General features: G+C 69.6%; 97 protein-coding genes (2 of these 97 cut by a window edge). 39 read left to right on the forward strand and 58 right to left on the reverse strand.

Annotation, left to right across the window (positions count from 1 at the left end):
- Together ACWGSM_RS06920 and ACWGSM_RS06925 are read left to right on the forward strand one after the other, a co-directional pair.
- Window positions 1–563, forward strand: the 3' portion of a protein-coding gene (locus ACWGSM_RS06920) for a DUF4194 domain-containing protein (RefSeq protein WP_452322190.1). The gene continues 319 nt to the left of window position 1, outside the view; the window shows 563 of its 882 coding nt (coding positions 320–882); the start codon falls outside the window, past its left edge; the stop codon is at window positions 561–563.
- Complete coding sequence (locus ACWGSM_RS06925) at window positions 560–3910, forward strand: ATP-binding protein (RefSeq protein ID WP_452322191.1); 3351 nt, start codon at window positions 560–562, stop codon at window positions 3908–3910. Before ACWGSM_RS06920 ends, ACWGSM_RS06925 begins: the two co-directional genes overlap by 4 nt.
- Before the next feature lie 127 nt (window positions 3911–4037).
- Here ACWGSM_RS06925 and ACWGSM_RS06930 read toward each other — a convergent pair whose 3' ends face one another.
- Window positions 4038–5402 (reverse strand): DUF222 domain-containing protein, encoded by a 1365-nt coding sequence (locus ACWGSM_RS06930; protein WP_452322192.1) that lies wholly within the window; start codon window positions 5400–5402, stop codon window positions 4038–4040.
- Window positions 5403–5572: 170 nt separating this feature from the next.
- Here ACWGSM_RS06930 and truA point away from each other — a divergent pair, with 170 nt between their 5' ends.
- From truA to glmM, 5 genes are all read left to right on the forward strand, one after another.
- On the forward strand, window positions 5573–6421 hold the full coding sequence (gene truA / locus ACWGSM_RS06935) for a tRNA pseudouridine(38-40) synthase TruA (protein WP_452322193.1): 849 nt from the start codon (window positions 5573–5575) through the stop codon (window positions 6419–6421).
- A gap of 63 nt (window positions 6422–6484) precedes the next feature.
- Window positions 6485–7153, forward strand: a complete 669-nt coding sequence (locus tag ACWGSM_RS06940) for an endonuclease/exonuclease/phosphatase family protein (RefSeq protein ID WP_271638490.1) — start codon at window positions 6485–6487, stop codon at window positions 7151–7153.
- Window positions 7154–7329: 176 nt separating this feature from the next.
- Window positions 7330–7776, forward strand: coding sequence for a 50S ribosomal protein L13 (gene rplM, locus ACWGSM_RS06945; RefSeq protein WP_452322194.1), 447 nt, complete (start codon window positions 7330–7332; stop codon window positions 7774–7776).
- 26 nt (window positions 7777–7802) lie between these two features.
- Complete coding sequence (gene rpsI, locus ACWGSM_RS06950; protein WP_071640480.1) at window positions 7803–8288, forward strand: 30S ribosomal protein S9; 486 nt, start codon at window positions 7803–7805, stop codon at window positions 8286–8288.
- Window positions 8289–8305: 17 nt separating this feature from the next.
- Window positions 8306–9670 carry a phosphoglucosamine mutase gene (glmM, locus tag ACWGSM_RS06955; RefSeq protein ID WP_452322195.1) on the forward strand — a complete coding sequence of 455 codons (1365 nt, stop codon included), beginning with the start codon at window positions 8306–8308 and terminating at the stop codon, window positions 9668–9670.
- 286 nt (window positions 9671–9956) lie between these two features.
- Here glmM and ACWGSM_RS06960 read toward each other — a convergent pair whose 3' ends face one another.
- Window positions 9957–10319 carry a hypothetical protein gene (locus tag ACWGSM_RS06960; protein ID WP_452322196.1) on the reverse strand — a complete coding sequence of 121 codons (363 nt, stop codon included), beginning with the start codon at window positions 10317–10319 and terminating at the stop codon, window positions 9957–9959.
- Between the two features lie 42 nt (window positions 10320–10361).
- Between ACWGSM_RS06960 and ACWGSM_RS06965 the strand changes: the two genes are divergently transcribed.
- From ACWGSM_RS06965 to ACWGSM_RS06975, 3 genes are all read left to right on the forward strand, one after another.
- Window positions 10362–10904: a putative colanic acid biosynthesis acetyltransferase gene (locus tag ACWGSM_RS06965; protein WP_452322197.1), complete on the forward strand. Its 543-nt coding sequence runs from the start codon at window positions 10362–10364 to the stop codon at window positions 10902–10904.
- Complete coding sequence (locus ACWGSM_RS06970; RefSeq protein WP_452322198.1) at window positions 10901–12016, forward strand: glycosyltransferase; 1116 nt, start codon at window positions 10901–10903, stop codon at window positions 12014–12016. Before ACWGSM_RS06965 ends, ACWGSM_RS06970 begins: the two co-directional genes overlap by 4 nt.
- Window positions 12017–12128: 112 nt before the next feature.
- Window positions 12129–14105, forward strand: coding sequence for an endo-1,3-alpha-glucanase family glycosylhydrolase (locus ACWGSM_RS06975; protein ID WP_452322199.1), 1977 nt, complete (start codon window positions 12129–12131; stop codon window positions 14103–14105).
- Window positions 14106–14132: 27 nt separating this feature from the next.
- On the opposite strand, the gene ACWGSM_RS06980 is transcribed toward ACWGSM_RS06975, so the two are convergent.
- Window positions 14133–14732 carry an arsenate reductase/protein-tyrosine-phosphatase family protein gene (locus ACWGSM_RS06980; RefSeq protein ID WP_452322200.1) on the reverse strand — a complete coding sequence of 200 codons (600 nt, stop codon included), beginning with the start codon at window positions 14730–14732 and terminating at the stop codon, window positions 14133–14135.
- The gene (locus ACWGSM_RS06985; RefSeq protein WP_452322201.1) at window positions 14732–16300 is read right to left on the reverse strand and encodes a polysaccharide biosynthesis tyrosine autokinase; all 1569 of its coding nucleotides are present in this window, start codon (window positions 16298–16300) and stop codon (window positions 14732–14734) included. Before ACWGSM_RS06985 ends, ACWGSM_RS06980 begins: the two co-directional genes overlap by 1 nt.
- Window positions 16301–16417: 117 nt before the next feature.
- Here ACWGSM_RS06985 and ACWGSM_RS06990 point away from each other — a divergent pair, with 117 nt between their 5' ends.
- Window positions 16418–17920 carry a hypothetical protein gene (locus ACWGSM_RS06990; protein ID WP_452322202.1) on the forward strand — a complete coding sequence of 501 codons (1503 nt, stop codon included), beginning with the start codon at window positions 16418–16420 and terminating at the stop codon, window positions 17918–17920.
- On the opposite strand, the gene ACWGSM_RS06995 is transcribed toward ACWGSM_RS06990, so the two are convergent.
- The 3 genes from ACWGSM_RS06995 to ACWGSM_RS07005 are packed head-to-tail and all read right to left on the reverse strand — an operon-like array spanning window position 17896 to window position 22568.
- A complete protein-coding gene (locus ACWGSM_RS06995; RefSeq protein WP_452322203.1) occupies window positions 17896–18873 on the reverse strand; it encodes a GDP-L-fucose synthase family protein in 978 nt (325 codons plus the stop codon). The genes ACWGSM_RS06990 and ACWGSM_RS06995 overlap by 25 nt on opposite strands.
- On the reverse strand, window positions 18870–19901 hold the full coding sequence (gmd, locus tag ACWGSM_RS07000) for a GDP-mannose 4,6-dehydratase (protein ID WP_452322204.1): 1032 nt from the start codon (window positions 19899–19901) through the stop codon (window positions 18870–18872). Before gmd ends, ACWGSM_RS06995 begins: the two co-directional genes overlap by 4 nt.
- Before the next feature lie 24 nt (window positions 19902–19925).
- Entirely contained in the window at window positions 19926–22568 is a 2643-nt protein-coding gene (locus ACWGSM_RS07005; protein ID WP_452322205.1) for an SGNH hydrolase domain-containing protein, read from the reverse strand.
- 213 nt (window positions 22569–22781) lie between these two features.
- On the opposite strand from ACWGSM_RS07005, the gene ACWGSM_RS07010 reads away from it, so the two are divergent.
- A complete protein-coding gene (locus ACWGSM_RS07010) occupies window positions 22782–24053 on the forward strand; it encodes a lipopolysaccharide biosynthesis protein (protein WP_452322206.1) in 1272 nt (423 codons plus the stop codon).
- Window positions 24054–24056: 3 nt separating this feature from the next.
- Window positions 24057–24746 carry an acyltransferase gene (locus tag ACWGSM_RS07015; protein ID WP_452322207.1) on the forward strand — a complete coding sequence of 230 codons (690 nt, stop codon included), beginning with the start codon at window positions 24057–24059 and terminating at the stop codon, window positions 24744–24746.
- A gap of 1 nt (window position 24747) precedes the next feature.
- Here the strand turns inward: ACWGSM_RS07015 and ACWGSM_RS07020 are convergent, their stop codons facing one another.
- Entirely contained in the window at window positions 24748–25446 is a 699-nt protein-coding gene (locus ACWGSM_RS07020; protein ID WP_452322208.1) for a CDP-alcohol phosphatidyltransferase family protein, read from the reverse strand.
- 251 nt (window positions 25447–25697) lie between these two features.
- Between ACWGSM_RS07020 and ACWGSM_RS07025 the strand changes: the two genes are divergently transcribed.
- The 3 genes from ACWGSM_RS07025 to ACWGSM_RS07035 all read left to right on the forward strand — a co-directional run bounded on the left by ACWGSM_RS07025 (window position 25698) and on the right by ACWGSM_RS07035 (window position 35717).
- Window positions 25698–26948: a phenylacetate--CoA ligase family protein gene (locus ACWGSM_RS07025; protein ID WP_452322209.1), complete on the forward strand. Its 1251-nt coding sequence runs from the start codon at window positions 25698–25700 to the stop codon at window positions 26946–26948.
- A gap of 221 nt (window positions 26949–27169) precedes the next feature.
- Window positions 27170–34375, forward strand: a complete 7206-nt coding sequence (locus ACWGSM_RS07030; protein ID WP_452322210.1) for a fibronectin type III domain-containing protein — start codon at window positions 27170–27172, stop codon at window positions 34373–34375.
- 13 nt (window positions 34376–34388) lie between these two features.
- Complete coding sequence (locus ACWGSM_RS07035; protein ID WP_452322211.1) at window positions 34389–35717, forward strand: phenylacetate--CoA ligase family protein; 1329 nt, start codon at window positions 34389–34391, stop codon at window positions 35715–35717.
- A gap of 4 nt (window positions 35718–35721) precedes the next feature.
- Here ACWGSM_RS07035 and ACWGSM_RS07040 read toward each other — a convergent pair whose 3' ends face one another.
- The 7 genes from ACWGSM_RS07040 to ACWGSM_RS07070 form a co-directional block, all read right to left on the reverse strand.
- Window positions 35722–36969: a glycosyltransferase family 4 protein gene (locus tag ACWGSM_RS07040; protein ID WP_452322212.1), complete on the reverse strand. Its 1248-nt coding sequence runs from the start codon at window positions 36967–36969 to the stop codon at window positions 35722–35724.
- Entirely contained in the window at window positions 36969–38501 is a 1533-nt protein-coding gene (locus ACWGSM_RS07045) for a sugar transferase (protein WP_452322213.1), read from the reverse strand. The genes ACWGSM_RS07040 and ACWGSM_RS07045 overlap by 1 nt, the downstream gene beginning before the upstream one ends.
- A gap of 222 nt (window positions 38502–38723) precedes the next feature.
- Window positions 38724–39167: an adenylyltransferase/cytidyltransferase family protein gene (locus ACWGSM_RS07050; RefSeq protein ID WP_452322214.1), complete on the reverse strand. Its 444-nt coding sequence runs from the start codon at window positions 39165–39167 to the stop codon at window positions 38724–38726.
- A 310-nt stretch (window positions 39168–39477) separates the two neighbouring features.
- Entirely contained in the window at window positions 39478–40503 is a 1026-nt protein-coding gene (gene galE / locus ACWGSM_RS07055; RefSeq protein ID WP_452322215.1) for a UDP-glucose 4-epimerase GalE, read from the reverse strand.
- 223 nt (window positions 40504–40726) lie between these two features.
- Complete coding sequence (locus ACWGSM_RS07060) at window positions 40727–41104, reverse strand: response regulator transcription factor (RefSeq protein WP_452322216.1); 378 nt, start codon at window positions 41102–41104, stop codon at window positions 40727–40729.
- Window positions 41105–41163: 59 nt separating this feature from the next.
- On the reverse strand, window positions 41164–42324 hold the full coding sequence (locus ACWGSM_RS07065; protein WP_452322217.1) for a hypothetical protein: 1161 nt from the start codon (window positions 42322–42324) through the stop codon (window positions 41164–41166).
- Window positions 42321–43973: a sensor histidine kinase gene (locus tag ACWGSM_RS07070; RefSeq protein ID WP_452322218.1), complete on the reverse strand. Its 1653-nt coding sequence runs from the start codon at window positions 43971–43973 to the stop codon at window positions 42321–42323. Before ACWGSM_RS07070 ends, ACWGSM_RS07065 begins: the two co-directional genes overlap by 4 nt.
- Before the next feature lie 86 nt (window positions 43974–44059).
- On the opposite strand from ACWGSM_RS07070, the gene coaA reads away from it, so the two are divergent.
- A complete protein-coding gene (coaA, locus tag ACWGSM_RS07075) occupies window positions 44060–45010 on the forward strand; it encodes a type I pantothenate kinase (protein WP_452322322.1) in 951 nt (316 codons plus the stop codon).
- A gap of 34 nt (window positions 45011–45044) precedes the next feature.
- On the opposite strand, the gene ACWGSM_RS07080 is transcribed toward coaA, so the two are convergent.
- Window positions 45045–46073, reverse strand: coding sequence for an LCP family protein (locus ACWGSM_RS07080; protein WP_452322219.1), 1029 nt, complete (start codon window positions 46071–46073; stop codon window positions 45045–45047).
- A gap of 247 nt (window positions 46074–46320) precedes the next feature.
- Between ACWGSM_RS07080 and ACWGSM_RS07085 the strand changes: the two genes are divergently transcribed.
- Window positions 46321–51522, forward strand: coding sequence for a DUF7927 domain-containing protein (locus ACWGSM_RS07085; protein WP_452322220.1), 5202 nt, complete (start codon window positions 46321–46323; stop codon window positions 51520–51522).
- Window positions 51523–51589: 67 nt separating this feature from the next.
- Here the strand turns inward: ACWGSM_RS07085 and ACWGSM_RS07090 are convergent, their stop codons facing one another.
- Window positions 51590–53134, reverse strand: a complete 1545-nt coding sequence (locus tag ACWGSM_RS07090) for a response regulator transcription factor (protein WP_452322221.1) — start codon at window positions 53132–53134, stop codon at window positions 51590–51592.
- 48 nt (window positions 53135–53182) lie between these two features.
- Window positions 53183–54481: an MFS transporter gene (locus ACWGSM_RS07095; RefSeq protein ID WP_452322222.1), complete on the reverse strand. Its 1299-nt coding sequence runs from the start codon at window positions 54479–54481 to the stop codon at window positions 53183–53185.
- Between the two features lie 43 nt (window positions 54482–54524).
- Between ACWGSM_RS07095 and ACWGSM_RS07100 the strand changes: the two genes are divergently transcribed.
- Both ACWGSM_RS07100 and glmS read left to right on the forward strand, forming a co-directional pair.
- Entirely contained in the window at window positions 54525–56840 is a 2316-nt protein-coding gene (locus ACWGSM_RS07100; RefSeq protein ID WP_452322223.1) for a LuxR C-terminal-related transcriptional regulator, read from the forward strand.
- A 52-nt stretch (window positions 56841–56892) separates the two neighbouring features.
- Window positions 56893–58740 carry a glutamine--fructose-6-phosphate transaminase (isomerizing) gene (gene glmS, locus ACWGSM_RS07105; RefSeq protein WP_452322224.1) on the forward strand — a complete coding sequence of 616 codons (1848 nt, stop codon included), beginning with the start codon at window positions 56893–56895 and terminating at the stop codon, window positions 58738–58740.
- Between the two features lie 137 nt (window positions 58741–58877).
- Here the strand turns inward: glmS and ACWGSM_RS07110 are convergent, their stop codons facing one another.
- Window positions 58878–59711, reverse strand: a complete 834-nt coding sequence (locus ACWGSM_RS07110; protein WP_452322225.1) for an endonuclease domain-containing protein — start codon at window positions 59709–59711, stop codon at window positions 58878–58880.
- Window positions 59712–60005: 294 nt separating this feature from the next.
- Between ACWGSM_RS07110 and ACWGSM_RS07115 the strand changes: the two genes are divergently transcribed.
- Genes ACWGSM_RS07115 through tsaE form a run of 3 tightly spaced genes read left to right on the forward strand, consistent with a single transcriptional unit; the run spans window position 60006 to window position 61950 of the window.
- Entirely contained in the window at window positions 60006–60365 is a 360-nt protein-coding gene (locus tag ACWGSM_RS07115; RefSeq protein ID WP_452322226.1) for a holo-ACP synthase, read from the forward strand.
- Entirely contained in the window at window positions 60362–61471 is a 1110-nt protein-coding gene (gene alr, locus ACWGSM_RS07120; protein ID WP_452322227.1) for an alanine racemase, read from the forward strand. Before ACWGSM_RS07115 ends, alr begins: the two co-directional genes overlap by 4 nt.
- The gene (tsaE, locus tag ACWGSM_RS07125; RefSeq protein WP_452322228.1) at window positions 61468–61950 is read left to right on the forward strand and encodes a tRNA (adenosine(37)-N6)-threonylcarbamoyltransferase complex ATPase subunit type 1 TsaE; all 483 of its coding nucleotides are present in this window, start codon (window positions 61468–61470) and stop codon (window positions 61948–61950) included. Before alr ends, tsaE begins: the two co-directional genes overlap by 4 nt.
- A 338-nt stretch (window positions 61951–62288) precedes the next feature.
- Here the strand turns inward: tsaE and csrA are convergent, their stop codons facing one another.
- The 33 genes from csrA to ACWGSM_RS07290 form a co-directional block, all read right to left on the reverse strand.
- Entirely contained in the window at window positions 62289–62534 is a 246-nt protein-coding gene (gene csrA, locus ACWGSM_RS07130) for a carbon storage regulator CsrA (protein ID WP_452322229.1), read from the reverse strand.
- Between the two features lie 4 nt (window positions 62535–62538).
- On the reverse strand, window positions 62539–64614 hold the full coding sequence (locus ACWGSM_RS07135; protein ID WP_452322230.1) for a flagellar biosynthesis protein FlhA: 2076 nt from the start codon (window positions 64612–64614) through the stop codon (window positions 62539–62541).
- 31 nt (window positions 64615–64645) lie between these two features.
- Entirely contained in the window at window positions 64646–65728 is a 1083-nt protein-coding gene (locus ACWGSM_RS07140; protein ID WP_452322231.1) for an EscU/YscU/HrcU family type III secretion system export apparatus switch protein, read from the reverse strand.
- Window positions 65725–66486, reverse strand: a complete 762-nt coding sequence (locus tag ACWGSM_RS07145) for a flagellar biosynthetic protein FliR (RefSeq protein WP_452322232.1) — start codon at window positions 66484–66486, stop codon at window positions 65725–65727. The genes ACWGSM_RS07140 and ACWGSM_RS07145 overlap by 4 nt, the downstream gene beginning before the upstream one ends.
- A gap of 1 nt (window position 66487) precedes the next feature.
- Window positions 66488–66763, reverse strand: a complete 276-nt coding sequence (gene fliQ, locus ACWGSM_RS07150; RefSeq protein WP_313356730.1) for a flagellar biosynthesis protein FliQ — start codon at window positions 66761–66763, stop codon at window positions 66488–66490.
- Window positions 66760–67716, reverse strand: coding sequence for a flagellar type III secretion system pore protein FliP (gene fliP, locus ACWGSM_RS07155; RefSeq protein WP_452322233.1), 957 nt, complete (start codon window positions 67714–67716; stop codon window positions 66760–66762). The genes fliQ and fliP overlap by 4 nt, the downstream gene beginning before the upstream one ends.
- Window positions 67713–68225, reverse strand: a complete 513-nt coding sequence (locus ACWGSM_RS07160) for a flagellar biosynthetic protein FliO (RefSeq protein ID WP_452322234.1) — start codon at window positions 68223–68225, stop codon at window positions 67713–67715. The genes fliP and ACWGSM_RS07160 overlap by 4 nt, the downstream gene beginning before the upstream one ends.
- On the reverse strand, window positions 68182–68841 hold the full coding sequence (gene fliN, locus ACWGSM_RS07165) for a flagellar motor switch protein FliN (protein ID WP_452322235.1): 660 nt from the start codon (window positions 68839–68841) through the stop codon (window positions 68182–68184). The genes ACWGSM_RS07160 and fliN overlap by 44 nt, the downstream gene beginning before the upstream one ends.
- Window positions 68838–69722 (reverse strand): flagellar motor switch protein FliM, encoded by an 885-nt coding sequence (locus ACWGSM_RS07170; RefSeq protein WP_452322236.1) that lies wholly within the window; start codon window positions 69720–69722, stop codon window positions 68838–68840. Before ACWGSM_RS07170 ends, fliN begins: the two co-directional genes overlap by 4 nt.
- Window positions 69723–69800: 78 nt before the next feature.
- Window positions 69801–70610 (reverse strand): OmpA/MotB family protein, encoded by an 810-nt coding sequence (locus ACWGSM_RS07175; RefSeq protein ID WP_452322237.1) that lies wholly within the window; start codon window positions 70608–70610, stop codon window positions 69801–69803.
- Window positions 70607–71446 (reverse strand): motility protein A, encoded by an 840-nt coding sequence (locus tag ACWGSM_RS07180; RefSeq protein ID WP_452322238.1) that lies wholly within the window; start codon window positions 71444–71446, stop codon window positions 70607–70609. The genes ACWGSM_RS07175 and ACWGSM_RS07180 overlap by 4 nt, the downstream gene beginning before the upstream one ends.
- Complete coding sequence (locus tag ACWGSM_RS07185) at window positions 71446–71670, reverse strand: flagellar FlbD family protein (protein ID WP_452322239.1); 225 nt, start codon at window positions 71668–71670, stop codon at window positions 71446–71448. The genes ACWGSM_RS07180 and ACWGSM_RS07185 overlap by 1 nt, the downstream gene beginning before the upstream one ends.
- A 323-nt stretch (window positions 71671–71993) precedes the next feature.
- Window positions 71994–73571: an MFS transporter gene (locus ACWGSM_RS07190; protein ID WP_452322323.1), complete on the reverse strand. Its 1578-nt coding sequence runs from the start codon at window positions 73569–73571 to the stop codon at window positions 71994–71996.
- 195 nt (window positions 73572–73766) lie between these two features.
- Window positions 73767–74219 carry a DUF2871 domain-containing protein gene (locus ACWGSM_RS07195; protein WP_452322240.1) on the reverse strand — a complete coding sequence of 151 codons (453 nt, stop codon included), beginning with the start codon at window positions 74217–74219 and terminating at the stop codon, window positions 73767–73769.
- Between the two features lie 29 nt (window positions 74220–74248).
- A complete protein-coding gene (locus ACWGSM_RS07200) occupies window positions 74249–74866 on the reverse strand; it encodes a response regulator (RefSeq protein WP_452322241.1) in 618 nt (205 codons plus the stop codon).
- A complete protein-coding gene (locus tag ACWGSM_RS07205) occupies window positions 74863–76209 on the reverse strand; it encodes a sensor histidine kinase (protein WP_452322242.1) in 1347 nt (448 codons plus the stop codon). The genes ACWGSM_RS07200 and ACWGSM_RS07205 overlap by 4 nt, the downstream gene beginning before the upstream one ends.
- Window positions 76210–76219: 10 nt before the next feature.
- Entirely contained in the window at window positions 76220–78334 is a 2115-nt protein-coding gene (locus ACWGSM_RS07210) for an MMPL family transporter (RefSeq protein ID WP_452322243.1), read from the reverse strand.
- 188 nt (window positions 78335–78522) lie between these two features.
- Window positions 78523–79680, reverse strand: a complete 1158-nt coding sequence (locus ACWGSM_RS07215) for a flagellar hook protein FlgE (RefSeq protein ID WP_452322244.1) — start codon at window positions 79678–79680, stop codon at window positions 78523–78525.
- Window positions 79681–79690: 10 nt separating this feature from the next.
- Window positions 79691–80116 carry a flagellar hook assembly protein FlgD gene (locus ACWGSM_RS07220; protein WP_452322245.1) on the reverse strand — a complete coding sequence of 142 codons (426 nt, stop codon included), beginning with the start codon at window positions 80114–80116 and terminating at the stop codon, window positions 79691–79693.
- A 15-nt stretch (window positions 80117–80131) separates the two neighbouring features.
- Window positions 80132–81535: a flagellar hook-length control protein FliK gene (locus ACWGSM_RS07225; protein WP_452322246.1), complete on the reverse strand. Its 1404-nt coding sequence runs from the start codon at window positions 81533–81535 to the stop codon at window positions 80132–80134.
- Entirely contained in the window at window positions 81532–81954 is a 423-nt protein-coding gene (locus tag ACWGSM_RS07230) for a hypothetical protein (protein WP_452322247.1), read from the reverse strand. The genes ACWGSM_RS07225 and ACWGSM_RS07230 overlap by 4 nt, the downstream gene beginning before the upstream one ends.
- Window positions 81954–83246, reverse strand: a complete 1293-nt coding sequence (locus ACWGSM_RS07235; protein WP_452322248.1) for a FliI/YscN family ATPase — start codon at window positions 83244–83246, stop codon at window positions 81954–81956. Before ACWGSM_RS07235 ends, ACWGSM_RS07230 begins: the two co-directional genes overlap by 1 nt.
- Window positions 83243–83848, reverse strand: a complete 606-nt coding sequence (locus ACWGSM_RS07240) for a FliH/SctL family protein (RefSeq protein WP_452322249.1) — start codon at window positions 83846–83848, stop codon at window positions 83243–83245. Before ACWGSM_RS07240 ends, ACWGSM_RS07235 begins: the two co-directional genes overlap by 4 nt.
- The gene (gene fliG, locus ACWGSM_RS07245; protein WP_452322250.1) at window positions 83838–84836 is read right to left on the reverse strand and encodes a flagellar motor switch protein FliG; all 999 of its coding nucleotides are present in this window, start codon (window positions 84834–84836) and stop codon (window positions 83838–83840) included. Before fliG ends, ACWGSM_RS07240 begins: the two co-directional genes overlap by 11 nt.
- Window positions 84833–86467 carry a flagellar basal-body MS-ring/collar protein FliF gene (gene fliF, locus ACWGSM_RS07250; RefSeq protein WP_452322251.1) on the reverse strand — a complete coding sequence of 545 codons (1635 nt, stop codon included), beginning with the start codon at window positions 86465–86467 and terminating at the stop codon, window positions 84833–84835. Before fliF ends, fliG begins: the two co-directional genes overlap by 4 nt.
- The gene (gene fliE / locus ACWGSM_RS07255; RefSeq protein ID WP_452322252.1) at window positions 86467–86769 is read right to left on the reverse strand and encodes a flagellar hook-basal body complex protein FliE; all 303 of its coding nucleotides are present in this window, start codon (window positions 86767–86769) and stop codon (window positions 86467–86469) included. Before fliE ends, fliF begins: the two co-directional genes overlap by 1 nt.
- Window positions 86769–87161 (reverse strand): flagellar basal body rod protein FlgC, encoded by a 393-nt coding sequence (locus ACWGSM_RS07260; protein WP_452322253.1) that lies wholly within the window; start codon window positions 87159–87161, stop codon window positions 86769–86771. The genes fliE and ACWGSM_RS07260 overlap by 1 nt, the downstream gene beginning before the upstream one ends.
- The gene (flgB, locus tag ACWGSM_RS07265; protein WP_452322254.1) at window positions 87158–87499 is read right to left on the reverse strand and encodes a flagellar basal body rod protein FlgB; all 342 of its coding nucleotides are present in this window, start codon (window positions 87497–87499) and stop codon (window positions 87158–87160) included. Before flgB ends, ACWGSM_RS07260 begins: the two co-directional genes overlap by 4 nt.
- Before the next feature lie 108 nt (window positions 87500–87607).
- On the reverse strand, window positions 87608–87874 hold the full coding sequence (locus tag ACWGSM_RS07270) for a hypothetical protein (RefSeq protein WP_452322255.1): 267 nt from the start codon (window positions 87872–87874) through the stop codon (window positions 87608–87610).
- Window positions 87871–88275 (reverse strand): flagellar export chaperone FliS, encoded by a 405-nt coding sequence (fliS, locus tag ACWGSM_RS07275; RefSeq protein WP_452322256.1) that lies wholly within the window; start codon window positions 88273–88275, stop codon window positions 87871–87873. The genes ACWGSM_RS07270 and fliS overlap by 4 nt, the downstream gene beginning before the upstream one ends.
- A gap of 2 nt (window positions 88276–88277) precedes the next feature.
- On the reverse strand, window positions 88278–89660 hold the full coding sequence (gene fliD / locus ACWGSM_RS07280) for a flagellar filament capping protein FliD (protein ID WP_452322257.1): 1383 nt from the start codon (window positions 89658–89660) through the stop codon (window positions 88278–88280).
- A gap of 69 nt (window positions 89661–89729) precedes the next feature.
- On the reverse strand, window positions 89730–90563 hold the full coding sequence (locus ACWGSM_RS07285) for a flagellin N-terminal helical domain-containing protein (RefSeq protein ID WP_452322258.1): 834 nt from the start codon (window positions 90561–90563) through the stop codon (window positions 89730–89732).
- 88 nt (window positions 90564–90651) lie between these two features.
- Window positions 90652–91458 carry a sigma-70 family RNA polymerase sigma factor gene (locus ACWGSM_RS07290; protein ID WP_452322259.1) on the reverse strand — a complete coding sequence of 269 codons (807 nt, stop codon included), beginning with the start codon at window positions 91456–91458 and terminating at the stop codon, window positions 90652–90654.
- A gap of 192 nt (window positions 91459–91650) precedes the next feature.
- Here ACWGSM_RS07290 and flgN point away from each other — a divergent pair, with 192 nt between their 5' ends.
- Genes flgN through ACWGSM_RS07335 form a run of 9 tightly spaced genes read left to right on the forward strand, consistent with a single transcriptional unit; the run spans window position 91651 to window position 98691 of the window.
- Window positions 91651–92133 carry a flagellar export chaperone FlgN gene (gene flgN / locus ACWGSM_RS07295; protein WP_452322260.1) on the forward strand — a complete coding sequence of 161 codons (483 nt, stop codon included), beginning with the start codon at window positions 91651–91653 and terminating at the stop codon, window positions 92131–92133.
- 5 nt (window positions 92134–92138) lie between these two features.
- A complete protein-coding gene (gene flgK / locus ACWGSM_RS07300; protein ID WP_452322261.1) occupies window positions 92139–93548 on the forward strand; it encodes a flagellar hook-associated protein FlgK in 1410 nt (469 codons plus the stop codon).
- A gap of 10 nt (window positions 93549–93558) precedes the next feature.
- Complete coding sequence (flgL, locus tag ACWGSM_RS07305) at window positions 93559–94440, forward strand: flagellar hook-associated protein FlgL (RefSeq protein ID WP_452322262.1); 882 nt, start codon at window positions 93559–93561, stop codon at window positions 94438–94440.
- Window positions 94437–94808: a flagellar assembly protein FliW gene (locus ACWGSM_RS07310; protein WP_452322263.1), complete on the forward strand. Its 372-nt coding sequence runs from the start codon at window positions 94437–94439 to the stop codon at window positions 94806–94808. The genes flgL and ACWGSM_RS07310 overlap by 4 nt, the downstream gene beginning before the upstream one ends.
- 28 nt (window positions 94809–94836) lie before the next feature.
- Window positions 94837–95424 carry a tRNA (adenosine(37)-N6)-threonylcarbamoyltransferase complex dimerization subunit type 1 TsaB gene (tsaB, locus tag ACWGSM_RS07315; RefSeq protein ID WP_452322264.1) on the forward strand — a complete coding sequence of 196 codons (588 nt, stop codon included), beginning with the start codon at window positions 94837–94839 and terminating at the stop codon, window positions 95422–95424.
- Window positions 95421–96023 carry a ribosomal protein S18-alanine N-acetyltransferase gene (rimI, locus tag ACWGSM_RS07320; protein WP_452322265.1) on the forward strand — a complete coding sequence of 201 codons (603 nt, stop codon included), beginning with the start codon at window positions 95421–95423 and terminating at the stop codon, window positions 96021–96023. Before tsaB ends, rimI begins: the two co-directional genes overlap by 4 nt.
- The gene (gene tsaD / locus ACWGSM_RS07325) at window positions 96020–97087 is read left to right on the forward strand and encodes a tRNA (adenosine(37)-N6)-threonylcarbamoyltransferase complex transferase subunit TsaD (RefSeq protein ID WP_452322266.1); all 1068 of its coding nucleotides are present in this window, start codon (window positions 96020–96022) and stop codon (window positions 97085–97087) included. Before rimI ends, tsaD begins: the two co-directional genes overlap by 4 nt.
- Window positions 97084–97524, forward strand: coding sequence for a hypothetical protein (locus ACWGSM_RS07330; RefSeq protein ID WP_452322267.1), 441 nt, complete (start codon window positions 97084–97086; stop codon window positions 97522–97524). Before tsaD ends, ACWGSM_RS07330 begins: the two co-directional genes overlap by 4 nt.
- Before the next feature lie 3 nt (window positions 97525–97527).
- Entirely contained in the window at window positions 97528–98691 is a 1164-nt protein-coding gene (locus ACWGSM_RS07335) for a hypothetical protein (protein WP_452322268.1), read from the forward strand.
- On the opposite strand, the gene ACWGSM_RS07340 is transcribed toward ACWGSM_RS07335, so the two are convergent.
- On the reverse strand, window positions 98692–99873 hold the full coding sequence (locus ACWGSM_RS07340; protein ID WP_452322269.1) for a THUMP-like domain-containing protein: 1182 nt from the start codon (window positions 99871–99873) through the stop codon (window positions 98692–98694).
- A gap of 234 nt (window positions 99874–100107) precedes the next feature.
- On the opposite strand from ACWGSM_RS07340, the gene groES reads away from it, so the two are divergent.
- The 5 genes from groES (at window position 100108) to ACWGSM_RS07365 (ending at window position 105642) form a co-directional block, all read left to right on the forward strand.
- Window positions 100108–100404: a co-chaperone GroES gene (groES, locus tag ACWGSM_RS07345; RefSeq protein ID WP_099196502.1), complete on the forward strand. Its 297-nt coding sequence runs from the start codon at window positions 100108–100110 to the stop codon at window positions 100402–100404.
- A gap of 225 nt (window positions 100405–100629) precedes the next feature.
- Complete coding sequence (locus ACWGSM_RS07350; RefSeq protein ID WP_452322270.1) at window positions 100630–101748, forward strand: hypothetical protein; 1119 nt, start codon at window positions 100630–100632, stop codon at window positions 101746–101748.
- A gap of 97 nt (window positions 101749–101845) precedes the next feature.
- Window positions 101846–102049, forward strand: a complete 204-nt coding sequence (locus tag ACWGSM_RS07355) for a hypothetical protein (RefSeq protein ID WP_452322271.1) — start codon at window positions 101846–101848, stop codon at window positions 102047–102049.
- A gap of 30 nt (window positions 102050–102079) precedes the next feature.
- A complete protein-coding gene (locus ACWGSM_RS07360) occupies window positions 102080–104011 on the forward strand; it encodes a dynamin family protein (protein WP_452322272.1) in 1932 nt (643 codons plus the stop codon).
- The gene (locus ACWGSM_RS07365; protein WP_452322273.1) at window positions 104011–105642 is read left to right on the forward strand and encodes a dynamin family protein; all 1632 of its coding nucleotides are present in this window, start codon (window positions 104011–104013) and stop codon (window positions 105640–105642) included. The genes ACWGSM_RS07360 and ACWGSM_RS07365 overlap by 1 nt, the downstream gene beginning before the upstream one ends.
- Before the next feature lie 463 nt (window positions 105643–106105).
- On the opposite strand, the gene ACWGSM_RS07370 is transcribed toward ACWGSM_RS07365, so the two are convergent.
- The 3 genes from ACWGSM_RS07370 to ACWGSM_RS07380 form a co-directional block, all read right to left on the reverse strand.
- Window positions 106106–106960 (reverse strand): IniB N-terminal domain-containing protein, encoded by an 855-nt coding sequence (locus ACWGSM_RS07370; protein ID WP_452322274.1) that lies wholly within the window; start codon window positions 106958–106960, stop codon window positions 106106–106108.
- A 149-nt stretch (window positions 106961–107109) separates the two neighbouring features.
- A complete protein-coding gene (locus ACWGSM_RS07375) occupies window positions 107110–109635 on the reverse strand; it encodes a LuxR C-terminal-related transcriptional regulator (protein ID WP_452322275.1) in 2526 nt (841 codons plus the stop codon).
- Window positions 109636–109656: 21 nt separating this feature from the next.
- Complete coding sequence (locus ACWGSM_RS07380; protein ID WP_452322276.1) at window positions 109657–111477, reverse strand: Hsp70 family protein; 1821 nt, start codon at window positions 111475–111477, stop codon at window positions 109657–109659.
- 165 nt (window positions 111478–111642) lie between these two features.
- On the opposite strand from ACWGSM_RS07380, the gene rarD reads away from it, so the two are divergent.
- A complete protein-coding gene (rarD, locus tag ACWGSM_RS07385; RefSeq protein WP_452322277.1) occupies window positions 111643–112590 on the forward strand; it encodes an EamA family transporter RarD in 948 nt (315 codons plus the stop codon).
- 118 nt (window positions 112591–112708) lie between these two features.
- A complete protein-coding gene (locus ACWGSM_RS07390) occupies window positions 112709–113962 on the forward strand; it encodes an ABC transporter substrate-binding protein (protein ID WP_452322278.1) in 1254 nt (417 codons plus the stop codon).
- Between the two features lie 116 nt (window positions 113963–114078).
- On the opposite strand, the gene ACWGSM_RS07395 is transcribed toward ACWGSM_RS07390, so the two are convergent.
- Together ACWGSM_RS07395 and ACWGSM_RS07400 are read right to left on the reverse strand one after the other, a co-directional pair.
- Complete coding sequence (locus ACWGSM_RS07395; protein ID WP_452322279.1) at window positions 114079–114876, reverse strand: ABC transporter ATP-binding protein; 798 nt, start codon at window positions 114874–114876, stop codon at window positions 114079–114081.
- Window positions 114876–115343, reverse strand: partial view of an ABC transporter ATP-binding protein gene (locus tag ACWGSM_RS07400; protein ID WP_452322280.1) — the end only. The gene runs 507 nt beyond the window's last position; the window shows 468 of its 975 coding nt (coding positions 508–975); the start codon falls outside the window, past its right edge; the stop codon is at window positions 114876–114878. The genes ACWGSM_RS07395 and ACWGSM_RS07400 overlap by 1 nt, the downstream gene beginning before the upstream one ends.

The raw sequence follows: 115343 nt of genomic DNA on the forward strand, positions 1-115343 counted from the left end.
TCGTGCACGTGCTGCAGCGGCGGTTCCTCAGCGCCGACAGCCGCGCCGAATGGGCGCTGCTGCTCGAGCACCAGCAGCTGATCGAGTCGCGCATGCACGACCTGTATCTGCGCCTGGTCGTCGACCTCGGCCGCGGTGTGGCGTACAAGCAGCAGGTGCGCTCCGACGAGTTCGAGGTGCCGATCCTGCTCAAGGACGCGCCGTACAACCGCACCGAGACGCTCGTGCTCGTGCATCTGCGCACGGTCTTCCAGCGCGAGTCGGCGGCGGGGGAGCCGGCGCCGCGCATCGACATCGAAGACATCGAGCAGACGGTGCTCAGCTATCTGACGGATGCCGACGGCAGCACGGCTCGTCAGCAGAAGGCGATCCGCGCGGCGCTCGAGCGGCTCGACCGCGAGGGCGTGATCGACGAGGAGACTCTCGGGCGCTACCGGATCAGCCCGCTGGTCGAGGTGGTGCTGAGCGCCGAGAAGCTCGCCGAGCTGCGCGCGTGGCTGCGCGAGCAGGCGGCGCAGCAGGCATCCCGAGCGGCAACCGCTCAGAAGGAGGCAGCGCGGTGACGATGCTCGACACGCTCTTCGGCCTGATCCCCGCAGATTCCCGCGGCCAGCAGTGGGTCGCCGAAGACCTGCAGCTGATCAACTGGGGCGGCTACGACGGCGGACCGCACCGGGTGCGGTTCTCACCGAACGCGACCATGCTGTGCGGCGGCTCCGGATCGGGCAAGTCGACTCTGATGGATGCCTACATCGCCCTGATGATGCCGCACACCACACCGTTCAACGGCGCCTCCAACGGCGGGATCACCGGCCGCCCGCGGGGGGACGAGCAGCGCAACATCCTCTCGTACGGTCGCGGCAAGATCGACGAGTCGCGCACCGACGAGGGCACCAGGCTGCGCGTGCTGCGCGGCGACGGCGAAGACACCTGGACGGCCATCGCGATGACGTGGCTCGACCACGACGGATCCCGGTTCACGGCGCTGCGCGCCTGGTACATCCCGGCGGGTGCGCGCGTCCTCGAAGACACCGTGCGGGTGCGTGCGACGACCGACGGGTTCTTCGACCTCGCCCGCCTCGAAGAGGCCGCCTCGCAGCGGCTCGCCGACTCGGCGCTGCGCGCCCTAGGGCTCGACACTCTCGGCACCGACCGCGAGTTCTCAGCTCGCCTGCACGCCGTGCTGGGCATCGGCGCGGCGGGTTCCGGCGCGAAGGCGATGAGCCTGCTCGCCCGCATCCAGGCCGGTCAGCAGATCACGACGGTCGACGATCTGTACAAGCGGCTGGTTCTCGAAGAGCCCGAGACGATGGCGACGGCGGATGCCGTGGTCGCGCACTTCGACGAGCTCGAGAGCACCCGCGCGAGCATGATCACCGCGCGCCAGCAGGTGAACGCGCTCGAGCCGATCCCTGGCATCCGGGATCGCATCACCGCGGCCGCAGAGCGGGTGCGCCTGATCGACGAGGTGGGCGACTTCGCCTCACCCGACTCGCGCGCGACGCTGTGGCGGGCCCAGCGCCGCCTCGATCTGCTGCGCGAGGTCGAGGACGAGCTGCGCGACCGCACGCACGCTCTCGATCTGACCCTGCGTGAGAAGAAGGCGCTCGTCGACGCCGCCGAAGCCGAGCGCGACGGCCTGCTCGACCTGCTGCGTCAGTCCGGCGGCGACCGGCTCGAGACCGCGCAGCGCGAACTGCGCGCGGTCGAGCGGCGCCTCGCCGAGGTGCGGCGCGAGCGCGACCGGTTCGACGCGGTGCTGACCGAGCTCGGACTGTCGGCGGCGACGGCCGCGGAGTTCGCCGAGGTGCAGACGGCCGCCCGCGCGGCACAGTCCGAAGCATCCGCTCGCCGGCAGGCCAGGGCGACGTTCGCCGAGGCCGAGTCCGCCCGGCAGGCGCTCGCGAAGCGCCGTCGTGCGCTCGCCGAGGAGCGGGCGGAGGCGGATCGGCTGCGCGGCAGCATCCCTCCCGCCCTCGACCGGGCACGCGTGCTGCTGGCCGAGGCGGCCGGTCTCGACGTCGACGCCCTGCCGTTCGTGGGCGAGCTGATCGAGGTGCGCACCGAGTTCGAGCCGTGGCGCGAGGCGTTCAATCTCGCCCTCGGCGGGTTCGCGACGACGATCCTGCTCGACGACGCGCACCTCGACCGGTTCCGGGCGGCGATCGACGAGGTGCGCCTGCCGATCCGGCTGCGCTACGAAGGCGTCCAGACCGGGCTGGCCGAGTCGCCGAACGCCGATGCGCGAACCCTGCCCGGCCGTGTCGACCACCGCTCCACGCCGTTCACCGGCTGGCTGCAGCAGCGCCTCGACGAGCGCTTCGGGTTCGTGTGCGTCGACTCGTCGGCGCAGCTGGGGGCGCACTCGATGGCGCTCACCATCGCGGGTCAGATGTCGCAGGGCAGTCGGGGCGCGCACGGCGGGCACGGGCGCGAGAACGTACTGGGCTTCTCGAACGAGCGGCGCCTGCGCGCACTCGACGAGCAGGCCGCGGCGCTCGAGGCGGAGGCGGCGGCGGCGACCGCCGCCGTGACCGACGCGGAGGCGGCGATGGATGCCATCGAGCAGCGCTCGACGGCATTCGCGATGATCCATGACCTGACCTGGGAGCAGATCGACGTCGCGTCCCTCGAAGCGGAGGTCGAGCGCTGGCAGGCCGTCGAGGCGGAGGTCACCACGACGAATCCCGAGATCGCCGATCTGCGCGAGCGCGCCGAGAGCCTGAAAGTTCGAGCCGCCGTGCTGCGCGACGAGATCGGCGCGCTCGGCGCGCAGCGCGCCGACGCCCAGGAGCGCTGGGGTGCGGTGACCGACGACGTCGACGAGTGCCAGCGGGTGGTCGACGAGGCGGCGGAGATGTCGGTCGGCGATGCGCAGGCGGCGTTCCTCGATGAACGGTTCATGCTCGACCGCGGTGCGGGGGAGGGCGCGGGGGCGTCGGCGAGCGACCGCCTCGCTCGGCTCGACCTGGCGCTGACGTCGGCGGCGGCACGCCTGGCATCCGATCGCCGCGCCGCGGTCGAGGCGCACGACGAGCAGCGGGAGCGGATGCTGCAGCTGATGTCGTCGTTCCTCGAGAGGTGGCCGAACCTCAACCTGCTGCCGGATCCGGATGCCTCGGTGCCCGAGTTCCTCGGCATCCTCGAGGCGCTGCGTACGAACGGGCTGCACGAGCTCGAGAGCGAATGGCGCGACAGTCTGCTGGGGCTCTCGGGCAACGACCTGACCAGCCTCGATTCGACGCTGAGCCGATCGGTGCGCGAGATCAGGGAGCGCATCGAGCCGATCAACAGCATCATGCGCGAGCTGCCGTTCTACGACGACCGGCATCGCCTGCAGATCTCGCCGCGCGAGAACCAGTCCGAGGCCCGCCGGCGCTTCCGTCGAGAGCTGCGCGAGGTGCGCGGGCTGATCGAGGCGGCATCGACCGACGACGAGCGCGAGCACGCGTACAAGCGGATGAGCCGTCTGATCGGGCGGATGCGTCGCACGGCGCCCGACTTCGCCGAGCTGATCGATGTGCGCAACCACGTGCGCGTGTCGGCCGAGCGGGTGCTCGCCGAGACGGGGGAGCACGTCGCCCTGTACGACCACATCGGCGAGAAGTCGGGTGGTGAGTCGCAGGAGCTGGTCGCGTTCATCGTCGGCGCGGCTCTGCGATATCAGCTGGGGGATGCCGGCGCGTCGCGTCCGCGCTACGCCCCGGTGTTCATGGACGAGGCGCTGATCAAGGCCGACGCGCACTTCACCAAGCGCGCGATCGGCGCGTGGCGGGGGCTGGGCTTCCAGCTCGTGATCGGCGCGCCGAACGACAAGTACAGCGCGATCGAGCCGCACGTCGATGTGGAGTACACGATCCTCAAGGACACGCGAGGTCGGTCGTGGGCGAAGCCGAAGGTCGCGGTCTGAGGCAGCGATTCCTGGTGGCGCGTGCCAGCGGGGTCGCGCGGGTCAAGCGGGGCAGCGCGGCCGGGCCGCAGCCTCCGGCAAGGCCGCGGGACTGCCAGGGCAGAGCAGAGCGCAGCGATCGGCGCCGTCAGGCGGCGATGTCGTAGCGGGCTCTGCCGCCGAGGCGGGGTGCGCGGGTGCGATCGATGTGTGGTGGTGGGATGAACCACACTCGTCCCCTGATGCCCGAGCGCGCATCGGTGTTCTCGATCCGGATCTCCCACCCGTTGTCATGGATGCGATGGTGACAGGTCGAGCACAGCAGGATCCCGTTGGCGAGGTCCGTCGGCCCGGTGTCTCGGTTCCACCAGGCGATGTGGTGCACTTCGGTCATGTTCGGTGGGAGTCCGCACATCGCGCATCCGCCGTCTCGGTCGACGAGGGCGACTTTCTGCTGTCGGGTGAACAGGCGCTTCTCGCGTCCCCAGTCGAGGATGTCCCCGGCGCTGTCGAGCACGCAGGGGATGACGCCGCCGCTGGCGGCCATCCGGCGGATCGCGGTGACGGAGATGGGCTGGTCGATCCCGTCGATGCTTCCCGCGCCCGTGCCCGCTTCGAGATCCGATGCGTTGATGCGGACGATGACGGTGGCACCGCTGACGGGCATCCGGCTGTCGCAGTCGAGCGCGTGCGCGCAGAACAGGGTGAGGGCGTCGGCGCGCATCATGGTGACGGTGCGCTGATCGGCATCCGCATCAACGACGCCCGTGTCGGCCAGGTCTTTGCGGGCCTGGAACTGTGCCGACACGTATCCGTCGATCGCGGCTTTGATCGGCGCGCCTTCTTCGACGGGGGTGACGAGGTTGAGGTGCAGCATGCCGTCGCGTTCGAACATGCTCAGCGCCCGCTGCGCGCGGTGTTCTTCTTCTCGCGCTTCGAGCTTGTCGGCTTCGAGTACCGCTTCGGCGCGCTTGACGAGTCGGCGCACGTCATCCAGCGACAGTCCCACGGCCCGCTCGACGAGCTGCTGCTCGACATCCGCCACAAGATCTTTGTCGGCCCCGATCCGGGCCCGGTCGAGGAACTCCACGATCACCGCCGCCCCGGTACCACCCAGGCGGCCGGAGGTGACGGCACCCTGCACGGCCGGGTACTTCGCCGGCGCCGGCTCGCCGAGCAGGTTCTGCCGGGGCGCGATCGCCTCGCCGACTTTCACCAGCCGCGCCGCGTCTCCCGCGCTGGTGCCGGTGGTGGTCGCGATGAGCTGCGCGGTGTTGCGGAATCCTTGCTGCTTCGCCAGCGACTCCGCACCCAGCTCCGGTCGGGATTCGTGCGCGATGGCCGCGGCGACGTCGGCCTGCAGGGCATCCAGCGCCCGCCGCGCGGACCCGATGGCGCGGGTCATCGACACGAGGTCTGACCGGTCGAGGTCGGCCGCGGAGCCGGCATCCGCCCACACCCCGGCGAGAGCCGTGACGGCTTCTCGCAACGGGTGCAGAGCGGATGCTGACATGTGAAAAGCCTAAACGCCGGCCAACCACAAGTCAAGCAGAATTACGAAGAAAACTGTACCACTTCTCCGCAAATATCGAAACTATATGCGACTCAAGAAACGCGTCGGTCAGGCATCCTAGGCATCAACCGCCGACATCCGCGGCCGGCCCTCGCGTCTAGGCTGAACAGGTGCGCATCCGCCTCGACATCGCCTACGACGGCACCCATTTCCGCGGCTGGGCCAAGCAGCCGGGCCTGCGCACGGTGCAGGGCACGATCGAGGCGGCGCTCGCCCGCATCCTCGGCTCCGAGGCGCAGCTGGTCGTCGCGGGTCGGACGGATGCCGGGGTGCACGCCTCCGATCAGGTCGCGCACGTCGACCTCGATGACGCCCAGTGGGCTCGGCTGCAGACGCGGCACGGCCATGCGGCCACCGATCCTGCGGGGTCGCTCGCCCGTCGCATCCGGGGTGTGCTCGGCAACTACCCCGACGTGACCGTCACCCGCACCAGCCTCGCGCCCGGGGGATTCGACGCGCGCTTCTCGGCCGTGTGGCGTCGGTACGCCTACCGGCTCGCCGACGCCACGGTCGGCTACGACCCGATGCGCCGCAACGACACCACGACGATCCGCGCCGCGCTCGACGTCGGGCGGATGGATGCGTCAGCGCAGACCCTCATCGGCCTGCACGACTTCGCCGCCTACTGCAAGCCGCGGGAGGAAGCGACGACGATCCGCACCCTGCTCGACTACCGGTGGACACGCGATCGCGACGGCGTGCTGATCGCCGAGGTGAAGGCCGACGCGTTCTGCCACAGCATGGTTCGCGCCCTGGTCGGCGCGTGCGTGGCGGTGGGGGAGGGCAAGCTCGAGGTGGTGGATGTCGCCCGGCTGCGCGACGAGCTCACCCGCACGAGCGCGTTCAAGGTGCTGCCGGCGAGGGGACTCACTCTCGTCGAGGTCGGGTATCCGGCTGACGAACTGCTGGCATCCCGCGCCGAGCAGACGCGCGCCCGACGCGACCGCGACGAGGAATAGTCCCGGTCGAGCCTCTCGCGCAACCCCGTCGCGCGCTCGGATGGCGCCGGTAACGTGGCGGGCATGAGAGTGATCTCGTATAACCTTCGCAAGCATCGCGCCGCAACGGAGCTGGCGGCGCTCGTCGCGGAGCACGATCCCGACATCCTCTGTCTGCAGGAGTGCGACACCACGGCCCTTCCGGATGCCATCGGCGGACTCTCCCTCGTGCACACCACCAGCGGCAATCGGCTAGGGCTCGCGATGTACCTGCGCCGCAACACGTTCCAGGTCGAGCAGGTGCGCACGATCGGGCTGAAGAAGTCGCTGCACGATCGGGTGCTGAAGCCCGCGCACGAGCGTGTGCTCGGCGCGCAGCTGCGCGACATCGACACCGGGCGGGGGCTGATCGTCGCGTCGTTCCACGCCGCGCCCCTCACCGCGCTCAACTCGCTGCGCCGCAATCAGATCAGAGCGGGTCTCGACGCCCTGCAGGACCTCGGCCCCGGGATGCCCGTGCTCATGGTGGGCGACTACAACTACCCCGTGTTCAAAGAGAGCCTCGGCCAGACCGTGCGCGACCACGGGTACACGCTCACCCTCAGCGACGACCGCACGTACACGCGCTACCGCGTGTTCAAGGGGCACTACGACTTCGCGACCTCGGTCGGCTTCGACATCTCGAAGATCACGACCCTGCCGCAGGCCACGAGCGACCATCGCCCGATCCTGGTGACCGCCGAGGCCGAGTAGTTCGGCCTCAGCCTCCGGATGCTGTAAGGTTGACCCTTGGTGTGTGATCAACTGCGGTCGCACCCGCGAACGTGAGCCCTCCACTGGCGCGTGTTCCACTCGGATCCTCGAGACGGAACCCACCCCGGAGTGGGATTCACGAACCTCTCCGTTCGAATCAAGAAAGCAGCACTATCGTGACGCGCACTTACACCCCGAAGGCCGGGCAGGTCCAGCGTGACTGGATCGTCATCGACGCCACCGACGTCGTTCTCGGCCGCCTGGCATCGCACGCAGCAGCAATCCTGCGTGGCAAGCACAAGCCCACCTTCGCCCCGCACGTCGACGTGGGTGACTTCGTCATCATCGTCAACGCCGAGAAGGTCGCCCTCACGGGTCAGAAGCTCCAGAAGAAGATGGCCTACCGCCACTCCGGCTACCCGGGCGGTCTGACCGCCACGAGCTACGCCGAGCTCCTCGAGAAGCACCCGGTTCGCGCCGTGGAGAAGGCCGTCCGCGGCATGCTCCCGAAGAACACCCTGGGTCGTCAGCAGCTGTCGAAGCTCAAGGTGTACGCAGGTGCCGAGCACCCGCACGCCGCTCAGCAGCCCACGCCGTACACCCTCGACCAGGTCGCCCAGTAAGCGCCGTAAGACTTAAGGACATACTCGTGGCTGAAATCCAGGACACCACCGAATTCCCGCAGACCTTCTCGACCTCGAGCCCTGAGGCAGAGGTCCAGGAGTCGGCTCCCCGCCCCGTGCTCTCCGTTCCCGGTGCCGCTGTCGGCCGTCGCAAGCAGGCCATCGCCCGCGTGCGTCTGGTTCCCGGCTCGGGCACCATCACCATCAACGGTCGCACGCTCGAGGACTACTTCCCGAACAAGCTGCACCAGCAGCTGATCAACGACCCCTTCACGGTGCTGAACCTGCAGGGTGCGTACGACGTCATCGCCCGCATCTCGGGTGGCGGCGACTCGGGCCAGGCCGGCGCGCTGCGCCTCGGCATCGCCCGTGCGCTGAACAACATCGACGCCGAGAACAACCGCCCGACCCTCAAGAAGGCCGGCTTCCTCTCGCGCGACGCTCGCGTCATCGAGCGCAAGAAGGCCGGTCTCAAGAAGGCCCGCAAGGCTCCTCAGTACTCGAAGCGCTGATCCGCGCAGTTCCTGTTATGGCACTGTTCGGAACGGACGGCGTGCGGGGGCTGGCCAACGGTCAGCTCCTCACCGCCGAACTTGCGCTCCACCTGGCCCAGGCGACTGCTGTCGTCCTGGGCCAGGGCCGTATCGCCGAGGCGCGTCGCACCGCCGGCAAGCGGCTCACCGCTGTCGTCGCGCGTGATCCGCGCATCTCGGGGCACTTCCTCAGCGCCGCGGTCGAGGCGGGTCTCGCGTCGTCGGGCGTGGATGTGCTCGATGCGGGCATCCTGCCCACGCCGGCCGCGGCGTTCCTCATCTCGGACATCGACGCCGACTTCGGCGTGATGATCTCGGCCTCGCACAACGCGGCCCCCGACAACGGCATCAAGATCTTCGCGCGCGGCGGAGTGAAGCTGCCCGATGTCGTCGAACAGCGCATCGAAGAGCACATCGAGTCTCGGGAGAAGCTGCAGCCGACCGGCGGCGACGTCGGTCGCGTCATCCGGTTCTCGGATGCCGAGGATCGCTACGTCATGCACCTGCTGGCCTCGCTGCCGCACCGGCTCGACGGCATCCACGTCGTTCTCGACTGCGCCAACGGCGCGGCATCCGGCGCCTCGCCCGAGGTGTTCACCGCGGCGGGCGCCAAGGTCACCGTCATCGGGGCGGATCCCGATGGCCTGAACATCAACGACGGCGTCGGATCGACCCACCTCGACAAGCTCGCGGCGGAGGTCATCCGCGTCGGAGCCGACATCGGCATCGCACACGACGGCGACGCCGACCGCTGCCTCGCCGTCGACGCCGACGGGAAGATCGTCGACGGCGACCAGATCATGGCCATCCTGGCCGTGGCGATGAAGAGCCGCGGCAAGCTGGTCGACGACACGCTCGTCGCCACCGTGATGAGCAACCTCGGCCTGCACATCGCCATGCGCGAGCAGGGCATCACCGTGCGTCAGACCGCGGTGGGCGACCGTTACGTGCTCGAGGACATGAACGCCGGCGGCTACTCGCTCGGCGGCGAGCAGTCGGGTCACGTGATCATGAGCGATTTCGCCACCACCGGCGACGGCCTGCTCACGGGGCTCCACCTGGTCGCCGAGATGGCGCGTCAGAAGAAGTCGATCGCCGAACTGGCCTCGATCATGACGGTCTACCCGCAGGTGATGATCAACGTGAAGGACGTCGACAAGGACGCCGTCTCGGATCACGCCGGCGTACAGGAAGCCGTGAAGGACGTCGAGGCCCAGCTGGGCGCGACCGGCCGGGTGCTGCTGCGCAAGTCGGGCACCGAGCCGCTCGTGCGCGTGATGGTCGAGGCAGCGGATGCCGAGACCGCGAACTCCCACGCGGAATCGTTGGCGCGCACGGTGCGACAGCACCTCGCGCTCTGAGACGCCCTCCGGTCAGAAAGGCGGTCACCCTCGCGGGTGGCCGCCTTTTCGCATGCCCGGCAGAGAAGACGGGAGCGGCCCCAGCGAGTGGGGACTCAGCAGGGGCCGCTGACACGGGCCGCTGGGGACAGCTCCGCATCTGACGCGAGGCACTGGGGATGCCGGACCGCGCCAGCGACGCATGTGACAGCGTCGCCCTTCGACTCTATCGCTGAAAGCGTCGGATGAGCTCTGGTTCAGCTTGTGGTTCGATTGCGTGCCTGACGGACGTTCGCGGACGACGTTATCATTCGCCGACGATCAGGGTGAAGGACACATCCGGCACGGTCTGGTCGGGATCGCCGAGCAGCACATCCGTCGTTCCGGGCGCCACCGCCTTGATCCGAATCTCGCTCCCGTCGCGCGACGGCTCGTACGCCCCGATACTGCTGTCGAGGATCATCGCGTCGTAGATGACCGCGTCCTCGCCCTGGGTGTCGATGCCGAGGCTTTCGCCATTCTGCAGCTTCACCTTCTGCCCCTGCAATTCGTCGATCGTCTTAACGACGGTGGCCGGCTTCTGCTCGGGAGCAGCCGGTGCGAAGCAGCCGGTGAGGGTGAATGCGAGGATGATCGCCAGTGCTGTCCCCACAGCTCGTGACTTGAACATGGAGCAAGTGTGACAGATGCAGGCCTCCAGTAGTATGCCCGCATGGGGATGCGGAGAAAGCTTGGGGACTTCACCGGTGCCGGCTACGACAAGGGGCGCGGAGTGGGGTGGCAGGCGGCGTGGCAGATGGCCTCGAGTCTGCTCGTGATTCCCTGGTTCGTGCCCCCGCGAGTGCGGGTTGCGGTGCTCAGGGCGTTCGGCGCGCGGATCGGCTCGGGCGTGAACCTGCGGGCAGGAGTGCGCGTGCACTGGCCGTGGAAGCTCGAGATCGGCGATGACTCGTGGATCGGCGAGCGGGTCTGGCTGCTCAACCTCGAGCCGATCCGGATCGGCGCCGACGTATGCGTGTCGCAGGCGGCGTTCCTGTGCACGGGCAGCCACGATCGCCGGTCCCCGTCGTTCGAATTCGACAACGCGCCCATCCATATTCAGGACGGAGCGTGGATCGCCGCGCGCGCGACGATTCTCCGCGGCGTGACCGTAGGTGCGGATGCCGTGGTCGGGGCAACCGCGCTGGTCTCCGCGGACGTCCAGCCGGGTGCGGTCGTGCTCGCCCCGCGTGCCCAGGAATCCTCGTTGCGATGAGGATCCTCGGTGTGGTGACCCTCGTCAGCCCCCACGGTGAGTACGGAGGTCCGCTGCGAGTCGCGGTCAACCAGCTGCGCGAGCTCGCGGAACGCGGGCACGAGGTCGTGCTCGCCGGCAGCCACCGGGGGTATGCCGGCGCCCCGCCGACGCAGCTCGACGGAGTGCCGCTGCGGCTGTATCCGGCGCGCACCTTCCTGCCCGGCGCTGGTTTCGCGGGACTGACCTCGCCAGGGCTTCTTCGGGGCGTGCGATCGAACGTCCGACTCTTCGACGTCGTGCACGTGCACGCGGCTCGAGACCTGGTCACGTTGCCCGCCGCCCGGCTCGCTCAGCGTTCCGGGGTTCGCACGGTGTTGCAGACGCACGGCATGATCGACGAGTCCGACAATCCACTCGCCGTCCCGCTCGACGCGGCTCTCACCCGGCCTGCTCTTCGCTCGGCGTCGGCGGTCACGTACCTCACAGAGAAGGAGCGCCGGTCGCTGGAGGCGGTCGGACGTGGGCGGACGCAGTTGACCCATCTCTCGAACGGTGTGCCGATCGCGGCGCGGGAAGAACCGAGAGAGGGCATCCGTGAGGTGCTCTATCTCGCCCGGCTCGCTCCCCGTAAGAACCCGGTGATGTTCGCCGAGGTGGCGTCCGAGCTCGCGACGGAGTTCCCCGATGTCCGGTTCTGCATCGTAGGTCCGGACGAGGGCGCCGGGGTCGAGGTCGAGCAGGTCATCGCCGCCGCAGGTCTCGGTGACCGCCTGCGCTGGGAGGGCGCGCTCGCTCCTGAGGAGACGCTGGTGCGGATGAGGGATGCCTCGATCTACGTTCTGCCCAGCGTCGACGAGCCCTATCCGATGTCGGTCCTGGAGGCGATGTCGGTCGGGCTTCCGGTGGTCGTGACGAGCTCCTGCGGATTGGCCGAGTTCGTCGCGACGCATCAGGCCGGGATCGTCGTCGAACCGTCGGCACCGGCACTGCGGACGGCCATCGCCACGCTCCTGTCAGACCCGGAATCGGCTCGTGCTGCCGGGGGACGAGGACGGTCGGCAGTGGTCGAGACGAAGAGCATGGCAGCCATCGCTGACCGGCTCGAGGAGCTGTACTCGGAGACGGGATGACGCCTCGATTCGCGCTACTGTGTCCGAAACGTTATCATTGAGGGGCAACTCGGGGGAGGGCGGCCGGTGTGAAAGCACCGGGGTCGAACAGTACCCGGATCCGAAAGGCCCTATGAATACCCCTCCCCTCACCGATCATCGGCGTGCCCGCGCCCGCTTCGGGCGACGTGTCCATGTCGCCATCCTCGCCGCGCTGGCCGTCGCCGTGGGAGTGATTCTTCCCACCACGCCGCTGGGCGGCGCCGCTGCGAACGCAGCAGCCAGCCAGACGACGCTCTCCGCGACCGAAGCCACGTTCACCACCTCGCGCAAGCCCGCGGCCGTCCACGGGGATCTGCCCTACCTCAGCACGAGTTCCACCCAGGACCGCACCTACATCAAGTTCGACGGCGCCGCCCTCAAGGGCAAGAAGATCGTCGGCGCTCAGCTGGTGCTCCGGGTCGCCACGACCCAGGCCACCAAGCCTGGCGTACAGGTCTACAGCGCACCGTCATCGTGGAGCGAGAACACACTCACCGACGCGAACAAGCTCGCCGACAGCACCGTGCGCCTGAACACCACCGCTCCCCAGGTGCGCGCCGGGCAAGCTGTCACGATCCCGCTGCAGAATCTCAGCACCCTGTCGACGTCGGGCGCCTTCGCGCTTCGCGTGCAGTACTCGCAGGCTGCCGTCGGCACCACGTTCGTCGGCGCCGGAGCCAACGCCCCCAAGCTGATCCTGAGCCTCGAGGATAGCGATACCGCCGCTGTGCCGTCGCAGCCGGTCGCCCCGCCGGCCGCGTCGACGAGTGACAAGAAGGTGCTCGCGGTGTACTTCCCGCCGTTCCCGCTGTCGCTGGACAACAAGCCGACGGAATCGGACTACTACACCCGCAACTACCTGCCGGTCGCCGGCGAGGGCGGCATGCACGCCGCGTACGGCGGTCTCCTTCGTGACCGACCCATCCCGGTCGGACAGTCGGCGTCGCCCACCTGGCAGCTCGACAACCTGCGCACCGAGATCCAGCAGGCCAAGACCGCCGGCATCGACGGCTTCTTCGTGAACATCATGGGCGTCTCGGGACTCAACTGGACCACCACGGTGAATCTGTTCGCCGCGGGTGAGAAAGAGAACTTCAAGATCATTCCGATGATCGACGGCACGACGAGCATCTCGCGGCTGACGCCGGCCGAGGTCGCCGCAGCACTGGCGCCCCTCTTCAAGAGCGCCGCGGCTCTCAAGGAGGGCACCGAGTACCTGCTCTCGTCGTTCAAGGCCGAGGGCCCGGGAGCGGAGTGGTTCCAGCAGATCGTCTCGCTGCTCGAGATCAAGTACGGCGTTCCGATCACCTTCCAGGCGGCGTTCCTGAACGCCAGCGAAGCCAACATGAAGGCGTTCGCGCCGTTCTCGGACAGCTTCGGCAACTGGGGCGAGCGCAACCCCCGCGTGATCAACCAGCTTCCCGACTACGACGCGCAGGCCGAGAAGCTCGGCAAGGACTGGATGGAGCCGGTCGCCCCGCAGGACATGCGTCCGCGGCTGGGTGCCTACGCCGAGGCCGACAACACGGCGGCACTGCGCGCAGGATGGGCGAAGGCCATCCGTGACGATGTCGAGTACGTGCAGATGGTGACCTGGAACGACTACAGCGAGTCCACGCAGTTCGCTCCGTCCGCCGCGCACGGCAGCGCCTACCTGCAGATCAACCGGTACTACGCCGACTGGTTCCACACGGGCGTTGCTCCGAAGATCACTAAGGATCAGCTGTTTCTGACCCACCGCAAGCAGTTCGCGAACGCGACGACGACGGTGAAGCACACGCCGATCCGGCCGACGCTGAGCGGCAGCCAGAACGACGTGCGCGATGAGGTCGAGGCGCTGGTCTTCCTCACCGCCCCCGCAACGGTGCAGATCACCGTGGGCGGGTCGACCTCGACCTTCGACGCACCGGCTGGTGTGTCGTCGTTCACAGCTCCGCTGAAGCTCGGCGCCGTGCAGGCGAAGGTGATTCGCGGTGGAACAACGGTGAAGACCGCTGACTCGCCGTTCACCGTGGTTAGCACGCCGAACGTGCAGGACCTGCAGTACTACGCCGTCACCGGCAAGTGATCACCCCGCTCGTCTGGTCGTCCGAGCTCAGGCTCGGACGACCAGACGAGCGGCGATGGGAATCAGCAGCACGTCGATGCGATCCGCAACGCGTCGATACGTGCGGCGCGATCGCCGCCACGGATCGTCGAGGTCGTCATCGTCGGCGCGCCGAGCAGACCCGCGGCCCCGCGTCGCGAGGGCCGCGGACACCAGAGCATCGACTGCGGTTCGACCTGGCGTAGGGTCTGCCTCTTCGATCTGCGGGGCATCCACGCTCAGCAGGCGTGAGAGCTGAGCGAGCGTGAAGGTTCGCTCGGCCAGCTCGTTGCCGCCGTACCTGACCACCTGACTGCGGTGCTCGCGCGTGGCGGTGACCACTGCACCGGCACCCTGCAGCGCCGCACTCGTCACGCTCGTCGCTCGAAAGCCCGAGGCGTCGACTCCGCTCGCGCCCAGCCGCTCGACCAGCGGATCCGCCATCGGGTACCCCTGCAGCGCACGCGTGCCGGCGGAGGCGAGAGGCACGTCGCTGACCTTCGCTGTCGCGAGCATCTCCCGCAGCCGGAACTCCATGTACGGAGAGCGGCACACATTCCCTGTGCAGACGAACAGGATGCCTGGCGGATCGGCGTCGACCTGCGACACTACGCCGGGTTCTCGCTCGCGTTCGCAACTCCTGACGTGCGCTCACCGAGCACTCGTCGTGGTCTGCGCACCGCGCGCTTCGGCTCGGGCGAATGCTCGGGCTCGGCGGCGCGCTGAGGAATGTCCGACGATGGCCGGTCCTCAACCGGAACCTCGTCGCGGGCCGGCTCACTCGTCGGTGAGCTTGCGGCTGGCGCCTGCGAAACCCGCGCGGTCTTCGCCTTCTGAGACGGCATGTGACTGTATCCATAGCGGTCGGCGCGGGGAACGCTGGCGAAGTTCACGACGATGCCCTCGACTCTGACGCCGATGGTCGACAGCCGGCTGACCGCGCGGGCCAGCTCGCGTGCCCGCACGCGTCGAGCTCCGACGACGAGCACGGCGCCGCCCAGCTGACGAGTCAGCGCTGCGGCATCCGACACCGCCGTCAGCGGCGGAGTGTCGATGATGGTGACGTCGAACCGTCGGCGGATCTGCTCGAAGATGTCGATCCCGCGAGCCGATTCGATCAGCTCGCTCGGGTTCGGCGGGGTGTCGCCGGCCAGCAGCACCTGCAGTCCGTCCGACCCCCAGCTCTGGAAGGCATCATCGAGGGAGATGTCATCGGCGAGCACGCCCGCCAGGCCGGCCCCTGGCGTCATGTCAAGCGCATCGGCGAGGGTGGGGCGGCGGAGATCGGATTCCACGAGAGCGACCCGCAACCCGGATGCCGCGAGTGCGGCCGCCATGTTCGCCGTCGTGGTGCTCTTGCCCTCGCCGGGTATCGACGAGGTGACCACGAACACCTTGTGATCGGTGTCGGGCTGCAGATAGCGAAGATTGGTGCGCAGCTGGCGGTACTCCTCCGCACGCCTCGACCAGCCGCCCTCGGGGACGGGAACCGGTTCTCTCGCGGCCGCCTTGTCGAAGGCGATGGTGCCGATGACAGCAGCACCGGCCACGGCGGCTGCTTCGTCGGCCGAGTGCACGCGGGCGCCCACTGCGGCGCGGATGGCCACGACGATCGCGCCGAGCACGAGCCCGCTCAGCAAGCCGAGCAGAAGCATCAGGGGCACATTGGGTGAAGACGCTCCGGCAGGCGCGGTCGCGCGCTCGATGATCTGCATCCGCACCGTCGACTCGCCTACGACCTCGGGCGTGAGCCGCGGTACGACGGCCGTCAGCTCCGTCGCGACAGCGTTCGCGATGTCGGCAGCAGCGTCAGCCGTACGAGCAGTTCCGGCGATGGTGATCATCGTCGAGTTCAGCGGCACCGTGGTGCTCACCTGTGAGCGCAGCTGCGCCACCGACGAATCGAGGTCCAGGTCGTCGATGACCGCCTGCAGCACGATCTCCCGGGTCGCGACCGCGCTGAAGTTGCGCGCCTGCTGCTGTGAGAAGTTCGTGGCTGCTGCCACGTCGCTCGTGCTGCTGCCGCCGGAGACCTGCACGAAGACGTCGGCCTGCGCGGTGTACTCCCGGGGAGACGTGATCGCGAGTGCTGCCCCGAGCAGGATGCCGAGCTGCGCGCAGATGAGCACCGCCACCCAGTGGTAGCGAATCAGCTTCGCCAGACTGTTGGTCTCCATGACCCTCCCCTGCTCGCGGAGAGGTTCCCACTACCCAGCTGTCGCCCTGCCCCGGATATCATGATAACCACACAGCAGGCGTCTTTCCGCGGCGGCGCGGTTTGGGGAGATTCACATATGGGTGACGCCGGCACGCGAGCGCACGGTTCCGCGGACTCGGATTCGCGAGCGACCACGCCGCGTCGCGACCTGCGCCCGGAGATCCGCTGGGTGCTGGTCGTCGCGTCCGTCGCCGTGCTGTCGATCGCCGTGCCCGCGGCTCTGCTCGTGTACGTCCCGGCGACTCCACGCAGCGATGCGTGGATCCTCACGCTGGTCGTCACCGTCTGGGCGGGGTTGCGCGTCTCGCTCATCTGGGTGAGCGGCGTCCCGCGACTGTTCGACTACTTCCTGTGGGTGTTCACGTACATCTTCATGGGCATCGCGCCGACCGCGCAGATCCTGTCCGGCTTGACGTCGACCACGACCCCGGGCGTCGACCCGGGAATGGATCTGCCGACGGCCTTCGTCGTCGCGCTGGGACTGGGATGCTACGAGCTCGGCCGCTTCGCCTGGATCCTCCGAGAGGAGCATCGGGCTCGGCGGCGGCCGGTGAGCGTCGTGCTCGTGCATCCTGTGCGCACGATCGCCGTCGCCGCGGCAGGGGTGCTCATCGGGATGTACTTCGTCTCACGCGTGGGGTTCGCCGGCTCCCTGGGAAGCCGCGAGGGGGCGCAGGCGGCGCGCACAGCGGCGTGGCCGGACCCCGCGATGCGGGCCATCTTCTACGCGGGTGCGGTCTATCCGCTGCTGGTGGCCACCGGCGCGCTCGCGCAGCTGGTCCGCACGCGATCGAGTCATGTGAACCGTCGATGGGCTTTGGGCGGCGCGATCGCCGCAGGCCTGGTGCTGCTGCTCATCGTCAACCCGGTGGCCAGCGCCCGCTACACGTTCGGCACGGTCGCGTTCGCGCTCGCCGTGTTCCTGGGCGCGGTCGCCACGCCGTTCCGCGCCCGCATCACGATGCTCGGCGGCATCGTCGGCTTCCTCGCCGTCTTCCCGATCGCCGATGCCTTCCGTCGAGAGGACAGCGTCGTCACCCGCGCGGGCTTCTTCGAGGAGTACCTGTCGAACCCCGACTACGACGCGTTCTGGCAGGTCGCGAACGCCCTGTCGTACACCATCGACGGGCTCGTGGTTCCCCTTCGCCAAGCCCTCGGCAGCGCGCTCTTCTTCGTGCCGCGGGCCATCTGGCCCGACAAGCCGACCGACACCGGCATCCTGCTCGCCGAGTACCGCGGCTACTCGTTCGACAACCTGTCCGCACCCATGTGGGCGGAGGCGCTGGTCAACGGCGGAGTGATAGCCGTCGTGATCGTCTTCCTCGCGCTGGGCGCCGCCCTCCGCGCCATGGACACCCGGATGGTACCCGCCTTCGCGACCGGCGGAGTCTGGGCCATCGCCGGAGCGATCCTGCCGGTGTACATGACCATCCTGCTTCGCGGATCGCTGCTGCAGGCGACCGGTGCGCTGATGATCACGATCGTCGCTGTCGCCGTCGTCGCAGGTCGTGACGCCACATCATCCTCTTCGGAGGAAACCGACCCGCAGCCGGATCATTCGCGCAGCTCGGCCCTGTGATCCCGATACCAGGCGACCGTCCGCTCGAGTCCCTCCGCGAGATCGATGCTCGCTTTCCAGCCGGTCTCCGACAGCCGTGACACATCCAGCAGCTTCTGCGGTGTGCCGTCCGGCTTGCTCGTGTCCCATTCCGTCTGCCCGGTGAACCCGACCACGTCGGCGACAGTCCGGGCAATGTCCCGGATGGTGGAATCGACTCCCGTGCCGACGTTGACCTGCTCCGGACCGTCGTAGTGCTCGAGCAGGTGCAGCACCGCATCCGCCATGTCATCGGAGTGCAGGAACTCGCGGCGCGGCGAGCCGCTGCCCCAGTTCGTGACCACCTCCGCGCCGGCATCCCTCGCTTCGTCGTACCGCCGGATCAGCGCGGGCAGAACATGCGATCCGGTTCGTGAGAAGTTGTCGCCCGGGCCGTAGAGGTTGGTCGGCATCGCCGAGATCCATGGCAGACCGTACTGCCGGCGCACCGCCTGCACATGGAGAATGCCGGCGATCTTCGCGATCGCATAGGCGTCGTTCGTGGGCTCCAGGTGCCCCGTCAGCAGCGACTCCTCCCTGATCGGCTGGGCGGCGTGCTTCGGATAGATGCAGGATGACCCCAGGAACACGACCCGTTCGACATCGTGGGCCAGCGCAGCGTCGAGCACGTTGGTCTGGATGCGCACATTGTCGCTGAGGAAATCGACCGGGAAGGTGCTGTTGGCCAGGATCCCGCCGACCTTCGCCGCGGCCAGCACGAGATAGCGCGGACGCTTCTCGGCCATGTACGCGAACACCGCATCGCGATCCTTCAGATCCAGCTCGCTCGACGTCGCGCCGAAGACCCGGGTGAACCCGCCCTTCCGCAGCCGTCGCCGCACCGCCGAGCCGACCAAACCGCGGTGACCGGCGACGTAGAACGGCGCATCGCGATCCAGCGATCCCGCGGCGTACGTGGTGCTCTCCGTGCTCACACCAGCTCCCAGGACGGAACGGCGACGCTGTCGATCCAGGGTCGGCCCTCGCAGGTGAGGGCCTCGACGTCGGCGTCGACCATGATGCGCGCGAGGGCTGGCGCATCGACGGTCGGCGTCCATCCAAGCCGATCCTGCGCCTTCGACGAGTCGCCGATGAGGGCGTCGACCTCGGTCGGCCTCAGATAGCGCTCATCGAACTTCACGTACTCCTGCCAGTCGAGGCCGACATGCCCGAACGAGGCCTCGAGGAAGTCCTTGATGGTGTAGCCGCGTCCGGTCGCGAGCACATAGTCGGTCGGTTCGTCGACCTGCAGCATCCGCCACATGCCCTCGACGTACTCGGGAGCGTAGCCCCAGTCTCGGATGGATTCGAGATTCCCCAGGTAGAGGTCGTTCTGCAGACCGGCCTGGATGCGAGCGACGGCCCGGGTGATCTTCCTGGTGACGAAGGTCTCGCCCCGTCGCGGGGATTCGTGGTTGAAGAGGATGCCGTTCACCGCGAAGAGACCGTACGCCTCGCGATAGTTCTTGGTGATCCAGTAGCTGTACAGCTTCGCCGCCGCGTACGGCGAGCGCGGGTAGAACGGCGTGTTCTCGTCCTGCGGCGGAGGAGTGGCGCCGTACAGCTCCGACGACGACGCCTGATAGAAGCGCGTCTTGACGCCCGACAGCCGAACCGCTTCGAGCATGCGGATCGTGCCGGTGCCGGTCGTGTCGGCGGTGTGCTCCGGCTCGTCGAACGAGACGCGCACGTGCGACTGCGCGCCGAGGTTGTAGACCTCGTCGGGGTCGATCTCGGCGAGCAGCGTGACCAGGCGCACCCCGTCGCTGAGGTCGCCGTAGTGCAGGAACAGGCGTGCTTCCGGGTCGTGCGGGTCGACGTAGAGATGATCGATCCGCGACGTGTTGAAGGTCGAAGCGCGGCGGATGATGCCGTGCACCTCGTAGCCCTTCGACAGCAGCAGCTCGGCGAGGTACGACCCATCTTGGCCGGTGATTCCCGTGATGAGGGCGCGTCTGGTCAATGCAACTCCTTTGTCGTACGAACACTATTGCGCAGAAAGACTCTGCAGCAGAAGAGGGCTGACGGCGCGGGCTGCGGCGTCGGTGAGATGGTTGCCGTCGGCGAACGTGGCGATCGCTCCCACGAAGGCCGGGCAGCTTCCGGTCGAGCAGAACCACGGATCGGTGCGTACGAAGACCGCGCCGGGCGCGTCGGCTCCCGCGACGGCGTCCTCGCCCACCTTGGTCCACTCCGAGTAGGTGCGCGGCATCGTCCGCACGCAGTCCGCGGGCGTGCTCGCGGGGGTCTTGCAGTCGACGAGATTCTCCCCTGGAGGCGGCGACGCGAGCACGACGACTCGCGCTCCCTTCTCGGAGAGCCGGCCGATGAGAGCGGTGAGCGCGCTCTTGTACTCCCGCAGCTCGGCGACCGTGTCGTCGCCCGGCATCCGGGTGGGCGTATCCCAGGTGTCGACGATGACGACTGTCTTCGGCTTGTGCGCGTCGATCCACTCCTCGGCCCAGACTCGGTGCGCATCGCATTCCGGGTAGGGCGACGAGCCCTGTGAGGTCCGCACCTGCACGGTCACCGCTGCGGCTGGGCACTGCTGCAGAGTCAGCGACTGGATCCGCCGGTCGGGGAACGCGCCGCGCAGTGTCGGCATGTAGCTGATGGCGTGCGAGTCGCCCAGCAGAGCGACGCCTTCAGCGGCGTTCGCGTCGCCGTAGCCGCACTCGTCGACATTGCGATCATCGACATCGAGGCAGTGATCCTTGACCCATTCCGGCACGCGCGCGTCATCTCCCAGCTCATCCACGGCAGGTGTGAGTTCGGGCCACTTCTTCGCCCGCAGCGCCTCGCGCACCTGGTCCTGCCTGGCAGCGGCGGTGGTGATCGCAGCCACGTCGGTCGGCGGGGTCTGCCCGGTCGCCGCTGCCAGTTCGGGGATCAGGATCGACGCGAGCTGCGCATACCCGGCGGCGTTCGGATGCACGCCGTCGGCCGAGATGAGATCTGCGTGCCCCACGAAGGGCTGGCCTGTGTCGATGTACGTCACGCCCGCGTCATCCGCAGCCTTCGCCACGGCCGCGGACTTGGCCGTGAAACCTTCGCTCGGTGTGTCGTCGTCGGCCCAGGGTGAGAGGGCGATGATCTCGGCATCCGGATGCTTCGTGCGCAGCGCGGTGAACAGTTCGAGCGCAGCCGCGCCGATGGCATCGTTCGCGTCGTTGCGTCCGCCTGCCACGACGATGATGTCGGGTTTGCCCGAGATGCTGGTCGACTGCTCGAGATACGCACCGCAGTGCTCTTTGCCGCATCCCTCCATGCCCGCCTCCGTGGCGTAGCCGGTGCCGCCCGCAGCCAGGTTCTCGGCCTTCCAGCCGAGCGCCGCCGCGACGGTCGTCGGCCAGTCCGGCCCTTCGCTGCCGATGCCGGCTGTGTATGAGTCGCCGATGAACACCACCTCGGGCGGACTCACTCGAGCGTCGGTGCGGGGGGCCAGCGCCCATGCCGTCATGCCGGCCGTGACGACCGACGTCAGGGCGAGTGCGACGATCTTCGGGATCGGCCCGTGGCGGAGCCAGCCGCGCGGCAGCCGTCGAGCGGTTCTCGCATCGGGGTCGAGCCATGTGGACCGCCGGATCGGATCCTCGATCAGATGGAACGAGGCGATGGAGAGGGCGCCGATGAGTGCGAGGGCGATCGCCTGGTTGGTCAGAGTGTCCAGCGGCAGATACACCGCGAGCAGCACGATGATCGGCCAGTGCCAGAGGTAGAGAGAGTACGAGATGTCGCCGATGTAGGTCGACACCCGATTCGTGAGCGGCCAGAGATAGCGGGCCTCACCGCCCGTGCCGGCGATGATGACGAGTGCCGTGGAGAGCACCGGGAGGGCGGCCCAGGGTGCCGGAAACGCGCTCGCGCTCGTGACGACGACCAGCGAGACGCCGATGCCGACCAGCCCTGCCCACGCGAGCAGCGGCCGAATGTACGCGGGAATGCGCACGAAGAGGCGGGAGAAGACGGCGACCGCCGCGCCGATGCCCAGCTCCCACGCACGCGACAGGGTCGAGAAGTAGGCCCAGGTCGGAGCATTGACCGTCTCCCACATCGACCACGCGAACGAGACGACGACGACGAGAAGGATGGCCATGCGGATGCCGAATGCCGAGCGTGACGCCGCGTCGCCGCGCATCCGACCGGTGAGCCAGAAGATCAGCAGCATCAGCCAGGGCCAGACGAAGTAGTACTGCTCTTCGACCGACAGCGACCAGTAGTGCTGCAGCGGCGACACCGCGACGTCGGGTTGGAAGTAGTCGGTGCCGTCTGCGGCGAAGTGCCAGTTGGCGGAGAAGAGCGATGCCCACACTCCGTCCCAGAAGGCGCCGGTCGCCCGCACCCGGCTGAGCAGGGCGAAAGAGGCGATCACGGTCAGGACGACGACCAGCGTGGCCGCCGGGAGGATGCGCTTGATGCGGCGCCGGTAGAAGCCCCAGAACGAGATCGTGCCGGTCTTCTCCTGCTCGCGCAGCAGCAGGCCCGTGATCAGGAAGCCCGAGATGACGAAGAAGATGTCGACTCCGACGAACCCGCCCGCGGGCCAATGCAGCAGATGATCGGCGATGACGGCGAGCACGGCGACCATCCGCAGCCCCTGGACGTCGGCGCGGAAGACCGCTTTGCGCACGCGAAGCGTACGCGATCGCGGAGCCATCGCTCCCATGGCAACTCCCGTTCCCCAGCACGGGCGCCGAAGGTCATCCCCACGATGACGGCGCTCGCCTTCCCATTGTGATCATAGGGGAATCGATGCGAGCCGCAAGAGACGTGCTTCTCTCGCGGGTAGACAACCGGCTACGGTGAGTGTCACAGTCGCACGGGAGCGGCGAAAGGGGATGCGGTGACGGGGACCTCTGCGCGCTCGCGCCCTTCCGGGGCCACCGCCGCCCTCCGTGGCGGCGGCCGCCTGGTCGGATTCGGGCTGTCGGTCGCGCTGCTCGCTGCGTCGTCGCTGCTGCTGATCCCGGCGATGGTCGACGCGGGAGGCCAGCGGGCGTGGGGGGCGATCGCGGTCGGGCAGTCCATCGGTGCGGTTGCGGCAGTGGTCATCTACTTCGGGTGGGGCCACACCGGCCCCGCCACGATCGCGCGAACCGACGCCGAGAGCGGCCGCAGAGAGTTCTCCGACTCGCTGCGGACACGCCTGGCGCTGTTCGCTCCCGTCGCGCTGCTCTGCAGCGGCCTCGCCGCGCTCGTCTCGCCGTCGGAGCCCCTTCTCGCCGCAGTGGGATGCTTGTCGGCGGCATCCGTCGGCTTCACCGCCGACTGGTACTTCGTCGGCAGCCGCAGGCCGTTCGCGTTTCTCGCGCTCGAGACGGCACCCCGGGTGGTGGGCAGTCTCGTCGGCATCGGGCTTCTGATGAACGGCGCCCCGGTGATCGTCGGGCCCGTGAGCATGCTGGGCGGGATGCTCGTCGGATTCGCTGCGACGTCGTGGTGGGTGCTGCGGCGTCGCCCGGCCGCGGTCGGACCCGCCCGCTCGGTGCGGGAGGTGATCATCGCGCAGCGACACGGCGTCGGCTCCGGAGCAGGCACAGCGGCCTACGGGGCGCTGCCGCTGGTGCTCATCTCGCTGGTCACGCCGGGGATCCAGCCGTCCTACGCTCTGGTCGACAAGCTGCAGCGCCAGCTCAGCGTCGCGCTGGGACCGATCGTGTCGGTCGTGCAGGGATACGTTCCGCGTCCGGATCCCGCCGTGACGATACGGCGGTCCCGTCACGCACTGCTGGTGGGTGCCGGCTTCAGCGTGCTGCTCGCTGCGGGTGTGCTGGTCGCGGCTCCCTGGCTGCTGAGCTGGCTGGGAGCCGGCCAGCTCCAGCCCCCGTACGCGGTGATGGTGCTCATGGCTCTGTTCGTCGGGCTGAACGTGTGGGAGTCGATCCTCGCGCGGGCGGTGCTCGCGAGCTTCGATCGTCTGGATGCCGTCGCACGGGGCACAGTGATCAGTGCCGCGGTCGGACTGCCGCTGGTGATCGTTGGCGCCCTCGCCTTCGGGCTCGTCGGCGCGTTCAGCGGCGTTCTCCTCGGGCTCGCCGCACGAGCAGCATATGAGCTGGTGGTCGCTGTCAAGCACGCGCGACGTGCTCTGCATCCGTCTGAAGAGAAGGGCTGAACGATGAGAGATCTGATGCTGCTGGTTATCTGGCTGCTGCCGGCATCCCGCACGAAGAACCGCCTGCTCACGCTGTGCGGTCACCGGATATCCCGCGAGGCATCGGCGAGGTCGAACCTGGTCTGGAAGGTGCGATCGTTCGAGATGGCCCCGCACGCCAGGATCAACCGCTGGAACCTCATCAAGGGAATGAAAACGGTTCGACTCGCGCCGTACGCGACCATCGGTCGGAACAACATCATCAGCGCCCACGCCTCGTACGGCCAGCTTCCCGGCGGAGCCGGACTCGAGCTGGGCCCGCACTCCTACGTGACCAGCAGGCACAGCATCGACTGCTCGGGCTCACTCACCCTCGGTGCGTTCTCGGCGCTCGCCGGGTTCGGCTCGCAGGTGCTCACGCACAGCATCGACCTGACCCGAGACGCGCAGACGGCATACCCGGTGGTCATCGGCGAGCGCTCCTTCGTCGGGGCGCGGTGCCTTCTGCTCGGCGGCTCGAGCCTCCCGTCGCGGTCAGTGCTGGCCGCAGGGTCGGTGCTCACTGACGCAGCGCGCTCCGAGCAGGGCTTGTGGGCCGGCGTGCCGGCGCGGTTCAAGACCGAGGTCGACGGGCAGTGGTTCGACCGCACAGTGGGAGAGACGCTCGATCTCTACATCCCCGAGCACGACCGCACGGTGGCATCCGGAATATGACTCAGGCGGCAGCAACCGACAGGCCGCGGAACCACTTCACGCACAGCGCCGCCGCGATGAGCGCGGTCGCGATGAACAGCGCCGCATACACCAAGAGGAAGACGGGCTGGATGCCCCACAGCACGAATGCGAGCGCCAGGACGCCGTAGTCGGCCGGCAGCAGCATCATCGCCCGCACGGTCGACGGCTGCGCTGTGGTGTCCCGGCCACCTCGGCGAAGAAGGGGGAACAACGTCAGGGCGGCGAAGAAGACCACCGAGACGAACTGGTACGCGAGCGCGACGGCGCACCATGCGGGGTCCACCCCGTCTCGCCAGAGCGCGATCAGCACGGCGCCGTGCACGGCGACCATCTTTCCGGCATCGACGACATGATCCAGCCATTCCCCGGCAGGCGAGTTGGTGCCGGTGAGCCTGGCGACTTGCCCGTCGGCGGAGTCGAGCGCGAACCCCAGCACGAGAAGCACGGCCACGCCGACACCCGTCGCCGCCGACGCGGGGGCGACGATCAGCAGCACCAGACCGGCGGCGGTGACCACTGCCGAGAGGGCTGTGACCCCGTTCGGTCCGATGCCCGTACTCGCTGCCATGGCCGCGAACACCCGGCCCAGAGGGCGGTTCAGCCAGCGGGAGTACAGCGATATGCCCCTGCTCGACTTCTGCGCCTGCCGAAGTGAGCGCAACGCCTCTGTGAACCTCATCTGGCTCCCTCTGTGCATGCCGACGCCGGAGCGATCGAGTCGACATCGCCGGACCGGGCTCTTGTGCCCGGTGGTATTGAGAGTTCACTCTAGGGGGCGAGAACTGAATCAGCGACGTCGACCATGGCTCGCACGACGGTTCCGCACTCGGCATGACGTACTGGGGAGTTGCGATGTCACTGAAGCGATCGGTGTTCGACCTGAAAGCGGCCACCATTCTGAGAAGCAGTCGGGATGAGTTCCGAAAGATCGTGGGGAACGAGAGACTCGATCCCGACGCGCTGCAGCGGATGCAGGCGCGTCGAGCCATAGATCACGCGCGCTTCGCGATGGAGAACTCGCCCTTCTACCGGCAGCGCTACACCGATGCGGGGTTCACGGTGAAGGACCTGACCGACCCCGACGCCTTCGCGCAGCTGCCGGTCGTCGAGAAATCCGATGTGCGAGAGAACACCGAGCTCTTCAAGACGACCGAGGCGAACGAGCAGAACGCACGACCGGCCGGCACGGGCGGAAGCACCAGCGCCCCGCTCAAGCTGTTCCACGACCGCCGCTACCCCGTTCGCGTGCTCGAATGGCGCCTCTTCCGGTGGTGGGGTGTGCACCCGTCAGACAACGTCGCGACCGTCTACCGTCAGTTCTGGTCGGAGAAGGACGCTCAGCGTCACACCCTCAAGTGGTGGCCCTCGCGGCGTTTCCAGCTCGACACCGCGCGCATGGACGAGGCGAGCATCGACGAGTTCATCGCGAGATGGAGGTCCGACAGGCCCGCCGTGCTCACAGGCTACGTCGGTGGCATCGTCGAGCTGTCGCGGATGATCGAATCGCGCGGCATCCGACTGGAGCCGCCCAAGGCCATCGGCGTGACCGCCGCACCGATGAGCATCGAGCAGCGCACCGAAGTGGAGGCGGTGTTCGGCGCTCCGGTCTACGACCATTACCGCTGCGGTGAGATCCCGTGGATGGCCGGGGAATGCTCGGCGCACGACGGCATGCACACCTTCGCCGACCTGCGGAAGGTCGAAGTGCTCGACGACCAGGATCGCGCCGTCGTTCCTGGCGTCGTGGGGCAGACAGTGATCACCGACATGACGAATCGGGTGTTCCCGTTGATCCGGTACCGCTTGGGCGACCGTGCCACGACCATCGAGGGGGTCTGCCGCTGCGGCGTGACGCTGCCGCGGATCAGCTCGGTCTCCGGGCGGGTCACCGATGCGACCCGCCTGCCCGACGGGCAGGTGATAGCGGGCGACTTCCTCACGGAGATCTTCGTGAACCACCCGCAGGCAGTGCGCCAGTTCCAGGTGCACCAGCAGACGGACTACTCGATCACGCTGCGATGCATCCCTGGCGTTTCGCCGACCTCACGGGCGGAGATGGACGCGGTCGTGCGTCAGCTGCGCGAGATCGTGAAGGACGCCGTGCCGGTGCGTCTGGAGGTCGTCGACGAGATTCCCCACGACGGCGGGAAGATCAGATACATCAAGAGCGACGTCGTCTGACGGAAATTCGCGAACACTGGCTCTGGCGGCGGGCTTGAGCCGTGGTGTATGTTTCGTGTGAGTCTAACGACGAGGTGCTTTTGGGGAGCACCGCCCCGTTCTACGCGGGTCAACTGGGGACACGCCGTCAGCGGCGACTGAGCACTACTGGGGAACTTGTGCGCGCACGCATTGTGACGTCCGCTCTGGCGGCGATGGCAGTTGTAGTCGGAATGATCGTCATGGCACCGCCGCCACCGGCCGCAGCGTTGTCGGACGGTGTCGACTTCAGCGCGGAGGATCTCTCCACCTGGCAGACGAACGGCACCGTCTGGGGCATCGACTCCGCGAAGGGCAAGGTCGTCGCGGGCGGCACGTTCTCTCAGGTCCGGCCGCCGGCCGGGCAGTCGGGGACCACGCTGACGCAGAACGCGCTGGTGATCCTCGACGGTGAGACCGGACGGCCGGATCAGTGCCAGTTCAGCGTCGCACTGACGGGAGGCACGCCCACAGTCCGGGCGGTGCAGACGAGCGATGACGGCAACGTCGTGTACATCGGCGGCAACTTCTCCAACGTCGGAGGGGTGAACGTCGCGCGGATCGCGGCCCTGAACATCGTCAACTGCACCGTTCTGCCGTTCCGGGCTCCGCTGCCCGGATCGACGGTCACCGCACTGGACATCCACCAGAACACTTTGTACGCGGGGGGACTGTTCACCAGCGTCGGATCGATGACGCGACGCGGTTTCGCGGCGTTCAACGCGACGAGCGGCGCTCTGCTCGACTGGACCGCGAACGCGGTTCGCACCCGTACCAACCTTCCCCCGGAGGTGGGCCAGGCGCGAGCCGTGCTCGCTTCGCCTGACGGGTCGAAGGTCGTCGTGGGCGGCGACATGTTCGAGATCAACGGGGTGTACTCGCACTCGATCGCGATGGTCACCGGGGCCACCGGCGCGAACGGCGCCGGCGGTGACGTCATCCGCACCTATCCTGCGGGGTTCATCCCCGACACCTCAGTGACGAAGACCATCGTCGACGGCGCAGATGGACGGTTCTACATCGGCAACGAGGGCACCGGCGGTGGAGTGTTCGACGGCAAGGCGGCGTTCTCGTGGGACACCGGTGACCAGATCTGGCGTGACAACTGCCTGGGCGCCGTGCAGGACCTGCTCGTGCGGGGCGGGACGATTTACTCGGCCAGCCACCATCACGACTGCGCCAGCATCGACGCGTTCCCTGATGGCATCCGCCGCTACTTCAACGCGCAGAAGACCGACACGATGGAGTTCCTCGGCTGGATGCCCCTCGGCAACGACGGCATCGGCGAGGGAATCGGTCCTCGTGGGCTGACCGTCGTCACGGGCAGGACCACGGGCAAGGAGTACATGTGGTCAGGTGGCGAGTTCACCCGGATCAACGGTCACGAGCAGCAGGGCCTGACCCGCTTCGGTCCGGACGACACGGGTGCCCCGCCGGTGCCTGTGATCGCGGCCAGTGCGACCAGCGACGGCACCATCCAGGTGAATTTCCGCACCGTCGTCGACCCTGACGATGACCACCTCACGTACAGTGTGTACCGCACCGGCACCACCGCCCCGATCTGGCAGGGGAAGGCGAAGTCGCTCTGGTGGGAGCGCCCGCAGGTCACCTTCGTCGATTCGAACGTGACGCCGGGCGTCAACTACACCTATCGGGTCACCGCTTCGGACGGCACCAACACGTCGATCCTGTCCGCGGCGAGCAGCGCGCGCGCCGTCGGTCTCAGCAATGACTACGAGCGAGCGGTTCGAGCGCTGTCGCCCGCAGCCGCCTGGTCGGGGGCAGCGCTGGCCGGATGGGTCATCGACTCGTCCTCGCGCACGTCGCAGGGGGATCGCGTCAACGGACTGCTCATGGACGGCGCCGCTCAGGCGACCGGCGAGAGCGCCGTGCCGACCAACACCACTGCCTTCACCTTCGATGGGACGAATGACTACATCCGCTCGGATCAGCTGCGTCCCGGCCCGTCGACGTATACCGTCTCGGCGTGGATCAAGACGACCACGACGCGCGGCGGGAAGATCCTCGGCTTCGGCAACGGCCAGCCGAACACAGGCACTAACGCGTCGCGGCTGAGCGGCAGCTACGACCGTCACCTGTACATGGCGAACGACGGGCGCGTGCTGTTCGGCGTGTACAACGGCGGCGCCACGACGCTGACCTCGCCGTCCGCCCTCAACGACGGGGAATGGCACTACCTCGTCGGCACGCAGGGGTCCACCGGAATGCGGCTCTACGTCGACGGCGTGCCCGTCGGATCGAACGGCGTGACCGCCGCGCAGAGTTACACCGGCGTGTGGCGGGTCGGCGGTGACCAGCTGAGCGGGTGGCCGAACCGGCCGGCGAGCAACTTCTTCGCGGGTCTCATCGATGAGGTCTCGGTGTACCCGACGGCCGTCGGACGACTGGACGTGGCCAAGCTGTACCAGGCGTCCGGTCGCTCGACCGCGACGAACAGCATCCCGGCCGATCAGTACGGCGCGGCCGTGTTCAACGAGGACCCCGAGTTCTACTGGCGCTTCAACGATGCGAACGGCCCTGCGCAGGACTCGTCGCTGTTCGGGCTGCGTCCCGGCGCGTACAACTCGGGCGCCGAACGCGGTGCTCCCGGAGTGCTCCCCGGCAACACGAGCGTTCGCACCTCGGGCAACCCCGACGGAACCGTCGCGACCGCCGACCAGCTGTCGCCCAGCGCCGTCTTCACCGCCGAGACGTGGTTCAAGACGACCACGACGTCGGGTGGCAAGATCTTCGGATTCGAGAACACGCAGACCGGCAACGGCGGCAACTACGACAAGCACCTCTACATGACGAACAACGGCCGTCTGGTCTGGGGATCCTGGATCGGATCCGCTGCCGTCGTCACGAGCCCCGACTCCTACAACGACGGCGTATGGCATCACGTCGCCACCGTGATAGACGGGTTCGGCAGGAAGCTCTTCGTCGACGGCGAGCAGGTGGCGCAGAGCAACGTGGCGGGAGCCGAGAACGGCAACGGCTACTGGCGCGTCGGCGGAGGGAACATCGGCGGCTGGCCCGACCAGCCTTCCAGCAGCTACTTCAACGGCTCGATCGACGAGTTCGCGGTCTACGCGCAGTCGATGCCCGCCGCGACGGTCGCCTCGCACTATCAGCTGGGTGTCGCAGATGCGGCAGCCCCGTCCGCACCCGCGAACCTGCAGGCCGCCAACAGCGAGGGTGGTGTCACACTCACCTGGGATGCTGCGGAAAGCGGGTTCGGTGTGCAGGAGTACCGCGTCTACCGCAGCGCCGAGGCGGACTTCGCGGTGTCGGAGCAGACGCTCGTCGGCACCACCCAGGAGCTGACGTTCGCAGACGCATCCGTCGAGCCAGGAGTCGCGTACTACCGGGTCGTGGCGGTCGGCCCCGACGGGAAGGCGGGGGAGCCGACCGTGGCGGTCGAGTTCGATGTGACCGACACGACGGCGCCGAGCACGCCGGATGACCTCGTCGCGGTGGTCGAGCAGGCATCCGTCAGTCTGTCCTGGACCGCGTCGACCGACGACGTGGGCGTCTCGGAGTACTTCGTGCACCGCGGCACCACGGCAGACTTCGCGCCTTCGGTCGCGAATCGGATCGCATCGGTCACCGCGACGGGGTACGTCGACGAGAACCTTCCGGCTTCGACCGCGTACTACCGCGTGGTCGCAGTGGATGCGATGGGCAATACCAGCGATCCGTCGCAGTCGGCGGAGGCGGTGGTGCCCGATGTCAACGCGCCGAGCACACCGACCGGCCTGACCGCGGTGACCGGTGGCGACCCTGAGATTCAACTCAGCTGGACCGCTTCCACGGATGATGTGGCCGTCGCCGGCTACGACGTCTACCGGGGGTCGAGCGCCGATTTCGCCGTCACCGAGGACGCTCGCGTCGCCCGAGTGACGACGACCTCGTACACCGACACGGATCTGGGTCCGGGCACCTGGTACTACCGTGTCGTCGCGGTCGACTCCGGCGGCAACAGCAGCCCGGCATCAGCGGTGGCATCGTCGTCGATCGCCGATGTCACGGCGCCATCCGCGCCGACCGGTCTCAGCGGTTCCACGTCGGGCGACGACGTCACGCTGAGCTGGACTGCAGCCACCGATGACCTCGCCGTCGCAGGCTACGAGATCCACCGCGGATCTTCGTCGGACTTCGAGCCGACGGAGGGCACCCGGATCGGTGAGAGCACGACCACGTCGTACACCGACGTGGACCGACCGGCGGGCATCGCGCACTACCGCGTGATCGCAGTCGACGCGGCCGGCAATGCCGGCGAACCATCGCAGTCCGCGCAGGTCGTGGTGTCGGACGCCACGGCGCCGAGCACGCCCACTGCGATGGCGGTTCTCGAGGGTGACGCGGTGAGCGTCTCGTGGACGGCTGCGACCGACGACGTGGGCGTGACCGGCTATCAGGTGCACCGCGGACAGACGGCGGACTTCGCCGTCTCGGCGGCGACGAAGATCGCGGATGCCACGTCGAGCCCGTACGTCGACGAGAGCGTGACGGCCGGAACCTGGTACTACCGGGTGGTCGCGGTGGACGCGGCGGGCAACGTCGGAGCCGGCTCGGCTTCGGCGGAGGTCCTCGTGCCCGACAACTCGGCGCCGGGCACGCCGAGCGGGCTCTCGGCAGCTGTGTCCGGTGAGAACGTGCAGTTGAGCTGGACGGCGTCGTCGGACGACGTCGGCGTCGTCGGCTACCAGGTGCACCGCAGCGACACGGGCGGGTTCACGCCATCGGGTGCGACGCTGATCTCGACCTCGACCGAGGCGAGCTTCACCGACGTGGCCGTCGAGCCGGGCGCCTGGTACTACCGGGTCGTCGCCGTCGACGCCGCAGGCAACGCCAGCGCCGCATCCGGTGAAGCCGTGGTGGAGGTGCTCGATGTCGACACCACCGCGCCCTCCACGCCGGCCGACCTCGCGGCTGCGGTCGACGGGTCGGACGTGACGCTCACCTGGAGCGCCGCGACGGACGACGTCGGCGTGACCGGCTACCAGGTGCACCGCGGTGCGACGGCTGATTTCGAGCCTTCCGCGGCGTCCCTGCTGGCCACCCCGACCGAGGTGACCTACATCGACAGCGGACGCCCTGCGGGGACGTGGTTCTACCGCGTGGCCGCCGTCGATGCGGCAGGGAACGTGAGCGCACCGAGCAGCTCGGTCGACGCGGTCATCGCGGATGCGTCGGGACCGACCGTCCCGACCGGCGTGGCTGCGAGCGTCGAGGGATCGACAGCGACGGTGTCGTGGACGGCGTCCAGCGATGACGTCGCGGTCACCGGCTACCGCGTGTTCCGTGGAACCACCGCCGACTTCGAGGTCTCGGCCGAGCTGATGGTCGGTGAGGTCACCGGTCCCACGGCGACCGAGGGATCGCTGCCTGCTGGCACCTGGTTCTACAGGGTCGTCGCAGTCGACGGAGCCGGAAACGTCAGCATGCCGTCCGCGGCTGCGAGCGTGACGGTCGATGACGCATCGGCTCCCACTGCGGTGACCGGGGTCGTCGCGCAGCCCACTGCGTCCGGTGTCGCCGTCAGCTGGCAGGCCGCCAGCGACGATGTCGGAGTGACGGGCTACCAGGTGTTCCGTGGAACGGCCGAGGACTTCACGCCCTCCGTTCAGAACCGCGTCGCCCAGGTGACCGAGACCTCGTACCTCGACGCTCCTCCGAGCGGCACCTGGTTCTACCGGGTGGCTGCCGTGGACGGCGCCGGCAACGTCGGTCCGGCATCCGCAGCGGCGCAGGTCAGCGTGGTTGATGAGGTGGCGCCGTCGGTGCCGTCGGGTGTGGGTGCGTCGGTTGCGGGGTCGAGTGTGGTGGTGTCGTGGTCGGCGTCGACGGATGACGTCGGTGTGGTCGGCTATCAGGTGCATCGGGGTTCGTCGGCTGGGTTCGCGGTGTCGGCTGCGTCGAAGGTCGCGGATGTGACGTCGACGTCGTTCACGGATTCTGGTCGGCCGGTGGGCACCTGGTATTACCGGGTGGTCGCGGTGGATGCTGCCGGCAATGCCAGTGCGGCCTCGGCGGTGGTGTCGGGCACGGTGGTCGGCTCGTCGGAGCCGGTGACGGTGACTGTTCCGGTGGTGGATGATGCGATGGTGTTCGGGGTGCTGCCGAACTCGAACTACGGTTCTGACACGCAGCTGTCCTCTCGTGGTGGTGGCTCGTCGCCGATCCAGTCGTTCCTGTCGGTCGATCTGCCGGCTGCGCCGGCGGGGATGGTGCTGACGGGTGCGGAGCTGCGGCTGCGGACCTCAACGGATCCGACGGCGACGTCGGCGGATATGCACGTGGTGCATCTGATGTCGGGTGCGTGGACGGAGTCGGGTGTGACGTGGAACAACCGTCCCACCACGGAGGGTGCGGTGCTGGGTTCGCTCGGTGCGGCTCCTGCGACGAACACCGCGTACCAGGCGTCGTTGTCGGCGGGTGCTCTGGCCGGTGCGCTGGGCACGCAGCAGACGCTGCGGCTCTCGAGCACCGGGGCGGACAACATCCGCCTGTGGTCCTCCGAGGCCAGCAACACCGCCTACCGACCCACCCTCGTCCTCACCTTCACGGCAGGATCCGGTCCCGACCCCGATGAGGTGGCGCCGTCGGTGCCGTCGGGTGTGGGTGCGTCGGTTGCGGGGTCGAGTGTGGTGGTGTCGTGGTCGGCGTCGACGGATGACGTCGGTGTGGTCGGCTATCAGGTGCATCGGGGTTCGTCGGCTGGGTTCGCGGTGTCGGCTGCGTCGAAGGTCGCGGATGTGACGTCGACGTCGTTCACGGATTCTGGTCGGCCGGTGGGCACCTGGTATTACCGGGTGGTCGCGGTGGATGCTGCCGGCAATGCCAGTGCGGCCTCGGCGGTGGTGTCGGGCACGGTGGTCGGCTCGTCGGAGCCGGTGACGGTGACTGTTCCGGTGGTGGATGATGCGATGGTGTTCGGGGTGCTGCCGAACTCGAACTACGGTTCTGACACGCAGCTGTCCTCTCGTGGTGGTGGCTCGTCGCCGATCCAGTCGTTCCTGTCGGTCGATCTGCCGGCTGCGCCGGCGGGGATGGTGCTGACGGGTGCGGAGCTGCGGCTGCGGACCTCAACGGATCCGACGGCGACGTCGGCGGATATGCACGTGGTGCATCTGATGTCGGGTGCGTGGACGGAGTCGGGTGTGACGTGGAACAACCGTCCCACCACGGAGGGTGCGGTGCTGGGTTCGCTCGGTGCGGCTCCTGCGACGAACACCGCGTACCAGGCGTCGTTGTCGGCGGGTGCTCTGGCCGGTGCGCTGGGCACGCAGCAGACGCTGCGGCTCTCGAGCACCGGGGCGGACAACATCCGCCTGTGGTCCTCCGAGGCCAGCAACACCGCCTACCGACCCACCCTCGTCCTCACCTTCACCCCCGCGCCGTAGGAGGAACGGATCGATGACGCTTCGCCGGAGGCTGTTCGACACGAAGGTCCGCCTCGGGGGAGGCCGTGCATACCGCCGCTTCCTCGAGCGGGCCCGCGGCGCCGACGTGATGAGCAGAGCAGAACTGCTGCGGCGTCAGCACGAAGACGCGGCGGAACTCGTTCGCTACGCCGCGAGCAGGTCGCCGCTGTACCGAGACCGCCTCGCAGCGGTGCTGGAGGACGACCTCACCGATCCGCAGGTCTTCGCACGGATCCCCATCCTCGAGAAGGAGCAGCTGCGCGACCACTACGACGAGCTCATCGCAGACGGAAGCGGCGTGAGACGAACGAAGGTGGCCCGCACCGGCGGCAGCACGGGATTGCCGTTGAAGGTCCTGAAGGACTTCTCCGTGCGGCCAGCGGCGCTCACCTGGCGGTTGATGGGGTGGTGGGGCGTCGACCCCTCCGACAACTCCGCAAGCGTCGAGCGGCTGCCGTGGAGCGGCATGCGCCGGGCCGTCAACACGGCCCTCTGGTGGCCCACGCGCAAGCTCAACGTCGACGCCGGGGCGATGGACGAAGCCGATCTCAAGCGGTTCGCCGACGGCATCCGGCGCATTCGGCCGACGATGCTCTGGGGCTACGCGCATTCGCTGCACGAGTTCGCGATGGCCGTGGAGCGCAACGGATGGGAGGTGCCATCCCCGCGGGCGATCTCATCGACCGCCGCGCCGCTGACCGAGACGCAGTCCGACGACATCGAGAGGATCCTCGGTGCGCCGGTCTACGAGACGTACCGTGCGGCGGAACTCTCGCTGATCGCCGGGCAGTGCGAGGTGCGTCGCGGGATGCACATCCAAGCCGACCACAAGCTGCTGGAGGTGGTCGACGATCAAGGCCGCCCTGCGCCGAACGGCGTGGCGGGCGAGATCATCGTCACCGACCTGCTCAACCGGGCGCAGCCAATGATCCGCTATCGACTCGGCGACGTCGGCGTCATCGACCCCGAACCCTGCCCGTGCGGGCGTCCTTTCCCGGTGCTCAAGTCGCTGCTGGGCAGGAGCAACGACGTGATCCGCACGCGAGAGGGTCTGGTCAGCATCTACAGCTTCGCTTCGGCGTTCTCAGCGCACCAGGCGATCCGTCAGTACCAGATCCACCAGCTGCCCGACTATTCGCTGCTGCTCAAAGTGGTGCCGAGCAGCCCTCGCGTCACGCTCGACGACCTCTCCGGTGCCCTGGCCGATCTCTCGCATGAATTCGGCGGCTCACTGCCGGTCTCTGCCGAGCTGGTGCCGCTGATCCCGCACATCCGCGGAAAGCAGAAGTCGGTGGTCAGCCACCTGCCCGACCAGCCGTGAGGCTCTAGAGCCCTGCGACCGGCGCCGGTTCGCGGTTCGACACGTGCATCAGTGTCATCTCGAACGCGTCGAGGGCGGCCGCCTGCGTCAGATGAGCCGCGCGATACCGTAGCCCGGCGGTGCCGCACTCAGCCGCGATGCCGGGTCGCTCGGCCAGCGCCTCGATCGCGTTGAGAAGGGCCACGGGATCACCAGCTGGCACGACCGGTCCGGCGCCTGCAGCGAGCACCTCGTCAGCCGTTGTGCTCGACGCGTCGACAGCCGCGACGACCGGAAGGCCGGTGGCGAAGTAGGTGGTGAGCTTGCTGGGCACCGACATCTCGGTCAACCCGGGGCGCTCGTTGGCGAGCAGCACGTCGGCTGCTGCGAGCGTGTGCAAGAAGCGGTCATCGGGCAGCGGGTCGACGAATTGCAGGTGCGGGTCGGCGCCAAGGGATTCGAGGTGCAGCCGCTGGTTGCCGTCGCCGAGTAGGACGAATCGCACGCGCGAGCCTCGTCGGGTGGCTTCCCTCGCCGCATGGACCACGTTCTCGAGCCCCTGCTTCGCGCCCATGGCGCCCGCATGCAGCACGATGATGTCATCGTCGGCCCATCCCATACGACGCCGCGTCTCGGCGCGGTGCGCACCGTCGACCTCGGGCACGTGCGACCAGTTGCGCACGACGTCGACGGGTGCGGTGGTGCCGATGCGCTCGACGAACATCTCGCGGAAGCGGTCGTGGATCACCACGATGCGCTCGGAGCTGTCGGCCAGGCTGCGTTCGATCTGCGCGATCACTCGGCTTCCCGCGCCGTCAGAGGCCTGGCCGACCCCAAGCGTGTAGATGTCCTGCACCCAGGTGATCAGGGGGATGCCCTGCAGGCGTGCTCGCACGGCGATGAGCCGCGAGGCGAGCAGAGCAGGCGAGACGACGACCACGGCCGCAGGGGACCCCCAGGGCGCGAAGAGAGCGCGCGCACCGAATGACAGTTCGAAGAGGGCTCGTCGCAGGCTGTTCGGGCGGCGAGGGATGTAGTGGCGCAGCCGCCGCACTGCGACGCCGTTCACTTCGCTCTCAGCGGGCAGCGCGCGGTGCTCTTCGGGCACGCGCCACCACGGATAGTGAGGGTAGGAGGTGATCACACCGACGTCGTGGCCGCGGGCGGCGAGGCCCTCGGCCATGCCGGTCGTGTAGGGACTGATCCCGGTGGGCTCCGGCGCATAGTTGACGCCGATGAAGAGCACCGCGCGGTCGGATGCAGAGGTCGACATCAATACGCTCCTTTCGGCTGCACCATCACCTTGGCGGTGCGCCACATGATCTGCAGGTCGCTCATCACCGACCAGTTCTCGACATAGCGCAGGTCGAGTCGCACGCTCTCGTCCCACGAGAGGTCGCTGCGCCCCGATACCTGCCACAGCCCCGTGATGCCCGGCTTGATGTAGAGGCGACGGAAGATGTGCCCGTCGTACGCGGTCACCTCGCTGGGCAGCGGCGGACGCGGGCCGACGACGCTCATGTCGCCGGTGAGCACGTTCCAGAACTGCGGCAGCTCGTCGAGCGACAGCTTGCGCAGCACGCGGCCGACGCGGGTCACGCGTGGGTCGTCCTTCATCTTGAACAGCAGCCCCGAGCCCTCGTTCTGCTCACGCAGCGCCGCGAGCTGCTGCTCGGCGTCGGTGCGCATCGAACGGAACTTCACCATCTTGAATAGCTGTCCGTCACGCCCGACGCGCTCCTGGAAGAAGAAGACGGGGCCGGGGGAGTCGAGTTTGATGAGCAGCGCGATCACCGGATAGGCGAGCGCGATCGGAATCAGTGCGCAGCTCGCGACGACGATGTCGAGCGCGCGCTTGAGCAGGTGCTGTCCGCCCGAGTACGTCGGAATCTGCACCCGGATCAGCGGCAGCCCGTCGAGTGCCTCGAACGACAGCCGTGGGCCGGCGACATCGGCGAGCCGGCTGGAGAGCACGAGCTCGGAGGCCGTGCCCTCGAGCTGCCAGCTCAGGCGCTTCACGAAGTCGGCGTCGTCGCGGGGACGGCTGGCGACCACCACGGTGTCCGCACCCAGGTCGCGGGCGATCGTACCCACACTCGTCACATCTCCCAGCACGGGATATGCGCCGTCGCCGACGACGACCTCCCGCGCGTCTCCGTCGAGCAGAGTCACACCGACGACCCGCAGACCCGACGAGTTCGACCGGGTGAGGTTGGCGATGACGTACTCCACGTCATCGTGATGGCCGACTACGAGCGTGCGGGACGAGAAGACGCCCTGCGCGCGCTGCGCGAGCAGCCAACGCCGCCACGACCACCGACTCAGCACCAGCATCCCCAGCCCTAAGGGGAGGGCGACGAGCAAGAGCAACTGCATTCCATGCAGGCTCATGAGCGCGTCACCAATGGCCAGAGCGCCGAATGCCGAGCCGGTGGCGCGCGCAACGCCGCGATATTCCGCCACACTGGGCCGGAACAGGGCAGCGTCACGCGTATGGGTGCCACCCAGCATCGCCAGCCACAGAACGCTCAAGAGGGACGCACGCGCGGTGGAGTCGAGCAGGCCAGCACCCAGCTGGATTTGGATGCTGACGGTCAACCCCACAGTGAGGGCGATCGTGGTGGCATCCGTGGCGTGGAGAAGCATCCGGTAGTGCCGTTCCCAGCGGTGCCTCTGCTCCAGAGTTGTTGTCGCGCGCGGTGCCACGACAAAGTCGGGCACCGCGCGCAGGGCTCGCGGCGCTGCGACGACTGGACGGTCGATCCCGCCGCCGCTCAGCCCAAGAACCTCCTCGACGGAGGTCATCCCAAGGCCCCGCGAGCCATTTTCGTACGCAAACCCCAGTGCGTCATTTCCCCAGACTTTCCCCAGTATCTGCCGTTACGGCAGGTCTGCTCTGCGCCGGCCCCCCGGCGCAGATCCGTGACCCCAGATCACGGAGCGGATGCAGCTCCCCAGCAGCATCCACGTTCTATGGTTCGCTCACGCAGATCGAACGCGGCGGAGGCGCTCGTGACCCTTGACCGGTCATTGCGTCACCGCCAACGCGTTCTGAGCCAACGCATCGAGAGCGCGGCGCAAGGTCGAGCTCGACGTGTGCACCGTGTACGGGAAGTAGACGACTTCCACGCCGACGGTCGCGAATTCGCGTTCCAACGCCAGCCCCTTCTCCGTGCCGCGCCAGTCGTCGCCCTTGAAGAAATGGGTGAAGTGCAGGTCGCGCCAGGCATCCATCTTGGCGGGCATGGTCTCGATGTAGACGTCGTCGACGTACGCGATGTGGCGCACGATCTCCGCGCGCTCTGCCGTGGGGACGACCGGCTCGATACCCTTCACTGTGCGGAGCATCTCGTCGCTGACGACGCCGGCGATGAGCACGTCACAGTGCTCCCGCGCGTGGCGAAGGATGTTCAGATGCCCGACGTGAAACAGGTCGAAAGCCCCAGCGGCATAGCCGATACGCGTCCCCATGATCTCCCCAGATCAGATCCCTACGAGTACGGATCCCCATCCGCACACGGCTCCCCAAATGGCCGTGTTTGTGACTCTACTCGGGGTTACGCGCGTAACGCAAGAAATTGGTCGAGAAGGTCGTCACGGAAGACAAAAGACGTCGACGGCCCCGGAACCGGGGCTGCGGGCGTCTCAGCGTCGTTGATCGGGACAGTCAGCCTGCGTTGGCCTTCGCCTTGGTGCGGACGCGGCACGAGGGCTTCGTCTGCTTCGCGGTCAGCTCGGGCTGCTGTCAGAGTCCGTCATGGCATCGTTCGATCGCAGGGCCTCACGCCGGCTGCGCGAACCCGTTCGGGTTCTTGACCTGCCACGCCCACGAGTCGCGGCACGCGTCGGCCAGCGAGCGCGTGGTGCGCCAGCTGAGCTGCTCGTTCGCCTTCGCCGGGTCGGCGATCGTCGTGGCGAGGTCTCCGGCGCGGGGCGCGACGATCTCGTACGGGATCTCGCGCCCGCTCGCCTCGGCATACGCGCGCACCACCTCGAGCACGCTCGATCCCTCGCCCGAGCCGAGGTTGTACGCCTCGACACCGGGGGAGAGGTGCGCGAGCGCGGCGACGTGGCCCTCGGCGAGGTCCATCACGTGGATGTAGTCGCGCACCCCGGTGCCGTCGACGGTGGGGTACTGATCGCCGAACACGGCGAGCTTCTCGCGGCGGCCGACCGCCACCTGCGCGACGAACGGCATGAGGTTGTTCGGGATGCCCGCGGGATCTTCGCCGATCTCACCCGACGGGTGCGCGCCGACCGGGTTGAAGTAGCGCAGCAGCACCGCCTCGAGCTCGGGCCAGGCGACCTGCACGTCGGCGATGATCTGCTCGATGAACGCCTTCGTGCGGCCGTACGGGTTGGTGATGCCCACCCCGACGGGCTGGTTCTCGTCGAGCCGCTCGACCCCGGCATCCGGGGTGCCGTAGACCGTCGCCGACGAGCTGAAGACGAGCTTGCGCACATCCTTCTCGCGCATGATGTCGAGCAGGTTCAGCGTCGAGTTGAGGTTGGTGCGGAAGTACCGCGACGGCTGCGCCACCGACTCGCCGACGGCCTTGAGGCCGGCGAAGTGGATGACGGCGTCGAAGTCGACGTCGGCGAGCGCGGCATCCGCTGCCGCCCGATCGGCAAGATCCGCCTCGATCACCCGCACCGATTTCCCGGTCAGCTTCTCGACTCGCCGCAGCGACTCGGGGCTGCTGTTCGAGAAGTCGTCGACGACGATGACGTCGTCGCCGCGCTCGAGCAGCACGAGAGCGACATGGGATCCGATGTAGCCGGCACCGCCGGTGAGAAGAACGCGCACGACACCGATGCTACCGGGCGGCCCGCCCCGGCTCAGGATCACCGCAGGTTCCCTCAGATCACCGCAGTTCTGGCCGCGGGTCTTCGGCGGCAGCACCGACATGATTAGCGTGAGTGGTGCGTTGCGGTCTACCCGAACGCATCGGGCCTCTGCCTGGCTCTGTGTGCCGCCCGAACGGTGACGCGAGCCCTATGGGGATGCGCAGAGGCCCGACCCCTTCTCGTCATCGGGCCAGCAGCGCGTCGATCCGGGTGCGGAGCTCACGTGGCCGGAACGGCTTGGTCAGGTAGTCGTCGGCCCCGGCCTCGAGACCGCGGGCGACGTCGGCCGTGTCGCCGAGTGCGGTGAGCATGATGATGTGCGCCTCGCTCACCGCCCGGATGCGTCGGGCGGCCTCGAGCCCGTCGATGCCCGGCATCGTGACATCCAGCGTCACCAGCAACGGGTGATGCTCTCGCACCGCCGTCACCCCGTCGAGACCGTTTTCGGCTGTCACGACGGTGAACCCCGCGGCGCGGAGGATCTCCGCCACCAGGTCACGCACGTCACGATCATCATCTACGACGACAGCGGTCGACGAGAACGCGTTCACATCAGGCATCTCAGAGTCCCCACTCTGGAAGGGATGGACGCCGATTCCCCAGGGCGCCCGCTCACATGCTACATGTCGAGCCGACCGCGGTCGACAAGTCCGGGTTGATCGGCATCGGCCCGCACCCGCTCCCACCGGTCGCCGCCCTCGGCGTGCGCCCGCCGCGCGGCCTCGCCGGCCCTCGCCGTGAGGGCTTCGAACTCGTAGCCGGCCACCGAGACCGGGGCCCAGCCGACGCTCGCCGTCAACCGCAGCGGCAGAGATCGGTCGTGCTCCGTCCGTGCGACCCGCTCGAGCAGTTCGGCGAGCAGCTCGCGTACGCCGCCCTGCGAGCGGGGCACGAGAGCGAGGAAGCGGGCCGGGTCGATCTGCTCGATGTCGGCGTCGGCGGGCAGCACGCTGTCGACGTCGCGCGCGAACTTGTGCGCGACGGCGTTGAACTCGGCCGTGCTCGACGCCGTGCGGATGTCGTCGGGATCGTCGAGGCGGATGTCGAGCAGCGACCACAGGTCATCGTCGGCGGCGTGCGCACGCTCGAGGCGGCCGCGGGCAGTGCGCTCGAACGCGTCTCGCGGAGACACGGCGACCTCTTCGCCGCGAATCGTCAGCAGCAGCGTGGTGATCAGCGCGCACACCACGTACACCGACATCCCGACCATGTTCATGGTACGCACGAGAGACAGCGCGTCGGAACCGACGACGAGGCCGCGCATCACGAGCAGCCCGTTGACGTCGATGATCACCGCGAACACGATGAATGCCGACGAGACTCCCAGCAGCGGCAGCGCCTCGTCTCGCACGCGCGGTCCCAGCGCGACCAGCTCGACGATGATCAGGGCCGCGAACACGGCCGTCGTCGTGTAGAGCACCCGCAACGCGACGCCGTACACCCCCGCGAAGCTCGACAGCAGCAGGATGACCGGCGAGAGCAGACCGAACAGGTAGCCGATCATCAGGTGCTGCCGTGCGCGCCTGCGATAGGCGCGCAGTCCCGACCACAGCAGCGGCATGGGGGCGAGGATCAGACCCGAGCCGAGCGCTCGCAGCGGCTCGGATGCGACGTGATCCTGCGCCAGCCAGACGTACGCCCCGACCATCGCGATCGCGAAGGCGGCCGACCACAGTGCCGTCGCCCGCGACGGCCGCGGCAGGAAGCCGAGGCCGATGAACAGCACTGTCGCGAGCGTCGTCAGGGCCACGACCGGCATCATGAGCGTCGTGTTGATCATCCGTGGGTCCGTTCGCGTGCGTGGTCGGGGCAGGGGAGGAGGATGCTGACGCGCGTGCCCTGCCCGAGTTCGCTCGCGACCTCGAACCGGCCGCCCTGCGCCGCCACGATGTCGCGCGAGATGCTGAGGCCGAGGCCGGTGCCCGGGATGCCGCGCTGCCGCGCGAGTTCGGTGCGGAACTCGCGGTCGAAGATGCGCGGCAGATCCTCCGGGGAGATCCCGATGCCGTTGTCGCTCACCAGCAGACGCACCTCACCGTCGCCTTCGCGCTGGCCGTGCACCACGACCCGGCCGCCGCGCTGGGCGTACTTGATGGCGTTGCCGAGCACGTTGTCGACGACCTGCCGCAGCCGGAACGCGTCGCCGTGCAACGGCAGGTCCTCGAAGAGGCGCGCTTCGATGGCCACCCCCGACGCCTCTGCGGCCGGCGTGAACCCCTCGATCGACGCGGTGGCGACGTCGGCGAGGTCGAACGGTGCGTCGCGGTCGTCGTTGCGTGCCTCGGGCACGCTCAGCGTCTGGTCGATGAGCTGCTGCATCCGCGTGCCGGCGTGATCGATGACGCCGAGCTGACGTCGGGTGCTCTCGTCGACGACATCCTCCCGCTCGAGCAGAAGGTCGACGTGGCCGAGGATCGCGGTGAGCGGGTTGCGCAGCTCGTGCGCGATCGAGCGGCGCATCGCCGCCTCGCCGGCCTGCGGATCGATGCTCTCGGTGACGTCTTCCACCCGCAGCAGCACCCCGTCGGCCGGGTCGTCGGGTTCGAGCACCTGTGTCGACGCCCGCAGTGCCCGCCACTGGCCGTCGAGGCCGAACAGCCACACGAGCTCGTCGTGGAAGAGCTCGCCGCGACCCGCCCGGGCGATCATGGTCTCGCCGGCGGGAACGGGTTCGCCGCGCCGGGTGCGGTACTCCACTGCGCGCGAGGGATGCAGCCGCGCTGACGCGTCGAGCGCGTACAGCGTGCGGAAGGCCGCGCTCGCCACCTCGACCACACCACCGGGGTCGACGCGGGCGACGCCGATGTCGAGCGCATCGAGCACCCGCAGGGTGCGCGCCTTCTGCTCCTGCACCCGCTGCAGGGCGTGGACGAGGCGGCCGGACTGCGCACGGAGCAGACGCCGTGACGAGCGGTTGCGCGCCGAGCCGACCCGCATGAACACCCCCACGAAGCAGAGCGAGAGCATCGAGATGACCATGCCCGTCGTCGCGGTGGCGGTCACGCCGTCCCACAGCAGCATCACCAGCTGGATGGCCGCGATCAGCGCGAGCATCGTCACCAGCGTGAGCGTGCGGAAGTAGGTCGCGACCCACGCGACCGGAAACACCCACAGGAACATCGCCGCGGGAGTGTGCCCCGCCACCATCAGGCCGATCATGGCGGCGTCGATCACCGGCAGCACGAGCACGACCGTCGAGGGCAGGCGATGCCACGGCGCCGACAGGGCGACGAGGGTGACCGCGATGATGGTCACGGTGCTGACGCTGAAATGCCAGTCGACGAAGCGGGCCGGCTCGAGGGCGGCGACGCCGACGGCCATCGCGACGGTCGTGAAGGCGATCACGAGCTGCCACTGCCAGATCGAGCGGTCGCGGCCGTCGCCGAAATGGCGGCGCGCACGGGGAGACAGTGCGGACCCCCTCAGCATGAGCGACAGTGTAGCGGGGCGAGAATCCTGCGGTGGTTCCGCGTGGCATGCGGCCGCGTCGGGACGTGTGCTGCGCGGTGGATACGATTGGCTCCGTGAGCGTCGCCCCGAACCAGCCGCTGTCTCCGTACCGTGAGATCGACCGCGCCGACTGGGCGCGCCTGGCGGCGGGGATCGATCAGCCTCTCACCGAGACCGAGGTGGTGGGCATCCGGGGCATCGGCGACCGCCTCGACATCACCGAGGTGCGCGAGGTCTACCTGCCGCTGAGCCGCCTGCTCAGCCTGTACGCCAGCTCGACCCGCGAGCTGGGCGCGGCCACCAGCGCATTTCTGCAGGAGAGCGACACGACGACCCCGTTCGTCGTCGGGGTCGCAGGCTCGGTCGCCGTCGGCAAATCGACCATCGCCCGCCTGCTGCGCGAGCTGATGAGCCGCTGGCCGGGCACCCCGCGGGTCGAGCTGGTGACGACCGATGGCTTCCTCTACCCGAACGCCGAGCTCGAACGTCGCGGCCTGATGGCTCGCAAAGGCTTTCCCGAGTCGTACGACCGGCGTGCGCTCATCTCGTTTCTCACCCAGGTGAAGAGCGGCGCCGTCGAGGTGCGCGCCCCGTTCTACTCGCACATGCGCTACGACATCGTGCCCGACGCGCACGTCGTCGTGCGCCGCCCCGACGTCGTGATCGTCGAGGGCCTCAACGTGCTGCAGCCGCCGCCCGCCCCGAACGACGTGGCGGTCAGCGACCTGTTCGACTTCTCGATCTTCGTCGACGCCGACACCGCCCACATCGAGCGCTGGTACATCGATCGCTTCCTCGCGCTGCGTCAGAGCGCGTTCAGCAACCCGTCGTCGTACTTCAACGTGTTCGCGCACCTCAGTGACGACGAGGCGGTCGCGACGGCGCTCGGGTTCTGGAACGAGATCAACATGCCCAACCTCGTCGAGAACGTGATGCCGACCCGGCACCGCGCGACACTGGTGCTGCGTAAAGGCGCCGAGCACGCCGTCGAGAGCGTGCGGCTGCGCAAGGTCTGAGCGGTCTCACCCGCTCGCGATCACCTGCCGGCGGTCATTTTGCCGGGTGCTCGGCGAGGTACTGCGGCACGGAGTCGTTCTTCAGCGCCTCTGACAGCGCCGCCAGACCGTCCCAGTCGGGGTGCACGATCGACTGGTCGCCGACCATGCCCGTGCCGAGAGTCGGCGAGGTGAGGAAGACGATCTCGCTCTTGTCGACCTCGCGCAGGCTCAGACCGAGAGAGGCCACCGTACCGGCATCCAGCCCCTCGTCGACCGTGAGGAAGGGAGCCAGAGCGGCGACCGAGGCAGAGATGCGGCCCGGGTCGGTCAGGGTCTCGCGGCTGACCAGCTTGTCGAGCATGCCCTTGATGAACGCCTGCTGGTTGCGCACGCGCTGGTAGTCGCCGTCGGTGAACGGGTAGCGGGCACGCACGTAGGCGAGCGCCTGATCGCCGCGCAGCTCGATGGGCCCCTGGGCGAACGAGTACTTGCCCTCGTTGAACGCGATCGAGTTGTTCACGGTGACCCCGTCGAGCGCCTCGCTCAGGCCCTTGAACCCCTCGAAGTCGGTGATCGCGACATGGTCGATGCGCACGTCGGTGATGTCCTCGAGGGTCTGCACGAGCAGCGGGGTGCCGCCGAACGCCAGCGCCGAGTTCAGCTTGCCGTTGCCGTGACCGGGGATCGGCACCCAGTTGTCGCGCATGAACGAGATCACCTGAACCCCCGAGCGGTCGGCGGGGATGTGCACGAGCAGCATCGTGTCGGCGCGCTGCCCGCGGATGTCGTTCACCGAGCCGCCCAGGCCCTCACGCGAGTCGGAGCCGAGCAGCAGGATGTTCAGCGCATCTGGGTTGCTCGGCGCCGGGCGCGCCGCCTCGGTGGGGAACACCTCCGCCGACGGCAGCGTCTCTGCCTTGTCGTACGACGAAGCGAGGCTGCCGAGATAGACCACGGCGGTCACGGCGACGGCGATGAGCACGGCGACGATGCCGAAGACGATCCCCCATATCCATCGGCGAGCCCGACGGGATCGCGGCTGGGTGGCGGTGGCGGCCCCATCGGGGTCGGAGATCTGCATACGAGGATTATCCCGTGTGCCGCTGGGAGTTCTGACCGCGGGCGACCCCGCCGGTCGCAGGGGTGAAATCAGGGGTGAAATCCGGAGAAGTCGCCGAGAGGCGACGCGCGTAACCGCCACGCTGGCAGAGACCCAGAAACGTGAGCACCCCATCCACCCGATGATGTGCCGAACGGCCATGCCGGCCGCGTCGCCTGGGTCGTCCGCGTGCGCGAACGCCGCGGGTTCCGAACCAGGGGAGGCAACCTTGACATTCCGTGCTGGGCGGGCGCAGCAGCTGCCCGACTCGAACCGACCATCATCCGAGCGCGGCTGGCGCCTCGGCCTGAAGCGCCTCGTCGCCGGCGCGGCGAGCACCGCCGTCGTGGCGTCGTCGCTCGTCATCGGCGGGATCGCGGCCGCGCCGCCGGCAGCCGCCGCTGATCCGTTCGTCTGCGAGGCCGGGTCGGTCTACGTGCAGAGCATCAGCCAGGTGCGCGAGTTCAAGGTGAACAAGAGCGGCACCGGCGGCTCGCTTGACATGAGCGGCGACGGGATCGGCACCGGTCACCGGAACAACGGCCTCGGAATCTCATCGAACGGGCGCTACGCCTACACGGTGACCAACACGGACACCGCGAAGTTCGTGTCCAAGCACGACCGCACCGCGAACCGTACGACCACCTCTTCGCAGATCCCCGCCGATGCCGGGCTTGACAGATCGATCCTGCGTGGCGCCGTGCACCCCATCACGGGTGTCTACTACTTCTCCAGCGGCACCAGCAGCAACGGCATCAAGCTCTATGCCTGGAACGAGAAGACCGCCACGCCGACGGCCGTGCAGGTCGGCACGCTGAGGCCGGCCAGCGGCAGCGCCGCTTTCGGAAGCAACGGCGACATGGCGTTCAGCGCCTCTGGCCAGTTGCTCCTGGTCGCCGACCACGTCATCTACTCCGCCGACCTGCCAAACGTCGATTCGATCGAGCAGAGCTCGGCCGACATCGCGGCCAAGCAGGTCTTCGCGATGGACTCGACCGTCAAGGGCAACGGCATCGCATTCGGCAACTACGGGCGCATCTTCATCTCCGCTGGCGCAGCCGACGACACCGGGCTCATCATCGAGGTCGACCTCGCCAAGGGAACGACCGTCAGCACGACGCCGATCGACTTCTCGCCGACCGACATGTCGAGCTGCACCTTCCCCAACACGATCACCCTGAAGAAGGACCTGCCTGCAGGCCGGCAGTCGGCGACCGACCAGTTCGCTCTGCACGTCGACGCACCCCCCGCCTACAAGACCCCTCACACCGAGGCGACCACGCGAGGCAATGCCACCGGCCTGCAGCCCGACTACGTCGGCCCGGTGTTCGTCAACCAGGGCGACACGTTCGCGCTGACCGAGCTGGCCGCCGGCACCACGAAGCTCGACCAGTACGCGTCGTCGCTCGCCTGTGAAGAGATCACACCCACCGGCACCAAGCCGGTCGCAGTGACCGGCAGCAGCGTTGTCCAGCCGCGCGGTGAGCTGGGCACCTCGATCGAGTGCGCGTTCACCAACGCCAAGCTCACGCCCGGTCTGACTCTGCGAAAGACGTCTGATCCGGCATCCGGCACCGCCGTCAATGCGGGCCAGAAGATCACCTACACCGTCGAGGCTCGGAACACGGGCGACACCGCCCTCGACCCGGTGAGCGTCACCGACGAGCTTTCGGCCGTGCTCCCGCACGCGACGTACTCCGGCGATGTGAAGACGCGCATCGACGGCACGGATGTCACCTCCGGCGCCGCGGCCGTCGACGGCACCAGGCTGGCATGGACGGGATCGCTGAAGCCCAGCGAGGTTCTCACGATCACGTACTCGGTGATCGTGAACGACGACGTCGCGGGCGAGACGATCGCCAACCGTGTCACCGCATCCGGCACGCCCCCGGGGTCTTTCGAGCCCATCGTTCCCCCCGCAGTGACCACGCAGCACCCCGTCGCCGGCTTCGTCATCGACAAGACCGCGAACCCGGCATCCGGCACCGTCGTGCAGCCCGGCCAGAAGATCAGCTACACCGTCACCGGCACCAACACCGGTGCCACCACCCTGAACCCGGCGCGCATCAGCGACGACCTCAGCAAGGTGCTCGCAGGCGCCGCCTACAACGACGACATCGCCACACGGATCGACGGCGCCCCCGTCGCCACCGGTGCGGCGACGATCACCGGCGCCAAGCTGGCCTGGACCGGCCCTCTGGCCGCCGGCGCGACCGTCGAGATCACCTACTCGGTGACCGTCGCGCAGGGCGCATCCGGCACGGTCATCAGCAACACGGCATCCGGAGAGGCGACGCCCACCACGCCCGACCCCGCCGACCCGAACGGCCCGCCGGTGCCCGGCACGCCCATCACCCCGCCCTCGGTCACGACCGAGCATCCGGCGATCGGATCGGGCTTCACGATCAGCAAGTCCGCTGACCCCGCATCCGGAACCGCGGTCGAGGCCGGTGACACCATCACCTACACCGTTACCGGCACCAACACCGGAGACACCGAACTGCGCCCCGCCGAGATCGTCGACGACCTGTCGGCCGTGCTCGACCACGCGCGCTACAACGACGACGTCACCGCCAGCCGCGGCGCCGCCGAGGTGAAGAACGGCACGCTCACCTGGACGGGAACGCTCCCGAAGGGGGCGTCCGTCACCATCCGCTACAGCGTCACCGTCAAGGCGGGCGTCAAGAGTGCGCTGCTGAAGAACAGCGCCGAGGGCTCCGCCACCCCGCGGATTCCCACCGACCCGTCCGACCCGCAGAGCCCGACCACTCCGGGCACTGCGATCACGCCGCCGCCGGCGACGACGACGCACCCCGTCGTCGACAACGGCTTCACCGTGAGCAAGGCGTCGTCGCCCGCCTCGGGCACCGCTGTGCGTGCGGGTGACACGATCACCTACACGGTCGTCGGCAAGAACACCGGCAACACGGCGCTCGACCCGGCCTCGCTCTCCGACGACCTGTCTGCGGTGCTCGGCTCGGCTCAGCTCACCGGCGACATCACCGCCTCGACGGGCACGGCCACGCTCGACGGCCAGGTGCTCCGTTGGACGGGTGCGCTGGCCCCGGGCGCCTCGGTCACCCTCACCTATGCGGTGACGGTGAACGACGACGCCTCCGGCGTGCTGCTGCGCAACACGGTCGCCGGCCAGGGCACGCCCCTGATCCCGTCCGACCCGACCGACCCCGAGAGCCCGACCACGCCGGGCACCCCGGTGAGCCCGCCCTCGACCAGCACCGAGCACCCCGTGGCGAACCCGGGCTTCACTGTCGTGAAGTCGGCGAACCCGGCATCCGGAACGCGCGTCGACCCGGGCAGCGTCATCGAGTACACCGTGACCGGCACCAACACCGGCGACACCGTGCTCGACCCCGCGACGATCACCGACAACCTCGCGAACGCACTCGCGAACGCCGCCTACAACGGCGACGTCGAGGCGACTCGCGGCAGCGCGAAGGTGACCGGCCGCACCCTCACCTGGAACGGCTCGCTGAAGCCCGGCGACGACGTCATCATCACCTACTCGGTGACGGTCGACGGCGATGCCGGGGGAGAGACGATCCGCAACTCGGTGACCGGCTCTGCGACCCCGCTGCTGCCGGAGGATCCGAGCGACCCCGACAGCCCGACGACGCCCGGAACCCCCGTGACGCCGCCGACGGTGACCACCGAGCACCCGGTCAACGCGCCGGGCTTCACGTTCGCCAAGACCGTCGATCCGGCAGCCGGCACCGCCGTCGACCCGGGTGAGACCGTGACGTACACGCTCACCGGTGTGAACACCGGCCAGACGGCGCTGCCCCTGGTCGAGATCGCCGATGACCTGTCGGGTGTGCTGCCGCACGCGTCGTACAACGGCGACGCGGTGGCGAAGGTGAACGGCACCACTGCCACGGCCCCCGCTGTCGCGGGCGGCACGCTGTCGTGGACGGGGGCGCTCGCGGTCGGTCAGACCGTCGTCGTCACCTACTCGGTGACGGTCGGCGCGGATGCCGTCGGCGAGGTGCTGAGCAACTCCGCCACCGGCTCCGCTACCCCTCCCGGTGGCGAGAAGATCACTCCGCCGCCCAGCACCACCACCAACCCGGTGAACCTGCCCGGATTCTCGGTCTCGAAGAGCGCCGACCCGGCCGGCGGCGACGTCGACCCGGGCGACACCATCACCTACACGGTGACCGGTGCGAACACCGGCGAGACGGCCCTGGACCCGGTCACGATCGTCGACGACCTGTCGGACGTGCTCTCGGGCGCGTCGTACAACGACGACGTGACCGCGACGATCGACGGGGCGGCCGCGTCCGCACCCACGATCGTCGAGGGCGCGCTGTCGTGGCGCGGGGCGCTCGCGGTCGGCCAGACGGTCACGATCACCTACTCGGTGACCGTGGACCCGGATGCCGGCGGCGCGCTGATCAAGAACTCGGTCACCGGCACCGCCACGCCTCCGGGCGGGGTGCCGCCGATCGAGACGCCTCCGACGATCACCGAGCACCGTGTCAACGAGCCCGGCTTCTCGGTCACGAAGACCGCTGATCCGGCATCCGGCAGCCGCGTCGATCCGGGCAGTGTCATCACCTACACGGTGACGGGCATCAACACCGGTGAGACGGTGCTCGAGCCGGTCACGCTCGGCGACGACCTCTCGGCCGTGCTGGCCCACGCCGTCTACAACGACGACGCGGTCGCCCGCATCGGCGAGGCGGATGCTGTGGCTCCCACCCTCGTCGACGACGAGCTGTCGTGGCAGGGAGCTCTCGGCATCGGCGAGCGGGTCACGATCACCTACTCGGTGACCGTGAACGGCGACGCCGGCGGCGAGACGCTGAAGAACACCGTCGCGGGAGTGGCGGTGCCTCCGGGAGGGGCAGAGCTGACGCCTCCGCCGGCGACCACCGAGAACCCCGTCGGAAAGCCGGGCTTCACGTTCGCGAAGACGTCGGACCCGGCATCCGGCACGGCTATCGCCACGGGCACCGCGGTGACCTACACGCTCACCGGCACCAACACCGGCGAGACGGCACTCGACCGGGTCGTCATCACCGACGACCTCTCCAAGGTGCTCGCTCACGCGAAGCTCACCGGCGCTGCGGTCGCGAAGATCGGCGATCGGGAGGTCACCGCGCCGAGGATCGACGGCACGAAGCTGTCGTGGAGTGGAGCGCTCGGCCTCGACGAGACGGTCAACATCACCTACACGGTCACGGTGAACGACTCGGCCGCAGGGCAGACGCTGAAGAACGTCGCGACGGCTTCGGCCACGCCTCCCGGTGGTGCGGTGCTCGACCCGGCGTCCAGCAGCACCGAGCACAAGGTGCTCACCCCGCTCGCCATCACTGGCGGACAGCTGCTGCCCTGGGCCTTCGGGCTCGGCGCGCTGCTGCTGCTGTGTGGCGCCGCGCTGATGCTGATGCGTCGACGCCGACACGCCTGATAGGTGGGTGACGGAGGCCTCGGCCTGCTGGGGAGCAGACCGGGGCCTTCGTCGTCTCCGGCGGCTCTCAGATGAGCCCGCGGCGGTAGGCCTCGGCGAGCATCTCGTCGCGGTCGGCGGCGTCGAGCTTGCGGTACAGACTCGACACCTGCGTCTTTATGGTGTTGACCGACACGAACAGGCGCTCGGCGATCTCGCGCCGACTGACGCCCGCAGCCAGGTGCGCGAGCACCTCGAGCTCGCGCGGTGTCAGCGACAGCGTCGCCGCGGCAGGGGCGGGACTCGTCTCATCGCGCAGCACGGCCTCGACCAGCGCGCGGGAGGCGCCGCTGATCGGCAGGTTCACTCGCGACAGTCCCTCCGCACATCGCCGCGCCTGCTCGAGAGCCGCCTCGGCAGCAGCATCCTCGCCGAGGGCGCGATGCGCGAGGTGAAGGACACCGAGACGCCAGAGCTCCAGCTGGCGCAGGCCACCGGTCTGCTCCGCCGTCCGCAGCGCCAGCGCCAGCGCCTGCGACGGCATACCGCCGTCGAGCGCCAACCCCGCCTGCACGAGCCTCGTGACCACGAGCTCAGGGTCGGCCGATGCGAGAACGGCGCGTGCCTCGGGCAGACTCCCGGCGGAGGCCGCCTGTGCGGCGCGCACGACAGCGCTGGCGCTGCCCGTCATGCCCTGGCTGGTCGTCGAGCCGGGCAGGGGCGCATCCTGCAGCGCCACGAGCAGCCGCTCCGCGCCGCTCCGGCCTGCGAGCACCGCTGGCGCCAGGGACAGCACGAACAACGGCCACATCTCGCCGATCTCCCGACGCGGGAGGCTGAGCAGCTGGGTGAACGCGGCTTCGGACCCGTCTGCGATGAGCGTGGCGAGTCTGGCAGTGGCGTCGACGAGCGCCTCCGCCCAGCTCTGCGTGCGTGGCACCCGCTGAGCTTCGGCGAGCTCTCGGTGAACCAGCTCCGGATCGCCGAACATCGCGTGCACAAGAGCAGCCTTGGCGTGCGCATCGCGCACCAGGAAGGCCAGATCTGCGGGCGGAACCGTCCACTTGACCCGCTCGAAGTCAGCCAGCGCACGACCGAGATCTCCTGCGAGCATCCGGGTGATGCCGGCCTGCAGGAACGTGAACGACGCGATCCCGAGGGAGCCGTCGACGAGTGCGTTGCTGACCGGGGCATCAGCAGCCGCCCGATTCACCAGCTGCATCGCGGAATCGAACTCGCCGCCCAGCCGGGCCTCGAGCACACCGATCGCGATGACGGTGCCACGCGCGGCAGAGCTGAGGGCTTTCAGATCGCTCTGCCGCGCGTCAGCCATCGGCGGCACAGTCTCCCCTCGCAGCAGCGACCGCGTGTACGCCACAAGCGGCCGCCTGGGCACCTCGGGATCGGGAGCGGCATTCAGCACAGACCGCAGCTCATGCGGAGCGAAACCGAACCACGCCTCGAGGTAGTGTTCTTCGAGCACCGCGGGGATGCGATGCTGCGGCCCGTCGTCGCGCAGCGCCCGCAGCACGTTCAACACGCCCGTGCGATCAGCGGGTGGCGCGGAGCTGCGGCCGACGCCCTCGGTCATGGGCGTATCGACATCGATCGACGCTCCACTCGACGTATCCATCTGCCGCTCCCCTTCCCGACCGATCAATCTAGCCCAGACCTCGAAACCTCAGGCTGGCGTCGAGACGGCGGGACGCGCAGCGACATCGACAGCGTCGGGAGCGGATGCCCGTCGCACGGCCGGAAGAGTGAGCAGGCTCACCAGCGCCATCACGGCAGCGGCCGCGTAGAGCACGGCGTAGTTGTCTGCCGCGCCGGAGATCGGGTCGCCCGTGCCGACGCGCAGCAGCGCCGCCGCCGCGACGGGAACCACGACCTGCGGAATCGTCTCGGCGACGTTGAGCAGCCCGAGATAGGCGCCCTCCCGCCGAGCGGGCACCACGCGCATCGCCAGGGCGAGGTTGACGGCCAGCGAGGTGCCGACGGCGAGACCGCCGGCGGCCGCGGCGAGCCAGAGCGCGACGGGCGTCTCGGCCACCGCCCGCACAGTCGCGGCGGCAGCGAGCCCGACGCCCGCAGCGGCGAAGAACGGCAGGTAGCCGCCATGGCGTGACGCCCACGTTCCGCCGATGATGGCTCCCACGACGATGCCCGTGCCACCGCACAGCGTGGCGATCATCGCCACGGGCGTCGCCGTCACAGGGTCGCTGGTCATCCGATCGATGACCAGGTAGAGGGTGAACGCCGCCGCCAGCGAGAATGCGGCCTGCATCGCGAACCGCTGCAGCCACACCGCCAGGAAGGCGCGGGAGCCGGCGAGTCGAGCGCGCTGGTGTCGGCGGGGCCCCGCCTCAGCGGGTATCGCCTGCACCGGCATCCGCTCGGGGATCATCATGGCCGCGCCCACGACGACGACGGCGAGTGCCGGCATGAGCAACGAGACCGCATCCACGTGGCGGGGCAGCAGCGCCGAAAGAGCCAGCGGCGGCAGGGTGCCGACGAACGCCGCTGCCGTGAAGAGACCCGACGCCGACCCGCGCTGCTGCTCGGTGACCGAGTCGGCCAGCAGCGCCGTGGAGGCCGCCATCGTCGCGTTGAGGGCGAGCTGCGCGCCGATCCAGCTCACGATGACCGCCGCGACGCTGTCGGCGGTGGCCAGCGCCGCGATGAATGCGAACCCGGTGAGCACGCCGCCCAGCATCCAGGGTCGCCGTCTTCCCAGACGTCCGCGTGTGCGGTCCGACAGCGCGCCGAACAGCGGGTTGCTCACGAGGGCTGCGGCGCTGCCGAGGGCGAGCGCGGTGGCGAGAGCGCCGGCGCGCTGATCTTCGGGAAGGAGAGCAGCGAACTTCAGCGGCATGACGGCGACGACCGGTGCCGTGAGCGAGCCCAGAGCGACCAGATTCACCGCGGCCAGCAGCAGGACCACGCGTCGCGGCTGTCGTGCGATGATCTGTGCAGGCGGCATCCGGGTCCCTCTCGTCCTCGAGCACTCTAGCTACACTGAGGGCATGATGTTCGCGGGCGATCAGAGCCCGCTGCCTCGCAGGCGCCTTCTGGATGCGCTGTCGTCGTCGAGTCCCGTGGTGGTGCTGGCAGGTCCGGCCGGCGCGGGGGCCTCCACGACACTGCGCGCGTGGGCGGCTGAACGTGAAGACGTGACCTGGGCGGCGGGGACGGTGCCGGGCGTCGCAGACGACGATCTCGCGGCACCAGGCGCCGCGTTGGTCATCGACGATGCTGACGGCCTCAGCCCAGACGACTGGCAGCGGCTCGCCCGGCTGCGGGCCTCCCGGTCGCATCTGCTCGTGCGGCTCGCCGTGCGCAGCCGCGCCGCCGTTCCGCCGGAGCAGGGGGTGGAGTTCGCCGAATCGCTGCTGCTCACGGTCGCCGAGACCGCCGAGTACCTGATCGAGGTGGGGTCTGCGCTGGACGCGCCGGTCGTGCATCGTGTCACCGGCGGGCTCGCTTCTGCGGTTCGCGCCGTCGCACGGCTCACCGTCCTGTCGCCCACGACCGTCGACGCTGCGCTCGCGGCGCTTCCGCCCGGCCCGCTGCCCGCCGAGCACGCGCCGCTCGCCGTGCCCGCCGTGCTCACGAACGAGGTCGCCGAGGCGCTCGGTGCTCCCGCAGGCGTGCTCGACGACTGCGAGCGGGCCGGGATGGGCCACTGGGAGCCCGGGTTCGGGCATCCGCTCTTCGTGCTCACGGCGCCCGTCCGTGCGGCCACCCGCGCCGCGTATGGCTCGCCGGCGGACTCCCCGACGCAGCACCCGAGCCGTGCGGCGTCAGCACTGCTCGCGCAGGGCGCCTGGTACGGCGCGCTGCGGGAGGGCGCGGACACGCGCTCGATGCCGACCGTGGACGCCGCACTCAAGGGCGGCGGACTTCCGCTGATCCGCATGCACGGCGCGGCGATCGCCGTGCACCTGCGCCACATCCGTCCGCTCGAGCTGCGGCGTTGGCCGGTGATCGCCATGGCGCTCGCGCTGATCCTCAACGCGCGCCGAGAGCATCGCGTGCGGGCGGTGGAGATGATGGGCATCGCGCTGATCGGCGCGCGCACCGCAGCTGCCGGTTCCGGCGAGCGAGCACTGCTGAGGGTGATCGAGTCGGTGCTCAAGCGCCTGCTCGCGGTCGGTGATGGAGGCGTGAAGGCCGCGCAGTCAGCGGCGCGGATGCTCAGCGAGATCTCCGATGACGAACGCCGGTCGATCGAGGGAGTGCTCACCGATCTGCACGCCCACGCCGGTGTCAGCCTGCTGCACGGCGGGCGCGACGCCGAGGCTGCGGCGCAGTTCGAGAACGCTCTCGCCTCGGCGACCAGGCCGACCGCCCGCCTCACGGCCTTTGGCGGTCTGGCGCTGGTGCACGCGCAGGCCGGAGACATCGGCGCCGCGCAGAGCTGGATCGACGCCGCCCTGCGGCACCCGTGGCACGACAGTGTGCTGCGGGAGTATCAGGGCAGTTTGCTGCTCATCGCCCAGGCGTGGACGCACATCCAGCGCGGCGACCTCGATGCCGCGGAAGACGCGATCGACGGGGTCTGGCACATCATCGACACGATCGAGCACTGGCCTCTGCTCGCGCGGGTGAGAGCCGTGACCGACATCTGCCGCGGCGAGCCGCACCGCGGGCTCGAGCGACTGCACGCGCTGCGACGGCAGCGAGGATCGCGCATCCCTCGACGACTGGCGCGGCAGCTCGATCTGACCGAATCGACGCTCCACCTGGCCGCCGGCGACGTCAGCGCCGCCCGCGCGCTCTCCGTGCATTCCCATGACGAGCCCGCTGTGTTGGTCGCGGCTGCGCGGGTGCAGCTGTTCGATCGGCATCCGGAACAGGCGCTGCGCCTGCTCGCCCGCATCGCCGCTGAGACGCCGATCGATCGGGCCACCGCGGCGGCCCTCGAAGCAGTCGCTCTGACGCAACTCGGCCGTGACGCGGCCGGGCCCGCTGCGCGCGCCCGGTCGATCGCCGACGCCCACGGACTCACGACGCCGTTCCTGCTGCTGCCCCCTGACGGTCACGAGGTCTTCGGCGAGCGGATGCCCTGGCAGCCAGGCGACGTGACGACCGTCGTCGCCCCGCGGCCGCGGCTGACTCCGCGCGAGCTGATCCTGCTCGGGCGGCTGGCCGAGACGCCCAGCGTGAACGACATCGCCGCCGAACTGCACGTGTCGGTGAACACGGTCAAGTCGCAGCGCAGAACCCTGTACCGCAAGCTCGGGGCGACCTCGCGCGACGAGGCTCTGGCGATCGCCGCCGAGCACGGACTGCTGGCCGCAGCCCCCACGTCGGCCGTCTCGAGGCGCGGCAGCTCGTAGCCCTCTATTTAGTACGGAACCCTCGCAAATCGGGCGGCTTATTCTTGAGCCCATGTGTGGAATCGTCGGATACGTGGGCCCGCGGCCCAGCCAGGACATCCTTCTCGCGGGCCTCGCCCGTCTCGAGTACCGCGGCTACGACTCGGCCGGCATCGCCGTGATCGATGAGCGCGGCGACCTGGGCATGCGCAAGAAGGCGGGCAAGCTCGCCGTGCTGCGCGACTCGCTCGCCGACCATCCCCTCGACGACGGCACCACGGGCATCGGGCACACCCGCTGGGCCACGCACGGCGGACCCACCGATGTGAACGCCCACCCGCACCTCGCCGACGACGACAAGCTCGCCGTCATCCACAACGGCATCATCGAGAACTTCAGCGCGCTGCGCGACGAGCTGCTCGCCGACGGCGTCACCTTCCGCAGCGAGACCGACACCGAGGTCGCTGCGGCTCTGCTGGGGCGCGAGTACCGTGCATCCGGCGACCTCGCCTCGGCCTTCCGCGCCGTCGTCAACCGTCTCGAGGGCGCCTTCACGTTGCTCGCCATGCACCAGGACCAGCCCGGCGTCGTCGTCGGCGCCCGACGCAACTCGCCGCTGGTGATCGGCCTCGGCGAGGGTGAGAACTTCCTCGGCTCCGATGTCGCCGCGTTCGTCGAGCACACTCGCAAGGCGCTCGCGATCGGGCAGGATCAGATGGTCTCGATCACCCCGTCGTCGGTCGAGGTCACCGACTTCGACGGCAACCCCGTCGAGGCGCAGCCGTTCGACGTCTCGTGGGACGCCGCCGCGGCAGAGAAGGGCGGCTGGCCGTCGTTCATGGCCAAGGAAGTCGCCGAGCAGCCCGACGCCGTCGCCAACACGATCCGCGGGCGGATCGCCGACGGCCAGGTGATCATCCCCGAGCTCGACGGACTCGACGAGCTGTTCGTCGGCATCGACCGCGTCATCATCACCGCCTGCGGCACCGCCTCGTACGCCGCCCTGGTCGGCAAGTACGCCATCGAGCAGTGGGCGCGCGTGCCCGTCGACGTCGAGCTCGCGCACGAGTTCCGCTATCGCGACCCGGTGATCGGCGACCGCACGCTGGTCGTCTCGATCAGCCAGTCGGGCGAGACCATGGACACGCTGATGGCCGTGAAGTACGCCCGCGAGCGCGGCGCGCGCACCCTGTCGGTGTGCAACACGCAGGGCGCGACGATCCCGCGGGAGTCGGATGCCGTCGTCTACACCCACGCCGGCCCCGAGGTCGCCGTCGCGTCGACCAAGGCGTTCTCGGCGCAGATCACCGCGCTGCTGCTGCTCGGCCTGCACATGGGCCGGGTGCGGGGCACCCTGTCTGCCTCTGCTGCTGCGGATGTCGCCGAACTGCAGGCGTTGCCCGAGAAGATCGCCCAGGTGCTCGCAGAAGAGAACGACCACGTCACCCAGCTGGCCGGCTGGATGGCCGACACCCGCTCGGTGCTGTTCCTCGGCCGCCACGTCGGCTACCCGATCGCCCTTGAGGGGGCGCTCAAGCTCAAGGAGATCTCGTACATCCACGCCGAGGGCTTCGCCGCCGGCGAGCTGAAGCACGGCCCGATCGCGCTGATCGAGCCCGGCCAGCCGGTGTTCGTGATCGTGCCGTCGCCGCGGCACTCGGCGCTGGTGCACTCGAAGGTCGTGTCGAACATCCAGGAGATCCGCGCCCGCGGCGCTCGCGTGATCGTCGTCGCGGAAGAAGGGGACGCCGCCGTGCTCCCCTTCGCCGACGAGGTCATCCGCATCCCGCTCGCCGGCGCGATGTTCGAGCCGCTGCTGGCTGTCGTGCCGCTGCAGATCTTCGCGATGGCGCTCGCCACCGCCAAGGGCCTCGACGTCGACCAGCCCCGTAACTTGGCGAAGTCGGTCACTGTGGAGTGAGCCGGCGCGTCCGGTTCCCGGACGGATGTCGGCAGAGCTCACGGATGTCGGCGGGAATGGCTGGATGCTGATGGCATCCGTTCTTCCTGCCGACATCCGTGCACGGCGTGGGGAGAAGGTGGGGCCCGGTCGTGGCCTCAGTCGCCGATGCGATCGATCGCGGCGATGATCGCCGGTACGACGTCATCCCACTGGTGCACCACGAGCGCGTAGTCGAAGCGCAGCGTCTCGTACCCCAGGGCGGATGTCGCCGCGTCGCGCACAAGATCGATGTGGCGCCGGTCCGCGCTGTGGTGGTTCTCGCGACCATCCACCTCCAGAATGAGTCGGCCGCCCGCGACGAAGTCCACTCGTCCGACCTCCCCGATCTGCACCTGGCACTCCAGCCGGATGCCGAGCAGGTGAAGTCGGAACCGCAGCAGCGACTCCAGTCCGCTCTGGGCGTCGGGTCGGGCGAACTGAAGCATCCACTGGGCCGCTTGAGGCAGCTCCTCGGCGATGCGGCGACGGTCGGATGCCGAGATGAGCCGGCGGTTCCACGCTGATTCGTAGGCCGCGAAGAACTCCTCGGCCGGCACGCACCGGTATGCGTGGATCAGCGCCGTCGCGACCGAGGCGTACCCCACGTGGGACGCACCCGGCGAACGATGCGCGGTGCACGCACAATGCGGATGCGGATGCCGCCGACCGGCGCGACCCAGCCAGACGTGCACCGCCTCATCGGGGTCCGAGAGCACCCACACGCGACGTGCGCGAAGGGCATCCGCGCACGTCAGCTCACCACCGTGCGCTGCCGCCGTGGCGACTTTCGGGTCGACCGTGGGCAGCGCGAAGACGCCGGGGCGGATGCGGCGGATGCTGCCCGCATTCACCGCGTCGGCGAGGACCCGCCGGCTGCATCCGTACTGCTGCAGCAGCGTGCCGCGAGCGATTCCGTCGAAGCGGGAGAGCAGATCTGCGGGCGCCAGCATCAGTCGAGCATCGCCGGTCGGCAGCACACGCGGACCGGATTCAGGCGGATTGTGGACGAACCGCCCGGATCGCGCCCTGTGGAGGAAGAGTGCATGGCGCCGCCGGGTCGGACAGATGTCGGCGCGAAGGACGGATGTCGGCGGGAATCGCGGTTTCCGGGTTGCATCCGTGTTCTGAGCCGACAAGTGTGCGGACTGGGGCCGGCGAGGCGGGGTGCGGGTGCGGGGCGCGGTGCCGGTGCGGGGCGGGGTGTGTTTTCGGGCCGGGCGGATGCCGCCGAGTAGGCTGAACGGGTGATCCACGGAACCGGCATCGACCTCGTCGACATCGCACGGTTCGAGCGTTCGGTCGCCCGCACGCCCCGACTGCTGCAGCGCCTGTTCACCGAGTCCGAACAGCGGCTCCGGCTGCCCTCCCTCGCCGCGCGGTTCGCTGCGAAGGAGGCGCTCATCAAGGCCCTCGGCGGCAGCGACGGGGTGCACTGGACTGAGATCGAGATCGGCGCCGAGCCCTCGGGCAAGCCGCTCTTCGTGCTCAGCGGCTCGACTGCGGCGGTCGTCGCCGAGCGCGGCATCACCACCCTGCACCTGAGCATGACGCACGACGCGGGACTCGCCGTGGCCTACGTGATCGCCGAAGGGACGGACGCATGACACCGAGTACCCCGTTCCGTGACGCATCCATCGATCTGGGCGCGATCGCCCACAACGTCGCGCGGTTCCGCTCGATCACCGGAGTCCCGGTCATCGGCGTCGTCAAGGCGAACGCGTACGGGCACGGCGCCGCCGAGGTTGCGACCGCGGCGCTCGCCGGCGGGGCCGCCCGACTCGGCACAGCCACGATCGAGGAGTCGCTCGCCCTGCGCAGAGCCGGCATCACCGCGCCGCTCATGGCGTGGCTGCACGCCCCCGACCGTCGCTTCGACGACGCCGTCGAGGCTCGCATCGAGATCGGGATCTCGTCGTATCAGCAGCTGCTGGCAGCATCCGAGGCGGCGCGGCCACCGGCATCCATCCATCTCAAGGTCGACACCGGCCTGTCCCGCAACGGCCTCGCACCCGCCGAGCTCGATCGCGTCTTCGCCGAGGCCGCCCGCCTCGAGCGCCTCGGGCGCGTCCGCGTGCTCAGCATCTTCAGCCACCTCTCGGGGGCGAGCGGCGACGACGACCGCGCGCAGTTGGCCCGGTACGAGCAGATCGTCGCGCAGGCCGAGAGTCACGGCGTGCGCCCCGAGTTCCGTCACCTCGCCGCGACCGCCGGCGCGATCGACCTCCCCGAAGCGCGGCTCGACGCCGTGCGCATAGGGATCGGGATGTACGGGCTCTCGCCCTTCGCCGACCGCACCTCCGCCGACCTCGGCCTGCGCCCGGCGATGACCCTGTGCGGTGCCGTCGCGGCCGTGCGCCGCGTCTCGGCCGGTACGGGTGTGTCGTACGACTACGCGTACCGGTGCGAACGCGAGACGACGCTCGCGCTCGTGCCCCTCGGATATGCCGATGGCGTTCCGCGGCAGGCATCCGGTGCCGGTCCGGTGATGATCAACGGCCGCCGGTACACCGTCTCGGGACGCATCGCGATGGACCAGTTCGTCGTCGACGTCGGCGACGACGAGGTGCGCCCCGGCGACGAGGTGGTGCTGTTCGGCGACCCGGCGTTGGGTCAACCGGCTGCGACGGAATGGGCGGATGCCGCCGGCACGATCAACTACGAGATCGTCACGCGCATCGGCGACCGGGTGCCGCGGAGGTGGCACTCATGACGCTGGATGCCGCCTTTCTCGGCCGCCACGAGATCCGCTCATCGGATGCCATGGAGCACCTCGGCATGCGCATCGGTGAGCAGCTGCGACCGGGCGACCTGCTGATCCTCACCGGTCCGCTCGGCGCCGGCAAGACGACGTTCACGCGCGGGCTCGCCGAGGGGCTCGGCGTGCGCGGTCCGGTGCAGAGCCCCACGTTCGTGATCGCGCGCACCCACCCGTCGCTATTCGGGGGAGCACCGCTCGTGCACGTCGACGCCTACCGGCTCGGCTCGGCCGCGGAGCTCGACGACCTCGACATCGACTTCCCACGGTCTGTCGTCGTGATCGAGTGGGGCCGGCCGATGGCATCCGCCGTGGCCGACGCGTGGTGGGACATCGAGATCGAACGGCCGGTCGGCGGCGACGACGAGCTGGCCGACGAGGATCTCGACGCCGACGCCCCGCGGTTCGTGACGGTCACGCGCGTCGAGGGCTGACGCCGGGGCGTCGCTGCTGGGCTGCTTTGGGCTGGGCTGACGGCTGGTCCCATGTGGTCGCGTCGCGGGGGCTGAGGCGACCATTTAGGCCCAGCGGGCGAGGGGCGCGAGGGCCGGGCGGGGGGCTGACTCTCTCGAGTGGGCCCATATGGTCGCGTCGCGGGGGCTGAGGCGACCATTCGGGCCCAGCGGGCGCGGGGCGCGGCGGCGGGCTGGGTACTGACTCCGCAGAGTGGGCCCATATGGTCGCATCGCGGGGGCTGAGGCAGCCATTCGGGCCCAGCGAGGCAAGGGCGGGGCGCAGCCGCAACCAACGCACAGCGACGCGCGGGGGGGGGTCAGGACTCGGGGTCGCGCCGACGGGTGAGCGCCGCGAGGATGTCATCGGCCGCGTTCGCTCCGGATGCCGCTGCCGAGACGTTCTCCGCCTCCACGGCCTGCACGATCTCGGAACGCTGGATGCGCGTCGAGCGCGGCGCAGTGATGCCGAGGCGCACGCTGTCGCCCTTGACATCGAGCAGAGTCACCTCGATCTCGTCGCCGATCAGCAGGCTCTCGCCGATACGCCTCGTCAACACCAGCATCCGATCAGCCTACCGGCGCATTCGGGACGATGCCGCTGACGGCCGGCTGCGCTGCATCGCGCACCACTCCGACCGTCTCGATCGTGAACGAGCCGCTCGCCTCGGTGTACGACAGCACAGGCAGTCCGTCGGTCTGCGCCGACACGAGGCGCCGCACCGCCGAGCGCAGCGACGGCGCGCAGACGAGCACGGGCTCCCCGCCGTCTCCGGCCGCGGCTGCGGTGACCGCTTGGCGCACCGAGTCGATCACGGCCTCCATGCGCTGCGGGTCGAACACGATCTGCGGGCCGTCGTCCCCCATGCGCAGGCTCTCGAGCATCGCCTGCTCGAGCAGCGGGGTGATCATGATCACCCGCAGCACCCCGTCTTCGGCGAACCGAGCGGCTATCGCCGGGCCCAGCGCGGCGCGGGCGGCCTCGATCAGACCTTCCGAATCGGTCGATGTCTTCGCGCGCAGCGCCAGCGCCTCGTAGATGCGGCTCAGGTCGTTGATCGGCACGCGCTCGGCCAGCAGCCCCTGCAGCACGCGCTGCACCTCGGCGAGCGACAGCAGCGCGGGGGTGAGCTCTTCGACCGCGGCGGGGGAGACCTGCTTGAGGGCGTCGGTGAGCTGCCGCACGTCTTCCCGGCTGAGCAGTCGCGCGGCACCGGCGTGGATCACGCTCGACAGGTGCGTGATGACCACGCTCGCCCGATCGACGACGGTGGCGCCGGCGAACTCGGCGCTGTGCCGCATCTCGACCGGGATCCACTTGCCCTCCAGCCCGAAGACCGGGTCGTGCACCGCGGTGCCGGGCAGGGTTTCGAGGCCCGCGCCGAGGGCGAGCAGCCGCCCGGGCGGCACGATGCCGCGTCCGGCCTCGACTCCGGCGATCCGGATCACATAGGTCGACGGGGCGAGCTCGATGCTGTCGCGCGTGCGCACCGGCGGCACGACGAGCCCGAGGTCGAGCGCGATGCGCCGGCGCAGCGCCTTCACCCGCGCGAGCAGGTCGTCCGGTCCGCCGGTGACGAGGTCGACGACATCGGAGGCGAGCTGGATCTCGAGGGCGTGCACCCGCATCCGCTCCATCAGCTCCTCGGAGCTGTCGGATGCCACCGGCTGCGCCGCCTGCTCGTCGGCATCCGCCGCCGCAGCATCCGCCCGCGTCGCCCTGATGCGCTGCGCAGCGAGGATCAGCAGCGCTCCGACCACCATGAACGGCAGCATGGGCATCCCGGGGATGAACGCCATCACGATGGCGGCGCATCCGGCGATGTTCAGCGCGTTCACCGACTGCCCGAGCTGGGCGAACGCCTCGCTGCCCATCTCGGTCTCGGCGTTCGAGCGGGTCACGATCATGCCCGTCGACACGGCCATCAGCAGGGCGGGGATCTGCGTGACCAGGCCGTCGCCGATCGTCAGCAGGCTGTAGGTGCTGACCGACTCCTCGATCGCCATGCCGTGCGAGACCATGCCGATCGCGATGCCGCCGACGAGGTTGATGATGATGATCACGAGACCCGCGATCGCGTCGCCCTTGACGAACTTCGAGGCTCCGTCCATCGCGCCGTAGAAGTCGGCTTCGGCTGCCACCTCGGCACGGCGCTCGCGCGCCTGCGCGTCGGTGATGAGTCCGGCGTTGAGGTCGGCGTCGATGGCCATCTGCTTGCCCGGCATCGCGTCGAGGGTGAAGCGCGCGCCCACCTCGGCCACGCGCTCGGCGCCCTTGGTCACCACCACGAACTGGATCACGACGAGGATGAGGAAGACGACCGCGCCGATGATCAGCGAGCCGCCCACGGCGATGGCGCCGAAAGCCTCGATCACCTGTCCGGCGTACGCCTCGCCGAGCACGAGACGGGTGGATGCCACGTTCAGGCCCAACCGGAACAGGGTCGCCACGAGCAGCAGCGACGGGAAGACCGAGAAGTCGAGCGGTCGCCGGATGAACATGGTCGTCAGCAGGATCACCAGCGCGAACAGGATGTTCAGGATGATCAGCAGGTCGAGCAGCACCGGCGGCACGGGCACGACCAGCAGCATGATGATGCCCACCACGGCGATGGGCACCGCGATCCTGTTCAGCATTCCGCGCATGCGCTTCTCCTCAGCTTCCGACGGACTCTCATCAGGCGGTCCTCTCCGGGAGCGCGTGCACGCCGCGCGCCGACCCGCGCTTGCGCAGCATGTCGACGAACACGAGCACCCTGGCGACCGCCGTGTACAGCTCTGCGGGGATCTCCTGCCCCAGCTCGCACGCCGCGTGCAGTGCGCGGGCGAGCGTGACGTCGCGCACCATCGGCACGCCGGCCTCGGTCGCGCGCTCGCGGATGCGCTCGGCCACGACGCCCTTGCCCTTCGCGACGACCTTCGGGGCGGATCGGCCGACCTCGTAGCGCAGCGCGACGGCGACGTGCGTGGGGTTGACCAGCACCACGTCCGACCCACTGACGGCGGCGATCATGCGGTTGCGGCTCATGGCCAGCTGACGCGAGCGGCGCTGCTGGCGGATCAGCGGGTCGCCCTCGGAGCTCTTGTGCTCGTCGCGCACCTCCCGCTTGGTCATGCGGGTGTGCTTCATGTTGCGGCGCATCACCACGAACACGTCGAGGGCCGCGAGCCCCAGGCCGACCGCGACGGCGACCTGCAGCAGCGTCGCGGTGCCGCCCGCCGCGGTGCTGAGCAGGCGGGTGATCGAATGCGCGCCGCTGGCCGAGAGCACGGGCACCAGCGACGCGATCACGGCCCACAGCGCGACGGCGATCGCCGCGGTCTTGAGCAGCGCCTTCGCGCCCTCCCACAGCGCCTGCATGCCGAACAGGCGCTTCACGCCCGAGACGATGTTGAACTGCTCGTAGCGGCCCGACAGCTTGCGCATCCGCACCCCGCCCTGCACGACCGCGCCGATCAGGGTGACCACGGCGACACTGACGAGCAGCGTGCCGAGAGTGGGCAGCACCGACCCGAGGCCGAGCCCGAGCACGCTCAGCGCCGCCTGCGGCGACGGGTCGCGCATGATCGACGGCAGTGTGATGAGCTGCTCGGTGCCGGCGGCGGCGCCGGCCGCCATCGCCGCGGGCATCGCGATGCCGGCGGCGGCGATGCCCAGCCAGGCGGTGAGGTCCTGGCTGCGCGAGAGCTTGCCCTTCTGCCGGGCCTCGCGCAGGTGCTTGTCGGTCGCCTTCTCACTGCGCTCGCCGCTGTCGCTCATCGCCCCACCCCCTGCATCATGCGCAGCGCCTCGGTGGTGAGGGCATCGATGATCCCGGGCAGCGCGATGAAGGTGAACCCGGCGAGCACGAGGGTGAGCAGGATCTTGATCGGGAAGCCCATCGCGAAGGCGTTCAGGGCGGGTGCGACTCGGGTGATGAGGCCCAGACCGGCATCCGCGAGGAAGAGCACCAGCAGCAGGGGTCCCGCGATCTGCACCGCGCCGAGGAACATCTGCACCACCCCGTCGACGAGCATCTCCGCCGGGGAGGCGAGGTCGAGAAGGCCGTCGACGGGCACCGCGCCGAAGCTGCGGGCGAGGCCGCTGAGCACGACCTGATACCCGCCCGAGGCGAACAGCAGCGCGAAGGCGGTCATGTGCAGCAGGCGGGTGAACTGCGCGCCGTTGACCAGCGACTGCGGGTCGAACGCCTGCGCGAGCTGGAAGCCGCCGAAGATGTCGATCAGTCCACCCGCGGCCTGCACGGCCGAGAAGCACAGGAAGACGAGGAAGCCGAGCACGGCGCCGGTGAGCACCTGCACGACGAGCGCGCCGAAGAACGCCGCGGTGTCGAGGCTCTCGTACCCGGGTGCGACCACCCCCGACATCGCCAGGGCCAGCGCCATGGCGAGCATCGCCTTGATGCGCACCGGGAACCCGCCGTACGAGAACGGCGGGGCGATCATGACGAACGCCGTGATGCGCACGCCGGCGAGCATCGTCGCCTCGAGCCAGGCGAAGTCGATCGGGATGTGCACGTCAGCCGCCGCTCAGCAGCTGCGGGATGCGGTCGAACATCATCTCGGTGAACTGCACGATCTCGGAGATCATCCAGTTGCCGGCGATGAGCAGCGCGATGCCCACCGCGACGATCTTCGGCACGAACGACAGCGTCACCTCCTGCACCTGGGTGATCGACTGCAGCAGCGAGATCGCGAAGCCGACGACGAGCGCGGTGATCAGCAGCGGAGCGGCGAGCTTCGCGGCGACCAGCAGACCCTGCGTGCCGATGTCGAGCACGGCCTCGGGACTCATCCGACACCCCCGTAGCTCTCGATCAGCGTGCGGATGATGAGCCCCCACCCGTCGACGAGGATGAACAGCAGGATCTTGAACGGCAGCGAGATCATCACGGGCGGCAGCATCATCATGCCCATCGACATCAGCGCCGCGGCGACGACGAGGTCGATCACGAGGAACGGCACGAAGATGACGAACCCGATGATGAACGCGGCACGAAGCTCTGAGATCATGAACGCCGGGATCAGCGTGTACAGCGGCACGCTCTGCGGATCCTCCGGGTTCGGCAGCGAGGCGATCCTGGTGAGCAGCGCGAGATCCTCCTCGCGGGTGTAGCGCAGCATCCAGTCGCGCAGCGGCGGCTGACCCAGATCCACCGCCTGCGCGAAGGTCACCGAGCCGTCGATGTACGGCTGCACGGCGACGGTGTTGATGTCGACCAGCACCGGCCACATGATGAACATCGACAGGAACAGCGCGAGCCCGGCGAGCACCTGGTTCGGCGGGATGGTCGGCAGCGACAGCGCGTTGCGGGTCATCGCGAGCACCACGAAGATCTTCGTGAACGACGACATCATCAGCAGCAGCGCGGGAGCGATCGACAGCAGCGTGATGCCCAGCAGCGTGAGGATCGACGACGACGGCGACCCGTCGACGCCGTTGATGTCGATGGTGATGCCCTGCTGATCCGATCCCGGCGCGGTGGGAGGAACGGGCGCCTCCGGATCATCTGGCTGGTCGACGGTGGTCTGGACAGAGAGGGATGCGGACGCTGTGGGCGCGGATGCCGAGACGGGCGCGGATGCCGAGACGGGGGCGGCGGCCGACCCAGACGCGGAGACGGATGCCGGATGCCCGACGCGGGCGTGCGCGGCGGCGCCGGTGCCCAGCACGGATGCGACGACCAGCGCGGCGCCGATCAGCGCCAGCACGGTGGCACGCCGCGCGATCGTCAGGGCGGCGCTCATCGCGCGCGACGCAGGAACTCTGCGGTCTGCCGCCAGGTCTGCGGGGAGAGGATCGATCCGCCCAACGGATCCGATGAGCTGGGGCGGCGGTGGCGACGCAGCGGCGGCTGCTCGGCCGCGCGTTCTTCGGCCAGCAGCGCATCGAACGTGCCGCCGGCAGCCTCGTCCGCCGTCGGCGCCTCGGCACCCATGTGTACGACGGGACGGGTGATGTGCTCGGCCGCTGTCCGCTCGATGAGGTTCACCCCGTGCTCGGTGACCCCGAGCATGTATCGCGCATCGTCGGTCTCGACGACCACGAGCTGCGCCTTCGAGCCGAGCGCGCGACGCGCGACCACGATGATCTCCGCGCCGTCACGTCGCTGCTGCACCCGCTTGCCGACCCGACGCTGCACGTACCAGAGCAGCCCGAGCACCGCCGCCAGCGAGAGGGCGACGCGCAGCAGCAGGAGCAGCTCGTCCAGATCAGGCCTCGGCGTTCTCGAGGATGCGGGTGATCCGCACCGCATAGTCCTGGTCGACGACGACGATCTCGCCGTGCGCGATCACGCGTCCGTTGAGCAGCACGTCGGCGGGAGCGCCGGCCGAGCGATCGAGCTCGACGATGCGCCCCGGCTCGAGATCGAGCACGTCGCGCACGGCCATCCGCGTGCGTCCCACCTCGACGGTGAGATCCATCTCGACACCCGCGATGCGCTGCAGACGACGCGAGGCAGCCGGTGCCGCCTGCGGAGCGTGCGTGATGCGCACGGCGAGGCGGCCGAGCACACGGCCGGCGTCGTCCTGCAGGTCGAACACCTGCGCCGACGGGTGGGCGAACACGGCAGACGCGTCTCCGAGGGTGGCCACATCGAGCCGGCCCGCGCCGAGCGCGCCGACGGCGAGCTCGAGGGGGCCCTGCAGCCGTTCGGTCAGCGGTGCATTTGCGAGGCCGTCGATCAGGGCATCCGGTTCGAAGATCTGCACCGCGAGCTGCGCGCTGGCCTCGCCGACGTACCCGACGATCACGGCATCGCCGGTGTCGCCCGACGCCTGCGACGCGACGGCCGTCGCCGGCGCCGCGGTGGGCAGACGCGCGGCGAGGGCGGCGGCGATGGCGGATTCGTAGGCGATGCTGCTGGTCACGAAGGCTCCTGAGCGGTGACGGACGTCGTCGCGGTGACGACGCAGGCGAGACGGGCGCCGCTGGCCCCCACGGCGGCCGTGGCCACCGGGTGGTCTCCGACCATGAGGTCGAGGGGACGATCGGCGGCGTGCGGAAGGGTGAGCAGGTCGCCGACGGCGAGATCGAGCACCTCGTGCGGGCGCACTCTGCGGGGGGTGAGACGCAGTGCGATCTCGACCGGTGTCTGCTCGACCTGCCGGTCGATGGCGCCTGGCGAGGCCGTCTCGGGTGCGCCCGTGGCGGCCGCCGACAGCGCCCGCAGGATCACGGATGCCGGAAGCATGACGCTCGCCCCGAGTGCCCGCCCGCCGGAGCGGATCGAGAGCTGGGCGACGATCACGGGTTCGTTGGCCGCGGCGACCTGGGTGAACTGCGAGCTGTGCTGGATGCCTGCGATCGTGATGCCGTCGGGAAGCAGCCCGTCGAGCGAGCGCGTGAGGTGCTCGATGGCATCCTTCATGACCGCACCGACCAACGCCTGCTCGATGTGGGTGAGGGGGCGTGCCTCAGCGGTGTCGACCGGGCGGCCGCCCACCATCTGCACCACCCAGGCGGTCGCGAGCGACGCAGGAAACTGGATCACGGCGCGGGCGTCGGTGCCGGGCAGCGCGCAGACGACGAGCGTCGTCGCCGGCGGCAGCGATCCGCCGTACTCGTCGTAGGTCTGCATCGCGACCGCCTCGACGACGACGTGCGAGCGTGCGTGGGTGCGGGTCGACAGCTGCGAGCCCCACTGCCGGGCGAACGTGTCGAACGACATCTCGAGGATGCGGGCATGCTCGCGCGAGAGGGTCGTCGAACGACCGAAGTCGTACAGCTCGACGCTGCTCTCTGCACGCACGGCTGAACGCGCGCTGTCCTCGATCACCACGACCCCGACTATCGGGCGGTGATCGGTGCGCGTAAGCAGGACGATCGATCAGCGGGAGGGGGCCTTCGCCTGCAGGCTCGGAAGCAGCTGTCGCACCCCCTCTTCGGCATCCGAGAGGACGACGACGTCGACCCGTCTGTTCTGGGCGAGAGCCTCCGGCTCCGCACCCGGCACGATCGGTCGCGCGTCGCCGAAACCGACCGACTGGATGATCGCGGGGTTGATTCCGGCCCCCTCGACGAGGTGGCGCAGCACCTGGGTCGATCGGCCCGACGACAGCTCCCAGTTGGTCTCGAACGGGGCGACCGACTGCCGGCTGTCGGCGTGGCCCTCGACCGAGATCTGGTTCGGGATGCTGACCAGCACCGAGCCGAGAGCATTCAGGATGTCGACGGCGACGGGGGTGAGCTGCGTGCTGTTCGTGGCGAAGAAGGTCTCGGCGCTGACCAGGCTGATCGTCAGGCCGCGGGCGTCGATCGTGAAGGTGGCGGCGTCGGCCAGCCCCTGCTGGGCGAGGGCGTCGCGGATGCGCTCGCGCAGCGCCGAGAGGTCGTCGAACTCCTTCTGCGCGGTCGACAGCTCGACGTCGGCGAAGCCTTCGCCCTCCTCGTCGAGCAGGTTCGCGGGCACGACCACCCCCTCCGACACGTCGACCTCGTCGGTCTTCTCGTGCCCGAACCCGGTCGCCAGCGATGCGCTCAGCGCCGCGAACTTCTCCTGGTCGACCGTCGACATGGCGAAGAGCACGATGAACATGCACATCAGCACGGTGATCATGTCGAGGTACGACGCCATCCAGCGCTCGTCCGGGCCGGAGTGGCCCTCGGGCTCGATGCGCCGACGGCGCCGGACGCTCACAGCCCGACCTCGGAGAGCGATGACGCGGCGTCGCTCCCTTCTCGGCCCTTCTTCTCGGCCTTGCCCTTGCTCTTGCCGTCCTTGCCTGGCTTCGCATCCGCCACGAGAGCGCCGAGGCGCTCTTCGACGTGCGCCGGAGCGGCGCCGGCCTGCACGGCCAGCATCCCCTCCATGAGCACGGTCATGCGCTCCAGCTCCAGCTCGCCGAGTCGCTGCAGGCGGCCGCCGATGGGAAGCCAGATGAAGTTCGCCGAGAGCAGGCCCCACAGCGTGGCGACGAACGCGGCGGCGATCATCGGGCCGAGCGTCTCGGGCTGGTCGAGCTTCTCGAGCGTGTGGGTGAGCGAGACGACCGTGCCGATGATGCCGACCGTCGGGGCGAAGCCGCCGAGAGTCATGAAGAACCGCGAGGCGATGCGGTTGCGGGCGGCGGCGGAGGCGATCTCGTCTTCGAGCAGGATGCGCAGGTCCTCGGCGTCGATGCCGTCGGCGATGCTCTGCAGCGCCTGCCGCAGGAACGGATCCTTCTCGTCGGCGACGCCGTGCTCGAGCGACAGGAGCCCTTCGGTGCGCGCCTTCTCGGCGTGACCGACGACCGTGCTGATCATGCTCTGCGCGGTGCGGCGCTCGCCGCGGAACGCCCGCGGCAGCGCCTTCACCGCATGCAGGAAGTCGCGCAGCGTGCCGCTCGCGATGCCGACGGCGATGGTGCCGCCGAAGACGAGCATCATCGGTGCGGGCAGCAGCAGCGCCGAGACCGACGCGCCCTCCAAACTGATCATGGCGAGCAGTGAGCCGAACGCGAGGACGAGCCCGAGGATGAGTCCGATGTCCATCAGAGGCCCTCGGTCCGAGCGGCGGCGGAGAGCCGGGATGCCTGCGCCAGAACACCCGCGCGGAACGCGGCGATCTGCCCGATGAGCTCTTCCATGGTCTCGCGGACGACGAAACGCGCGCCGTCGACCATGACGATCGTGGTGTCAGGAGATTCCTGCACCCTTTCGATCAGGTCGGGGTTGACCGCGAACCTGCTGCGGTTCAGACGCGTGACGACGATCATGAGCTCCATCCTGGAAGATCGGCCCCGGCGCGAAGCCGGTGCGACGACGGCCCATCCTGGTCCGTCCCTGGGGACTGTCGGCAGGCCCGCCCGTCCCGTTAGCCGCGGGCCGGGCGCGGTCGCGGCATCCATTCCGCCGACTGGTCCCAGATGGTCGCCTCGGATGCCGGGATGCAGCCATTCGGGACCAGCGGGTGCGGGGCTCAGCCACGGGGCCGGCATCCATTCCGCTGACTGGGCCCATATTGTCGCTTCGGATGCTGGGAGGGGACCAATTGGGACCAGCGGGCGGGAACGGAGCCCGACCCGAGCCCGCGCGCGGACTACGCGCGCTCAGCCGCGCGCTTCAGCCGCAGAGCTCCCACGAACCCGAGGACGAGGAAGACCACCGCCACCAGGAGAGCGCCGCGGGTGCCGTCGGCGAACCCGCCGGCCAGTGCGTCGATCACCGTGGGCGTCTGCTCGCCGTACGCCGAACCTGCGCCCTGCGCACGCAGCTGCGCGATTGTCGTCCCCGCCGAAAGCCGTGTGGACTCCGCGAGCTGATCGCCCGCGGCTCCGGTGATCCCCGCGCCGTCCAGCGCGGCTGGCAGCGAGACGGCGAGCCACACAGACAGCACCGTGCCCGCCATCGCCGTTCCGAGCGCGGAGCCCACCTGGCGAACCGTGCTCTGGGTCGCCGAGCCTTGGCCCGAGACGGCCACCGGGATGTCCTGCAGCACGGTGCCGGTCAGCTGTGCCGAGGCGAGCCCCAGTCCGAGCCCGTAGACGACCAGGGGCAGAGCGATCACCCAGCCGGCGCTGTCGGCGCGCAGCAGCAGCGCGAGAACCAGCGTCCCGGCGATCTCGAGCCCGAGGCCGAGCAGCACGGTGCCCGGCGCGCCGAGACGCGCGGCGAGGTGGCGGGCGGCGGCGCCGGAGAAGAATGCGCCCACAGCCATGGCGGCGAGCACGAGGCCGGCTCCCATCACGTCGAGGCCGAGCGCGTTGATGAGGAACAGGGGCAGGACGAAGATGATCGCGAACTCGCCGATGGCGACCATCGCCGCGGTGAGATTGCCCCACGAGAACGTCGAGAACGTGAACAGCCCGAGATCCAGCAGCGCCTCGCGCTGCACCTTCTCGCGGTGCCGCTCCCACACGACGAACAGCACGAGGGCGATGATCGCGATCGCCAGGGCGACGGGAACGGCCGAGATCGGGGCATCCTCCGACCATGTCCAGCCGAACAAGGTGAGATCGCTCTTCGGCTTCCACCAGCCGAGATCGGGGCCCTCGACGACGGCGAAGACGAGCGCGCCGAAGCCGATCGCGCTGAGCAGCGCGCCGTCGACGTCGACACCGGGCCGGGTCTTGTGGCCGCGGGTCTCGGGCACGACGATCGCCGCGGCGACGAGCAGCAGCAGGCCGACGGGCAGGTTCACCAGGAAGATCCAATGCCACGAGGCCCACTGCGTCAGAGCGCCACCCGCGAGCGGCCCCACCGCAGCCGCGCCCGAGATGACCGCGCCCCACACACCGAAGGCGGCCGCACGATACCGGCCGCGGAAGACGGCGTTCACGGTCGACAGCGTCGACGGCATGATCAGCGCGGCGCCGACGGCCTGCACGGCGCGGGCGCCGATGAGGGCGCCCGCGTCGGCGGAGACGGCGGCGAGCAGACTGCCGCCCATGAAGACGACGAGCCCCGCCAGGAACAGCCGCTTGCGCCCCCAGCGGTCGGCCAGGCTGCCCGTCGAGAGCAGCAGCGCCGCGAGCACCACCGCGTAGAGGCTGTTCACCCACTGCGCGTCGGTGAGGTTGAGACCGAGGTCGCTGATGATGGCAGGCAGCGCGACGCCGACGATCGTGCCGTCGAGCACGATGAGACCGAGCCCGATCGAGAGCACCGCCAGCGCGATCCACTCCCGCCTGGTGGGCGCGGCCGCCTCCGGCACGGCCGAACCCGGCACGGCCGAACCCGGGGCACCAGAGCCAAGCGCACCAGAGCCCGGCGCACCAGAGCCAGGCGCACCAGCCTCTGGCACACCGCCCCCGGCGACGCCCCCGCGACCCGCCTTCTCGATCTTCTCGTCACTCACGAGCCTGCGCCTCTCTCAGCCCTGCACGGTCACCGGCGACGGTACGCCTGCTGCGCGTGCGACGAAGACAGCCTTGCGCAGCAGCACGAAGAAGACGATCAGCGCCGCCGAGAGCAGGATGTGCCCGAGACCGGCGATACCGGCGATCATCTTCGTCGAGGGCTCTCCGAGCACCGTCAGCGAGCCGTGCCAGACCATCATCGCCGAGGTGAGGATCACGCCTGCGTTGTACAGCCAGAAGAACCAGGCGAACAGCTTCGGGCTGCGCGAGAGCGCGAACACCTTCTCGAGCACGAGCACGATCAGCAGCATGATGAACCCGAGCGTGAGCAGGTGGGTGTGCACGAGTCCGAGCTGCGTGAAGGCGCCTTCGGCGAAGTCGTTCGCTTTGGTGAACTCACGGTAGAACAGGCCGGATGCCACGCCCGCGAACATGTAGGCGAAGGCGGCGTAGAACAGTTTCGTCATGGGTGGTCCTTTCGAAGGGGACGGGCGGGTCAGAGCAGACCCACCTGCTGGGCGACGTGGATCGCGCGGGAGCGGCTGTCGACGTCGAGTTTGGTGAAGATGTGGGCGATGTGGCTCTTCACGGTCGCCTCGGTCACGAAGAGCGCCTTGGCGATCTCGCGGTTCGCGGCTCCGGTGGCCAGCAGGCGCAGCACCTCGACCTCACGGTCGGTGAGCTTGGGCAGCGGGTTGCGCATGCCCTTCAGCACCCGCGCGGCGAGTTCGGGGGAGAGGATGGTCTCGCCCGCGTGCGCACGGTGGATGCCGTCGATGATCACCTCGGGAGCGACATCCTTGAGCAGGTAGCCGGCGGCGCCCGCCTCGATCGCGCCGAGGATCTCGGCGTCACGGTCGAAGGTCGTGAGGATCAGCACCGCAGGGGCCGGATCGAGCGCACGCAGCGCGGCCGTGGTGCGGATGCCGTCGATGCCGACTCCGAGGCGCAGATCGCACAGCACCACGTCGGGGCGCAGGTGACCGGCCAGAGCGATGGCCTCTTCGCCGGTCGCCGCCTCGCCGATCACGCGGACGGTGTCGGTGTCGAGCACGCTGCGCAGGCCGGTGCGGACGACCGGGTGGTCGTCGACGAGGAGGACGGTGGTGGTCACGGAGTCTCCTTCGTCGTGGGCTGAGCGGATGCCGGCGGCGTGGGCTGAGTGGATGCCGGCGATGCGACGGATCCCGGCGATGCGACGGATGCCGGCAGCGCCTGCTCGGGATGGATCGGCACGGACACCGAGATGGCGGTGCCCTCGCCGGGTGCGCTCTCGAGGTCGAGGCCGCCGCCGAGCTCGCGCAGCCGAGCGCGGATGAAGCGCAGACCGTAGCTCGGGGAGCCCGACTCGACGTCGCGCTCCCATCGGGCGAGATCGAACCCCACGCCGTCGTCGATGATGTCGAGTCGTACCGATCCGTCGTCGTCGATCAGGCTGACCACGACCCGGGATGCCTGTGCGTGCAGCCGCACGTTGGCCAGCGCCGACTGCGCGGTTCGCAGCAGCGCGACCTCGACGGGCGTCGGCAGTGTGGGCAGCGAGTCGTCGACGTGCAGCTCGGTGCGCAGCCCTGCCTCCTTCTGGGTGCGCTCCAGCATCCGCTCCAGCGCGTCGGCGAGCCCGCTCTGGTCGAGCTCGGCCGGAGCGAGGGCGGCGACGATGCGCCGCACGTCGGCCAGGCTGTCACCCGCGAGGCCCTCCAGCTGGGTGAGCGTGCGCGCGGCCTCTGCGTCGGTGCTGCGCGCTGCGCCGGCGTGCGCGAGCAGCCGGATCGATGAGAGCCCCTGCGCGACGGTGTCGTGGATGTCGCGCGAGATGCGGGTGCGCTCGGCGACCGCGCCGGCCTCGCGCTGGGCGAGGGCGAGCTCGTCCTGCAGGCCGGCCATCTCGTGCTGCGCGCGGGTCAGCGAGTCGAGCAGTCGCTCTCGCTCGGCGGCATCGCGCAGCAGCTGCACGTATCCCCGCGAGATGCCGAAGGCGAAGATCCCGCCGATGAGCGGCCCGAAGATGTTGGCGTAGGTGGTGACCCCGTGGTGCACGATCGGCCCGACGACGACGACGGCGAACACCACACCCGAGAAGACGAGGCCCCACCGCAGCGGCAGCAGGTGGCCGGCGAGCAGCCACAGCAGGAAGGCCACCCAGACGAACTCGGGCGACACGGCGACCGCGGCGATCCACACCCCGGCGAAGCCCACGAGCCACCAGGCCGCGGCGCTGAGCGCCCGTGACCGCAGCGGCAGCAGCGCTCCGGCCGTGTGCCAGGCGACGATCGCCACGCCGGCGATGATCGCCGCAGCGATCGGCGTGCCCGCGGTGACGGCGCGGATCACGCCGATCGCGGCGAGCCCGGTGGCGATGACGTGCTGGCCGATCTCCATCGTCCGCACCGTCGGGGCGGCGGATTCCGGACCCCTCCGGTCGTGCCGGCCGTCACGGTGGGCACGACCGGTCATCCTGGGCTCGTCACCGGGTGACAGAGGCATGCTCACGAGGCTCATGGCTTGATTCTTCCTCCGAACCTCTCGCGGGCGAAGAGCCTGGGCGGCTCGGCCACCAGATCCGGTCGCCGGCGAGGGCGAAGATCGCGGGCACGATCACGGTGCGCACGACCAGCGTGTCGACGATCACCCCGACCCCGACGATCAGTCCGAGCTGTCCGAGAGTGACCAGGGGCAGCACACCCAGCGCGGCGAAGACGGCTGCCAGCACGATGCCGGCGCTGGTGATCACGCCACCGGTGTGGGTGACCGCCTCGACGATGCCGCCGCGCGTACCGTGCTTGGCCGCCTCACCGCGGGCGCGGTGCACGAGGAAGATCGTGTAGTCGACGCCCAGGGCGACGAGGAACAGGAACGCGAGCAGCGGCACCTGCAGGTCGAGGGCGTGCTGGCCGAGCAGCACCCGGCTCAGCCAGGCACCCGCACCGATCGCGGCGACCGCGCTGGCGAGGTTCACCAGAAGCAGCAGCACCGGCGCCACGAGCGAGCGCAGCAGCACGAGCAGCACGAGGAAGGTGACGGCGAGCACGAGCGGTGCGATCAGCAGCAGGTCCTGCTGGTTGCCGGTGCGTGCGTCGAAGTCGGTGGCCACCGCGCCGCCCACCAGGGTATCCGCGTCGGGGACGGCGTGCACGGCGTCGCGCAGCTCGGCGATCTGATCGAGGCTCTGGGCCGTGCTGGGGGCGTACTCGCTCGTGACCATCAGCTTGGTCAGCGAGCCGTCGGTGCTCTCGCCGATCGGATGCGCGCGCACCACGCCCTCGACGTCCTCGATCGCGGCGAGCACGTCGTCGGCGTGGTCGCTGTCGGTGACGATGAGGATCGGCTGCGCCTCGCCGGCGGGGAAGTGCTGCGAGAGCACCTCCAGGCCGGTGGCAGACTCGGACTGCACACGGAACTTCTCGATCTGGTCGAGTCCGACCGAGGTGCCCACGAGGCCGGTCGCCATGACGGCCAGCAGCGCCACGCCGCCGATGAGGCTCAGGACGGGTCGGCGCACGACCTTGGTGGCGAGGCCTCGCCAGGCGCGACCCGGGGCGCGGGTCTGACCGGGGCGCGGTACGAACGGCCAGAAGATGCCACGGCCGCACACCGCCAGCAGCGGCGGCAGCAGGAACAGCACGGCGGTCAGAGCGATCACCAGGCCGATCGCGCTGGAGACGCCCAGCCCGTGCGTGCCGGGGATGACGGCCAGCACGAGGGTGAGCAGCGCGAGCACGACGGTGACGTTCGACGCGAGGATGGCGGGCGCCGTGCGACGCCAGGCGATGCTCAGCGCGCGACGGTGGTCGTCGGTCTCGAGCAGCTCCTCGCGGTAGCGCGAGATGAGCAGCAGGGCGTAGTTCGTGCCGGCGCCGAACACCAGCACGCTGATGATGCCGGCATCGAACTGCAGGTTCCAGGCGGCACCCGCGGCGGCGGCCATCCGGCCGGCGAGACCGTCGGCGAGGGCGACGACGACCAGCGGGATCAGCCAGAGCACCGGGGAGCGGTAGGTGATGACCAGCAGCACGGCGACGATGAGGATCGTCACGAGCAGCAGGGTGAAGTCCGCGCCCTCGAACGCCGATGCGACGTCGGCGCCGAACGCCGGTCCGCCGGTGACGTGCGAGGTGAGGCCGTTGATCGGGTTGTCGGCCAGATCCGCGCGAATGTCGCCGATCACCTCGGCCGTGGCGGTGTTCGTCTCGCCGATGGTGATCGGGGCGACCAGCAGCGCGGCTTCGCCGTCTTCGCTCACGAGGGGGCCGGTGGCATCGGCATCCGTGTGCTCGTCGAGAACGGGCAGCAGATCCTTCAGACCGGCGAGGTCGGCATCCGTGAGAGCCGCCCCGTCGTCCCGCGTGGTGACGACGAGCACCGACTGGCGGTCCGCGTTCGGGAACTCGTCCAGCAGCGCGCTGGCGCGCCCGGATTCCGAGGTGGGCGGGGCCGCGGTGTTGCCTTCGGGCGCTTTGGCTGAGCCGAACGCGCCGAACAGCATCACCATCACGAGCAGGACGAGACCGAGCGAGACCCACGCGCCTCGGCGCGAGGTCAGCCGGTCGGCGAAGGAGGGGCGAACCGCAGAATCAGGCATGCTTCCACTTCACCAGCGCCGCGCGCGCGGCACATCGCGAGCAAGGGTGAAGTCCGTCTCAGCCGAAAGGATGAGACGCGCCGGCAGAACACACGTCGGCTGGTCCCGAATGGTCGCCTCGCGCGTGGCGAGGCAGCCATTCGGGCCCAGCCGACGGAAAGAAGGCCGGATGCCGGATGCCGCCGGGGTCAGCGCTTCAGGTTGGTGAGCTCCTGCAGCACCTCGTCGCTCGTGGTGATGATGCGGGCGTTCGCCTGGAATCCGCGCTGGGCCACGATGAGGTTCGTGAACTCCTGCGACAGGTCGACGTTCGACATCTCCAGGGCGCCGCTGATGATGCCGCCCATGCCGTCCTGGCCGGCCTGCCCCACGGTCGCCTGGCCGGAGTTCGCGGTGGGGCGGAACTGCGATGACCCGGTCTTCTCCAGGCCGCCGGGGTTGGTGAAGCCGGCGAGGGCGACACGGGCCAGCACCCGCGATTCGCCGTTGCTGAACGTGCCCATCAGGCTGCCGTCCTCGGTGAGCGCGTACGACGAGAGCGTGCCGGCGGGGCGTCCGTTCTGCTCGGTGATGGCGACGGTGCTCACGTTGCTGAAGCCGGTGAGCTTCGTCAGGTCGACGGTGACACCGCCCGAGACGATCTCGTCGGGGCCGGTCAGCTGGCCGTTCGCGAGCGTCAGAGAGACCGTGCTGCCGCCGGACTCGACATCCCAGCCGCCGGCGGTGCGGGTGAACGTCAGCCGCAGCGTCGTGGCGTTGCCGCCCGTGTCGTAGACCTGGACGTCGCGCACGAGCTGCTCGTTCGTCGCGGTCTCGGCGGGCAGGTTGCCGGTCACCCCGGCGCGGGTCGTGCCGACGGCGGGCACGACCGCGCCGACCGGCAGGGTGATGCTGCCCAGCGCCTGGCCGCCCGTGATCACGCCGTTCTGCGCGGTCCAGCCCTGCACGAGGGCTCCGTCGGCGCTGGTCAGCCGGCCGGCCGCGTCGAACGAGAAGCCTCCGCTGCGGGTGTAGAGCGTCTCGCCTCCGGAGCGCACCATGAAGAAGCCGTCGCCGGCGATCATCAGGTCGGTCGGAACGCCCGTCGGCTGCGGGGCGCCGGACGAGAAGTTGGTGCGGATGCCGGCGAGCTGCACGCCGAGACCGACCTGGGCGGGGTTCGAGCCGCCGGCGTCGGCCCGCGGGCCCATCGAGTTCTGCACGAGCTGCGAGAGCGAGTCCTGGAATTGCACGGCGGACGACTTGAACCCGACCGTGTTGACGTTGGCGATGTTGTTGCCCGTGACGTCGAGCATGGTCTGGTGGGTGCGCAGGCCGGAGATCCCGGAGAAGAGCGAGCGGAGCATGATGAGCCTTTCAGGAGGAGGTGAGAGTCAGGCCGGAGAGGGCGTCGAGCGGGACGTTCTTGTCGCCGATCGTGACGGAGGGGACGGAGCCGGCGAACGACACCGAGGTGACGACGCCGGTGTGCGAGACACCGTCGGCGTCGACGTACTGCGCCTCGCGGCCGATGAGCGCGGCTGCTGTGTGGCGCATGCTCAGCGCGAAGCTCTCGGACGTCATCGACGTGAGCTGCGTGAGCTGCTCCATCGAGGCGAGCTGCGTGGTCTGCGCGATCATCTCGTTGGTGTTCATCGGCGAACTCGGGTCCTGGTTCGACAGCTGGGTGACCAACAGCTTCAGGAACACCTCGGAGTCGAGAGTCTTCTTCTGGGTGACCGGGGGCGTCGTGCTGCCGGTGTGCACGCCGGCAGTGGCCGTGAGGGGTTCGACGGAGGTCATCGTGCTCCTTGTCTGTCAGGCGTACACGTCGATGCGCGAATGCGACGACGAGGGGTCCGTGGGGCCGGTCGGCTGCGTCTGGCCGCCGGATGCCGGACGCGGGCCGTGTCGCGGCTCGGCGGCGCCGGTGTGCGCACGCTGCTGGTCGCCGCGCGCTTGCGCGTCTGCGCGCGCCTGCGCCTCGGCGCGTCCCGTATCCGGACGCGCCTGCGGGTCGGGTGACGACCCGGAGTCGCGCGTCGACACGTCGACGGAGGCCCCTGGTGCGGCGACCGACAGGTCGCGGCGCAGATCGGCGAGGATCACGCGCAGAGCGTCGCGGCCGGCATCCGAGGGGGAATGCAGTTCGAGACGGATGCTGCTGCCGACGATGTGCGCGCGGACGGTGACCGGTCCGAGGTTCTCGGGCGAGACGGTCAGGGTGATGCTGTGCTGCCCCTGCGGCGACCGCGCCAGAGCGATCACCGGCCCGCTGAGCTGCGGCAGCAGGGCGGGGCGCGCTGAGCCCGAGGCCGGGGTCGCCTCTGCGGCCGTCGGGGCGGGGACAGGAGTGGATGGCGCGGTCGCCGCTGACGGGGCCGCGGCGCTCTCGGCGACAGTCGGGGCGCCGGTCGCGGCGTGGACTGCGCCGCTGCCCTGCCGGGTGAGCGCTGCGCCATGAGGTGCCGAGAGTGCAGCAGTCGATGGGTCGTGCACGTCGGATGACGAGGCGCCGACGGTGGTCGCGGCGAGTTGGGCGCCCTGAGCGCGCGGCGTCGCGATCCCGGTGATCGCGTCGGTGCCCCCACCGTGATCCGTCTCGCCCTGACCCGCCTCGCTCTGACCCGCCTGCTGTGGCATCGTGCCACCGTCGGCTGCGGAGGATCCTCGAATGGGCATGCGGCCCGCCCCGAGGGCCGCCGCCGTGCCGGCGCTCGCCTCGCCGTCTGCGGCGACGGCGCTCTGAACCGCGTCGCCGGGCGCCTGGCTAAGCGCGGCCACGGCGATCGCCGCGTCTGCGCGGCCGTGCTGCGCACTGCTCGAGGCCGAGGCCGCAGCATTGGGCGCCGCCTGAGCGGATGCCGGCACGCTCAGCACGCCGTCCTCGACGGCGGGTGTCTCCTGAGCCGCCGTGTCGCCGACGCCGAGCGGGTAATCGGCCGGCGCGTCCGCGGGCGCGATGCCGATCGGCACGCGCGCCGCGCTGACGTCGGACGAACCGAGCAGAGCGCCGATCGCGATACGGTCCGCGGCCTGGCCGTCTTCTCGGTCGACCTGCGTGTCACTCTGCTGCGAGTTCGACGGCTGCGCGCGCTCGGCACCCGGTGCCTCCGCCTCTCGGACGGCTGCGGCGAAGTCCTCCGCCGACCCGCCGGTCGGGCGAGGCCCGGGGGCGGCGCTGCGGGCGGGGGAGGGGGCGGCCGCGATCGGCAGGCTCATGAGGTCCCCTCGGCTCCGCGACGCAGAGCGATCTCGTCGAGGTCGTGCTGCTCGGCGCGCAGTGCGTCGGCCCGCATCCGCGCCACGTGGGCGGAGGCGAGCCGATCGAGCCCGCGCACCTCGCGGCGCACTTCGCTGTGGGTCGACTGGGCAAGCTCGACGGCCTGCTGCTGCACGTGCGCCAGCGACTCGAGGTCGGCGAGCATGCTGCGACCGGCGACGCGTGCCGCGGCCATCGCGGCCAGAGAGCGCACGTCGACGGCATCCGAGTCGGTCGCGGCCAGCGCGGCGCGCAGGTGACGCTCGCGCGTGCGGGTCTGGTTCTCTTCGATGACGGCGCGAGACAGCTCCTGCGCGGCCGCGCGCTCCTGGATCGACCGCACGCGCAGCAGCCCGGCGAGGGAGAACGAGCGGGCCATCACGCACCTCCGAGATCTGCGACGAGTCGCTCGAGCCGCTGCCATGCCTCGGCCGACGTGGTGATCTCATCGAGCGGCTGGGTCAGGAAAGCCGCGATCTCGCGCTCGTGGGCAATCGCCGCATCGACCTTCGAGTTGGCCCCTGCCTGGTAGGCGCCGATGTCGATCAGGTCGTTCGCCGAGCGGCGCGCCGCGAGCACGGCCCGAAGCGTCGTCGTCATGGCGCGGCGATCTGCCGAGGTGATCTTGCCGGCCACGCGCGACACCGACGCCAGCACGTCGATCGCGGGATGGTGCCCCGAGAGCGCGAGGGCACGGTCGAGCACGACGTGCCCGTCGAGGATCGAGCGCACAGCGTCGGCGATCGGCTCGTTGTGGTCGTCGCCGTCGACCAGCACCGTGTAGATGCCGGTGACCGAGCCGCCCCGGTCGGTGCCGGCCCGCTCGAGCAGACCGGCGAGGATCGAGAAGGTCGACGGCGGGTAGCCGCGGGTCGCGGGTGGCTCGCCGGCCGACAGGCCGATCTCGCGCTGCGCCATCGCGACGCGGGTCAGCGAATCCATCATGAGGATCGCGTGGGCGCCCTCGTCGCGGAAGCCCTCGGCGATGCGCGTCGCCGTGTACGCCGCACGGATGCGGGTCATCGCCGGCTGGTCCGAGGTCGACACGACGACGACCGCGCGCGCCAGGCCCTCCGGGCCGAGATCGTCTTCGAGGAACTCGCGCACCTCGCGACCGCGCTCGCCGACCAGGGCGATCACCGTGGCATCCGCCTCGGTGCCGCGGGCGATCATCGACAGCAGCGACGACTTGCCCACGCCAGACCCGGCGAACAGGCCCACGCGCTGGCCGCGGCCGACGGCGATCATGGTGTCGAGCACGCGCACGCCGAGCGGTAGCTGGCTCACGATCCGGTCGCGTCCGAGGATCGACGGCGCCGCGTGATCGAGGTCGACCATGGGCGCGGAGAGCGGTCCCTTGCCGTCGATCGGACGGCCCAGGCCATCGAGCACCCGCCCCAGCAGAGCCGGTCCGATCGGCACGCGCAGGCGGCCGCCGCGGCTGCGCACGGGCATGCCGAGGGTCAGTCCCGATGTCGATGCGAGCGGCATGCAGCTCAGGCCGTCGGGTCCGCTGGCGACGACCTCGGCGTCGACGCCGTCTCCGAGATCGACCAGATCGCCCACCGCGCCGTGGATGCCGCGCACCTCCACCCCGAGGCCGCGCACGCGTGTCACCGTGCCGACCCGCTCCGGGCGGGCGGCGTCGAGCACGCCTGCCCAGCCGCTCACGACGACACCTCGTCGAGGGCGCGCCGCGCGCGCTGCAGCGCCGCGCCGATCCGGGCGTCGACCATGCCGTCGTCGAGCATGACCACCGCGTCACCGGCGGTGAGCGTGTCGTCGACGGCGAGGGGGAGGCCGGGTGGCACGGCGGCGTGCTCGCGGAGCAGCCGCTCGTCGGCGGCGCTGAGCCGAACCTCGACCGGCCGATCACCGTCGGAGGCCGACAGCGACCTGCGCAGAGCGCTCAGCGCGGCGAACTCTCGGTCGGCGAGCGCTTCACCCACGATCGTCTCGGCGAGCTCCACCGCGAGTGCCGACATCCTGCGCTCGTCCGTGTGGGCGAGGGCGTCGGCGCGGGCTGACAGCGCGTCGGCCGCGGCTTCGAGAGCGGCGAGGGCGGATGCCAGGGCGCGGGCGGCCTCGGCATCCGCCTGCTCGCGCTCGGCTCGCGCGGCCGCTGCGGCGGAGGCGGCAGCGGCAGAGGCCACCCGGAAGCCCTCGGCGTGCCCGTCGGCGTAGCCGCGCTGCCGGGCCCGGCGGCGCTCGGCGTCGGCGTCGGCGTCACGCAGGCGCGGGAACACCGCCGGGGCGAAGGCGTCAGTAGACATACTCGTCCTCGTCGGTGCGCTGCACCGAGATCTCGCCGGCGGCCTCCATGCCGCGCAGCATGTGCACGATCTCGGCGCGTGCCTCTTCGATCTGCGAGATGCGCACCGGTCCGAGGCTGCGGCTCTCGAAGTCGAGGTTCTCGCGGTTGCGCTCCGACACGTTGCGGCGGATCACCTCGGCGATGCCCTCGTTGGCGCCCTTCAGCGCCAGTGCCAGCGTGCGGATGTCGACTCCGCGCAGCACGCGCTGGGCATCGCGGTCGTCGAGGCGCACGATGTCGGCGAAGGTGAACATGCGCGAGCGGATGTCGTCGGCGAGTGAGCGGTCGCGGTTCTCGATGCTCTCGAGCAGCGCCTTCTCGATCGCCGCATCCGAGCGGTTGATGATCTCGACCAGCGGCTCGACACCGCCGAGCCGCTCGGGGGCGTCGCGGGTCGCGAGCAGACCCGTGCGCGCCTTCAGCGATTCGGCGACGATCGCGATGGCGTCCTGCGTGGCGGTGCCCATCGTCGCGATCGCGTGCGCGACGTCGGTGCGGGCGGCTTCGGGCAGGGCGGCGAGCACCGCGGCCGCGCTGTCGGTGGGCAGGTGGGCGAGCACCAGGGCGACCGTCTGCGCGAGCTCTCCGTCGAGCAGGCCGGCGACCTGTGCGGGGTCGGCCGCAGCGAGGAAGTCGAACGCCGAGTTCGTCGAGCCGACGCGGCCCAGCAGCGCGGCCGCGCGCTCGGAGCCGAACGACGCCTCGAGCAGGCTCGCCGCGATGTCGCGTCCGCCGCGTCCGGGCGGCAGGTGCCCGGCCGCGATCCGCTGGAAGTCGCCGAGCGCCTGGGCGGTGGTCGTCGCGTCGAGGGTCTGCAGGCCGATGATCTCGGCCGTGATCGCCTCGGCCTCGGCCTCGGAGAGATGCTTCATCACCTCGATCGCCGCGGCGCGGTCGATGTTCATCAGCACGACGGCGGCCTTCTGCCGTCCGGTCAGGGTCTTCATACGCCCGCCCGATCCGAGAGCAGCGTGCGCAGCAGCTCGGCGGTGCGCTCGGGGTCGCGCCGGCTGAGCGTCTCGATCTCGCCGCGGCGGCGCTCGAGGCTGACCTGCGCCGGCTCCGCCTCGAACTCGAGCTCGGCCAGCACCTCGGTGGCGGGAAGCGGAGCGGGATCGGGGGCGGCGAGCGGCAGCGGCACGGTCAGCGGCGACTCGAGGGGCGTGGCGCCGGCGTACGCCGCCACAGACGGAGCGCGCTCTCCGAACATCGCGTCGAACTCGTCGGGCTCGCGTGCCTTGCGGCGGGCGCGCACGATCAGGAAGATGACCACGGCCAGCAGCGGTGCCGCGATGGCGACGACTGTCAGCGCCGTGCCGAGCAGGGCCATGCGCTGCTCGTCTTCGGCCGCCTTCTTCGATGCGTCGAGGGCCGCCTGAGCGGCCTTCGCATCCTGCTGGCTGAACGGCACCATCTCGACGGTCAGCTGGTCGCCGCGCGTGCGATCGATGCCGGCCGCGGCCGCGACCAGGTCGCTGAGCTGGCCCGATCCGATCTCGTCGCCCACCCCGGCGTCGACGGCGACCGACACCGACTGGCGGGTGATGGAACCCGCCGGGGTGCTGGTGGTCTGGGTGGCCTTGTTGATGAGGTTGTTGCGGGTCTCCTCGGTCACCTCGTACGTTCCCGAGCCGTTCGACGGCACGGCGATGTTGTCGGGCCCGAGCACGCCGGCGCCACCCTGTCCGCCGCTGCCGGTCTCGGTGCGCGTGTGCTCCGACGACGAGGCGCCGCCCTCGATGGGGGTGTAGGTCTCTTCGAGTCGCTCGTTGACCGACCTGTCGACCTCGGCGACCACGGTGACGGTGGCGTTTCCGGGGCCGACCACCTTGTCGAGCAGCTCCTGCACGCTCTTGGCGACGCGGGTCTCGTAGTCGCCGGCCTGACGATCGACTCCGCCGGTGGCGCCCATGCCCACCGACGACAGGGTGCGTCCGTTCTGGTCGACGACCGCGACGTTCTCGGGCTTCAGGCCGCTCACGGCCGCCGAGGTGAGATGCACGATCGCCTCGATCTGGGTCGCGTTCAGCGCCGAGCGACCGGTCTCGATGAACACCGACGCGGTCGGGTCGACGGTCTGCGAGACGAACACGCTCTCCTCGGGGATGGCGAGGCGCACCGACGCGGCCGAGACGCCCTTGAGCGACGAGATGGTCGCGGCGAGCTCGCCTTCGATGGCGCGCTTGTAGGCCACCGACTGCTGGAACTCGGAGGTGGTCACACCGAGGTCGTCGAGTAGCGAGTAGCCCTCCGAGCTGTCGCTCGGCAATCCGGCCGCCGCGGCGGCCAGTCGCTGGTCGTACACGTCGGCGTCGGGCACGAGCACCGTCGCGCCGCCGTCGGTCAGCTGGTACGAGACGGATGCCGATCGCAGCTGCTCGACGACCGCGTTCGCGTCCGAGGCGCTCAGTCCCGTGAACAGCGGCGACATGGTCGGGCGCGAGGCCCAGCTCAGCAGCGCCGCGATGCCGAGCGCGAGCACCGCGAGGCCGATGATCGCGATGGTGCGCTGCGCCATCGTGAAGCCGGCGATCGCCTGCCGGGCGCGCTGGAAGATGTTCGTGACCGCAGTGGGCATCAGGCCTGCATCCGCATGATCTCGTTGAACGCGTCGACGCCCTTGTTGCGCACGGCGGCGACGAGCTCGAGCGTCACGGCGGCGCGGGTCGACGCGATCATCGCCGAGTGGATGTCGTCGAGGTCACCCGTGACGGCGGCGACCTTCAGAGCGTCGGACTGCGACTGCAGGCCGCGCAGCTCGTCGATGGCGCCGGTGATGCTCGTGGCGAACGATGCGTCGCCCGTGCTGCGGGTCGGCGCGGAGGTCAGTGAGGTGGGCAGCGCGGACGAGAGGGCGTCGATGCTCGAGATGGCGTCCATCAGCTGCGTCCGATCTGCAGTGCTGCCTCATATGCGTTGCGCACGCGGTCGACGGTGCCCGCGCTGGCCTGGTAGCCGCGCTGCGCCATGATCAGCTGGCTCATCTGGTCGCCGAGGTCGATGTCGGGGTAGCGCACGTACCCGTCGGCATCGGCGAGCGGGTGGTCGGGCTGGTGCACGAGTCGCCCTTCGGCGCTGCCGAGCTCGGTTCCCGCCACGTACACACCGGGGGAGTCGGCGCTGTTCTCGACGGCGATGTACCGCTCCTGGAACGCCGGGGCGGCCGGGGTGACGGCGGTGTTGATGTTGGCGATGTTGTCGCTGAGCGCATCGAGCCACTTGCGGTGCGCGGTCAGTCCGGTGCCGGCGATGCCGATCGCGTCGAAGGTCATGACGTCCTCATCGCTGCGCGCACCGACGAGAACGAGCCGTCGATCGCCTGCGTGGCGAACTGGTACCGCAGCATCGTGTCGATGCTCGAGAGCGTCTCGGTGTCGAGGTTGACGTTGTTGCCGTTCAGGCGGGTCGGCTCGAGCGACTCGCCGACGGTGGCGGATGCCCGGCCGTGGCCGGCTCTGACGGCATCGGACAGGGCGTCCTCGAACTGCACGCGCTTGGCGTGGTAGTCGGGCGTGTTGATGTTGGCGATGTTGTCGGCGATCGCGCGCTGGCGCAGCGACAGGCCGTCGAGCGCGCTCGAGAGCGCGGACATGGTCACAGAATCGAACACGAACCGGCTTCCATCCGTCAGTGGGTGAGGCCTATCCGTGGCCGATTCCAGCGAGCGATCCCTGCTCGTCAGGCTCTATCGACCGATCGCGCGGATGCGTTAGGCGACTCAGCCGACGACGTCGAGATATGCCGAGGCGTCGGCCGCGGCATCCGGAACCCGACGCAGCGTCACGAGCTGGTCGGCGATCGCGTCCTGATGCCGGCGGATCTCGGCGATCCGCTCCTGCTGATGCAGCAGCAGCGCGCAGGCGCGATCGGCGAACTCAGCCGGCATCGGCGTCGTGGGCGGATGCCACGGTTCTGTCACATGCATGTCGTCGTCGAGCTCGCGTTCGAGACGGTCGAGCTCATCGGCCCATTCCGCGACGCTCATGCTCGGGCGGCGGCCGTCTGCTCGGCCGGCGTCATCGACTCGGCGGCGCTGTGCCAAGCGTCGCGCAGGGGGGCGACCAGCTCGGCGCAGGTGCGGGTGCGTTCGGGGTCGCGCCCGATGTTCGCGCCGATCAGGGTCTGCGTGAGGAAGGTGTACACCCCGCGCAGTCCGGCGCTGCCGTCCCACGTGTCGGTGAGCGAGGAGGTCAGCTCGGCGACGATCGACTGCGCGTGCTGCAGCTGGGCGTTCGCCTCGGCCCAGTCGCCCGCCCGCTGCGCGGCTTCGCCGCGCTCGATGTCGAGCAGCAGGCGGTCGTAGAGCATGGTGAGCAGACGCTCGGGGCCGGCCGAGAGGATGGCGAGCTCGCGGTACTGCTGCTGCGCCTTGAGGGCTGCATTCATGTTCACGATCCGTTCTGCTGCGGCGTCAGCGCCGACAGCTGCGAGGTCAGATACGACGACTGTGACTGCATGCGCGCGAGCTGCACCTCGAGTTGCGCGTAGGTGCGCTCGAGTGTGGCCTTGCGCTGCGCGAGACGCACGTCCCAGCGCTCGACCTGCTCGCCGAGCGAGTCGACCTCGTTCTGCTGGCCGGTGATGCGGGCGGTGAGCAGCCCGTCGTACTTGTCGGAGTAGCTCTTCGCGACGTCCTGCACGCGGGTGGCGACGCCCGAGAAGACGGCACTGACCTGCTCGGGGTTCTCGGCGAGAGCCTTCGTGAACCGCTCCTGGTCGAACGACAGCACGCCGTATCGGTCGATCGAGATGCCCATGCTCGAGGGCGAGATGCCGCCGACCGGGTACTGCACGGCATCCGCCAGCCCGCGCCGCAGGGCGCGCACGGTGCTGTCGCCGGTGAAGACGCCGAGGGTCGTCGTCTCACCCGAGCCGGACGGCACCGTCGCGGTCGATCCCTTGTCGATGCCGCTGAGGATCTTCGCGATCTGCGCGATGAACGCCTCGTGAGCCTTCGCCTGTGCGGCGCTGTCGGTCGCGACGGTGATCGTGACCGGTTCGGTCGACGCGGCGGTGACCGTCACGTCGACGCCGGGGAGGAGCCCTGTGAAGGTGCCGTTCGCCGAGGTGACGATCTGCTCGGCTGCGCTGCCGGCCCACAGTCGCACCTGCGCGTCGGCTCCGGTCGAGACCTTCGCGGCGCTCGGGTCGGCCAGGATGTCGGTCGCGGTTCCCGCCTCGACGGAGGCGATGTCGCCGCGCAGCACGGCGAACGATCCCGCCGCTCCCGGATCTGCGGCGTTCAGCTGCAGGCGGTACAGGGGAGTGCCGTCGGCGTTCGATCCGGCGCTCACGGCGGTCGCCTTCACGCCGAAGCCGGCCTGAGTGATCGCCTTCGCGACATCCTGCATCGATGTCGACGCTGCGGTGACCTCGACGCGCTCACCCTTCGAGTTCTGCAGCGTGAGGACGGGCGGCTCATCCGGCCACGCGGCGAGCGGTGCCGACACGATCGAGTGCCGCTGGGCGACGCGGTCGACGACGATGTCGGTGGCGCCGGGGGTGGCGTCGGCACCCGCGGTGACGGTCACGGCGCTCGACGAGGACGTGGCGGTGAAGGCGGTCATGGCGCCGGGAACGCTCGCGCTCTTCGCCTTCGTGGCGAGGTCCTGCAACGAGGCGTTGAGTGACTGCAGGTTCGAGATCACGACGCCCTTGTCTGCGATCTTCGACTTCAGCAGGGTCTTCGGGATGGAGTGCACATCCATCATGGCTTTGATGAGGTCTGTCGTGTTCAGGCCTGAGACCAGACCGTCGAGCGAGAGTGCCATGCCAGCCTTTCAGAGCGGGTGACCCCGGGTGAGCGTTCGGGTCGCTCACCCGGGGACGGTCGATCAGGATCAGCGCAGCAGCTGCAGCACGCCCTGGGTCGACTGGTTGGCCTGAGCCAGCATGGCGGTTCCGGCCTGCGACAGGATGTTCTTCGCCGTGAACTTGACCATCTCCGAAGCCATGTCCGTCTCGCGGATGCGGCTCTGAGCAGCGCCGAGGTTCTCTGCCGAGACCTTGAGGCTGTTGATGGTCGACTCGAAACGGTTCTGCACCGCACCGAGGCCGGCGCGAGCCGTCGAGATGTTGGCGATCTGAGTGTCGATGGCGACGACCGACGCAGCTGCGTTGGTCGCACTGTCAAACGTCAGAGCGCCGACGGCCGTGGCCACAGTGCCCACGTTCGCGCCTGCGAGGCTGACCGCGATCTGATCGTTCGCAGCGACCCCGCCAGCACCGACGTGGAAAGTCAGCGAAGCGTTGGAGCCGTCGAGGAGAGTGATGCCGTTGAAGTTCGTCGACGTCGAGACGCGGGTCAGCTCTGCGGTCAGCTGGTCGACCTCGGTCTTGATCGCCGAACGGGACTGCGCGTTGTTCGAGTCGTTTCCGGCCTGCACCGCGAGGTCGCGCACGCGCTGCAGGATGGAGTGGACCTCGGTCAGGGCGCCTTCCGCGGTCTGGATGACCGAGATGCCGTCCTGGGCGTTGCGGGCCGCGACGTTCATGCCGTTGACCTGTGAGCGCAGGCCCTCGGAGATCGCCAGGCCCGCGGCGTCGTCGGCAGCGCGGTTGATGCGCAGGCCGCTCGAGAGCTTCTCGAGCGACTTCGACAGGTCGTTCTGCGTCGACGACAGGTTGCGGTAGGCGTTGAGCGCCGACACGTTGGTGTTGATCTGCATACCCATGTTGTGTTCCTCCGTGATGGGATCCGTACGGAGCCCGTCCGTGGGCTCCACCCACACCTATCGGCGGATGAACACGAGTCGTTAGCCGTCAGGTCGCGACGGGTTCCGGCGCGGCGAGAGCGCGGGCGATGCGCGCCCCGCCGGTCTCCGCGATCCTGGCGAAGAAGCCCTCGCGCACCGATGCCGAGACGCGCGAGGTCGTCGGCGCCTCCTGCCCGTCGCGGTAGTACCGCTCCAGGGCATCCCGCAGCAGACGGATCGCTTCGGCGCGCTGCTGTGACACGGCGGAGTGCGAGACGCCGAGCTCTTCGGCGATCTCCTTCACGGGACGCTCGTCGATATACACGGCGTGCACGATCATGCGCATCCGCTCGGGCAGCGCCGCGATGGCGTGCTCGAGCACCGCACGGCGCTCCGCGACCACGGCCGACTCCTCGGGCAGGGGGGTGACCGAGGCCAGATCCGATTCGTAGACCTCGTCGAGCGTCGTCACGGTACGCGCGGCGTCGGCGAGGGCGCCGGTCACCTCGTCGTGCGAGACGCCCATGGTGGTCGCGATCTCGGAAACAGACGCCTGACGGCCGAGGGCCGCCGACAGCGTCTCCTGCACCGCGGTGGTCTCTTTGATGCGCCGACGGATGCCGCGGGTCGCCCAGTCCATCGAGCGCATCTCGTCGGCGAAGGCCCCGAGGATGCGCCGGCGGGCGTAGGCTCCGAACGGCACACCCAGCGAAGGGTCGAACGCATCGGCCGCGGTCACCAGCGCGAGGGCGCCGGCCGACGCCAACTCCTCGCGCGGTACGTGCGTCGCACGCGCGTGCGTCTCCGAGGCGAGGTATCCCACCAGTGGCAGGTTCTCTTCGATCAGGCGATTGCGCTCGTCAATCGTCGGCATGGCAAGGTCCTCCGTACGAATACCGGAGCAGGAAGCTGCTCCCGTATGGCCGGGTCCCCCCCCTACCATGAGATGAATGATATCCAGATGGGGAGAAATCCCCATAGTGCGATTGATAACGATCCGAGCAGTGCGGCCGATAGCTAACCACGATCGGTCGTCCGGCCTGTCGTTCACTGGGGAAGAGGGCCAATGGGAGCCAACGAGTTGTCGATGCAGCTGTGGCGCGAGCGCGAACTGCTCGAGCTGCTGCTGTTCAAGCTCGAAGAGCAGGAGCTGCTGCTCGCCGCCGGCCGCTCACGGTGGATGCACCTTGCGACCCGTGAAATCGAGCAGGTACTCGAGGGGCTCCGCTCGGCGAGCATCGCCCGCGTGGTCGAGGCGGAGGCGCTCGCCGCAGAGTGGCACGCGCCGGAAGGCGCCGGCATCCGGCAGCTCATCGACAGTGCGCCGGTGGGGGCCTGGCGCGACGTGCTCACCGAGCACCTGAGCGCGCTGATCAGACTGACCGATGAGATCGGCAGGCTGCGCGACGCGAACTCCGAGCAGCTGCGCGCGGTCATGCGCGCCACGCAGGAGACGATCGCCGGCCTCGGCGACGACACCGGCGAGTACACCACCCACGGTGAGCGCGCGCGAGAGAACTCGGCGCGCATCATCGACACGGAGATGTGAGGAACATGTCGACTTTCAGTGGGCTGGGCACCGCAGCCAGCGCTCTCGCCGCCGCCCGCCGCGGGATGGACGTGGTCGGGCAGAACATCGCCAACCAGGCGACCGACGGCTACACCCGCCAGCGGGTCAGCGCGTCGGCGATCGCGGCAGTGGCGCAGTCGGGCAGATTCAGCATGGGCGCCCTTCCCGGCCATGGCGTCTCCGTCGACGGGATCGCGCGCCTCGGCGATGCGCTTCTCGACGCCCGCGTCCGCGACACGGCATCCGCGGCAGGATTCTGGTCGGCCCGCGCGCTCGCCGCGACCACCGCCGAGACCGCACTCGCCGAGCCGAGCGCGCACGGTCTCTCCGCGCGCCTGACCCAGTTCTGGAACTCATGGCAGGATCTCGGCAACACCCCCGATCAGGGTGCGGCCGCGGCGACCGTGCTGCAGTCGGCGGCTGAGCTGACGACTCAGATCGCCGGAGGGTACCGCGCGGTGGCGACCCAGTGGAGCGATGGCCGTCAGGCCGCCGAGCGCTCGGTGGCGCAGATCAACACCGCTGCCTCGCAGATCGCCCAGCTGAACACCGCGATCCGCGACGCGCTGAGCGCCGGCCGCTCGGCGAACGAGCTCATCGACCAGCGGGATGCCCTCGTGCAGACCACGGCTCGGCTGACCGGCGCCAGGGGCACGCTCGAAGCCGACGGCACGATGACCGTGCGCATCGACGGCAACGCCCTCGTCTCGGGAGGGGATGCCCGGTCGCTGAGGCTCACCGGCGCCACCGCCATCGACCAGCCCGGGGCGCTGTCGGTGTCGTGGAGCGGTGCCGACGGCTTCGCCGTGTCGATCGAGGGCGGTGAGCTGGGCGGGCTGCTGAGTGTGCTCGCACCCGCGAAGGACGGAGGCACCCTCGCCGGCCTCGCGGAGTCGTACAACCGGTTGGCCACCGCCCTGGCCACGGGCGTCAACGATCAGCACCGGCTCGGCGTGACCGCCGGCGGACAGAACGGCGGTGACTTCTTCGCCCTGTCGGCGACGGAACCTGCCGCGCTCGGGCTCACCGTGGCGGTGCAGCAGGCATCCGACCTCGCCGTCGCGAAGCCGGGCGGCGGTCCGCTCGACGCAGGCAACGCCGACGCGATCTCCCAGCTCGGCCGCAAACCCGGCGCGCCCGACTCGATCTGGGGCGATGTCGTGGCCGGCTTCGCGGTGGCCACGGCGGGCGACATCCAGCGGGCGAAGCTCTCGGACGTCGCATCGGTCACAGCGATCGGAGCCCAGCGGTCGGTGGCAGGCGTCGACGGCGACGAGGAGACCATCAGCCTGCTGACCTACCAGACGGCCTATCAGGCTGCGGCGCGGGTGCTCACCGCGGTCGACGAATCGCTCGACGTGCTCATCAACCGCACCGGCCTCGTGGGCCGCTAGGAGGACGACCATGATCTCTCGCGTGACCGCGTCATCCATGACGCAGACGGCCATGCGCCAGCTGCAGGCGAACCTGTCGGAGCTCTCGCGTCTGCAGGAGCAGGCGAACTCGCAGAAGGCCTTCCTCGCGCCCTCCGACGATCCGAACGCGGCGGCCACCACGCTGCGCCTGCATGCCGAGCAGAGTCGCACCGAACAGCACGCCCGCAACATCGACGACGGGATCTCCTGGCTCGCCACCGCCGACTCGGCGATCAGCGCCAGCACCGCGCTGCTCGCCCGCGCCCGCAACCTCACCGTGCAGGGCGCGAACGACGGGGCGCTGGACGCGACGGCGAAGGAGGCCATTGCGGTCGAGCTCGAGGGCATCCGCGATGAGCTGCTCGCGCGGGCGAACACCACGGTGCTGGGGCGGTCGGTCTTCGCCGGCACCTCCGACACCGCCGCCTTCGACCCGAACGGCGTGTTCAGCGGACTGCCCGGCGCGGAGGTGGTCCGGCGGGTGTCCGACGAGGCGTCCATCCGCGTAGACAGCGACGGCGCCGCGGTCTACGGCAGCGGAGCGGACTCCGTCTTCGCGCTGATCACGAACATCGTCGCCGATCTGCGTGGCGGACAGAACGTCGGCCCCCGGCTGAACGAGATCGATCAGCGGCGCGATGCGATGCTGAGTGTGCAGGGCTCGGTCGGTGCCCGGCAGTCGCAGATGGAGCGGGCAAAGGAGGCGACAGTGCAGGACTCGGTCTCACTCGAGGCGCGACGAGCGGCGGTCGAAGACGTCGACTCGGTCGAGGTGCTCGTGAAGCTGCAGGCGCAGGAGCTCGTCTACCGTTCGGCGCTCGCCGTCACCGGCCGTGTGCTGCAGCCCTCACTTCTGGAGTTCCTGCGATGACCGCGCTTCTCGATTTCGTCACCCCTCCGCTGGGGCTCGCCCCGCACACCCGCTTCCGACTCGATCCGATCGACGGTGCGGAGGGGCTCTTCTCGCTCGGCGCGATCGACGACGACGCCCTCCGGCTCTACGTGGTCGACCCGCAGACGGTCGTGGCGGACTACGCGCCGATCCTGACGGATGAGCACGTCGACGCCCTCGGCCTGACAGTGCCCGATGACGCGCTGCTGCTCGTCGTCGCGAGCCACACCGCAGACGGCGTGCACGTGAACCTGCTCGCTCCGATCATCGCCAACAAGGCCACCGGCGCGACCGCCCAGGTCATCCTCGAGGGGCAGGACTATCCGCTGCGCGCCCCGCTCAGCTGATCGGCACCGCGCCGACTAATCTGAGAGGGTGATCCTCGCCGTCGACACCTCGCTCGGAACGGCCGTCGCCGTCATCGACGCCGACGGCCGCGTCGTCGCCGAAGCGGGCACCCCCGATCCGCTCGGCCATGCGGAGGTGATCGGCGATCTGCTAGCCCAGGTCGCGCGTCCCGGGATCACGCATGTCGTGGCGGGCATGGGTCCTGGACCGTTCACCGGACTGCGCATCGGGATCGCCGCCGCGCGCGCCTTCGCGCTCGGCCGCGGCATCCCTCTCGTCCCGATCCCCAGCCACTTCGCGATCGCCCTCGACGCGAACGCCGACGGGCCGCTCGAGGTCGTCACCGACGCCCGCCGCCGCGAGATTGCGGTGAGCGTCTTCGACGGGGTGGATGCCGACGGCATCCCGCAGCTCACCCGACCGACCCGCCTCGAGAAGCGCGGCCTCGAGCGCGACGAGCCGGTGCACGAGACGACCGAGCTGTCGGCCGCGGCACTCGCCCGGGTCGGCGCCAGGGCGATCGCCGCGAGCCGTGTTCTAACCGACGCCGAGCCGCTCTACCTCCGCTCGCCCGACGTGGTGCAGCCGGGCGCCCCGAAGCGGGTGAGCTCATGACCCTGCGCGTCGCGACTCTCGACGACCTCGCCGCCATCATGGATCTCGAGCGGCGCGGCTTCCCCACCGACGCGTGGAGCGAGCAGACGATGGGCACCGAGATCTCGAGTCTGCACAACGTCTATCTCGTCGATCTCGAGGACGACCGTGTCGTCGGCTACGGCGGGGTGCGCGCTCTGCAGGGGGCGGCCGACTCCGACATCCAGACCATCGCGCTCGATCCGGCGGTTCGCGGCCGGGGAAGAGGGCGTGCGCTGCTGCGGGCGCTGATCGCGACCGCCGTCGAGCGCGGGGCGCGGGAGCTGTTCCTCGACGTGCGCGACGACAACGACGTCGCGCGAGCGCTGTACTCCTCGGAGGGCTTCGTCGAACTGGGCCGGCGGCCCGGGTACTACCAGCCCGGCGATGTGGATGCGGTGGTGATGCGCCTCGACCTGCGGTCGTGGGCGGAGGCCGCTGCGCGCGAAACGCAGGAGAGGGCCCGAAACGCAGGAGCGGAAGCGGGAGCGGGTCCTGCGATTCGGGCGAAGTCCGGCATTCCGGATGCTGCGAATCCGGATGCTGCGAATCCGGATGCTGCAGAGGAGACCAGCGCATGACCGGCCCCCTGGTGCTCGGGATCGAGACGAGCTGCGACGAGACGGGCATCGGCATCGTGCGCGGCCGGCAGCTGCTGTCGAACACGATCGCCTCGAGCATGGACGAGCACGCCCGCTACGGCGGCGTCGTGCCCGAGGTCGCCGCCCGCGCGCACCTCGAGGCGCTGCAGCCGTCGATCGAGCGCGCGCTGGCCGAGGCCCGGGTGACGCTCGACGAGCTCGACGCGATCGCCGTGACCAGCGGCCCCGGCCTCGCCGGAGCGCTCATGGTCGGCGTCGGCGCGGCGAAGGGCCTCGCCGTCTCGCTGGGCAAGCCGCTGTATGCGGTCAACCACCTCGTGGGGCACATCGCGGCCGACATCCTCACCTCCGACGACCGCGCGACCGCGCCGCTGGAGTATCCGACCATCGCCCTGCTCGTCTCGGGCGGGCACACCTCGCTGCTGCACGTGCGTGATCTGACGACCGACGTCGAACTGCTCGGCGAGACGGTCGACGACGCCGCCGGCGAGGCCTTCGACAAGGTCGCTCGGCTGCTCGGCCTGCCGTATCCGGGCGGGCCGCAGATCGATCGGGCGGCCGCCGACGGCGACCCGATGGCGATCCGCTTCCCGAGGGGGCTGTCGAAGGCATCCGACATGGCGAAGCACCGCTACGACTTCTCGTTCTCGGGTCTGAAGACAGCGGTCGCGCGCTGGGTCGAGCGGGCCGAGGCGGCGGGCGACGAGGTGCCGGTCGCGGACGTCGCCGCGAGTTTCCGCGAGGCGGTCGTCGACGTGCTCGTCACCAAGGCACTCGCCGCCTGCGCAGATCGCGGCGCGCCCCGACTGCTGCTGGGCGGAGGCGTGATCGCCAACCAGCGGCTGCGCGAGGTCGCCCTCGAGCGGGCCGCCGCGGCCGGTGTCGCCGTGCGCATCCCGCCGCTGTCGCTGTGCACCGACAACGGAGCCATGATCGCGGGCCTCGCAGCAGAGCTCATCGCGAACGGCCGCGGGCCGTCGACGCTCGGCTTCGGCGCCGACTCCACGCTGCCGGTGACCGAGATCCAGGTGAGCCCGGCATGAGCGATCCGCGCATCGAGCAGCCCACCCCCGAGGTCGAGAGGCCCGACGCCGGTGCCGCGGTGCCCGGTGCGGCGAACGGGTACGGCACGTTGCCGACCGCGCCGGTGCCCGTCGAGCGCACCGCGGCCGCGCATCCGGATGCCGACGAGCCGCAGACCACCGAGTGGGAGCCGTCGACCGGGGCCACACCCGTCGACGATGCGCGTCTCGCACCCTGGGCGCTGGTGGCGGCGATCGTCGCCCTCGCGACGTCGATGTTCGTGGGCTGGGGCATTCCCGTCGCGATCATCGCGGTGATCGCCGCGATCATGTCGCTGCGTCGTCCGGTCGAGAACCGGTCGCAGGCGATCTGGGCGCTGGTGCTCGGCCTGTGTGCCACGCTCTTCAGTGCGGGGTGGCTGCTGTGGGCGGCGACGCAGCTCGAGAATCTGGGGTGAGGGATGCTGAACCAGGCGGAGAGCTCACGACGACGTGAGTTGCAGCGCCGGGCGTTCGCCGTGGGCGGCGGCGCGAACGACGCGGAGCTCGCCGAGCTTCGGGAGCTGGATGCCCGTGCCGCCGCCGATCCGGTGGTCGCGCCGGCTGCGGTTCCCGCGGCTCGTGATTCGGCCTCTTCGCCGCAGCATCCCGATCACGATCAGCACCTGACAGGGCCGCGCCCCGCGGAGCCGCGCGATCACGATCGGCCCCTGAACGAGCACGGCCTGATCGAGCACGGCCCCATCGAGCACGGCCTGATCGAGCACGGGCTGAACGAGCACGGGCTGCTCGCCTCATCGCAGGACGCGGCCGGCGGGCCCGACGAGCACGAGCCGTCCGCGCCCGCAGGCGGTGCCGCACCGAGGCGCCGGCGGCCGAGCATCCCGCTGCTCGTCCTCTCGACGCTGATCGTGCTTCTGCTCGGCTTCGGTGGCGGCTGGATGCTGCTGAACCGCGACAGCACCCCCACCATGTCGGCGGAGCAGGCGAAGGCGATGGCCGAGATCGAGAAGACCGCACGTTTCGACCCCGGCTCGATGACCTACCTCGGTGAGCAGTACGACGCCTCGCTATGGCGTGCGACCTCGAAGAACGGTGAGGAGATCTGCCTGGCCATTCACGTCATCGACCGGAACGGCCACCAGTGTATGTCGCCGGCCGATGAGGACACGCCGTTCGCCCAGCCGGTGGGCGTCTCGCTGAACCGCTCTGACGGCGACGTGCAGTGGTCGTACTGGGCGACCCTGGTGACCGACATCACCGGGCGCGAGGTGCTGGTCGTCCAGCGGTACGACATGGCGGCCGGCTTCGACTGGGAGGCGCAGTACACGGAGGATGAGCGGCGATACATCCGCGTGCTCGAAGCCGACGGGGTCGATCCGAACACGCTGCAGATCATCGGATACGACGACGACGTGCCGATCTTCCTCTCGCAGGACGGGCACACGTGCATCTACGTCGCCGATCCGGAGACCGATGCCCTCGCGAAGACCTGCGATCCATCCGACGGCGTCTACTCCCTGCAGGTCGACGACGTGAGGTACGAGATGCACGAGTCGAACCCCCGAGGTCCGACGCTGACGATCATCCGCAGTGCGGACAGCACGGGCGAGTCGGGCGGCTGATCAGACCCGGTCGGCGAGGATCGCCACCCGGCCGGATGTCGTCCGGGTGAGGATCAGTGTCCCCGCCTTCGAACCCTTCAGTGCCAGCTTCTTCCGGAACGCGGCGGGATCGATGTCCATGCCGCGCTTCTTGATCTCGAGACGCCCGATGTCGTGCGCGCGCAGCGCCTGGTTGATCGTCTTCACATGCGCGGGCATGGTCTCGCGCACGCGGAACGACTGCACGAACGGGGAGGTCAGCGCCGCGTCGCCGGTGAGGTACGCGATCTGCTCGTCGATCATCCCCGCGTCCAGCATCCGCGCCACCTCGCCGATCAGCCGCGCGCGGATCACCGCGCCGTCCGGCTCGTGCAGATAGGCGCCGAGTGCGCGCACCGGCTCGTCGGCGGCATCGGCGGCCGCCGTGATCTCGTGCGTCTCGCCGGCCTGCATCACCAGGGCAGAGCGCCGGATGCCGTCCCGCGCGAGCTCGCCGCTCCACAGCACGAGCTCGACGACGCTTCCGTCGGCGCTGACCCATTGCGCCTCGACGTCGTCGGGGATCAGGTCGCGGTCGAGACCGGGCCCGAGCTTGATGCCGGTGGGATGCCGCCTCGCGACCTCGACGCACCAGTCGAGTGCGGGTGACCAGTCCGCGGCGGAGGTGCGCGTCGTCTCACTGTGCCCGGCCGTCCGCCGAGCGGGATCCAGCCAGACAGCCCCCTGATCAGGAACGTTGTCCTCGGCGACCCCCTGGCGCACGGTCGCATCGGGGAACGGAGCCAGGTTGTACGCGGCGATGGCCGAGGTCACCTGATCGGCATCCACCGCGTCGACGGCCAGCCCGGCACCGGCGAAGGCGAGGCTGTCGCCGCCGATGCCGCAGCCGAGGTCGGCGACGCGCGTGATCCCGGCGCGCCGAAGCCGCACGGCGTGCATGGTGGCGACGCTCAGGCGGGTGGCCTGCTCGAGGCCTGCCCGGGTGAACAGCATCCGGTCGGCGAACTCACCGAACTTCGCCCGCGCCTTCACCCGCAGGTGGGCCTGGCCGACCACCGCCGAGACGAGATCGGGGGAGTGGCCGGCCGCGCGCAGCCGCGACACGGATCGTGCGACGTCGGCCGATGACTCGACGGCTCCGACCTCGTCGAGCAGCGCGAGACCCTCACGCGTGAGCAGCGCGGTCAGTTCGGACATCTCCACCCGCTCAGCCTACGGCTCGAGCATCCGGTGTCGCGTGTCGCCGGCTGCGCCCATATGGCTGCCTCCCCGCGCGGGTTGCGAACATATGGGCCCAGTGCGCAAGAACGACAGCCGCCGCAGGGGCTGGCACTCGCATTGCATGAGTGCCAGACGTCGGCATAGACTGGAGTTAGCACCCTCACCTCGAGAGTGCTAATGATCTTCTGAACACAGTCACGAAAGAAGAGGTACACCGTGTCGGTTTCCATCAAGCCGCTCGAGGACCGCATCGTCATCCAGCAGGTCGAGGCAGAGCAGACCACCGCAAGCGGTCTGGTCATCCCCGACACCGCCAAGGAGAAGCCCCAGGAGGGCCAGGTCGTGGCAGTGGGCCCCGGCCGCATCGACGACAACGGCAACCGCGTTCCGCTCGACGTCGCCGTGGGTGACCGCGTGCTCTACAGCAAGTACGGCGGCACCGAGGTGAAGTTCGGCGCCGATGAGTACCTCGTGCTCTCGGCTCGCGACGTGCTCGCCGTCGTCGTCCGCTGACGCGGTTCGACACCAGCTCCCAGAGGGTCCGGATGCCATGGCATCCGGACCCTCTGTCGTACCCCCGGCGTCTGCCAACCCCTATCGATCCCCGACCCGGCCCCGCGGATGCCCCCGGCCCGCCCCTACAGCCCTCGGGGCGCCCCCCGATGCCGCGGACGGGCCCGAGTCGCACACTCGTAACACGCGCCACCTGGCACATTCACGATGAAGGGGTAATCGATCATGGCTCTCGACGGCAACGCCAACACCTCCGGATCCCAGTGGAACCTGGGTATCGCCAACTCCGGAAACACAGACGACAACAGCGACAACTCGGACAACTCCGACAACTCGGTGATGGACAACTCGGACAGCTCCGACAACTCCGTCACGGACAACTCCGACAACTCGATGACCGACAACTCGGACAACAGCGACAACTCCGACAACAGCGACAACAGCGACAACTCGGACAACTCGGTGACCGACAACTCGGACAACAGCGACAATTCGGACAACAGCGACAATTCGGACAACAGCGACAATTCGGACAACAGCGACAATTCGGACAACAGCGACAACTCCGACAACAGCGACAACTCGGTGACCGACAACTCGGACAACAGCGACAACTCCGACAACTCGACCAACGACTCGTACAACGACAACTCCGACAACTCGGACCACTCGTGGCGCGACAACTCGGACCACTCGGTGACCGACTCGTACAACACGCTGTACGACAACTCCGTCACCACCGGTGTACGGCAGTTCAACACGGGCTTCGGCGACGTCAGCCTCGGCGCCGGCGGCGGTGGCATGGCAGCCATGGCGGGCACCGGGTCGCTCAGCATCGACGGAAGGACCACGCTCAACGACCAGTCGGTCAGCCAGAACATCTCGGCGGGCGGCGACGTCGGCCAGCACTTCGGGCAGAGCAGCAACATCGCATCCGGAGACGGCTCGGCTGCAGCCGGCGGTGACGCGACGGTGACGAACGTCAACACCGACATCAGCGTGGGCGATGTCTGGACGGGCAACACCTGGAACACCGATTCGTTCAACGAGGACTACTCGCAGGACTGGTCGTTCACCGACTCGTTCAACGACAACTCCGACAACAGCGACAACTCGGACAACTCGGACAACTCCGACAACTCCGACAACTCGGTGACGGACAACTCGCAGGACTGGTCGTTCACCGACTCGTTCAACGACGAGTCCATGGTCGACAACTCGCACACCTGGACGGCCGACGACTCTTTCAACGACAACTCGACGTCCACGTCCGACATGGACATGACGATCACCGACGTCAACGTCGACAGCCCCTTCGGGGACGGGTCCGACGTCGCCTTCTGAAAGATCATCCAGCGGGCGCACGACCTGCCTGGCCGTCCCTCTGGTGGGCGGCCAGGCACACCAGTAAGCTCCTGAGCACTCGATGGGAGTGAGAACCATGTCTGACGAACCGGACACCAGCCCATCGGACGACGCGCCCTGGGGAGGAGCGGATCTTCTCGATCCCTTGGGCGCCGACGCCTTCACTCAGGAGATCGCGAACATCTCGGAATCCGATTGGGACCTGGACGCCGACGAGATATGGGGAGATCTCGACGGCGGTCAGGCCGACCCGGGGGATCATCCCGGACTGTTCGCCTGATCCGCATCTGGGCCAAGGGAGGGAGCGCACGTGCCGGGAGAGCATCCAGCTGGGGAGGCGAGGATCGTCGACGTCATCCATGATGTCGGCGATCTCGCCGCGTCTGCGGGCAGGAACGACCTCGCCGCCCGACTCGCGAGCACGCAGCACCGCCTGGAGGACCCGGCCGTGCGCGTGATCGTCGTCGGTGAGTTCAAACAGGGCAAGAGCAAGCTGATCAACGCGCTCGTTAACGCTCCCGCGTGCCCGGTCGACGACGACGTCGCCACGAGCGTTCCCACCACGGTCGGCTACGCCGAGCAGCCCTCGGCGTGGGTGGTCGAGCGGCCCGCCGGCGCGGCGGCCGAGCCGCAGCGCCGCGAGATACCCCTCGAAGACCTCGCCCAGTACGTCTCGGAGCACGGCAACCCCGGCAACGAGCGCGGCATCCTGTCGGCCGAAGTGCTGCTTCCTCGCGAGATCCTGCGCGGCGGGCTCACGCTCGTCGATTCGCCGGGAGTCGGCGGTCTCGAGTCGTCGAACTCGCTGGCCACGCTCGCGGCGCTCTCGTCGGCTCACGCGGTGCTGCTCGTCTCGGACGCCTCGCAGGAGTACACCGAACCCGAGGTGCAGTTCCTCCGGCACGCCATGCGCATCTCGCCGAACGTCGCCGCGGTGCTGGCGAAGACCGACCTGTACCCGGAATGGCGACGCATCGAGGAGATCGACCGTACGCACCTCAGCGGCGGTCAGGACATCCCGATCTTCTCGGTGTCGAGCGATCTGCGACTGCTGGCCGCCGAACTGCAGGATCGCACGCTGAACGACGAATCGGGCTTCCCCGCGCTCGTCGCTCATCTGCGGCGGGACGTGCTCGGCCGGGCCGAGGCCATCCACCAGCGCGGAGCGGTGCACGATCTCATCTCCGTCGTCGAGCAGCTGGAGATGTCGCTGCGCGCTGAGCTGAACGCGCTGCTGAACCCCGAGGACACGCCGCGCATGATCGCCGAGCTCGAGGCAGCCAAGGCGAAGGCGGATGACTTCCGCGGGCGCTCCGCCCGCTGGCAGGTGCTGCTGACCGACGGCATCGCCGACCTCGTCGCCGACATGGAGCACGACGTCCGCGATCGACTGCGCAAGGTGCAGCGCGAAGCGGAGCGCGCGATCGACGAGGGCGACCCCGGTCCGATCTGGGATCAGATCCGCGAGTGGCTGGACCAGCGCGTCACCGCCGCCGTGTCGGAGACCTTCGTGTGGACCGACGAGCGCTCCCGCTGGCTCTCCGAGGAGGTGGCCGAGCTCTTCAGCCAGGATCAGGCCGACATCCCCGTCAGCGACGTCTCCGACATCCGCGGCGTCCTCGACCCGGTCGAGGACATCGCCGGGCTCGAAGCGGGCCAGCTCAGCGCGGGAGAGAAGATCTACATCGGCGTGCGCGGCTCGTACGGAGGCGTGCTGATGGTCGGTCTGGTGACCGGGCTCGTCGGCATGGCCCTGATCAATCCGCTCTCGCTTCTGGCCGGGGTGCTCGTCGGCCGCCGGGCGTACCGCGAAGACATGGGCAACCGGCTGAATCGCCGCCAGCAGGAGGCCAAGATCATCGTCAGGCGCTACATCGACGAGGTCACGTTCCAGGTGGGCAAGCAGCTCAAGGATCGTCTGCGCCTGGTGCAGCGCACCGCCCGCGACCACTTCGGCGCACTCGCCGAAGAGCTGCACAGCTCACTGACCGATGCCCTGCAGCGTGCCCGTCAGGCGGCATCCGGATTCACCTCCACTCGCGACCAGCGCGTTCTGGTGCTGAAGAAGCGTCTCGCCGAACTCGAGCACGTGCGCCGGAGCATCCCCGCTCTTCCGCCGGCGCCCGCAGCGATCGGTCAGCCGCCCCGCGCGGCCGCGCACGCGATGCCGGCGGTGCACCAGCCGATCGCCCGGTTCACCGCGGCCTCCCGGGCCAGCGTCGGCGAGAAGGCGGGGGAGTGATGCGGGCGGGGGTCATCTCCGACACGGAGGAGCTGCTGCAGACCGCGCGATCCGTGTACGTCGGCGATCGCGACGCCCTTGCGCTGGTGGATCAGCTCGAGGCACGGCTGCACGAGCCCCTGCGCCTCGCCATCGCCGGGATGGTGAAAGCGGGCAAGTCCACTCTGCTCAACGCGATGCTGGGCGAGCGGATCGCGGCGACCGACACCGCCGAATGCACTCGCGTCGTCACCTGGTACCGCTACTCGCCCACCCCCCGACTCACCATGCACCTGCGCGACGGCACGACCGCACGCATGCCCGTCCGCCGTGAGGGCGGGCTGCTCGCCTTCGACCTGGGCGGGCGCACCGCGGAGGACATCGAGTGGATCGACGTGGGCTGGCCCCTCGAGGGGCTCGCCTCGCTCATCCTCATCGACACCCCGGGCATCGCGTCGCTCTCGACCGACACGTCCGCCCGCACCGCGCGCTTCCTCACCCCCGAGGATGCGCCGTCGGCAGCGGATGCCGTCGTGTACCTCATGCGTCACCTGCACGGCTCGGACGTGCGATTCCTCGAGGCGTTCCGCGACACCGCGGCCGGCGCAGGCGCGAGCGTGTGCGCACTGGCCGTCCTGTCGCGTTCGGACGAGGTGGGCTCGGGCCGCATCGACTCGCTGCTCTCGGCACGACGGGTCGCGTTGCGCTACGAGCGCGACGGCGACCTCGGCGCGCTCGCGCTCGGAGTCGTGCCCGTCGCCGGACTGCTCGCCGAAGGGGCGCGCACCCTGCGCGAGAGCGAGTTCATCGCGCTGCGCGAGCTCGCCGGCCTCGAGCGGAGAGAGCGGGAGAGCCTGCTCGTCTCGGCCGACAGATTCATCCGCGAGAGCCCGGCCACCGGACTCAGCGTCTCGGTGCGCGAGGGTCTCCTCAGCAGATTCGGCATCTTCGGGGTGCGTCTCGCGACCGCCGTCATCCGGGGCGGCGTGTCCACCTCGTCCGAGCTGTCGGATGCCCTGGTGCAGCAGAGCGGACTCATCGAGCTGCAGGACGCCGTGCAGCGGCACTTCCGCCCCCGCGCGGATGTGCTCAAAGCCCGCAGCGTCGTGCTGCAGCTGCAGGCGCTGGTGCGACGGGCGCCGAAGCCCGGCTGCGAAGAGGTGCTGGCCGGGATCGAGCGCTTCACGGCATCCGCCCACACGCTCCGCGAGCTCGCGCTGCTCGCCGAGGCCAGGGCGCACGGCCTGCCGCTGCCGGCGCCGCAGGCGAAGGAGGCCGAGCTCATCCTGGGCGCCGCCGGTGTCACGGCATCCGCTCGCCTCGGGCTTCCCGACGACGCATCGTCGGAGGAGATCTCGCGTCGCGTGCACGAGCAGATCGATCACTGGCGCCGGCTGAGCGCCGACCCGACCGCGGACCGGGGCGGGCGCGACGTGATCAGTGCGGTGCTGCGCAGCCTCGCCGAGGTGGCCTCACAGTCCGGCGGCGCCCGGACCCTCCGGCCCGCGGCGCACGTCGACCCGTCTCGCCGACCAGGCGATGCCCTTGGGCAGGACGCTGCTGAGCAGGGCGAGGAGCACGAGGGCCGCCTGCGCCGCAAGAAGAGGCTGAAGTGGTTCTCCCTGGGAGCCCAGCGCAACCCACTCGGGTGAGAGCACGACCAGCAGGGCGAGCACGGCGAAGGTGAGCAGCTGCCACCAGCGCACCTGAGGGCGCCGCCCCATGAATGACACCAGCAGAGTGATCTGCAGAAGCAGCACGGCGATCAACGCACCGAACACCACCCAGAACACGATGTCGGCTGCCGTCTCGTACGCCTGCTCGCTGCGGCCGGCTGTGACGGTCTTCGCCGACTCGGTGATCAGCGGCAGCAGATCCTTGCGGATCACGAACAGGTACACCGCCGTGAACCCGCCCAGCGCGAAGCTGACGATCCACAGCAGCTGGCTGACCCGGATGGAGAACGGCGGGGGCACCTTCACCACCACCGGCGCCGCGTTCGGGTTCGCCAGCGGTGGGCGCGCCGGCAGATCTCGCGAGCGGTACGGCGTGAACGCTCCGGCCGCGGCATCCCGTTGCCGGGACAGCGCAGCCGGATCCGAGCGCCGCGCCGCGTCAGTCATCCTCGACCGGGATGTCGACAGGCTGGTCGTTGAGCGCTGCGCTCGCCGCGTCGGAGTCGTACGAATCCGCAGCGCCTCCTGCGGTCATGTCGCTCTCCAGCAGGTCTGCGGGCTCGGGGACGTCGGCCGGAGGAGCAGGCGCGGGCTCCTGCACGACCACGGGGGTCTCGCCTCCCGCCTGCGCGGCGGTGTCGACGGCCGTCCCGACCGCGGCGGTCGCGGCCTCGGGAACGTCGGAGCCGGTGTCTGCCGTGGCGGGGTCCGCGGTGGCCGGATCGGGCAGCGGAGCCTCGTCGGGGGCAACGTCGTCGTCGGGCGTCCCGTCCGTGCCCGTCTGGTTGAAGCTGCCGGTGTTGGTCTCGTTCCCGACCGACACATCGCCTATCGTCACGTCGACATCCGAATCCACGACGGTCGCGTCGCCGCCGGCGGCGACGGCGTTGTCGCCGGAGGCGACCACGGCAGCCTGATCGAACACCTGGGTGACGTCGCCGCCCTCCGTCCAGATGTTCTGATTGACCGACTGGTCGAGAATCGTCGAGCGCGCGTCGATGTTCGTCGTGTACTGCTGGATCATCCGCACGATCTCGCGCACGGCCCCGTCGCCGTGGGTGTCCACCGGCGCCGGCGGGGGTGGCGGGGGAGTCGACTGATTGATGACGTGCGGATGGTCGACGATGACCGGTCTGACCGCTGCGACGTCGGCCATGCACACGTCCTCCAGCCCGTGCCGCGCCAGCGCGGCCTCGGGCGATGCGACGAAGCCATCCGCGGCGTCGGGGTCGCGCAGCAGGCTCAGGATGAACGCGATGAGCGCGTCGGCGATGGTCTCCACTGGCGATGTCATCTGCAGCCCCTTTCGACTTCGGCCGGATCAGCCGTCGCTGCTCCCCAGCAGCCAGGGTCCCGGGCAGCCGGGAACGATCGGTGAATCGCATGCTATGCGGGGCGGAACCCGCGAGGCATCGGGGGTTGGCCCGATACCCGTATAGGGGCTCACGGGGGTTGGGTCGCGCGCCCCGCGCCCGTGTCGTTCTCGCCGAGCAGAAGGCGCAGCCGCGCGAACATCTCCGAGCGCGAGGCCGCGCCGAGACGACGGCGGATGTGCGCGATGTGGTGCTCGGCGGTGCGTGGCGAGATGAAGATCGTCTGGCCGATCTCGGCGTACGTCTTGCCCTGGAGCACGAGCCGCGCGACCTCGATCTCCCGGTCGCTGAGCACCTCTTCGGCCCCGGTGCGATCTGCGGCGTCCGCGTCGCCGCCGGTGGTCGCCTCGGGTCGTCTGGTGCCGTCGGTGGGGTGCATCTCTCGAGCGCATGCCAGCAGCTGGGCCGCGACCCTGCGGTCGGTGGTGCGGGCGGCGCCGTGACCGGCGAGCCGCGCGGCATCCCACATCAGCCCGACCGCGGCCAGCTCCTCAGCCGCGGTCATCACGGCTTCCGCCGCCACCGAACCTGCGAGCACGTCCGTCCAGACGCGCCCCGCTTTGGCCATGCCGGCCGCCACTCGGCTGTGCGGTGCGGCGGCGACGAGCGCCTTCGCATGCGGTGTCAGCCGATCGGGCCGGCTGAGCAGGATGCCCTGCTGGATGACCGCCCAGTGCAGATGCGCCGTCCACAGCGGCGGGCTGCCGAGTCTCTCGACCATCTGCAGCGCTGCCCGCACCTGTGGCTCGACGCGATCCGCGTCGCCGGCTCTGGTGGCCGCGGTGATCAGCTCTGCGATCGGATGCAGGAGATACAGGTCGATGTCGGCGCGAAGCAGCACCGCTCTCGCCCGCTGCCAGGCGGCATCCAGCCCGGACGCGTCCTCGTATCTGCGGGCGAGGGCGACCCGCACCGCCTGAAGCAGGAGAGCATCGCGGGTCGCGAGCCGCGCGACGCCGGTCGCCTCGACGCGCTGAAGCAGCTCCCGCGCCTCGGCCGGATGTGCGCGCTGCACGGACACCCAGGCGCTCCACAGCAGCAGCCGCGTACGCGCCCAGGGGCCTCCGTGGTCACCGTCGATGGCCTCCTCCAAGACGGACTGCGCCGTGACCAGACGGCCGAGGTTCAGCGCGACGACCGCGGCCACCACCGCGGGGAGCTCGCACAGGGCATCGCTGCGCCCGGTTCTCGTATACATCTCGGACGAGCGCACCAGATCCGCCAGCGCCGACTCCGCCGCATCCGGTCCCGTCGTCGCCTGCAGACCGCTGCGCAGCAGCGCGGTCGACACGCCGATCGCGGTGGGCAGCGCGAGCGGCACAGACGGGGCGGGCGGGTTCGCTTCGCCGACGCCGAGGGCGGCGATCGCGGCGTTCGCGAGCGTCACCTCGTCTGCGGGCGGAATCACCTGGTGCACGCGGTGCGCCTCGCGCATCATCGCCCGCGCCGACCAGGTGGCCGCCGCGACCGCACTGACCTCAGTCGGCACGTCGTCCGCGGAGAAAGCGATCGCGTGCTCGACGGCAGCCGACGCCTCGTCGAGGTCGCCGCTCGACCAGGCGGCGCCGGCACGCCGCGCCGCCAGAGGGAGCTCCGGTGCTCCGGAGCGGATCGCTGCGGTGTAGAGCGCGGAGGCCTGTCGAGGATCCTTGCGCAGCATCCGATCCGCGGTCGAGACGAGAGCCTCGGCCACTCGCGAGTCCCGCAGGGCCGGCAGCCCGTCGGGGTCGCGAAGAGACTCGGGGTGGCGGATGCACAGGTCGATGAGCCGCCGCGTCGGCAGCGCCTGACGCACCGCGGTGCGCACGATCGGGGCGGCCTCGCCACTGCGCACCAGCAGTCCATGCGCGTACCCCTGCAGCACCCAGTCGTCGGGCTCGCCGGCGGCGGTGTGGACGGCACCGGGGGCCGCGATGCACACCTCCTCGATCTTCTGACGCAGACCGTCGTCGATCGAGTCGAGACGGTGCATGACCAGTTCTGCGACCGAGCCGTCGAGACCCTCGTGGTCTCGATCGTGTGCGCAGTCCCGGGAGTCGTGGTGCTGCACGGCGGCCGCCGCGAGCCAGGCCACACCGCGGGTGGTGCGCACGATGTGCTCGACGCACCGCTCGGGCAGTCGCTGTCCTCGGGCGTCGAGATGGTCGAGGATGTCGGCTCGGGTGACATGGCCGAGCACGATCGCCGGCGCGTGCTGCTCCAGGCGCGTGGTGATGGCACGCAGGGCCGGCGTGGCGGGCCAGGGGCGGTGCGCGACGATGAGCGCCGCGTCCGGGTCGTCCGCACGTTCGCCCAGATGCCGCAGCTGCGTGTCCGAGAGCAGATGCGCGTCGTCGACGAGCAGGATGTGCTGCGCAGGAACATCGACGACCTCCGGTGGGCTCTCGTGCAGCATCCGCACGTCTCGGGCCTGCCGGGTGAACAGCTCGTACAGCTGCTGCAGACCGCTCGACTTACCCGCGCCTGCCGTTCCGATCAGCGCCGCGCGAGGGGTGCGGCGGCCGAACGCACCGCGGGCCGCGCCCATCTGACGGTCCCAGCTGATCGGCGGGACGACCCGATCCGGGTCGTCGAGTGTGGCAGCGGACGGGGTCATGATCTGGGCACCGGTCTCGGATCAGAGGGCAGCGGTCTCGGCTGACGGGTCGGATGCCGTCTGCGACGACTGCGTCTGCGACTCCGGCGCCGTATCGGCGCTGGTCTCCGGGGCTGCGGTGGAGGCAGGCGTCGCGGCCGGCTCAGGGCCGGGAGCCGGTTCGGGCGTGGGCTCGGATGCCGGTTCCGGCGTGGGCTCGGGCGTCGGCTCCGGCGTCGGTTCCGGCGTGGGCTCGGGCGTGGGTTCGGGTGTCGGCTCGGGTGTCGGCTCCGGGCCCGCCGACGGCGTGGTCGGTGTCTCGGCGGGCGACGTCGACGAGGCCGTTCCTCTGACCGGCGTGGATGGGGCAGTCGACGAGATCGGCCGCGTCGAGCCGTCGCGCGAGTCGGATACCGGCCGATCGACGGCCGGTCCGCTGCGGGGCATGGTCGCCGCAGGCTTGCGGGGGTCGGCATCCGACGATCCGTCCGAGGCGAAGGGGGCGCTCTCCTCCTTCTCGGGGGCGCTCGGCTCGACGGCGGCTTCCGCGGTGTCTGCGACGGAGTATGCGGATGCCGGTCGCAGCACCGAGACCCCTCCGCCACCGGAGGAGTCGTCGGCCGCGGCGCCCTGGGCGCGGTCCCCGCTGCCGAGTGGCGTCGTCGCGGCGAAGACGATGCCGGCGGCGACGATCACCGCCCCTGCGGTCAGGGTGGCCGCCGCACCGTACGGGATGTGCACGCGCAGCGGGCGCGGGCGCACGGCCTGGCGTACGGGGGACGGCTCCGGGGCCTGCGGCACGGCGACCGCACGCTCGGCATGCAGGCTCTCCCACGATCGGCACGCAGCGGCCATCGCCGCGGCGAGCCCCGGGTCGCCGGGAACGATGAGGGGCACATCCAGCCGTGCCGACAGCATCTCGGCGACCAGGGGGACGCGCGAGCAGCCGCCGATCAGGATGACCTCATCGAGGTCGGCGACCGACAGGTGCTCGGCCTCCAGCGCCTGCTCCACCACTTCCACCGTCCGCGCAATGGGTCCGGCCGCCATGCCCTCGAGCTCGGACCGGGTGACGCGCACCGAGGCGCTCTGCCCGCCGAGCGAGACCGGCACCGACACATCGGAGCTGTACGAGAGCCTCTCCTTCGCGTCGATCACCGCCTGACGTGCAGCGAGCAGCTCGGAACGCGTGCCGTCGACTGCGGAGGTCTGCGGGAGCATCCTGAGCACGTGCTGCAGCAGGGCCGAATCGATGTCGACTCCGCCGATGTCGCTCACCTGGGGTGGGCCGAGCACGCGTCCACCACGCAGCAGCGTGGCCTCGAAGGCCGTGCCGCCGAGGTCGTAGACGCAGATCGTGTGCGCACGCGCGTCGGCGCTCGCGTGCCGATGCGCGACCACCGGGGCGGCAGGCACGAGGGTCACGTCCAGATCGAGTTCGCGCAGGCTCGCCTGCACGGCATCCGCTCGATGACCCCACCATGACGTCGGATGCACGAGGGCGATCGCCGCAGCAGACACGCCCCGCTCGGCGGCCACGGCACCGGCGATCCACAGCACCATCCGCGCGAGCAGATCCTCGGCGCCGATGCTGAAGCCGCTCACGACGAGGGGAACCGCATCCCCGATACTGCGCGTGAAGCCCTGCACGACGCGCTCGGGCCGCTCACGTCCGCACTGCGCGGCCTCGGTGCCGAAGATCGCGTCGCCGTCCTCGGTGATGAAGGCGAGCAGCGGAATGTCGGCGCGCTCGCCTCCCACCGCGCGTGGTGCAACCTGCAATTCCTCATGCGCTGCGGCGCTGGCGATGACCGTTCTCACACTGGTCGTGCCTACGTCGAGCGCGAGTACGAACTCGCCCATCAGTACCGCCGATTTTCCCCAGTATCCATCCCTTGGATGCCGCTCACTATAGGCCGATCCTCGACCGAGCGGAAGGGTGATCTACTCGGATGGGCAGGTCACCCTCGCGCCCGCCGGTCGGCCCGCGAATCGCCCCGGCGGCTCCACGCGGAATAAGGTTCTCAGGTGACCTCTGAACCGCCCGCTCGCGCTGCCGGAGTCGCGCACGCGGCACGCGGCGGGATCGCCTACACGATCGGCGCCTATCTGCTCTGGGGCGCGCTGCCGCTGTACTTCCTCGCGCTCGTTCCCACCGGCCCGTGGGAGGTCGTCGCGTGGCGGGTGCTGCTGTCGTTCGTGTTCTGCTGCCTCCTGCTCACGATCATGCGGGGATGGCCGGCCTTCATCGCCATCGTCCGTCAGCCGCGGCTGCTGGGCTGGACGGCCCTGGCCGGAGTGCTGATCTACGTCAACTGGCAGGCGTTCCTCATCGGCACGCTCACCGGGCACGTCATCGAGACCAGCCTCGGCTACTTCATCAACCCGATCTTCACGGTGCTGCTGGGCGTCTTCGTGCTGCGCGAGCGGGTGCGCCGGCTGCAGTGGATCGCGATCGGCGTCGCCGCGCTCGCCGTGGTCGTGATCGTCATCGCCTACCGGGCGTTCCCGTGGATCGCGCTGACCCTCACCGCCTCGTTCGGCATCTACGGGCTCGTGAAGAAGCAGATCGGTGCGGCGGTGGATGCCACGAGCGGGCTCACGCTCGAGTCGTTCTGGCTCATCCCGATCGCGGTCGTCACGCTCATCGTCGTCGGACAGACCGACGGCATCACCTTCGGTCAGGTCTCGCCGCTGCACACGCTGCTCGTCGCGGGCGCCGGCATCGCCACCGCCGTGCCCCTGCTGCTGTTCGCCGCTGGCACCCGGCGGATCGACCTGAGCCTGGTCGGGATGCTGCAGTTCATCACCCCGGTCATGCAGTTCATCGTGGGCTGGGCGCTGCTCGGCGAGCCCATGCCGTTCGAGCGCTGGATCGGCTTCATCATCGTCTGGATCGCGATCGCCGTGTTCGTCGCCGACCTGCTGCTGCACGGCCGCCGCACACGCACGGCCGCACGCGTCGACCTCGTCTGACCAGGGTCGCCCGCGACGTGCCGATCGTTAGGCGACCGAGACAGAACCCGCGCATGCGAACCAATAGGGTGAGATCACCCGAAGTGGAAAACCACGTTCAGTTACGCAAGGGAGCAACATGAACGCAATGAAGGGCTCGCGTTCCGCGAGGATCTTCGCGGCGGCTGCAATGGTCAGCGCCTCCGCACTCATCATCGCGGGCTGCAGCAGCACGCCCACCGACAACGGCGACGGCGACAAGCCGGCAGCCGACCTCACCCTGAAGCTCGGATCCCTGCTGCCGCAGACCGGCTCGCTCGCCTTCCTCGGCCCGCCGATGGAATCCGGCGTCGGCCTGGCGGTCAAGGAGATCAACGAGGCGAACGCCGGCATCAAGGTCGAGCTCACCGCCGAAGACGAGGGTGACACCGACACCAAGGCGTACGAGACCTCGATCACCAAGCTGCAGGGTGCGGGCGTGACCGCGATGATCGGCGCCGCGGCATCCGGTGTCTCGCGATTGATCCTCGACGGCAACGTCAACGCGGGCATCCTGCAGATCTCGGCGTCGAACACCGGCCCCGACTTCACCGACTGGGACGACAAGGGACTCTACTTCCGCACCGCACCCAGCGACCTGCTGCAGGGCGAGGTGCTCGGAAACCTGATCGCCGAGGACAACCGCAAGACGCTCGGCATCATCTACCAGAACGACGCCTACGGCACCGGCCTCGACGCCGCCATCAAGGAGACGTTCGAGAGCGCCGGCGGCGAGGTCGTCGCCGAGGCCTCGTACAACGTCGGCGACGCGCAGTTCGACGCCCAGGTCGAGACCATCAAGGCGCAGAACCCCGACGCCGTGGCGATTGTCTCGTTCGACCAGTTCAAGACGATCGGCCCGCTGCTGGTGAACGCCGGCATCACCGCCGACAAGTTCTACATGGTCGACGGAAACCTGTCGGACTACGGTGACGAGATGCCCGTGTCGCTCGAGGGCGCGCAGGGCACCAAGGCCGGCCCGGTTCTCGAAGACGACTTCGTCGAGCGCCTGCAGGCGTACTGGACCGGCGAGGGCAACCCCGAGGTGAAGGACTTCACCTATGCCGGCGAGGCCTACGACGCGGCCGTCCTCGTGGCACTCGCGTCGCTCGCCGCCGGCTCGACCGAGGGCGCCGACATCGCGGCCAAGATGCAGGAGATCTCGGGCGGCTCGGGCGACGGCAAGAAGTGCACCTCGTTCGCCGAGTGCGCCAAGATCATCAATGACGGAGGCACCGCCGACTACGACGGCTACTCCGGCGAGGTGACCTTCGACGAGGCCGGCGACCCGCAGGGCGCCACCATCGGCATCTACAAGTACAACGCCGACAACACCATCGAGCGCACCAACTGACACCGCTCACAGAGAAGGCCCCGGATGCTCGCATCCGGGGCCTTCTTCACGCCCGAAGCATCGGCTGGGCATGAAGAATGGGGTGGATGCCGGGCATCCACCCCACTTCGGTCGTCTCAGGCGGCGTCCTGACCCAGGGTGCCGAGGTACAGGCCGATCACCTTCGGGTCGTTCAGCAGGTCTCGGCCGGTGCCCTCGTAGGCGTCGCGGCCCTGGTCGAGCACGTAGCCGCGGTCGCAGATCTGCAGGCATCGGCGGGCGTTCTGCTCGACCATGATGGTCGTCACGCCGGCCTTGTTGATGTCCGAGACGCGGATGAACGCGTCGTCCTGCCGCACGGGGGAGAGGCCGGCCGAAGGCTCGTCGAGCAGCAGCACGGAAGGGTCCATCATCAGCGCGCGCGACATCGCCACCATCTGGCGCTCACCACCCGACAGCGAGCCCGCCCGCTGATTCAGGCGTTTGCCCAGCTCGGCGAAGATGCCGCTGACGAACTCGAGACGCTCGGCGTAGATCTTCGGGTTCTGGTACAGGCCCATCTGCAGGTTCTCGGCGATGGTCAGCGAGGGGAAGACGTTGTTCGTCTGCGGCACGAAGGCCACGCCGCGCTTGACGAGCTTGTCGGCCTTGAGGCCGATGATGCTCTCGCCGTTGACCGTGATGTCACCCTTTCGCACGTTCAGCATGCCGAAGATCGACTTGAGCAGCGTCGACTTGCCGGCGCCGTTCGGGCCGATGATGCCGACCAGCTCGCCCTGGCGTGCGACGAGGTTGGCGCCGTTGAGGATGTTCACGCCGGGCAGGTAGCCCGCGTGCACGTCCTTCAGCTCGACGACGACGTCGCCGCTTGCGGCGACGTCCGGGGAGCCGGAGCCGGAGCCGGAGGCGGGGGAGGGGGCGGCTGCAGCATCCATCACTTGTTCTCCTCTTCGGCCGCGGCTTCCAGCTCGGCTTCGGCCTCTGCCTCGATCTTCTCCCGGATGCGCGCGGCGGCGGCATCCGAGACCTCGCCCGGCATCACCGGGATGCGGCCGGTGACCACGCCCAGGTCGACGTCCTGATGCGCGCCGAGGTACGCGTCGACGACGGCGGGGTCGTCCATGACGGCCTCCGGCGGACCCTCGGCGACCACGCGACCCTCGGCCATGACGATGACCCAATCGGCGATGTGGCGCACCATGTGCATGTCGTGCTCGACGAAGAGCACGGTCATGCCCTGCTCCTTCAGATCGAGGATGTGATCCAGCAGCGACTGCGTGAGGGCCGGGTTCACTCCGGCCATCGGCTCGTCGAGCATGACCAGCTGCGGATCGCTCATCAGCGCGCGCGCCATCTCGAGCAGCTTGCGCTGACCGCCCGACAGCGAGGCCGCGAAGTCCTT

The organism is Microbacterium sp. NPDC055521 (genome assembly GCF_053619695.1).

Bases quoted from the DNA above. Each gene is read 5' to 3' on its own strand.
- ACWGSM_RS06930 (WP_452322192.1), bottom strand. From the start codon at position 5,402: ATGTCAGCATCCGCTCTGCACCCGTTGCGAGAAGCCGTCACGGCTCTC.
- ACWGSM_RS06940 (WP_271638490.1), top strand. From the start codon at position 6,485: ATGAGAGTGATCTCGTATAACCTTCGCAAGCATCGCGCCGCAACGGAG.
- glmM (WP_452322195.1), top strand. From the start codon at position 8,306: ATGGCACTGTTCGGAACGGACGGCGTGCGGGGGCTGGCCAACGGTCAG.
- ACWGSM_RS06960 (WP_452322196.1), bottom strand. From the start codon at position 10,319: ATGTTCAAGTCACGAGCTGTGGGGACAGCACTGGCGATCATCCTCGCA.
- ACWGSM_RS06965 (WP_452322197.1), top strand. From the start codon at position 10,362: ATGGGGATGCGGAGAAAGCTTGGGGACTTCACCGGTGCCGGCTACGAC.
- ACWGSM_RS06970 (WP_452322198.1), top strand. From the start codon at position 10,901: ATGAGGATCCTCGGTGTGGTGACCCTCGTCAGCCCCCACGGTGAGTAC.
- ACWGSM_RS06975 (WP_452322199.1), top strand. From the start codon at position 12,129: ATGAATACCCCTCCCCTCACCGATCATCGGCGTGCCCGCGCCCGCTTC.
- ACWGSM_RS06985 (WP_452322201.1), bottom strand. From the start codon at position 16,300: ATGGAGACCAACAGTCTGGCGAAGCTGATTCGCTACCACTGGGTGGCG.
- ACWGSM_RS06990 (WP_452322202.1), top strand. From the start codon at position 16,418: ATGGGTGACGCCGGCACGCGAGCGCACGGTTCCGCGGACTCGGATTCG.
- ACWGSM_RS07015 (WP_452322207.1), top strand. From the start codon at position 24,057: ATGAGAGATCTGATGCTGCTGGTTATCTGGCTGCTGCCGGCATCCCGC.
- ACWGSM_RS07020 (WP_452322208.1), bottom strand. From the start codon at position 25,446: ATGAGGTTCACAGAGGCGTTGCGCTCACTTCGGCAGGCGCAGAAGTCG.
- ACWGSM_RS07030 (WP_452322210.1), top strand. From the start codon at position 27,170: ATGGCACCGCCGCCACCGGCCGCAGCGTTGTCGGACGGTGTCGACTTC.
- ACWGSM_RS07035 (WP_452322211.1), top strand. From the start codon at position 34,389: ATGACGCTTCGCCGGAGGCTGTTCGACACGAAGGTCCGCCTCGGGGGA.
- ACWGSM_RS07040 (WP_452322212.1), bottom strand. From the start codon at position 36,969: ATGTCGACCTCTGCATCCGACCGCGCGGTGCTCTTCATCGGCGTCAAC.
- ACWGSM_RS07045 (WP_452322213.1), bottom strand. From the start codon at position 38,501: ATGACCTCCGTCGAGGAGGTTCTTGGGCTGAGCGGCGGCGGGATCGAC.
- ACWGSM_RS07050 (WP_452322214.1), bottom strand. From the start codon at position 39,167: ATGGGGACGCGTATCGGCTATGCCGCTGGGGCTTTCGACCTGTTTCAC.
- ACWGSM_RS07060 (WP_452322216.1), bottom strand. From the start codon at position 41,104: ATGCCTGATGTGAACGCGTTCTCGTCGACCGCTGTCGTCGTAGATGAT.
- ACWGSM_RS07065 (WP_452322217.1), bottom strand. From the start codon at position 42,324: ATGATCAACACGACGCTCATGATGCCGGTCGTGGCCCTGACGACGCTC.
- ACWGSM_RS07070 (WP_452322218.1), bottom strand. From the start codon at position 43,973: ATGCTGAGGGGGTCCGCACTGTCTCCCCGTGCGCGCCGCCATTTCGGC.
- ACWGSM_RS07080 (WP_452322219.1), bottom strand. From the start codon at position 46,073: ATGCAGATCTCCGACCCCGATGGGGCCGCCACCGCCACCCAGCCGCGA.
- ACWGSM_RS07090 (WP_452322221.1), bottom strand. From the start codon at position 53,134: ATGGATACGTCGAGTGGAGCGTCGATCGATGTCGATACGCCCATGACC.
- ACWGSM_RS07095 (WP_452322222.1), bottom strand. From the start codon at position 54,481: ATGCCGCCTGCACAGATCATCGCACGACAGCCGCGACGCGTGGTCCTG.
- ACWGSM_RS07100 (WP_452322223.1), top strand. From the start codon at position 54,525: ATGATGTTCGCGGGCGATCAGAGCCCGCTGCCTCGCAGGCGCCTTCTG.
- glmS (WP_452322224.1), top strand. From the start codon at position 56,893: ATGTGTGGAATCGTCGGATACGTGGGCCCGCGGCCCAGCCAGGACATC.
- ACWGSM_RS07110 (WP_452322225.1), bottom strand. From the start codon at position 59,711: ATGCTGGCGCCCGCAGATCTGCTCTCCCGCTTCGACGGAATCGCTCGC.
- alr (WP_452322227.1), top strand. From the start codon at position 60,362: ATGACACCGAGTACCCCGTTCCGTGACGCATCCATCGATCTGGGCGCG.
- tsaE (WP_452322228.1), top strand. From the start codon at position 61,468: ATGACGCTGGATGCCGCCTTTCTCGGCCGCCACGAGATCCGCTCATCG.
- csrA (WP_452322229.1), bottom strand. From the start codon at position 62,534: ATGCTGGTGTTGACGAGGCGTATCGGCGAGAGCCTGCTGATCGGCGAC.
- ACWGSM_RS07135 (WP_452322230.1), bottom strand. From the start codon at position 64,614: ATGCGCGGAATGCTGAACAGGATCGCGGTGCCCATCGCCGTGGTGGGC.
- ACWGSM_RS07140 (WP_452322231.1), bottom strand. From the start codon at position 65,728: ATGAGCGACAGCGGCGAGCGCAGTGAGAAGGCGACCGACAAGCACCTG.
- fliQ (WP_313356730.1), bottom strand. From the start codon at position 66,763: ATGAGTCCCGAGGCCGTGCTCGACATCGGCACGCAGGGTCTGCTGGTC.
- fliP (WP_452322233.1), bottom strand. From the start codon at position 67,716: ATGAGCGCCGCCCTGACGATCGCGCGGCGTGCCACCGTGCTGGCGCTG.
- ACWGSM_RS07160 (WP_452322234.1), bottom strand. From the start codon at position 68,225: ATGCGGTGCGGATCACCCGCATCCTCGAGAACGCCGAGGCCTGATCTG.
- ACWGSM_RS07180 (WP_452322238.1), bottom strand. From the start codon at position 71,446: ATGGACATCGGACTCATCCTCGGGCTCGTCCTCGCGTTCGGCTCACTG.
- ACWGSM_RS07185 (WP_452322239.1), bottom strand. From the start codon at position 71,670: ATGATCGTCGTCACGCGTCTGAACCGCAGCAGGTTCGCGGTCAACCCC.
- ACWGSM_RS07195 (WP_452322240.1), bottom strand. From the start codon at position 74,219: ATGACGAAACTGTTCTACGCCGCCTTCGCCTACATGTTCGCGGGCGTG.
- ACWGSM_RS07205 (WP_452322242.1), bottom strand. From the start codon at position 76,209: ATGACCGGTCGTGCCCACCGTGACGGCCGGCACGACCGGAGGGGTCCG.
- ACWGSM_RS07210 (WP_452322243.1), bottom strand. From the start codon at position 78,334: ATGCCTGATTCTGCGGTTCGCCCCTCCTTCGCCGACCGGCTGACCTCG.
- ACWGSM_RS07215 (WP_452322244.1), bottom strand. From the start codon at position 79,680: ATGCTCCGCTCGCTCTTCTCCGGGATCTCCGGCCTGCGCACCCACCAG.
- ACWGSM_RS07220 (WP_452322245.1), bottom strand. From the start codon at position 80,116: ATGACCTCCGTCGAACCCCTCACGGCCACTGCCGGCGTGCACACCGGC.
- ACWGSM_RS07225 (WP_452322246.1), bottom strand. From the start codon at position 81,535: ATGAGCCTGCCGATCGCGGCCGCCCCCTCCCCCGCCCGCAGCGCCGCC.
- ACWGSM_RS07230 (WP_452322247.1), bottom strand. From the start codon at position 81,954: ATGGCCCGCTCGTTCTCCCTCGCCGGGCTGCTGCGCGTGCGGTCGATC.
- ACWGSM_RS07240 (WP_452322249.1), bottom strand. From the start codon at position 83,848: ATGTCTACTGACGCCTTCGCCCCGGCGGTGTTCCCGCGCCTGCGTGAC.
- fliG (WP_452322250.1), bottom strand. From the start codon at position 84,836: ATGAAGACCCTGACCGGACGGCAGAAGGCCGCCGTCGTGCTGATGAAC.
- fliF (WP_452322251.1), bottom strand. From the start codon at position 86,467: ATGCCCACTGCGGTCACGAACATCTTCCAGCGCGCCCGGCAGGCGATC.
- fliE (WP_452322252.1), bottom strand. From the start codon at position 86,769: ATGGACGCCATCTCGAGCATCGACGCCCTCTCGTCCGCGCTGCCCACC.
- ACWGSM_RS07260 (WP_452322253.1), bottom strand. From the start codon at position 87,161: ATGACCTTCGACGCGATCGGCATCGCCGGCACCGGACTGACCGCGCAC.
- ACWGSM_RS07270 (WP_452322255.1), bottom strand. From the start codon at position 87,874: ATGAGCGTCGCGGAATGGGCCGATGAGCTCGACCGTCTCGAACGCGAG.
- fliS (WP_452322256.1), bottom strand. From the start codon at position 88,275: ATGAATGCAGCCCTCAAGGCGCAGCAGCAGTACCGCGAGCTCGCCATC.
- fliD (WP_452322257.1), bottom strand. From the start codon at position 89,660: ATGGCACTCTCGCTCGACGGTCTGGTCTCAGGCCTGAACACGACAGAC.
- ACWGSM_RS07285 (WP_452322258.1), bottom strand. From the start codon at position 90,563: ATGGGTATGCAGATCAACACCAACGTGTCGGCGCTCAACGCCTACCGC.
- ACWGSM_RS07290 (WP_452322259.1), bottom strand. From the start codon at position 91,458: ATGCCGACGATTGACGAGCGCAATCGCCTGATCGAAGAGAACCTGCCA.
- flgN (WP_452322260.1), top strand. From the start codon at position 91,651: ATGGGAGCCAACGAGTTGTCGATGCAGCTGTGGCGCGAGCGCGAACTG.
- flgK (WP_452322261.1), top strand. From the start codon at position 92,139: ATGTCGACTTTCAGTGGGCTGGGCACCGCAGCCAGCGCTCTCGCCGCC.
- flgL (WP_452322262.1), top strand. From the start codon at position 93,559: ATGATCTCTCGCGTGACCGCGTCATCCATGACGCAGACGGCCATGCGC.
- ACWGSM_RS07310 (WP_452322263.1), top strand. From the start codon at position 94,437: ATGACCGCGCTTCTCGATTTCGTCACCCCTCCGCTGGGGCTCGCCCCG.
- rimI (WP_452322265.1), top strand. From the start codon at position 95,421: ATGACCCTGCGCGTCGCGACTCTCGACGACCTCGCCGCCATCATGGAT.
- tsaD (WP_452322266.1), top strand. From the start codon at position 96,020: ATGACCGGCCCCCTGGTGCTCGGGATCGAGACGAGCTGCGACGAGACG.
- ACWGSM_RS07330 (WP_452322267.1), top strand. From the start codon at position 97,084: ATGAGCGATCCGCGCATCGAGCAGCCCACCCCCGAGGTCGAGAGGCCC.
- ACWGSM_RS07335 (WP_452322268.1), top strand. From the start codon at position 97,528: ATGCTGAACCAGGCGGAGAGCTCACGACGACGTGAGTTGCAGCGCCGG.
- ACWGSM_RS07350 (WP_452322270.1), top strand. From the start codon at position 100,630: ATGGCTCTCGACGGCAACGCCAACACCTCCGGATCCCAGTGGAACCTG.
- ACWGSM_RS07355 (WP_452322271.1), top strand. From the start codon at position 101,846: ATGTCTGACGAACCGGACACCAGCCCATCGGACGACGCGCCCTGGGGA.
- ACWGSM_RS07365 (WP_452322273.1), top strand. From the start codon at position 104,011: ATGCGGGCGGGGGTCATCTCCGACACGGAGGAGCTGCTGCAGACCGCG.
- ACWGSM_RS07370 (WP_452322274.1), bottom strand. From the start codon at position 106,960: ATGACATCGCCAGTGGAGACCATCGCCGACGCGCTCATCGCGTTCATC.
- ACWGSM_RS07375 (WP_452322275.1), bottom strand. From the start codon at position 109,635: ATGACCCCGTCCGCTGCCACACTCGACGACCCGGATCGGGTCGTCCCG.
- ACWGSM_RS07380 (WP_452322276.1), bottom strand. From the start codon at position 111,477: ATGGGCGAGTTCGTACTCGCGCTCGACGTAGGCACGACCAGTGTGAGA.
- ACWGSM_RS07390 (WP_452322278.1), top strand. From the start codon at position 112,709: ATGAACGCAATGAAGGGCTCGCGTTCCGCGAGGATCTTCGCGGCGGCT.
- ACWGSM_RS07395 (WP_452322279.1), bottom strand. From the start codon at position 114,876: ATGGATGCTGCAGCCGCCCCCTCCCCCGCCTCCGGCTCCGGCTCCGGC.